Below are 102,890 nucleotides of genomic sequence, written 5' to 3' on the forward strand. Positions count from 1 at the left end.
GGTCCAGGCGCCGAGCGGCCCGGGCAGCGGCCGGATCCGGCCGCCGCGCGCCACGGCGCGGCGGCTCGCGGACGCGGCGCGCTGCGCGAGCCCGAGCCGGGTGGGGGAGCGCAGCGTCCACCCGGCCGCGGCCATCGCCACCCGCTCCAGCGGATGCCGGGGCCCCTTCTCGACGGCGCGGGCCCGCAGGTGCACCAGCACCTCCGGGATGTCGATGGCGACCGGGCACGCCTCGAAGCAGGCCCCGCACAGCGTCGACGCGTACGGCAGCGACGCGTCCACCTCCGACCCGATGCCCCTGATCTGCGGGGACAGGATCGCGCCGATCGGGCCGGGGTAGGGCGAGCCGTAGGCGTGGCCGCCCGCGCGCTGGTAGACCGGGCACACGTTCAGGCACGCCGAGCAGCGGATGCAGCGCAGCGCCTGCCGGCCCACCTCGTCGGCCAGGGTGGCGGTGCGGCCGTTGTCCAGCAGGACGAGGTGGAAGTCGCGCGGGCCGTCGCCGGGGGACACGCCCGTCCAGGTCGAGGTGTAGGGGTTCATCCGCTCGGCGGTGGACGAGCGGGGCAGCAGCTGGAGGAATACCTCCAGGTCCCGCCAGCTCGGCACGATCTTCTCCACGCCCATCACCGAGATGAGCGTCTCGGGGAGCGTCAGGCACATCCGGCCGTTGCCCTCCGACTCCAGCACGACGAGCGTGCCGGTGTCGGCGACGGCGAAGTTCACGCCCGACACCCCGACCTTCGCCGACAGGAACTTGGCGCGCAGGTGCCGGCGGGCCGCCTCGGCCAGCTCGGCGGGCGCGTCGGTCAGGTCCTCCGGAGCGTCCTCCATCGCGCGCAGGAAGATGTCGCGGATGTCGGAGCGGTTGCGGTGGATCGCCGGGACGAGGATGTGCGAAGGCCGGTCGTCGCCGAGCTGGACGATCAGCTCCGCCAGGTCGGTCTCGTAGGCGGTGATCCCCTCCTCGGCGAGGAACTCGTTGAGGCCGATCTCCTGCGTCGCCATCGACTTGACCTTGACGACCTCGGTCTCGCCGGTGGCCTTCACCAGGTCCGCGACGATCCGGTTGGCCTCGGCCGCGTCGCGGGCCCAGTGCACCGTCCCGCCGGCCTCGGTGACCTTCTCCTCCAGCAGCCGCAGGTAGTGCCCGAGGTCCGCCAGGACGTGGTCCTTGATCTGCTTGCCCGCCTCGCGGAGCGCGGCCCAGTCGTCCAGTTCGGCCACCGCGGCGGCGCGGCGCCCGCGGATCGTGGTGGTGGCGTGCGCGAGGTTCGCGCGCAGCCGCGGATCCGCCACCGCGCGGCGGGCCGCGTCCGGGAACGACGGCATTCCGAGGTAGGTCGGCATCGCCTGAGCGGAGCCGACCGGGGGGTGTGGGGCGTCGTCCCCCCACGGTGTACGCGCGGGCGAGGTCATGCGGGCTCCTCCCGCGTCGAGGCGAGGATCTCGGCCAGGTGGACGGTCCGCACCCCGGCGCGGGTGCGGGTGAGGGCGCCGCCGATGTGCATCAGGCAGGAGTTGTCCGCCGCGCACAGCGTCTCGGCGCCGGTCTCCCGGACGGCGGTGACCTTGTCGGCGCACATCGCGGCCGACACCTCGGCGTTCTTCAGCGCGAACGTCCCGCCGAACCCGCAGCACTCGGCCGCGTCCGGGAGCTCGACCAGGTCGATGCCGCCGACCTCGCGCAGCAGCCGCAGCGGGCGGTCGCCGACGTGCAGCATCCGCAGCGAGTGGCACGTGGGGTGGTAGGTGACGCGGTGCGGGTAGTACGCGCCGACGTCGGTGACGCCGAGGACGTCCACCAGGAACTCCGTCAGCTCGTACACGCGGGAGGCGACCCCGGCGGCGCGCGGCGCGAGCCGCGGGTGCCAGTCGCGGATCATCGCCCCGCAGGACGCGGACGGCGTCACGATCGCGTCGTAGGGCTCGAACGTCTCCGCGAACCCCTTCACCAGGGGCAGCGCCTGCTTCCGGTAGCCGGTGTTGAGGTGCATCTGCCCGCAGCAGGTCTGCGCCTCGGGGAACTCGACGTCGTGGCCGAGGCGCCGCAGCAGCCGCACCACGGCCCGGCCCGTCCCCGGGTACATCGTGTCGTTGACGCAGGTGAGGAACAGCGCGACCTTCACAGTGCCTGCCTCCCGAGGGCGGGGCCGCCCAGGGCGGAGCGGCTGGACTCGCGGACGACCAGCTCGGGCTGGAACATCACCTGCTGGTGGGCGTGCCCGCCCGAGTCGTCGCACTCCTCCAGCAGCAGCTCGGTCGCGATCCGGCCGAGCTGGTAGGTGGGCTGCCGCACCGAGCTGAGCGGGACGGCGGCGGCGGCCGAGAACTCGATGTCGTCGTACCCGATCAGCGCGACGTCATCCGGCACCTTGATCCCGGCCTGCAGCAGGACGCGCAGCACGCCGAGCGCGAGCAGGTCGTTCGCGCAGAAGATCGCCTCGGGCAGCGGCGGGCCGGCCTCCAGCAGCCGCCGGGCCGCCTCCTGCCCGGACCGGGCGTTCATCGCCCCCACCGCGACCTCGCGCATCGCCTTCCCGGGGAGCCCGGCGGCGCGCAGCGCCCGCAGCGCGCCCCTGCGCCGGTCGACGCACTGGCGCAGCACGGCCGGCCCGGTCACCAGCGCCAGCGTCCGGGCCCCCGCGTCCAGCAGTTCGCGGACCGCGAGCTCGCCGCCGGCGACGTCGTCCACGGCGACCGAGCACTGGTTGGCGCGCGGCGTCGGGTGGTCGAGCAGCACCACCGGGACGCCCCGCTCGCTCAGCCGGTCGGCGGCCTCGCCGTCGTCGCCGACCGGGGTCAGCAGGACGCCGCGGACGCGCTGCTCGGCGAACACCCGCAGGTTGCGCAGCTCCCGCTCGTCGGACTCGCCCGAGGAGGACAGGATCACCGCGTAGCCGCGCTCGCTGGCGGTGTCCTCCACGCCGCGCGCCACGTCGGTGAAGAACGGGTTGGCCAGGTCGAGGACCATCAGCCCGATCGTGCTGCTGTGCCCGGCGCGCAGGGTGGACGCCGAGCCGTTGCGGACGAAGCCGAGATCGCGGATCGCCTGCTCGACGCGGACGCGGGTGGTCTCGGCGACGCGCTCGGGCCGGTTGAGCACGTTGGACACGGTGCCGGGCGAGACGCCGGCGTGCGCCGCGACCTGCTTGATGCCGACCGTCCTGCCCGGCGGCGCGGAGCGGCCGGTCTCGTCTGCGCCCAATCTGTGTGCCCCCGAGTCGTCCGCTGCTGTGTCGCCGCTCACTTTGGTCATTCGATTAAAACGTGTCAACCCGTGGTGGGGGTCCACGGGCTCCGAAACCTCGGCGGCCGGTCCTGGCCGTGTACGACTTCTGAACCTCGCGGGCCCTTGCGAGCACGGGCTTCTCGCAGCGTCGGGCGGGGTTGGCGGCAAGGTTCCCTCTTGACGGGTGCTCCGGGTCACATCTAGCGTCCTCCGCAACATCCCGTTAAAACGTTTTTCATCTGTACGTCACAGACGACCCCCGCGAGGAGGGCCGCGATGAGTGCACCGGGCCGCTCGGCGCCGCCGACATTGGCACTGGTCAACGTGAGTAAGTCGTTCGGCGCGGTCCGCGCGCTGCAGGGGGTCACCCTGGAGCTCCACGCGGGCGAGGTGCACGCCCTTGCGGGGGAGAACGGCGCCGGCAAGTCCACCGTCGTAAAAACGTTCGCAGGGGTCCACCGCCCCGACGCGGGCGAGGTGCGGGTGGACGGCGAGCCGGTGGCCTTCAACAGCCCCGCCGACGCGCAGGCCGCCGGTGTCGCGGTCATCTACCAGGAGCCCACGCTGTTCCCCGACCTGTCGGTCGCGGAGAACATCTTCATGGGCCGCCAGCCGCGCGGCGCGCTCGGCCGCATCGACCGCCGCGCCATGCACGCCGAGACGGCGCGGCTGTTCGAGCGGCTCGGCGTCGCGCTGGACCCGCAGCAGCCCGCCCGCGGCCTGTCGATCGCCGACCAGCAGGTCGTCGAGATCGCCAAGGCCATCTCCCGGGACGCGCGGGTGCTCATCATGGACGAGCCGACCGCGGCGCTCACCGGCCAGGAGGTCGCCCGCCTGTTCGCGGTCACCCGCAGCCTGCAGGAGAGCGGCTGCGCGGTGCTGTTCATCTCGCACCGGCTGGAGGAGATCTTCGAGATCTGCCGCCGGGTCACGACGCTGCGCGACGGCACCTACGTCGGCACCGACATGGTCGCCGACATCACCCCCGACGACCTCGTCCGCCGGATGGTCGGCCGCGACCTCGACGCGCTCTACCCCAAGCAGGACGTCACGCCCGGCGAGGTCGCGCTGAAGGTGAGCCGGCTGACCCGCGAGGGCGCCTTCACCGACGTCTCCTTCGAGGTCCGCCGCGGCGAGATCGTCGCGCTGGCCGGGCTCGTCGGCGCCGGCCGCAGCGAGGTCGCCCGCGCCGTCTTCGGCGTGGACCGCTGGGACGCCGGGACCGTCGAGGTCGGCGGGCGCCCGCTCCCCGCGGGCAGCCCCACGGCCGCGATGTCGGCCGGGCTGGCGCTCGTCCCCGAGGACCGCCGCCAGCAGGGCCTCGTCATGGACATGTCGATCGAGCGGAACATGGGCCTGACCCAGCTGAAGACGCTGCGCCGCGAGACCGGGCGCGGGGGCCTGATCTCCCGGAAGGTGGAGCGGGACCGCGCCGCCGACTGGGGCCTGCGCCTCCAGCTGAAGTACTCCCGGCTCAGCGACGCCGTCGGCGTCCTGTCGGGCGGCAACCAGCAGAAGGTCGTGCTCGCCAAGTGGCTGGCCACCGAGCCGGCCGTGCTGATCGTGGACGAGCCGACCCGCGGCATCGACGTCGGCACCAAGGCCGAGGTGCACCGGCTGCTGTCGGAGCTGGCCGCGCAGGACCTGGCGGTGCTGATGATCTCCTCCGACCTGCCGGAGGTGCTCGGCATGGCCGACCGGATCCTCGTCATGCACGAGGGGCGGCTGACCGCGCAGATCGCCCGCGCGGACGCGACCGAGGAGAGCGTGATGGCCGCGGCGACCGGCCGCCCCGGCACCGGAAAGGCGGCCTGAGCCGATGACCGTCCTCACCCAGTCCCCGGCCAGGCCGGAGTCGGGCGGCCCGCCGGGCGGCGGGCGCCGCCTGGTCGAGATGGTGCTGCGCGCCCGCGAGCTGAGCATCCTCGGCGCGCTGGTCCTGCTCGTGCTCGGCACGACGATCGCGAACCCGCGGTTCCTGTCCGGCCAGGGCCTCAAGGACATCTTCCTCAACGCCTCGATCCTGGTGCTGCTCGCCGTCGGGCAGAGCATGGTCGTCGTCACCCGCAACATCGACCTGTCGGTCGGGTCCGTCGTCGGGCTCGTCGCGTTCAGCGCCGGCAAGTACGCCTCCGGCGGGGACCGCAACGTCGTGATGGTCGTGCTGGTGGGCGTCGGGATCGGCCTGGTCTGCGGGCTCGTGAACGGGCTGCTGGTCAGCTTCTGCCGCGTCCCCGCCCTCGTCGTGACCCTCGGCACCCTGTACGTCATCCAGGGGCTGGACTACCGCATCGCGCACGGCGACCAGATCGGCGCCGCGGACCTTCCGGCGTCGCTGCTGAGCCTCGGCAACGACGGGATCCTCGGCATCCCCTACCTTCCGATCATCACCGTGGTCGTGATGGCGGCGGTCGGCTACTACCTGCGCTCCTACTCCTCCGGGCGCGAGTACTACGCGATCGGCTCCAGCCCGGAGGCCGCGATGCTCGCCGGCGTGCCGATCCGCCGCCGCGTCCTCACCGCCTACCTGGTCAGCGGCGCCCTCGCCGGCCTCGCCGGGGTGCTGTGGCTCGCCCGGTTCGGCACCGTCGTCGCCGACGCCGCCAACGGCTGGGAGCTGAAGGTCGTCAGCGCGGTCGTCGTCGGCGGCGTCGCCATCACCGGCGGCGTCGGCACCGTGTACGGGGCGGCGCTCGGCGCGCTGCTGCTCACCACCATCGGCAGCGTGCTGGTGGTGCTCAAGGTCAACTCGTTCTGGCAGGACGCGATCACCGGCGTCCTGCTGCTGCTGGCCATCAGCGTCGACCGGCTGCTGGCGCTGCGCGTCACCCGGGCGCTGAAACAGCGGTCCCTGGCCTCGGCCGCGCACCGCGCCGCCGCCCCGGAGAGCAAGGAGGGACGGTCATGAGCCGCCTGATGCGGTGGGAGACCGCCGTCACCGCCCTGCTGGTGGTGGTGTTCGCGAGCGGCGCCGGGTTCTCCCCGGACTTCGCGAACAACGACAACCTGTCGTTCGCGCTGGACGACCTCAGCGAGATCGCGCTGATCGCGCTGCCGATGACGCTGCTGGTCGTGTGCGGGCAGGTGGACCTGTCGGTCGCCTCCATCCTCGGGCTGTGCAGCGCGCTCACCGGCAAGCTGTGGGACGGCGGCATGTCCATCGAGGCGATCATCCCGCTGGTGCTGGTCGTCGGCGTGGTCTGCGGGCTGGTGAACGGCCTGCTGGTGACCCGGCTCGGGCTGCCGTCCCTCGCCGTGACGATCGGCACGCTGACCCTCTACCGGGGTCTGGCGTACGTGACGCTCGGCACCGGGGCGATCTCGGAGTTCCCCGCCGCCTACACCGATCTCGCGACGTCCTCCATCCCGGGCACGCCGATCCCGTACCCGGTCGCGCTGTTCGCCGTGCTAGCCGCCGCCACCGGCGTCGTCCTGCACGCCACCGGCGTCGGGCGGTCGCTGTTCGCGATCGGCGCGCAGGAGGACGCCGCCTACTTCGCCGGCATCCGGGTCAAGCGCATCAAGCTGATCCTGTTCGCGGTGTCCGGCCTCGTCGCCGGGTTCGCCGGCGTCGTCTACACGCTCCGCTACGGCAGCGCCCGCGCCGACAACGGCATCGGCCTGGAGCTCGCCGTCATCGCGGCGGTGCTGCTCGGCGGCGTCGACTTCGACGGCGGCAAGGGCACCCTCGGCGGCGTCATCGCGGCCGTGCTGCTCATCGGCCTGCTTCGCAACCTGCTGATGCTCAACGACGTCTCCACCGAGGTCCAGTCGATCGTCACGGGCCTGCTGCTCATCATCAGCGTCCTCACGCCGCGGCTGATCGCCGTGGCGCGCGAGGCCCGAGGCCGGCGGCGGGGCGCGAGACCCGCGGTCCCCGCCGCCGCACCGTGATCCCACCGCATCTCGAACCCGACCGCACGACCCCCGCCCCCCGCCGCATGTCCACCCACCCCGTAGCACGACCCGGAACTGTGAAAGGCACCCTGATGAGCATTCGTATGCGCGCCCCGCGCCGGCTGGCGGCCGCCGCCACGGCGGGCGCTCTGGCCCTCAGCCTGGCCGCCTGCGGCGGGACCACCAAGGACTCCGCGTCCGGCTCGGGGGACGCCAAGGCCGGGGGCAAGGCCTCCGCGAACCCGAACGCGCCGCTGAAGAAGGGCCTGAAGCTGGCCTTCCTGCCCAAGCAGGTCAACAACCCCTACGAGACGATCGTCGACAACGCCGGCATCGCGGCGGCCAAGGAGTTCGGCGGTGAGGCCAAGGAGGTCGGCCCCTCCGACGCCTCGGCGTCCTCGCAGGTCTCCTACATCAACACGCTGATCCAGCAGCGGCACGACGCGATCCTCATCGCCGCCAACGACGAGAACGCGGTGTGCGGTCCGCTCAAGCAGGCGATGTCCAAGAACATCAAGATCGTCGCCTACGACTCCGACACCAATCCCGAATGCCGGGACGTGTTCATCAACCAGGCCAGCTCCGAGGAGATCGGCCGCAGCGAGGTCAAGCTGCTGTCCGAGCAGATCGGCGGCGAGGGCGAGATCGCGATCCTGTCGGCGACCGCGAACGCCACGAACCAGAACACCTGGATCAAGTTCATGCAGGACGAGCTGAAGAAGCCCGAGTACTCCAAGATGAAGCTCGTCAAGGTGGCCTACGGCGACGACGACGACCAGAAGTCGTTCCAGCAGACCCAGGGCCTGCTGCAGGCGTACCCGAACCTGAAGGGCATCATCTCGCCGACCACGGTCGGCATCGCCGCCGCCGCCCGCTACATCTCCGGCTCCAAGTACAAGGGCAAGGTCGCGCTGACCGGCCTCGGCACCCCCGACCAGATGCGCAAGTTCGTCAAGGACGGCACGGTCAAGGGCTTCGAGCTCTGGGACCCGAAGAACCTCGGCTACCTCGCCGCGTTCGCGGCGGCGGCGCTGTCGTCCGGCCAGATCACCGGCGCGGAGGGCGAGAAGTTCACGGCGGGCAAGCTCGGCGAGCGCACGATCGGCGCCAACGGCGAGGTGATCCTCGGCCCGCCGACCGTGTTCGACGCCAAGAACATCGACCAGTACCACTTCTGAGCCTGAGCGAAGCGAACCGCTAGGCGTGGGGGCCGCCCCCCACGAGGAGACGAACAGATGTCCGGAAGCACGAAGCGCGTCTGCTTCCTGCTGAAGGTCAGGCAGGACCGCCTGGAGGAGTACAAGCTGCGCCACCAGGCGGTCTGGCCCGACATGCTCAGCGCTCTGCGCGACACCGGCTGGCACAACTACTCGCTGTTCCTGCGCGAGGACGGCCTTCTCGTCGGCTACCTGGAGACCGACGACTTCGAGGCCGCCCAGGAGGCGATGGCCCGCACCGAGGTGAACGCGCGGTGGCAGGCGGAGATGGCGCCGTTTTTCGAGGACCTCGACGGCCGCCCCGACGAGGGGATGCGAACGCTCCCCGAGGTCTTCCACCTCGACTGACGAGGACCGGAGAGAAGAGAGAGGCAAGCGTGAACGACACCAGCGCGGTGAAGGACGCCCTGCGCCGCCAGCAGATCGAGACCCCCTCGTGGGCGTACGGGAACTCGGGGACCCGGTTCAAGGTCTTCGCCCAGCCGGGCGTGCCGCGCACCCCGCAGGAGAAGATCGACGATGCCGCGCAGGTGCACCGGTTCACCGGCGTCGCCCCCAGCGTGGCGGTCCACATCCCCTGGGACCGGGTGGACGACTACGCCGCGCTGGCCGCCCACGCCAAGGAGCGGGGCGTGCGGATCGGGGCGGTGAACACCAACGTCTTCCAGGATGACGACTACATGCTCGGCAGCGTCACCAACCCCGACCCCGCCGTCCGCCGCAAGGCCCTCGACCAGCTGCTCGAAGCGGTCGACATCATGGACGCGACCGGGTCCCGCGACCTGAAGCTGTGGTTCTCCGACGGGACGAACTACCCGGGGCAGGACGACATCCGCGACCGGCAGGACCGGATGGCCGAGGCCCTCGCCGCCGTGTACGAGCGGCTCGGCGACAACCAGCGGTTCCTGCTGGAGTACAAGCTGTTCGAGCCGGCGTTCTACGCGACCGACCTGCCGGACTGGGGCACCTCCTACGCGCACTGCCTGAAGCTCGGCCCGAAGGCGCAGGTCGTGGTCGACACCGGCCACCACGCGCCCGGCACCAACATCGAGTTCATCGTGGCGTTCCTGCTGCGCGAGGGGAAGCTCGGCGGGTTCGACTTCAACTCCCGCTTCTACGCCGACGACGACCTGATGGTGGGCGCCGCCGACCCGTTCCAGCTGTTCCGGATCATGTACGAGGTGGTGCGCGGCGGCGGCTACGACGTCGAGACGGGCGTGGCGTTCATGCTCGACCAGTGCCACAACATCGAGCCGAAGATCCAGGGCCAGATCCGCTCGGTGATGAACGTCCAGGAGGCCACGGCGAAGGCGCTGCTGGTGGACGTCGACGCCCTGCGGTCGGCGCAGCGGTCCGGTGACGTCCTGGAGGCGAACGCCGTGTTCATGGACGCCTACAACACCGACGTCCGGCCGCTGCTCGCCGAGCTGCGCGAGGAGATGGGCCTGCACCCGGACCCGGTCGCCGCCTACAAGGCGTCCGGCTACCACCAGCGGATCGTCGAGGAGCGCAAGGACGGCCAGGCGGCCGGCTGGGGCGCCTGAGCGTCCTTCCACGCTCGCACACGAGGCCACGCACGCACATGAGGAGATATCCGATGACCGCCACTCCACCCGAGGTGGAGCATCTGCTGGAACGCGCCAACACCCTCGGCTCGGACCCGCGCAACACCAACTACGCGGGCGGCAACGCGTCCGCGAAGGGCGCCGTCACCGACCCGGTGACGGCCCGCGACATCGAGCTGATGTGGGTGAAGGGCTCGGGCGGCGACCTCGGCACCCTCACCGAGAAGGGCCTCGCCGTCCTGCGGCTGGACCGGATGCGCGCCCTCGTGGACGTCTACCCGGGCGTCGAGCGCGAGGACGAGATGGTCGCGGCGTTCGACTACTGCCTGCACGGCAAGGGAGGCGCCGCCCCGTCGATCGACACCGCGATGCACGGCCTCGTGGAGGCCGCGCACGTCGACCACCTGCACCCCGACTCCGGCATCGCGATCGCGACGGCCGCCGACGGCGAGGAGCTGACGCGCCGGATCTTCGGCGACCGGGTGGCGTGGGTGCCGTGGCGGCGCCCCGGCTTCCAGCTCGGCCTGGACATCGCCGAGATCAAGCGCGCCAACCCCGGCGCCATCGGGGTGATCCTCGGCGGGCACGGCATCACCGCCTGGGGCGAGACGAGCGAGGAGTGCAAGGCCAACTCGCTCGACATCATCCGCACCGCCGAGGCCTACATCGCCGAGCACGGCAAGGCGGACCCGTTCGGCGAGGTCGTCCACCCGGTGCTGCCCGAGGAAGAGCGGCACGCGCGCGCCGCCGCGCTGTTCCCGCTCGTCCGGGGCCTGGCGTCCACGGACCGCCCGCAGGTCGGGCACTACACCGACAGTGAGGCCGTCCTGGACTTCGTGTCGCGCGCCGAGCACCCCCGGCTCGCCGCGCTCGGCACGTCGTGCCCGGACCACTTCCTGCGCACCAAGGTCGCGCCGATGGTGCTGGACCTGCCGCCGGACGCGCCGCTCGACGAGGCCAAGGCGCGGCTGAGGGAACTGCACGCCGCCTACCGCGAGGAGTACGCCGCCTACTACGACCGGCACGCCGGCCCGGACTCGCCGCCGATGCGCGGCGCGGACCCGGCGATCGTGCTGGTGCCGGGCGTCGGGATGTTCTCCTTCGGGGCGAACAAGCAGACCGCGCGGGTCGCCGGCGAGTTCTACGTCAACGCGATCAACGTGATGCGCGGCGCGGAGGCGCTGTCGTCGTACGCGCCCATCGACGAGGCGGAGAAGTTCCGCATCGAGTACTGGGAGCTGGAGGAGGCCAAGCTGCGCCGGATGCCGGCGCCGAAGCCCCTCGCGTCCCGCGTCGCCCTCGTCACCGGCGGCGGCTCGGGGATCGGCGCGGCCACCGCCCGCCGCCTCGCCGACGAGGGCGCCTGCGTCGTCGTCGCCGACCGCGACCTCGCGGCCGCCGAGAAGGTCGCCGCCGGGATCGGCGCCGGCGCGCTGCGCGCCTCCGACGTCGCCGTCGCCGCCGGCGCGGACGTGACCTCGGAGGACGAGATCGCCGCGGCCGTCCGGGAGGCGGTCCTGGCCTTCGGCGGCGTGGACCTCGTCGTCAACAACGCCGGGCTCTCCATCTCCAAGCCGCTGCTGGAGACGACCGTCGCCGACTGGGACCTCCAGCACGACGTCATGGCGCGCGGCTCGTTCCTGGTGTCCCGCGAGACCGCCCGCGTCATGGTCGAGCAGGGGATGGGCGGCGACATCGTCTACATCTCGTCCAAGAACGGGGTGTTCGCCGGGCCGAACAACATCGCCTACGGCGCGACCAAGGCCGACCAGGCGCACCAGGTGCGGCTGCTGGCCGCCGAGCTCGGCGAGCACGGCATCCGCGTCAACGGGGTCAACCCGGACGGGGTCGTGCGCGGTTCGGGGATCTTCGCCGGCGGGTGGGGCGCCAAGCGCGCCGCCGTGTACGGCGTCGAGGAGGAGAGGCTCGGCGAGTTCTACGCCCAGCGGACGCTGCTCAAGCGCGAGGTGCTGCCCGAGCACGTCGCCGCCGCCGTCTTCGCCCTCACCGGCGGGGACCTGACCCACACCACCGGACTGCACGTCCCCGTGGACGCCGGCGTCGCCGCCGCGTTCCTGCGCTGAGGAGGATCCCAGACGGAACGAGGCCGGCCGGCGGCCCGGACCGCGCGGCCGCGGCGCTCACCCCGCCGCGGCCGCGCCGTCCCCACCCGGGCCGCCGGCCGTGCCTGCTGGGCCCGCTCGACCAAGTGAACCCGAAGGGACAACGATGCCGCCGGCCGGGAAGTTCGCACCCTCCTCTGTGTCCGTCGTCACCTCCCGGACCCGGGGGGCCGCGTCCGGTGGGCATGTCCCCATGAAGAGGGCGTCCGCCGGGCGCCGCACCCTCACGGCCCGTTAGGAGAGGACAAGCAATGGCAGACACCACAGCGCCGCCGCCGGTCAAGGTCGGCCTCGTCGCCGGCGGGCTCGGCGCCTACTGGCCGCAGTTCCCCGACCTGCTGCCGCAGCTCAAGCGGTCCGCCGAGCGCGTCTCGGAGCGGATGCGCGGGCTCGGCGCCGAGGTCGTCGACGTGGGGTTCATCTCCGACGCGCAGGAGGGCGCGGCCGCGGCCGAGCGGCTGCGCGCCGCGGGCTGCGACATCATCGTCGGCTTCCTCACCACCTACATGACCGCGACGATGCTGGTCCCGGTGGCGCAGCGGGCGGACGCGCCCGTCCTGCTGATCAACCTGCAGCCGACCGAGTCGATGGACCACGCGACCTTCGACACCGGGCAGTGGCTCGCCTACTGCGGCGCCTGCCCGCTGCCGGAGATGGCGAACGCGTTCGCGCGCTGCGGCGTCCCGTTCCGCTCGGTGTCGGGCTACCTGGAGGACGAGCGCGCCTGGGCGAAGATCGGCCGCTGGGTGCGCGCCGCCGGGGTCCGCGCGGCGCTGCGGCGGGGCCGGCACGGGCTGATGGGCCACCTGTACCCGGGCATGCTCGACGTCTCCACCGACCTCACGCTCGTCAGCGCCAACTTCGGCGGGCACGTCGAGGTGCTGGAGTTCGACGACCTGCGCGTCCGGGTGGAGAAGGTCACCGACGCCGAGACGGCCGCCAAGAAGGCCGAGGCGGAGAAGATCTTCGAGCTGGACGCGTCCGTCAACGACGACGACCTGACCTGGGCGGCCCGCGTCTCGGTCGGCCTCGACCGCCTCGTCGAGGACTTCGAACTCGACAGCCTGGCCTACTACCACCGCGGCCTGGACGGCGAGATCCACGAGCGGCTCGGCGCCGGGATGATCCTCGGCGCGTCGCTGCTCACCGCGCGCGGGATCCCGGCCGCCGGGGAGTACGAGCTGCGCACCTCCCTGGCGATGCTGGTCGCCGACCGGCTCGGCGCGGGCGGCTCCTTCACCGAGCTGCAGGCGCTCGACTTCCACCGCGGCCACGTCGAGATGGGCCACGACGGGCCCGCGCACCTGGCGATCAGCGCCCGCCGCCCGCTGCTGCGCGGCCTCGGCGTCTACCACGGCAAGCGCGGCTACGGCGTGTCCGTCGAGTTCGACGTCAAGCACGGCCCGGTCACCGCGTTCGGGATCATCCAGCGCCGCGACGGCAGGTTCGCGTTCGTCGCGTCCGAGGGCGAGACCGTGGACGGGCCGCTGCTGCAGATCGGCAACACCACCTCCCGCGTCGACTTCGGCTGCGACCCCGGCGAGTGGACCGACGCGTGGTCGGCCACCGGCATCTCCCACCACTGGGCCCTCGGGACGGGCCACCGCGTCGCCGACCTGAAGGCCCTCGCCGACCTCCTGGAGATCGAACTGGTCCATGTGAACCCCTGACGACACCCTTACGGCGCGACGCCGTCACCCCCCACCCCCGCGCAGGTCCGAAGGATGTTCCGTCATGCCCAAAATCCCCCCACCACGCGGTGCCGTATGCGGTGTCGCCCTATGCCTCGCGCTCACCGCCGTCACCGCCCTGCCCGCCCGCGCTGACGCCTCGGGGCTGCACGCCACCGGGCTGCGGACCGACGCGCTCGACGACCCCATCGGCATCGACGACACGACGCCCGCCCTGAGCTGGCACTTGGCGGCCCCGGGCCGCGGTTCGGCCCAGACCGCCTACCAGGTGGTCGCGGCGACGTCCCGGGACCGGCTCGGCCGCGCCGACCTGTGGGACTCCGGCAGGGTTTCCTCCTCCGCCGCCGGCGCCGTCTACCGGGGCACGGCGCTCACCTCCCGCCGCCAGGTGTGGTGGCGGGTCCGGGTCTGGGACGGCTCCGGGCGCGTGTCGGGCTGGAGCGGCCCCGCCCGGTTCGAGACGGGCCTCCTCGCCAAGAACGACTGGTCCGGCAAGTGGATCGGCGACGAGCGCTGGCTGAACCGGGCGCCGACTCCCGCCACCGTCGCGCTGCCCGCCGGAACCAGGGCCCGCCACCTGCGGCTGGACGTGACGAAGCTCGGCCTCCCCGTCAAGGAGGGCAGCTCGCTGCTGTCGCGGCTCCAGCTCGCCGAGATCGAGGCGCTCGACCCGTCCGGGACGAACGTGGCGAAGGGCGCCAAGGTCACCGCGTCCGAGGTCCGCGAGTACCCCGGCAAGTGGATGCCGGAGTTCGTCACCGACGGGTCCCTCACCACGCAGACGGCGCCGTTCGGTTACACCAGCCCCGCCTACGGCTCGCAGGACCCCGGCCACCACATCTGGCTTCAGCTCGACCTCGGCTCCGTCAAGGACCTCGCCTCGGTCAAGCTCTACCCGCGCACCGACCTGATGACGAGCGACGGCAGGACACCGAACTTCCCCGTCGACTACACGCTGCAGACCTCCGACTCGGCGGACGGCCCGTTCGCCACGGCCAAGAGCGTCACCGGGCAGGAGCCGCCGCCCGCGTACCAGACCGACCTTCCCCGCCTGCCCCTGCTCGCCCGGCAGTTCTCCCTGAAGGACGAGGTGCGGTCGGCGCGGCTCTACATCACCGCGCTCGGCATCTACGACGCCACCGTCAACGGCCGCCCGGTGAGCGACGCCGTCCTGGAACCGCCGAACACCGACTACCGCAAGCGGGCCGAGTACGCGGCCTACGACGTCACGAAGCTGCTGCGGCGCGGCGGCAACGCGATCGGCGTCCGGCTCGGCAACGGCACCTACAACGTCACCTCCACCAGCGACCGGTACACCAAGTACGTCGGGGCGCAGGGCGCGCCGAAGCTGCTCGCCCAGCTGGAGGTCACGCTCGCGGACGGGACGACCGCGCGGGTCGCGACCGACTCGTCCTGGCGCACCGACCTCGGCCCGACCACCTTCACCCACTGGTACGGCGGTGAGGACGAGGACGCCCGCCTCGCCCGCGCGGGCTGGGACGAGCCGTCGGCGGACCTGGCGGCCTGGCGCCCGGCCGCCGAGGCGCCCGACCCCGGCATCGCGCTCACCGCGCGCATGTCGCCGGCGATCGTGCCCGTCGGGCGCCGCCGGACCGTGAAGGTCACGCAGCCGGAGAAGGGCACCTACGTCTTCGACCTGGGTGAGAACGTCGCGGGCTGGCCGGAGATCCGGGTCGGCGGCCCGCGCGGGACGGAGCTGGCGCTCACGCCGGGGGAGCGGCTCGGCGCGGACGGCCTCGTCGAGCAGGGCACGATGATCGCCGGCGGGGCGCGGCGCCCCCCGATCGAGGACCACTACACCCTCGCCGGGGAGGGCACCGAGACCTGGCACCCCCGCTTCGTCTACCACGGCTTCCGCTACCTCCAGGTGACGGGCCTGCCGTCCGCCCCGGACGCGGACGCCGTGTCGGCGGTCGTGCTGCGCGCGGGCAACGCCTCCGCCGGCTCGTTCGAGAGCTCCGACCTGCTGCTGAACGGCATCCACAAGATCATCGACCGGTCGATCCAGGGCAACATGTTCAGCATCCTCACCGACTGCCCCGACCGGGAGAAGCTCGGCTGGCTGGAGGAGACCCAGCTCGTCCAGGGGTCGGTCACCCGCAACTACGACGTCGCGGCCTACTACCCGGCGCTGCTGCGCAACATGGCCGAGGCGCAGACGTCCGACGGGCTCGTCCCCGACATCGCGCCCGAGTACGTCCAGTTCTCCGGCGGCGTCCGCGACGACCCCAACTGGGGCAGCGCCATCATCCTGGCCGCCTGGCAGCACTACCGCACCTACGGCGACGCCCGCCCGCTGCGCGACTTCTACCCGAACATGCAGCGCTACCTGGACTACCTGACCTCCAAGGCGAAGGGGAACCTGCTCGACTACGGCCTCGGCGACTGGGCCGCCGTCGACAAGACCACGCCGCGCGGGATCGCCGCCACCTACGGCTACCAGCGCAGCGCCGCCGCACTCGCCTCCGTCGCGGGCCTGCTCGGCAAGGACGACGACGCCGCCCGCTACCGCAGGCTCGCGGGCGACATCGCCGCCGCCTTCAACGCCAAGTACCTGGACGAGGCCGGGCACACCTACGGCTCGGGCAGCCAGGCCGGGGACGCGTTCGCGCTCGACCTCGGCATCGTCCCCGAGGCGCAGCGCCAGGCCGTCCTCGACCACCTCGTCGCCTCGGTCAAGGGCAAGGGCCACCACCTCACCGTCGGCGAGATCGCCTTGCCGGCCCTGTTCCGGGTGCTGTCGGCGGCCGGACGCGACGACGTCATCCTGGCCGTCGCCCAGCAGGTCACCGACCCCAGCTACGGCTACCAGGTCGTGCACGGCGCGACCGCGCTCACCGAGTACTGGGACGGCCCGACCGGCTACGGCTCCCAGAACCACTTCATGCTCGGCGCGATCGACGAGTGGTTCGGCGCCGGGCTCGCCGGGATCGGCCAGGCGGGCGACTCGGTCGCCTTCGGCAAGCTCGTGGTCCGGCCCGCCGTCGTCGGTGACCTGACCCGCGCCGCCTCCACCTACCGCACACCCCGCGGCGCGGTCTCCAGCGCGTGGCGCCGCTCCGGGCACGACCTGCGGCTCGACGTGACCGTCCCGCCGGGCGCCCCCGCCCGCGTGGAGGTGCCGCTGCTCGGCGCGTCCGGCGCCACCGCCCCGGCGGGAGCCCGGTCCCTGGGCGTCCAGGACGGGCGGGCCGTGTACGAGGTCGGATCCGGGTCCTGGACGTTCAACGTCCGCACGCCCGAGGCCGTGCACCAGGACCGCACCCAGCTCGCCGTCGAACCCCCGTTCGGCGCCGACGTCCCCGTCATCGACGGAGAGTCCTCGACGGCCCGGTTCCGCGTCACCAACCTCGAGCGGCACGCCGTCACCGTCCCGGTGAAGGCCGCCGCGACGGACGGCTTCACCGCCGGGGCCGCGGGACGGGTCACGATCCCGGCCAGCGGCTCCACGGAGGTCCCGGTCACGATCAGGCGCACCGGCGAGGCGACCGAGGGAACGGTCACCGTCACCGTCGACGACGAGAGCGTGCGGGCCCCGGTGCGCGTCACCGGCAACCTCGTGCGCGTCGCCGAGATGTCGGCGTCCAGCACCCACAGCGGCTCGTCGCCCGCCTGGACCAACGACGGCGGCACCGACTCCGGCGTGTGGCTGAACGGCGTCGGCGGCTGGAACGACGACACCGCCGGAGACTTCCCCGACACCCTGACCGCCTCCTGGGACGAGCCGCGCCGCGTCGGCCGCGTGAAGGTCTTCACGCTCGACGACCCGGCGCACCCGGCCGCCAAGACCGGAATCCGCGACTTCGACGTCCAGGCCCGCGTGGACGGGACGTGGACGACGGTCGCGACGGTCGCCGGCAGCACCACCGGCACGGTCGAGAGGACCTTCGCGCCCGTCCGGGCGTCGGCGCTCCGGCTCCTCGTCCGCGACTCCAACGACCACAACTACAGCCGCGTCATCGAGCTGGAGGGCTACTCCTCGTGACTCATTCCAAAGCTCGCCTCCTGGCGGTGCCGGCGGCCGCGCTCCTGGCCGTGTCCGGGCTCGCCGCCGCCGGGGCGGCCGAGACCGCGCCGCCGTTCGGGCCGGACGTCCCGGCCCTGACCCGCGGAACCTTCGCCGACCCCCCGGCGTCCGTGCGGCCCAAGTACCGCTGGTGGCAGCCGCTGGCCCACACCGACGACAAGGAACTGGCCGCGGAGCTCGAACAGATCAGGAAGGCGGGCGGCGGCGGAGCCGAGGTCGCGCCGTTCAGCGTGGAGGGCGCCGGCAACAACTCCCCGGAGTTCCTGAAGACCTACGGCTGGGGCACCCCGCTCTGGGCGCAGAAGACCCGGACGATGCTGGCCGCGGCCAAGGCCAACGGGCTCGGCCTCGACTTCACCATCGGCCCGCGCTGGCCCGCGACCGTCCCCACCGTCGACGACGTCAACGACCCGAGCGCGCAGCAGCAGATCGTCTTCTCCCACGAGTTCCACAAGGGCGGGACCGGCAGGTCGGGGGCGCTGCCCACCAACTTCAACGTCGCGCCGCCCGCCGGGGCGAAGAGGACGCTCGTCGCCGCGCTCGTCGCCAAGTGCTCCGACGCGGGATGCGCCACGTCGAGCGGCCCGCGGATGCTGGAACGCGAGGGCGTCACCGACGTCACCTCGAAGGTGGACGCGCAGGGCGGCCTCGCGGTCGACTTCCCCGGTGACGGCGAGAGCACCTACGCGCTGATCGCCTTCTACCAGACGCCCAGCGGGCAGTCCCTGTCCGGCTACACCGCGACCGGCACCAACTACGCCCTCGACCCGTTCGGCGAGGCCGGGGCCAAGGCGACCACGGACTTCTACGACGAGCACATCCTCACCCCCGACGTGCGGAAGCTGCTCGCCCAGATGGGCGAGAGCGACCTGTTCGAGGACTCGCTCGAACTGGGCACCACCCAGAAGTGGACGTCCGAGCTGGTCGACCAGTGGACGAAGCGGCGCGGCTACTCCCCGGTCGAGGTGCTCCCCGCCCTCGCCGGCGCCGGCGACCAGGGCATCACCGACCGGCCGTTCTTCGACTTCGGCGGCGGCGTCGGCGCCCGGGTCCGCACCGACTACCGGCAGACCCTCAGCGACCTCTACATCAGCAACCGGCTCGACGTGCTGCGCGAGTGGGCCCACAAGCACCACATCAGCACCCGCATCCAGCCCTACGGCATCCCGGTGGACGTCGCGGAGGCCGCCTCGCACGTCGACGTCCCCGAGGGAGAGTCCCTGGCGTTCGGGCAGTCGGTCGGGGCCTACAGCAACGTCCAGGACTACCGGGTCGTCGCGACGGGCGCGCACGTGTCCGGGCGGCCGGTGGTGTCCGACGAGTGCTGCGCCTTCTCCTCCTCGGTGTGGGGCTCGACGGCCGGCGCCGGATCGGACGCCTCCAACCTCCAGGCCGTCTACCGGGGCCTCGCGGGCGGCGTGAACCAGGTCGTCTGGCACGGCTTCCCGTACCTGAGCAGGGGCCCCGCGGGCGCCGGGCCGCAGTCGGCCTGGCCCGGCATGACCTACGGCGGCAACGCCTCCTACTCGGAGGCGTTCGGCGACAAGGGCGGCCCGAACTGGGCCGACTACCGCGCGGTCAACGACAACCTGGCCCGGATGCAGCTGGTTCTGCGGCAGGGCAAGCCCCGCTTCGACCTGGCCGTGTACTGGCAGGACTTCGGCATGAACGGCACCGGCACCACCGGCAGCGGGTCGAACAAGCTGATCCAGAGCTCCTCGGCGCTGGCGTCGGCCGGGTACACCTACGAGTACCTCAGCCCGGCGCTGCTGCGCCGCAAGGACGCCTCCTTCTCCCGCGGCGCCCTGTTCGGCGACCGCTCCGCCTACCACGCGGTGCTGCTGAACGACCAGAAGACGATGCCGGTGGACGCCGCTGAGAAGCTGCTGCGGCTGGCGCGGCAGGGGCTTCCCGTCGTCATCGTCGGGGACGTGCCGAGCGCGGTGCCCGGCAACGGCGACGCGGCGCGGCAGGACGCGCGGCTGCGGTCGGTGGTCTCCGAACTCCTCCGGCAGCGCGGCGTGGTGCGGGTGGCGAGCGAGGCGGACGCGCCGGACGCGCTGCGGCGCCTGCGCGTCACGCCGGCCGCCGCGCCGCACGACGGCTCGGGCGCCATCCTCGACGTGCGCCGCCAGGCGGGCTCCACCGACTACTACTACCTGTACAACCAGACGAACACCGCGACCGCGCAGAAGATCACCCTGACCGGCGAGGGCGTGCCCTACCGGCTGGACACCTGGACCGGCAAGATCACCCCGATCGCCGACTACACGTCCGGCCACGGCACCGTCACCGTCCCGGTCCGGCTGGCCGGGAACGACGCCGCGGTCATCGCGGTCACGCCGCGGCGCGACGCCGCCTTCACCGGGCCCGCGGGCGGCTCACGCCCGCCGGGAGCGCAGGGCGCGGCGGCCGTCCCCCAGCCGGTGAAGCTGGACGAGTGGTCGCTGTCGGTCGACTCCTGGGGCCCCGGCCCGTCCGGCAGGCCCGGCGACACCGCGCACAAGACGCTCGGCCCGGTCGCGGTGAAGGCCGGGGAGGGCGGCGCGCTGCCCGCCTGGTCGGCGATCACCAAGGCCAACGGCCATCCCGTCGACCTCGCGGACGTCTCGGGCGTGGGCACCTACACCGCGAACGTCACCCTGGACGACGGCTGGAAGGGCATCGACCGCGTCGCGCTCGACCTCGGGACGCCGGTGGACACCGTCCGCGTGAACGTCAACGGGCACGACCTGCCACCGCTGAACCAGGCGGACCTGCGGCACGTCGAGGTCGGGCGGTACCTGCGGCCCGGGGCCAACACGATCACCGTGCGGGTCGCCTCCACGCTGCTCAACGCGGTCCGCGCCGCGCCCGGCACCGGGGCCTCGTCGCGGGCGCCGATGGACTACGGGCTGTTCGGCCCCGTCGCCCTCACCCCGTCCGGCGGCGACCGCCCGGTGCTGGCCGTCGAGGCCCTCGAACCGGAGCTGCCGCTGGCGGACGGCGGCTACAACCGCGCGACCGTGCTGGTCACCAACGCCTCCGGGCGCGCGGCGAACGTGACGGTCTCCGCGTCCGCCGCCGAGGGGATCGGCGCCGAGCCGGAGCGGGGCCGCGTCACGGTTCCGGCGGGCGGCTCGGTGACGGTGCCCGTCGCGCTGCGGGACAAGGGCGTCGCGTCCGGCACGAGCACCCTGAAGGTGACCGCGCGCAGCGACGCCGGGCCGTCCGCCGCCGCGGCGGTGACCCTGCGGCACTCCGGCGACCTGGCCCTCAACCCGGGCGGCACGCCGTTCCCGCGGGTGGTCGCCGACGCCGGCCAGGACCGGTACCCGGCCAAGCTCGCCGTGGACGGCTCGCCCAGCACGTTCTGGGTGTCGTGGGGACGCGCCGCCGGCCAGGGACCGACCCCCGCCGACCCGGTGCGCTACGGCGTCGACTTCGGCGCGCCGGTCGAGTTCGGCTCGGTCGTCGTGGGAGGGCGCTCCAACTACGGGCCGCGCGACTACGGCGTCCAGGTCTCCTCGGACGGCCGGAACTGGCGCACCGTGGCGACCGCGACGGACACGCCGAAGGAGGGCGGGACGACGGCCTTCGCCAAGGTCAGCGCCCGCTACGTGCGCCTGGACATCACCAGGAGCTGGGACGGCGTCGGCGCGAACGTGCAGATGAGCGGGTTCTCCGTACGGCCGTAGCCGGAGAGGGGCCGGGGCGGGACGACCCCCCGCGGGCGCGGTCCGCCCCGGCTCCTTCCGGCAGATCACCGCAAGCCGCAGCAACGACGTGGAGGTTGCTTCAGATGATTCGCCGTGACAAGACCCGCCATGCCGAACGCCGTGCCGTCGCCCTCGCCGTCGCCACCGTGGCGGCGACCCTCGCCGCCGGTCTCCCGGGGACCGCGCAGGCCGCGCTGAGAGCAGGGCACGCGCCGCAGTCCCCCGTGGCGCTGACCGTGGGTGACCAGGCGCGCCCGCTGAGCGTGGAGGGGGCGCCGCTGTTCGGGTGGACGCCCCGCGACCGCGACCCCGGGGAGGTGCAGAGCGCCTACGAGATCATCGTGCGGGGGCCGTCCGGCACGGCGGTCTGGGACAGCGGCCGCGTCCGGTCGGGGAGCCAGGAGTACGTGAGGTACGCCGGCCCGTCCCTCGCGCCGGAGACGTCGTACACGTGGACCGTCCGGACCTGGGACGGCTCCGGAAAGCGCTCTCCGTGGGCGCGGCCCGCCGCGTTCGACACCGGGCTCGCCGACCGGGACTGGCAGGCCACCTGGATCCGGCGCACCACCGCGGAGGCCGACGACTACACCCTCGCCCGCAAGGACTTCACGGTCGGCGAGTCGAAGGTCGTGCGCGCTCGCGTGCACATCGCGGCCGGTCAGCAGTACGCGCTGCACCTGAACGGCGAGACCGTCGACCGCGGCCCCGCCTTCGAGTACGCCGACGACGGCTTCTACAAGACCGTCGACGTCACCTCGAAGGTGAAGGCCGGGCGGCCCGCCACGATCGGCGCGCTCTACCACTGGTACGGGTCGGGGCAGGGGCGGCCGAAGGGCGAGCCCGGCCTGCTCGTCCGGCTGGTCATCGACCACGCCGACGGGACGCGGCAGGTCGTCGTCACCGACGGGACGTGGAAGGTGACGCGCGCCCCCTGGAAGACGGCGCCGAAGCGCAACGGGGACGGCGGCGACTACGTCGAGGACATCGACGGTACCGCCGTGCAGGCCGGCTGGGACCAGCCCGGCTTCGACGCGTCCTCGTGGCAGGACCCGGTGGTCGTCGGCGCCCACCCCGCGTCGGGGTTCAAGCACCTGCACGGCCAGGAGACCGCGCTCGCGTACCGGACCGTCCGGCCGGTGAAGGTCACGCGGCTGGACTCGGGCGCGCTGGTCGCCGACTTCGGGAAGGTGATCCCGGCCGTGCCGGTGGTGCGGTTCCGGGAGGGCGTCGCCGGCCGGCACGTCGACATGTACGCCTCCTACGTCCTCAAGGACGACGGGACGGTCTCCCGCTCCAAGAGCGACAACCAGGACACCAACCTCGGCTACGGCTACACCCAGCGCGACGGCGACCAGACCTTCCGGCCGCTCACCTACGTCGGCTTCCGCTACCTGGAGATCGCGCCGGGCTCCGGGGCCGAGGCGGACGACGTCTCCGCCGTCGTCCAGCACAACGAGGTGACCCGCGAGGGCGGCCTCCGCACGTCGGACGCGGGAGTGAACGCGGCGTACGACCTGATGGCGCGGTCGGCGCTGTACGGATCGCAGTCCCAGTTCCTCGACACGCCGACCCGGGAGAAGGGGCAGTTCCTCGGCGACTCGGTCGACACCTCGATCGCCATGATGGGCGCCTACGGGGAGCGGCGCCTCACCCGGCAGGCGATCCGCGAGTTCATGGCGTCGCAGGCGCGGTACTGGCCGGACGGGCGCCTCAACGCCGTCTACCCGAACGGCGACGGCAAGCGCGACATCCCCGACTACACCGAGATGTTCCCCGGCTGGGTCTGGGACTACTACCAGCAGTCCGGCGACGCGTCCACGCTCGCGGACGCGTACCCCGTGATGAGCGCGGTCGCCGGCTACGTCCGCCGCTACGTCGCGGAGGGGACGGGCCTGGTCACCAACCTGGAGGGCGGCTCCGGGGCCTACAAGTACGGCATCATCGACTGGCCGGCGACCATGCGGTACGGCCACGACATGGACACCGCCGCGCGCACGGTCATCAACGTGCTCGGCGTGGACGTCCTGAACGCCACCGCCCGCGCCGCCGCCGCGCTCGGCAGGACCGGCGACGCGGAGGCGCTGCGCAAGGACGCCGCCGCGCTCACCGGCAACATCAACGCCAGGCTCCGCCGCCCGGACGGCGTCTACATCGACGGACTGAGGAGCGACGGCTCCCAGAGCGCGCACGCCTCGCAGATCGCCAACGCCTACGCGCTCGCCTACGGCGTCGCCCCCGCCGACGGCCGGGACGAGGTCGAGTCGTACATCGCCGGGCTCGGCATGCAGATGGGGCCGATGACCGCGCACCGGCTGCTGGAGGCGCTCGGCGGCCGTCCCGCGGACGTCGTCACCCGCCTCACCGACCCGCGGGGACCGGGCTGGGGCAACATCCTCGCGCGCGGCGGCACCTTCACGTGGGAGTCGTGGGACGCCCCGGAGACCGGGCAGAGCCACTCCCACCCGTGGGGCGCGACGTCGCTGGTCGAGGTGCAGCGGACCCTCCTCGGCGTCGCCGTGACCGCCCCGGCCTCGGCCGCCGTGCGGATCAGGCCGCCGCTGACCGGGCTGGACCGCGCGTCCGGGACCGTCCCGCTGCAGCGCGGAGACGTCGGCGTCACGTGGAAGCGGGCCGGCGGCGGCTTCTCGCTCGACGCGGACATCCCCGTCAACGTCCGCGCCGAGATCCACGTCCCGGCCCGCGCCGCGGGCGACGTGCACGTCTCCGGGCCGGGCGGCGCCCGCTTCACCGGAATGAAGGACGGCTACGCCGTCTTCGAAGCCGGCTCCGGGCACCTCACCTTCCGTTCCGACCACCTCTGAGGAGCCCGGCGATGACCGAACGACCAAGGATCGGGATGAGCCGCCGGGACTTCCTCGGCGCGTCGGCGGCCGGGGTGGCGGGCGCGGTCGTGCTCGGCTCCGCCGGGGGCGCCGCGTCGGCGTCCCCGGCCGCCCCAGCGGCCCGGACACCGTCCGGGCTGCTGACCTCCCTGCTGCCGGACGGGCTCGGCGTCACGGCCGCCCGGCCGAGGCTGAGCTGGCAGGTCGCCGACCTCGGCCCGGGGACGAAGCAGACGCACTACCAGGTGCAGTTCGCCACCACGCCGGCCCGCCTGGAGCGCGGCCCGCACGTGTGGGACAGCGGGAAGGCCGCGTCGGCGGCGTCCGTCGCCGTGCCGTACGGCGGTCCGGCGCTGGCGCCGCGCACGCCGTACTGGTGGCGGGTCCGGACGTTCGACGGGCCCAGGGCGTCCCGCTGGTCCGAGCCCGCCCTGCTGGCCACGGGCGTCGGCGAGTGGTCCGCCGAGCCAATCTGGACGGCGGCCGCGCGGGCGCCCGGCGACGGCGTCCTCAAGGCCCGGCTGCAGATCACCTCGGTCGCGGCGAGCATCTGGTTCCGGGCGTCCGGGACGAGCGCCAACTACCTGTGGCAGCTGCGCGCCGGCTCTCCCGGCGTCCTGAAGAAGCACGTCTGCGTGAACGGCGCCTACCAGGTGCTGGAGGAGAAGCGCCTGCCGTTCCCCGTCGAGACGGGCCGCTGGTACGACGTGGCGGTCGAGATGGAGGGCTCCACCTTCCGGACGTCCGTCGACGGCGCCGAGGTCGACACCACGACCGACGCCACGTACCGGACGGGCACGGTCGGGATGCGCAACGGCTCCACCGAGGCCAACGTGTGGGACCGCGTCACCTTCACCGCCCCGGACGGTGAAGCGATCATCGACGAGGACTTCTCCGACGGCCGCGGCACCTTCGGCGCCGGCACGGTCGCCGGCGGCGCCCTGACCCTGGCCAAGGGGCAGTCGACGCTGTCCTCGGCCGGGTCGCCCGACGACTCCTGGGCGCTGCTGCGTACCGAGTTCGTCCCGGAGGGCAAGCCGATCGCGGCCGCCGTGCTCCACGTCGCCGCCCAGTCTCCGGCGTCGATCCGCCAGTACCCGGCGAAGATCTGGGTGAACGGCGAGGTGGCCGGGTTCGCCTCCATGAGGGGCGGGGCCGGAGCGCCGAAGTACCACTCCTTCGACGTGACCGAGGCGCTGGAGCCGGGCCGGCGCAACGCGCTCGCCGCCCTGGCGTTCACCCCGGAGGACAAGCGCTTCCTCGCCGAGCTCGTCGTCACCTACGCCGACGGGACGTCCACCACCGTCAGGAGCGGCCCGGCGTGGAAGGCGCGCCGCCAGGCGGGGCTGCTGCGCGACGCCGGGACGATCGGCTCCGGCTTCTACACCGGTCCCCAGGAGTACTGGGACATGCGGCAGGAGCCGGCCGGATGGACGAGCCCCGGCTTCGACGACTCCGGCTGGGAGCCGGCGGTGGCGAAGGCGGCCATCGGCGGGCTGGAGCCCGCGCTCGTCGAACCGGTCGGGCTGTACGACGCCGGGCCCGCGTCCGTGCGGAAGGTCTCGTCCGGCACCTGGCTCGTGGACCTCGGACGGGAGATCGCGGGCGGTCTGCGTCTGTCCGTGCGCGGCAAGGCCGGGCAGACCGTCGAGGTCCGGCTCGGCGAGGAGCTGAACGCCGACGGGACGGTCAGGCACGCGCTGCGCGCCGGCGTCACCTACCGGGAGGTGTGGACGCTCCGCGACGGCGAGCAGACCATCGAGCACTGGGGCTACCGAGGGTTCCGCTACGCGCAGCTCGTCTGCGATGACGACCTCGACCTGTCGCAGGCCGTCACCGGACGCGCCTGGCGGGCCGCCTGGCGCGACTCCGACGCGTCGTTCTCCAGCTCCAGCCCCGACCTCGACCGCGTGTACGAACTGTGCCGCTACTCGATCGAGGCGACCCGCGGCGACCTCTACACCGACACGCCGACGCGCGAACGCGGCCCCTACGAGGGCGACGCGCTCATCAACCAGGCGTCCGAGTACGCGGTGCAGCGCTCGTTCGCGCTGGCCCGCGCCTCCGACGCCTACCTGGCCCGCAACCCCACCTGGCCGACCGAGTACCGGCTGATGAGCGTCATGTCGGCCTGGCAGGACTACCTGCACACCGGTGACCCGGAGCAGCTCGCCGCGGACTACGACATCCTCGCGTCCAAGCATCTGACGCCCCACCTCGGCGAGGACGGGCTCGTCCACAAGAAGCCCGCCTCGCCCACCCAGGACCTGGTCGACTGGCCCGCGTCCAATCGGGACGGCTACGTGTTCACCGACGTCAACACCGTCGTGAACGCCTGCCAGTACGCCGCGTTCACCGCCATGGCCGACATCGCGGACGCCCTGGGCAGGACCGCCGACGCGAAGAGCTGGCGGGAGCGCGCCGACACGCTGGCCAAGGCGATGCGGGAGAAGCTGCTCGACGCGTCCAACGGACGGTTCGTCGATGGAGCTGGCACCACCCACAGCGCGCAGCACGCCACCGTGTTCCCGGTCGCGCTCGGCGTGGCCGGGCCCGGAACGGTTCCCGACTCCGTCGTCCGCGCCTTGGGGCAGACCCTCGCGGACGGCGGCATGAAGGTCAGCGTCTACGGCGCGCAGTTCCTGCTGGACGCCCTGTTCGCCACCGGCCAGGCCAAGGCCGCGATCGGCCTGATGACGGCCGGCGGCATGAGCTCCTGGCTGCACATGCTGGACGACCTCGGCGCGACGATCGTGGCCGAGGCGTGGGACCCGTCCCTCAAGCCCAACATGACGTTCTCGCACGCCTGGGGTTCGGCGCCCGCGAACGTCATCCCGCGCCATGTCCTCGGCGTGCGGATCACCGCGCCGGGAGCCGCCGAGATCGAGGTCCGGCCGCGCCCCGGCGACCTGACCCGGATCTCCGGGCGGGTCCCGACGATCCGCGGCCCCGTCTCCGTCGCGCTCGACCGCGCCGAGCGGTACCGCCTGGACGTGGACGTGCCGCCCGGCGCGTCCGCCCGCGTCGTCGTCGAGACCGGCGACGACGACCCGCGCGCGTACGGCGTCGCCGGCCCCCATGCCCGCGCCCCCCGCGCCACGAGCCGGGACGCCACCGGCCGGCTCCTCACCATCGGCCCGGTCGGCTCCGGCCGCATCACAGTGATCAGGAGAAGACAGTGAACGACGAACGCACGGGGCAGGGGTTCACCCGCAGGCGCGCCCTCCAGATCGGCGCCGCGGCCGCCGTCGTGGCGGGCGCGGGCCCGGTCCTCGGGGGCGAGGCCGCCGCCCAGGCCGCGCCCGCTCTCCCCGCGGGGCCGGCGGCGGGCGGGTTCGCCCGCCCCGGCGCGGCGGTGCGGCCCCGGTTCCGCTGGTGGTGGCCGGACGGCCTGGTCGACCCGGCGGAGATCCGGCGCGAGATCGACCAGATCGCGGACGCCGGGTTCGGCGGCGCGGAGATCGTCGCGGTGCACCACAGCATCCGCGACAAGTCCGTCCTGGACCCGGCGGGCCACGGCTGGGGCACCCCGGCCTGGAACGCCGGCGTGGAGGCAGCGCTCGACCAGGCGGAACGGCGCGGCGTGACCGTCGACCTGACGATCGGCCCGGCCTGGCCCGCCGCCGTCCCGACGATCACGCCGGACGACGAGGCCGCCGTCCAGGAACTCGCGTACGGGACGGTGCCCGTCGCGGGCGGCGCCACCCATGACGGCCCGGTCCCCGAGCCGGTCACCGCGCCCGAGGACGGCGTGACGAGGCGGCACCTCGTCGCCGTGCACGCCGTGCGGACCGCCGCCGCGAACACCACCCGCAAGGAGACCGGCCTCGACCCCGCGTCGTTCACCGACCTGACCTCGAAGGTCGCGGGGGAGCGGATCACCTGGACGGCCCCGGAGGGCGGCGACTGGCTGCTGTTCTCCTACTGGCGGCGCGGCAGCGGGCAGCGGCCGGAGTCCGGCCCGCACTCGTCCCCGGACAGCTGCGTCGTCGACCACTTCAGCCGCGCCGGGACCCGCGCCGTCACCGCGTTCTGGGAGGCGCGCCTGCTCACCCGCGACATCCGCAAGCTGATCAAGCGGGCGGGCGGGACGCTGTTCGAGGACTCGATCGAGCTGGAGACGGCGGCGCTGAACTGGACGCCCGACCTGCCCGCCGAGTTCCGGCGCCGCCGCGGCTACGACCTCATGCCGTACCTGCCGGTGATCGTCCGCCTCAAGGAGAACACCAAGTTCGCCTACGACGCGGCGACCACCGCCCACGTCCGCCACGACTTCTGGCAGACGGTCTCCGACCTGTTCAACGAGTTCCACTTCGCGGCGCTCGCGAAGTGGGCGCACTCGATCGGGCTGGAGTACCGCGCGCAGCCGTACGGGCTGGAGACCGACGCCATCCACACCGCCGCGATCCTGGACGTCCCGGAGGGCGAGTCGCTCGGGTTCAAGAACCTGGACGACTACCGCGCCCTCGCCGGCGGCCGCGACATGGGGGGACGGAAGGTCCTCTCCTGCGAGGCGGGGGCCTACCAGGGCGGCGCCTACAACACCACCTGGGGCAAGTTCCTCCGCACGATGGGCGGCGCCTACGCGGCCGGGCTCAACCAGACCGTCCTGCACGGCTTCTCCTACGCCGCCGCGCCGGGGGCGGCGTGGCCGGGCTTCGCGGCCTTCACCCCCTACAACGGCGGCATCGGGTTCTCCGAGTCGTGGGGACCGCGCCAGCCGACCTGGCGGCACGTCCCCGACGTGGCCGGCTACCTGGCGCGCGTCCACCTGGCCATGCAGGCCGGCAAGAGCCGCATCGACGTGGCCGTGTTCCGCCAGAAGGGCTACACCAAGACCGGCATCGGCGCCGGGTGGTTCACCAAGAGCGGCGTTCCGCTGGGCTGGACGCACCAGCTCATCAGCGCGCCGCTGCTCGACCTGCCGTCCGCGACCGTGTCCGGCGGGCGGCTCGCCCCCGACGGCCCCGCCTACAAGGTCGTGTTCGTCGAGGGCGACCGCTTCGGCGGCAACGAGTGCACGCTGCCGCTCGGCACCGCCCGCACCATGCTCAGGCTGACGAAGGCGGGCCTGCCGCTGGTGTTCCTCGGCGACTGGTCGGCCGCGACCGTCCCCGGCCTGGCGCGCGACGGCGAGAACGAGCAGCTGCGCGCCGTCCTCACGCAGGTGTTCGCGCAGCCGCGCGTCCGCGTCGTCGCCGCCGAGGCCGACGTGCCCGGGGCGCTGGCCGACCTCGGCCTGCGCCCGGCGGTCGCCTACGCGGAGGCGTCCACGCTCCTCACCGCCCACCGGCGGGACGGCCGCGCCGACTACTTCTACCTCTGCAACGGCAAGCACGCCGAGACCGTCAAGCCGCCGGTCGCGGCGATCGACCACGAGGTCACCTTCACCCGGTCCGACCGCGAGGCCGTCCCGTACCGGCTGGACCTGTGGACGGGCGAGACCGAGCGGGTCGCCGTCTACCGCGAGGAGGGCGACACGATCACGCTGCGGGTGGCGCTGCAGCCGTCCGAGGCCACCGTGATCATTCTGGCGCGCGGCGGTGAGGCCCCGTCCGCCACCGCCTCGCAGGCCGAGCTCCGCGTCGACCGGCAGCGCCTGGTCGCCCGCGCGAGGGCCGCGGGCACCTACTCCACCACGCTGCGCGGCGGCCGCACCGTGCAGACCGTGATCGGCGCCGTGCCCGAGGCGCGGACCCTCACCGCCTGGCGGCTCCAGGTGGAGGACATGACGCCGGACGGAGTGAAGCGGCACGACCTGGAGCTCGACGGGCTCAAGGCGTGGCCGGACATCCCCGAACTCGCGGACGTCTCCGGCATCGGCACCTACAGCACCACCGTGGACTGGACGGGCGGCGGCGCGGTGCTGGAGCTCGGCGAGGTCTTCGACACCTGCCGCGTGACCGTCAACGGCCACCGGCTCCCGGTCAGCGTGATCGTCCCGGTCGTGGACATCGGCCCCTGGCTGCGCCGGGGCGCCAACACGATCGAGGTCGAGGTCGCCACGACGCTGAACAACCGGCTCCGCGTCTCCGACCCCGGCGTGTACGGCGGCGCGTCCCGCCAGAGGTACGGGCTGGTCGGACCGGTCAGGCTCGTTCCCTACGGCGAGGCGGTGGTCCCCGCCCGCTGAGCCGCCGAACGTGCGGGAGGGCGTTGGCCCGCCCTCCCGCACGGTGGACCCCTCATCCCATGTCCCGCTAAGAACACATTCGCGAGGAACCCATGCACACCAGCGTATCCAGGCGCCGTCGCGGCGTAGCCGCCGTCGCTCTCGGACTGTCCGCCCTCACCGCCGCCCAGGCGGCCCCGCTCGGCACCGCCTACGCCGAGCCGGGCCGCGACGCGGCCCCATGGCAGCGCTACAACCTGTCTCCTTCGTCGCGGACGCTCCACCCGGTGTCGGTCTTCAGGACCAGCGGCACCGTGGCGGACCCGGCCGCCGTCCTGAAGGGCGGCACGACCAGCCTGACCGGGGCCGGATCGTCCGTCACGCTCGACTTCGGCAAGGAGGTCAGCGGACTCACCACGCTGCGCTTCGCCGGGTCGGACGGCCCGCAGAAGGTCGGCGTCGCGTTCTCCGAGTCGTCCACCTACGTGGACACGACGAGCGACGCGTCGACCGGAGGCCCCCGCAGCCGCGACGGCGCCCTCTCCGTTGACGTCGACGGCGCCACGTCCTACACCACGCCCCCCGAACTGCTCCGGGGCGGCTTCCGCTACCTGACGATCTTCCTGTCCTCCGGCGGCCGGGTCGACCTGGACAAGGTGTCGCTGTCCTTCACCCCCGCGCCGGCGATGAAGGACCCGTCGAAGTACGCGAACTACTTCTATTCGAGCGACGACCTGCTCAACCGCATCTGGTACGCGGGCGCCTACACCGTCCAGCTCAACACGATCTCCCCGAAGACGGGCCGGGTCTGGGAGCCCCCGGCGGCGCTGTGGAACAGCACCGGCGACATCGGCGTCGGCGACACGATCCTCGTGGACGGCGCCAAGCGCGACCGGACGGTCTGGCCCGGCGACCTCGGCATCGAGATCCCGAGCGCCTACGCGGCGTTCAACGACACCGAGTCCGCCCGCAACGCGCTCACCACCGTGTACCAGCACCAGCGCGACACCGGCGAGCTCCCCTACGCCGGGCCCGAGCTGAACAAGTACGGCTCGGACACCTACCACCTGTGGACGCTCGCCGCGAGCTGGGACTACTACCGCTACACCGGTGACACGGGCTGGGTGTCCGGCGTGTGGGACCGGTACCGGAAGGGCGTCGACTTCATCACCCGGAAGATGGACGACAAGGGCCTGGTGTCCATCACCGGGACGTCCGACTCCGTCCGGATCCTGGCCAAGGGCGAGAACCTCATCGCGAACGTGCTGATGTGGCGCGTCCTCGACACCGGCTCGCAGCTCGCCAAGGCGCAGGGCGACGACTCCCTGGCCGCGTCCTACGCCGAGCGGGCCGCCGCGCTCCGGACCGCCATCAACGCGAACTTCTGGGACGAGGCCGCCGGCGCGTACAAGTTCTATCCGAATTCGACGATCCACCCGCAGGCGGACAACTCCCTCGCCGTCTGGTACGGCCTCGCGGACCGGCGGCAGGCGCGCCGCATCAGCGAGTCCCTCAAGGGCAACTGGAACGAGATCACCTCGACCGCCCCGGAGAACAAGGGCAACCCCGGCGTCTTCTCCGGCTCCATGGAGGTGAACGCCCACTTCGCCGCCGGCGGCCAGGCCGCCGACCAGGCCGGCGTGGACATCATCCGGCGCCAGTGGGGCTACATGCTCAACCACCCGGAGGGGACCGGCAGCACCTTCTGGGAGTCGTTCCGCAACCCGGGGGACGGGTGCGTCTTCTGCAGCTCCTACGTCAGCCTCGCGCACGCCTGGGCGACGGGCCCGACCCCGGCCCTCACGTTCTCCGTCCTCGGCCTGAACCCCACCGGCACGGGCGGGCGGTCGTTCGACTTCGTCCCGCACCCGGCCGACCTCACGTTCGCGCAAGGCCGGATCACCACGCCGGTCGGCGCGGTCGACGCCTCCTGGAAGGTCTCCGGCGGGACCTACTCCGCGCACCTGAAGGCTCCGGGCACCACCGTCGGCCGCGCCGGCGTGCCGACGTTCGGCGCCCGGGTCGAGGTCCGCGTCGACGGACGCCTCGTCTGGGACGGCGCCCGCGCACGAGCCAAGGGCGTCCACAGCGACGGCGAGTACGTCTACATCGAGGGGCTGCGCGGGTCCCACCGGCTCCAGAGCGACCGCGCATGACCACCGCCTCGCGCAGGCCACTGCGCGGCCTGGCGGCCGCGGCGGTCACCGTCGCCCTCCCGGTGACCTTCCTGGCCGCCCCGGTTCACGCGGACGCGGAGGCCCACGTCACCCGCTTGAAGGCCGCCGACCTCGGCCAGGCCCTTGGCATCGACGACACGACGCCGCCGCTGACCTGGCAGCTCCAGGGCGGGCGGAACGTCACCCAGACCGCGTACCGGATCCAGGCCGCCACGAGCGAGAAGGCCCTGCGGGAGGGAAGCCCCGACCTCTGGGACTCCGGCCGGGTGGCGTCCGCCGGCCAGCGCGCCGACTACGCGGGCAAGCCGATCGGCAGCCGGACCCGGGTGTACTGGCGCGTCCGCGTCTGGACGGGGCCGCGGCCCTCCGGCTGGTCGTCGCCGTCCTGGTTCGAGACGGGCCTGACGTCCCAGAGCGACTGGCGGGGCGGCTGGATCGGCCAGAAGGACTGGCAGGTCACCGGCAAGAAGCCCGCCCCCATCGTGGTGAAGCTGCCGAAGACCACCGCGCGCTACGTCCGGCTGGACGTGACGAGGCTCGGCCTGCCCAAGGTCGAGCAGCTGCCGGACCGGACCTGGCGGCTCCAGCTCGCCGAACTGGAGGTGCGCAGTTCCGGCGACCCGGACACCAACCTCGCCAAGGGCAGGACCGTCACCGCGTCCGACAACGGCGGCAACGTCAACCGCAAGTGGGGGACCCGCTACCTCACCGACGGCACGCAGACCACGAACCAGGAGTTCGCCGGCTGGTCCAGCTCCGCCTACGGCAAGGCGGACGTCTCCGACAAGCCGCTCACCCTCACCGTGGACCTCCAGGCGGCCAAGGACTTCGACGAAGTCCTCCTGTACCCGCGCACGGACCAGGGCGTCGAGGGCGGCAAGGTCCCGTACGCCCCCGTCGACTTCTCGGTCGCCGCCTCCGACTCGGCCGAGGGGCCCTTCGCGGCGAAGGCGGCGGTCACCGGCCAGGAGCCGCCCGAGTCGCCCGTCCCCGAGGCGCTGCCGATCTTCGCGAAGGACTTCGGGCTGCCCGGCGGCGTCCGCCGGGCCCGCCTCTACGTGGCCGGCCTCGGCGTCTACGAGGCCCGGCTGAACGGGCACCGCGTCGGCGACGCCGAACTGGAGCCGGCCAACACCGCGTACGCCGAGCGCGTCCAGTACGCGACGTACGACGTCACGAGGATGCTGCGCTCCGGCGGCAACACGCTCGGCGTCGAGCTGGGCAACGGCATCGCCAACGTGATCTCCACGCCCGACCGCTACCGCAAGTTCAGCGGGACGATCAGCGACCCCAAGCTGATGGCCCAGCTGGAGGTCACCCTCGCCGACGGCCGCGTCGTGCGGGTGGCCAGCGACGGCACGTGGAAGACCGTCCTCGGACCCGTCACGTTCTCCAACTGGTACGGAGGCGAGGACCACGACGCCCGCCGCGAGCGGCCCGGCTGGGACAGGCCGGGCGCGTCCCGCTCCGGCTGGGAGGCGGCCGTGCCCGTCACGGCGCCCGGCGCGCTGAGCGGGCGGGTCGCCGAACCCGTCCGTGTCGCCGAGACGCTGGAGGGACGGCAGATCGGGGCGGGCGACGGCTACCGGGTGTTCGACGTCGGCCGCAACATCGCGGGCCGTCCGGAGATCACCGTCCAGGCCCCGGCCGGGACGTCCGTGCGGATCCTGCCGTCCGAGAGCCTCAAGGACGGCCGCGCGTTCCAGTCGGCCAGCAACGTCGGGGCGCCGCTGTGGGACGAGTACACGACGCGCACCGCGGATTCCGAGACGTGGCATCCGCGGTTCTCCTACCACGGCTTCCGCTACCTGGAGGTGCGCGGCCTGCCGGAAGGCGCGACGATCTCCGTCCGGGGCCAGGTGCTGCGCGCCGACAACGACTCCGCGGGCTCGTTCAGCTCGTCCAACGACCTCCTCAACGGCATCCACGGGCTGATCCGCCGGGCCATCGAGGGGAACATGATGAGCGTCCTCACCGACTGCCCGAGCCGGGAGAAGCTCGGCTGGCTGGAGCAGGACCACCTCGTCGGCGACGCGCTCGCCGCCAACTACGACGTGCACGCCCAGCTCCGCAAGATCGTCCAGGACATGGCGGACGCGCAGACCGAGGCCGGGCTCGTCCCGTCCACGGTCCCGGACTACACGGTCCTGCCGGGCACCTACAGGGACGACTCCAACTGGGGCGGCGCGTTCGTCGCCGTCCCCTGGCAGCTCTACCTGAACTACGGCGACACCGAGACCATGCGGACGTACTACGGCGCGATGAAGCGGTACGCCGCGTACATCGAGGGCCGCGTCTCCGACGGGCTGACCGACTACACCCTGGGCGACTGGTTCACCCCCGACCGCACGTTCCCGAAGGTCGTCTCGGGGACGTACGGGTGGTGGCGGATCGCCGACACCATGTCCCGGATCGCCGGCGCGCTCGGCGACGAGGCCGGCGCCGCCGCCTACCGGGCCAAGGCCGACAGGAGCGCCAAGGCCCTGTCGGACAAGCTCTACGACCCCGCGACCGGCACCTTCGGGGGCGGCGGCCAGGGCGCCGAGGCCATCGCGCTGGACATGGGCGCCGTGCCCGCCGACCAGCGCCGGCGGCTGCTGGACCACCTGGTGGCCAGTGTCCGGAACGCCGGGTACCACCTGCTGCTCGGCGAGATCTCGCTGCCCTCGGCGTTCCGCGTCCTGCCCGACGACGTCATCTACAAGGTCGCGACGCAGACGGACAGCCCGAGCTACGGGTACCAGGTCGTCCACGGCAACACCGCCCTGGGCGAGTCGTGGGACGGCGGCGCCGGCCAGTCGCAGAACCACTTCATGCTCGGCGCGATCGACTCCTGGTTCTCCGGCCGGCTCGCCGGCATCGGGCAGGCGCCCGGCTCCGCCGGGTACCGCGACCTGGTCATCGCCCCGGCCGTGGTGGGCGACCTCACCAGCGCCTCCGCCACCCGGCGGACGCCGTTCGGCGAGGTCCGCTCCTCCTGGACGCTGGAGGACGGCAAGGTCACTTTCCAGGTCACGGTCCCGGCGGGCACGACCGCGCGGGTGCACGTCCCCGGTACCGCCCAGCCCGCCGTGGTCGGCTCCGGCACCCACACCTTCCACGGCACCGCCCCCTGACGCACCGTCCGGTGGGCGCGGACCGGCGCCCACCGGACCGGCGCCCCGCCTTTCCCCCTACCGCTCCACCCACCCCCCCGAGGAGCCCAGCATGAACGAGTTGTCGCGGAGAAGGTTCGTCCAGGCAGGCGGGGTCGCCGCCGCCGCGGTCACGGCGAGCGGCGCGGTAGCGGCGCCCGCCCTGGCGGCGCCGGCGGCCGCCCCCCACCGGACGCTGCACCCCACCGGCCTGAGGGTCGACCACCTGCCGGCCCCGCTCGGCATCGACGACACGGCGCCGACGCTCGGCTGGCGGTTCGCCGCCGGGCCGCGCGACGCCGTGCAGAGCGCCTACCAGGTGCGCGTGGCGACCACGGACGCCCGCCTCGCCCGCCCCGACCTGTGGGACTCCGGCAAGGTCGCCGGGAGCGCCGTCTCGGCCGTGTACGCGGGACGTGCGCTGAAGTCCCGGCAGCGCGCGTCGTGGCAGGTCCGCGTGTGGGACGGGCAGGGCCGCGCGTCCGCGTGGAGCGAGCCCTCCCACTTCGAGATGGGCCTGCTCGCCCCCGCCGACTGGACGGCCGCGTGGATCGGGAACCCGGTGTGGTCGGCCGACCCGGCGCCCGCGCCCGCGACGGTCGCGTTCGCCGCCCGCACCGCCCGGTACGTCCGGCTGAACGTGACCCGGCTCGGTCTGCCGATCAAGGAGGGCTGGCCCTACAAGGTGTCGCGGCTCCAGCTCGCCGAGGTCCAGGTGCAGGACGGGGCGTCGGGCCCGAACCTCGCGGCGAGGGCGCCGGTCACCGCGTCGGAGAGCTACACCGTCGGGGGCCAGTGGGAGCCGAAGGCCGTCACGGACGGCAACCTCACCAGCGACGCCGCGCCCTTCGGCTACACGAGCCTGGAGCGCAAGGACCAGGACCTCGCCGCGCCCATCTGGGTGCAGATCGACCTCGGCAGGGAGCAGCGGTTCGACCGGATCCTGCTCTACCCGCGCACGGACGAGACGACCGACGACGGCAGGACCCCCAACTTCCCGGAGGACTTCACCGTCCAGACCTCCGGCGACGGCACGGCGTTCGACACGGCCGCCACGGTCGAGGGCCAGGAGGCGCCGCCGCCGCTGCGCCGCCAGCCCGAGGCCCTGCCCGTCTTCAGGCGCGAGTTCACGATCGGCAGGCGCGTCCGCACGGCCCGCCTGTACGCCACCGCCCTCGGCGTCCTGGACGTCACCGTGAACGGCCGTCCCGTCAGCGACGCCGTCCTCGAACCGCCCTACAGCAAGTACAAGGAGCGGATCGTCTACTCCACCTACGACGTGACCAGGCTGCTCCACCGCGGCGGCAACACCGTCGAGGTGGAGCTGGGCACCGGCATGGCTCACGTGCCTCCGACGCCCGGCCGCTACGAGAAGCTCACCCGCTCGGACGGCAAGCCCGCGTTCATCGGCCAGCTGGAGATCACCTACACCGACGGGTCGCGCGAGGTCGTGGCGTCCGACGCGTCCTGGCGCACGGCGCTCGGCGCGACCACGTTCACCAACTGGTACGGCGGCGAGGACCACGACGCGCGCCGCACCCGGCGGGACTGGACGGCCGCGGTGCGCGTCGCCGCGCCCACCGCCCGGCTCGCGGCCCGCATGGCGCCGCCGGTCGTCCCCGTCGAGACCCTCCGCGCCAAGAAGATCACCAGCCCGAAGGCCGGCGTCCACGTCGTCGACCTCGGCGTCAACTTCGCGGGCTGGCCGCTGCTGAGCGTCAGCGGCCCGGCCGGGACGAAGGTGACGATGCGCCCCGGCGAGCTGCTCAACGCCGACGGGACCGTCAGCCAGCACACCACCGGCTCGCCCATCTGGGACACCTACACCCTCTCCGGCGACGGCACCGAGACGTGGCATCCCCGGTTCTGCTACCACGGCTTCCGCTACCTCCAGCTCGAAGGGCTGCCGGGGGAGCCGGACGACGGCACCGTCACCGGGATCGTCCTGCGCGCGGGCAACGCCGGGGCGGGCTCGTTCACCAGCTCGCACGGCCTCCTCAACGACATCCACAAGATCATCGACCGGGCCGTGCAGAGCAACATGTACTCCGTCCTCACCGACTGCCCGCACCGCGAGAAGCTCGGCTGGCTGGAACAGGCCAACCTCGTGTTCCCCGCCGTCGCCCGCAACTACGACGTCACGGCCTACTACGGCGAGCTCGTCCGCGACATCGCCGAGGCCCAGACCGAGGACGGCCTCGTCCCGGACATCGCGCCCGAGTTCACGGTGTTCTCCGGCGGGTTCAGGGACGACCCCAACTGGGGCAACGTCATCGTGTTCGCGCCCTGGCAGATGTACCGCGCGTACGGCGACGAGGCGACGCTGCGGGCCTACTACCCGAACATGGTCCGCTACGTGGACTACCTGTCCGCGAAGGCGAAGGGGCATCTGCTCGACTACGGCCTCGGCGACTGGATCACCTTCGACGACAGCACCCCGAAGGGGGTGACCGCGACCTTCGGCTACCACCGGGCCGTCACCGCCCTCGCGCGGATCGCCGAGGTCGTCGGGAAGGACGCCGACGCCGCGCGGTACGGGGCGCTCGCGGGCGAGATCGGCTCGGCGTTCAACGCGAAGTACGCCACCGGTGACACCTACGGGTCCGGGAGCCAGGCGTGCGACGCCCTCGCTCTCGACATGGGGGTCGTGCCGGCGGACAGGAGAGAAGCCGTCCTGGCCCACCTGGTGAAGAGCATCGAGGCCAAGGGCTACCACCTGACGGTCGGCGAGATCGCGCTGCCGTCGGTGTTCCACGTGCTGTCCGCCGCCGGGCGCGACGACGTCATCCACGCCGTCGCCACGCAGACCGGCAACCCCAGCTACGGCTACCAGGTCGTGCACGGCGCGACCTCGCTGACCGAGAACTGGGACGGGCCCACGTCGGGGAACTCGCAGAACCACTTCATGCTCGGCGCGATCGACGAGTGGTTCCACGCCGGCCTCGCGGGCCTCGGCCAGGCCGACGACTCGATCGGGTACGCGACCCTCCTCGTCCGGCCGGCGGTCGTCGGGGACGTCACCTACGCGGCCGCGACCTACGAGACGCCGCGCGGGCGCGCCGCGTCCTCGTGGCGCCGCGCCGGGAAGAGGCTCCGGCTGGACGTCACCGTCCCGCCGGGCACGCGGGCCCGCGTGGAGTACCCGCTCCTCGGCGGGTCCGCGCGGCCGAAGGCGCCGGAGGGGGCCGGGTGGATCGGCGTCCAGAACGGCCGCGCCGTCTTCGAGGTCGGCTCCGGCGACTGGACCTTCCAGGGGGTGGCGTGACGGCCGGATGAGCGGTCGGGTCCGCGCCCTCCGGTGCGCTAAAGTCACGGTTGTTGACAGTCAGGATCCGTGACGGCAGGGCGCCGGAGGGCGGGGATCGCGTGGACGCGGAACGAGGGGGGCCCGACCTGGGCGTGCTGGCGGGCCGGTTGGCGCGGGCGCTCCAGGAGGAGCTGTTCCGCCGGCTCGCCGAGCAGGGGCACCCCGACGTCCGGCCGCGGCACGGCACCGTCCTGGCCTTCCTCGAACCGGAGGGCGTGCGCGCGACCGAGCTGTCGGCCCGGTCCGGGCAGCACAAGCAGATCGTCGGCACGATCGTGGACGAGCTGGTGGAGCTCGGGTACGTCCGCCGCGAACCCGACCCGGGCGACCGCCGCGCCAAGCGCGTCGTGCCCACCGGGCGCGGCCTCGACGAGATCGCCAAGGCCCGCGCGATCCTCGCCTCCATCGAGGACCGCCACCGGCGGGCCCTCGGCGACGAGCGCTTCACCGTCTTCAGGGACGCGCTCGCCGAGATCGCCCGCTCCCAGCGCGACCGGGACCGGGGCGCCTAGACCGCCCGCGGGCCGATGGCGGGCCCGCCATGTTTGACGGCACGTCTCAGGGCAGGAGAGCGCAGGGTACACAGTCGAGGGAGGAGGGACACCGTGACCGTACCGAACGTGGACCTCATCGACGGGACCGCGATGCCGCAGCTCGGCTTCGGGGTCTTCCAGGTGGGGAACGACGAGGCCGAGAGCGCCGTGACGATCGCCCTGCGGAACGGCTACCGCAGCATCGACACCGCCAGCGCCTACGGCAACGAGGAAGGCGTGGGACGCGCCCTGCGCGCGTCGGAGCTGCCGCGCGACGAGCTGTTCGTCACCAGCAAGGTGTGGAACAGCGACCAGGGCTACGACGCCACGATGCGCGCCTACGAGGCGAGCCTGCGCCGCCTCGGCCTGGAATACCTGGACCTCTACCTGATCCACTGGCCGATGCCGGGCCGCGGCCTGTACCTGGAGACCTGGCGGGCGCTGGAACGGCTGAAGCACGACGGGCGGGTCCGCTCGATCGGCGTCTCCAACTTCACCGTGGAGACGCTGCGGCGCGTCATCGACGAGGCCGACGTGGTCCCCGCCGTCAACCAGATCGAGCTGCACCCCTACTTCCAGCAGGACGGGATGCGCGCCTTCCACCGCGACCACGGCATCCGCACCGAGGCGTGGGCGCCGCTCGGCCAGGGGCACGGGCTCCTGGACGACCCCGCGCTCGACCGCATCGCCCGGGCCCACGGCCGCACCCCCGCCCAGGTCGCGCTGCGCTGGCACCTGCAGATCGGGAACGTGGTCATCCCGAAGTCGGCGACGCCGTCCCGGATCGCGGAGAACATCGACGTGTTCGGCTTCGAGCTGACGCCGGACGACATGAAGACGCTCGGCGAGATGGACAAGGGCCTGCGCTTCGGGCCCGACCCGGCGACGTTCGAGACGGACTAGCCCCCCGCACGACGCGCCCCTCGGAGACCGTCACCACGCGCTCGGTCGCCGCCGGGAGACCCCAAGATCGTGACCGTGGGTGGCCGAGCGTAACGTTCCGTGCATGGGGGAGGAGCGGGGGAGCTGGACGGGGCCCGGCGGGTTACGGGTGACGGCGGTGCGGCTGACCGGCGCGCACGGGGTGTGGGCGGACTTCGCCGGGGTGCGGGGGGCCACGGCGCTGCTGGTGACGAGGGACGGGGTGCCCGTCGGCCGCGGCTACTACCCGACGGTCGATGATCTCGCCGAGATCGTCGACCTGGCGGAGCTGCGCTCGGGATAGCGGTTGCGCGGACGCCCCCCGCGCGTGTAGTCGGTTACTGGTGGGACAGCGCAGGTGTGACGTCGCCGTGGTCGGATCGCTCAACGCCGACCTGGTGGTGGGGGTGGAGCGGCGGCCCGCGCCGGGGGAGACCGTGCTCGGGTCCGACCTGGCCACGCATCCGGGCGGCAAGGGGGCCAACCAGGCGGTCGCGGCGGCGCGGCTCGGCGGCCGGGCCGCGATCGTCGGCCGGGTCGGCGACGACGGGCACGGCGCCCTGCTGCGCGACGCCCTGGCCGCGGCCGGCGTGGACCTCGCGCACCTGGCGGCCACGCCGGGCGTCCCGACGGGCGTCGCGCTGATCACGGTCGGGCCGGACGGCGACAACAGCATCATCGTCTCGCCCGGCGCCAACGCCAGGCTCGGCCCCGCCGACGTCGAGGCGGCCCGCGCGCTGATCGAGAGCGCCCCGGTCGTGTCGCTGCAGATGGAGGTGCCGCTGCCCGCGGTGGAGGCCGCCGCCGGGCTCGCCGCCCGCGCGGGCCGCCGGGTCGTGCTGAACCTCTCGCCGTCCGCGCCCGTCCCGGACGGGCTGCTCGCCCTCTGCGACCCCCTCGTCGTCAACGAGCACGAGGCCGCCTTCCTGCTCGGCGGGGCCGGCGACCCCGGCCGGATGGCGGCGGCGCTCGCCGGGTCCGGACCCCGCTCGGTCGCGGTCACGGTCGGCGCCGACGGCGTTGTCGTCGCCGACGGCCAGGGTACCTCCGCCGTCCCGTCCCCGCGGTCGGAGGCCGTCGACACCACGGGCGCCGGGGACGCCTTCACCGCCGCGCTGTGCCTGCGGCTCGCGCGCGGCGACTCCCTGCGGGACGCGGCCCGCTACGCCGCCCGGGTCGGCGCCGCGGCCGTCCGCCGCCCCGGCGCGCAGAGCTCGTTCCCCACGCCGGACGAGGTGCCCGCCCTCTAGTTCACGGGCCGGTGCGGGCGCAGCCGGTACAGCTCGTCGGCGGCGTCGTGGACGTCCGAGCCCAGGTCGAACGCACTGAGCAGGTACAGGTCGTCGGCGGTCTCGATCTCCAGGATCCGCGTGTGCAGCAGCAGCCGGCGCCGCTCGTCCACCCGGATGGAGACCACCTCGTCCCAGCGCAGCCGGCGGCGCCGGGCGTAGCCGGTCACGACGGTGAGGCCCTCGCGGTCTGCGGCGAGCCGGACCGGGGCGATCAGGTCGCGCAGCGCGAGCACGTTCAGGCCGATCGCCGCCGCGCCCGCCAGGAACCGGAACTGGGGGTCGTGGGAGTACAGCACGAGCAGCGCCGTGACGGCCGCCGCCGCCGCGCACTTGACCACCACATGACCTGGCGGTACGCGCCACCGCCGCTCGTGAGCCGCCTCCATGCCGCCGACCATAGCCCCCGCCGGGCCCTGCCCGCGCCATGGATCGGTCCGATAGCGTCGGGGCCATGCGACTCGGTGTGCTGGACGTGGGCTCGAACACGGTGCATCTCCTGGTGGTGGACGCCCACCAGGGCGCGCGGCCCCTCCCCGCGTACTCCCACAAGGCGGACCTGAGACTCGCCGACCATCTGGAGGACGGCGAGCGGCTCTCCGAAGAGGGCGAGACGCTGCTGCGCGACTTCGTCGACGAGGCGCTCCAGGTCGCCGAGGACAAGGGCGTGGAGGACCTGGTCGCGTTCGCCACCTCCGCCGTCCGCGACGCCTCCAACGGCGACGACGTCCTGGCGCGCATCCGCGCGGACAAGCGGATCGACATCCGGGCGCTGTCCGGCGAGGAGGAGGCGCGGCTGACCTTCCTCGCCGTCCGGCGCTGGTTCGGCTGGTCCTCGGGGCGGCTGCTCGTGGTGGACATCGGCGGCGGCTCGCTGGAGGTCGCCTCCGGCATCGACGAGGAGCCGGACGCGGCGTTCTCCCTGCCGCTCGGCGCCGGGCGCCTCACCCGCGACTGGTTCACCGCCGACCCGCCGCCCGCCGAGGAGGTCCGCAAACTGCGCCGGCACGTCCGCGCGGAGATCGCGCGGCGGGTCGGGGACGTCGCCCGGTACGGGGCGGCCGACCACGCGGTCGCCACGTCCAAGACGTTCAAGCAGCTCGCCCGGATCGGCGGCGCCGCCCCGACGGCCGACGGCCCCTACCAGCGGCGCGTCCTGGCGGGCGAGGCCCTCACCGAGTGGACCGACAAGCTCGCCGCGATGCCCTCCGCCGAGCGCGCCGAGCTGCCCGGGGTGTCCGAGCGGCGCGCCCCGCAGCTGCTCGCGGGCGCGATCGTCGCCGACGCGGCGATGGACCTGTTCGAGCTGCCGGAGCTGGAGGTCTGCCCGTGGGCGTTGCGCGAGGGCGTCATCCTACGCCGCCTCGACATGATCACCGGCTGAGCGCGGGGAGCCGGTCCGGCCCTCATGACCAGTTGGGGTGGCCGAACACCCTGCCGGCGGGCGTGACGAGGCGGTCGCCGGTGCCGGTCGCGCGGACGGCATGGATGACCGGGTCGGTGACCGCGCCGCGCACGTAGAGGAGCCAGCGGCCGTCGGGCGACCAGGCCGGGTCCATGTCCCGCGCGGCACCGGACGTCACCGCGTACGCGCCGGAGCCGTCGGATCTCATGACCCAGATGTCGCTCCGGTCGGCCGGGCCCCGCACGAAGGCGATCTTGGAGCCGTCGGGGGACCACTCCGGGTCGACCGCGCGCCCGTCGCCTCCGGTCAGCCGCGTGTAGGGGCCGCCCGGCCGGTTCGGGTCCATGGTGTAGATCTGCTCGTCGCGGGTCTCGGCCTTGCTCCAGAACACGAGCTTGCCCGTGGACGACCACATCGGGTCGTCCTTGAGCGAGTCGTCGGTGGTCAGCTGGGTGGCGGGGCCGCCGTCCACGGCGACGGCGAAGATCTGCCGGACCCCGTCCTTCTCGCCCACGTAGGCCAGGCGGGAGCCGTCGGGCGACCACGTCACGCGGGTGCCGCGCACGATGCCCGTCACCTTCCGGGCGCCGGACCCGTCGGCGTTCACCACCCAGGCCTCGCCGCTCCTCCGGTCGATCCTGGTGAACGCGACGCGCCTGCCGTCGGGGGAACGCTCGGGAAGGATGTCGCAGGTCGGCCCGCTCACCAGCGTCCTGGCGGACGCGTCGCCGGGCCTGTAGACGCCGATGTCGGCGTTGCACGTCGTCGGCCACCCGGGCGCGGTGTCGACCCGGACGAACATCGGCGCGGTCGGGAACGCCGCCGCACCCGCCGCGGCGTTCCGCGCGCCGTGGGAATCGCGGCCGTTGAGGTAGACGGCGCCCGCCACGACCCCCGCGACCAGCAGCACCGCCGCGCCCGACGCGGCGAATACGCCGCGCCGCGACCGCCCCCGGACGGCGGGCGCCGGGAACTCCCGCGCGGTGGGCGGGTCGGTGCGGCGCTCGTAGGCGGGTTCGGTCCGCGGTTCCGGCTGGGGCTGCGGCTGCTGGGGCTGCGGCTGTGGCCGCGGGGCCGGGACCGGGGCCGGGACGTCCTGGGAGGTGGCCGACGGGTCGGCGGCGCGCGTCGCTTCCGGGGCCGCCGCGGGGGCCCCGGGCGGGGCCGTCCACATCTCGCCCAGCTCGGTCGTCACGGCGGCCTCGCCGGATCCGCCGACCAGCGCCAGGAGCAGCTCCCGGGCGCTCGGCCGCTGCGCGGGGTCCTTGCGCAGCGACGCCTGGACGAGCCCGGTCAGCGACGGCGGCAGGTCGCCGATCTCGGGATCGGCGTGCACGGCGCGGGCCGCCATGATCTGGAACGAGCCCTGCCCGAACGGGTTGCGCCCGCTGGCGGCGAACGCCACCAGGCAGCCCCAGGCGAACACGTCCACGGCCGGGGTGACCTGCTGCGTGGTGATCTGCTCGGGCGCGATCCAGCCGGGCGTGCCGACGACCTGCCCGGTCCGGGTGTGGGAGGAGGCCATGTCCAGCGCCCGGGCGATCCCGAAGTCGATCACGCGCGGCCCGGAGATGGACAGCAGCACGTTGCTCGGCTTCAGGTCGCGGTGCACCAGGCCCGCGCTGTGGATGGCGACGAGCGCGGCGGCCACGCCGACCGCGACGCCGTGCAGCATCCCCGGCGACAGGGCCCCGTTCGCGCTGACGTGCTGGAGCAGCGACGGCCCGTCGATGTACTCGGTCACCATGTAGGCCAGGCCGAGGTCCTCGCCGTGCTCCAGGACCTGCGCCGTGCAGAACGACGCCACGCGCTGGGCGTTGGCGGCCTCGTCGTGGAACCGCGCGAGGAACGTCCTGTCGCCCGCCAGCTCCGCCCGGACCACCTTCACGGCCACGGCCCGCCCGTCGGTGTCGCGGCCGAGGTAGACGGCGCCCATCCCGCCCTCACCGATCTTGGCCTCGATGCGGTACCGGCCGATTCGGGAGGGATCGTCCGGGCGCAGCTCACCCAGGGAGGTCGCGTCCATGGAGTCTCACCTTCCGCCCCACGGAGCCACGTCTTGGCGACCGCCTCCACGGCGGCACGCGGCCCCAACGCCTCCATACGATGACAGAGGAGGCGGTGAGGTTCTAGCGCGGGCCGCCCGATCTCGTCTCAGTGGAAGTTCCGGGCCCGGACGCGGCCGGGGACCGGCAGGCGGCGCAGCCGGGTGGCCCGGACGTTGGTGACCCCGTCCACGCGTTCCAGACGGCCGCCGACCAGCAGCGCCTGGGAGTCGACGGCCAGGCCGCGGAACCGCTGGAACACCTGCGGCGGGCACACCACGTTGATGATGCCGGTCTCGTCCTCCAGGGTCATGAACACGATGCCGCCGGCCGTCGGCGGGCGCTGCCGGTGGGTGACGAGCCCGGCGACGACGACGTTGGTCTCGCCCGGCGTCTCCGCGAGCCGCGCGGACGGCAGCGCGCCCAGCTCGTCCAGCGCCTCCCGGACGTGCGCGACGGGATGGGTGTGGGAGACGCCGGTGGCCCACAGGTCGGCGAGGGTCTCCTCGATCGGCGTCATGGCCGGCAGGGCGGGCGCGGACGCGCCCGGCGTGACGCCCTCGATCCGCCCCGGGCCGGAGCCCGCCAGCGCGCCCGCCGCCCAGAGGGCCTCGCGCCGCGACAGGCCGAACCGGTCGAACGCGCCCGCGGTGGCGAGCGCCTCCAGGGCGCCGGCCGACAGCGGCACGCGGCGGGCGAGGTCCTCCATGCTCGTGTAGGGGCGTCCCGCCGCGACGGCCTCGGCGGTGTCGTCCCCCAGGTTGCGGACGCCCGACAACCCCAGCCGGATCGCGGGCTGCGGCGTCGCGGGCGCGTGGGGATGGCCGGAGTCGGCCTCGACGGGCTCCTCCAGCGTGGGGTGGACGTCGCTGGCGTTGATGTCCACGCCCCGGACCACGACACCGTGCCGCCGGGCGTCGGCGAGAAGGCTCTGCGGGCTGTAGAACCCCATCGGCTGGTTGCGCACCAGAGCCGCGGTGAACGCGGCGGGGTGGTGGCGCTTCAGCCAGGCGCTCGCGTACACCAGATGCGCGAAGCTCTGCGCGTGCGACTCGGGGAACCCGAACCCGGTGAAGCCGAGGATCTTCTCGTACACGCTCTCCGCGACGGGGGCCGGGATGCCGCGCTCGGCCATCCCGTCGAGCAGCCGCCGCCTCAGCCGCTCGACGCGCTCGGGGGCGCGCTTGGCGCCCATCGCCTGCCGGAGCTGGTCGGCCTCGGCGGGGGTGAATCCCGCGCAGTCGACGGCGAGCTGCATCATCTGCTCCTGGAACAGCGGGACGCCGAGCGTGCGGGACAGGGCCGGCTCCATCAGCGGGTGCGGGCAGTCGGCGGGCTCCAGGCCCTTGCGCCGCCGCAGGTAGGGGTGCACGGATCCGCCCTGGATCGGCCCCGGCCTGATCAGCGCCACCTCCACCACCAGGTCGTAGAACTCGCGGGGCCTCAGCCGGGGCAGCGTCGCCATCTGCGCCCGCGACTCGACCTGGAACACCCCGACCGTGTCGGCATCGCACAGCATGTCGTAGACCTCCGGGTCGTCCGGCGGGATCGACTGGAGGTCGTGCCGGACCCCGTGGTGCTCGGCCACCAGGTCGAAGCAGTCGTGCAGCGCCGCGAGCATCCCGAGCCCGAGCAGGTCGAACTTGACGAGCCCGGCCGCCGCGCAGTCGTCCTTGTCCCACTGCAGAACGGTGCGGCCCGGCATCGTCGCCCACTCGATCGGGCAGATCTCCCCGACGGGCCGGTCCGCGATCACCATGCCGCCGGAGTGGATGCCGAGGTGGCGGGGGAGCGCCAGCATCCGGTCCGCCAGCTCCTTCACCGGCGCCGGGATGCCGGCCTCCGTCCCGACGGGGTCGCGCGGGTCGATGCTCTTCGACCACGCGTCCTGCTGGCCGGGGGAGAAGCCGAGGGCGCGCGCCGCGTCCCGGACGGCCATGCGCGGGCGGTAGCTGATGACGTTCGCGACCTGCGCCGTGCGCTCCCGCCCGTACTTCCCGTAGACGTACTGGATGGCCTCCTCCCGGCGCCGGTGCTCGATGTCCAGGTCGATGTCGGGCGGGCCGTCCCGCCCCGGCGACAGGAAGCGCTCGAACAGCAGGCCGTGGCGGACGGCGTCGACCCCGGTGATGCCGAGCGCGTAGCAGACCGCCGAGTTGGCCGCCGATCCCCGGCCCTGGCACAGGATCCCCCTGCTCCGGCAGAACTCCACGATGTCGTGCACGATCAGGAAGTAGCCGGGGAAGCGGAGCTGCTCGATGACGTCCAGCTCCCGGGCGATCTGCTCGTAGGCGCCGGAGACCCGCTCCCTCTCGGGCGGCCCGTACCGCCGGAGCGCGCCCTCCTTCACCAGGCGCCGCAGCCAGCTCGCCTCGTCGTGCCCGTCCGGGACGGGCCAGTCGGGCAGCCGGGGCGCGACCACGTCGAAGTCGAACCGGCACTCCTCCGCCAGCGCGACCGTCCGCTCGCGGACGCCGGGGAACCGCGCGAGCCGCCCCGCCATCTCCGCGCCGCTGCGGATGTGGGCGGTGCCGCCCGCCGGAAGCCAGCCGGCCATGTCGTCCAGGCCGCGCCGTGCCCGGACGGCGGCCATGGCCTGCGCGAGCCGCGCGTCGGCGCCGGGCGCGGCGAAGTGCACGTTGTTGGACGCCACCACGTCCACCCCGACCCGGCGCGCCAGCGCGAACAGGGCGTCGTTGCGCAGGTCGTCGTCGGGCTGGTCGTGGTCGACCAGCTCGACGAACACGTTGTCGCGGCCGTAGGCGCCGACCAGCTCGCGCAGCTCCCGCTCCGCCGCGTCCGGGCCGCCCGCCTCCAGCGCCGCCGGGACCGGGCCCTTCCGGCAGCCGGTGAGGACGGCCCAGTGGCCGCCGTGCGCCTCGGCCAGCGCGCCCGCGTCGTAGACGGGCCTGCCCTTCCGTCCTCCCGCGAGCTGCGCGGACGTGATCGCCGAGCAGAGCCGCGCGTACCCGGGGGCGCCCCGGGCGAGGACCAGCAGGTGCCGGCCGGCCGGGTCGGGCTCGCCGGTCCGCGGCCCGGGCATGCCGAGGCCCAGCTCCGCGCCGAAGACCGTGCCGATCCCGGCCTCGCCCGCGGCCTGCGCGAACTGCACCGCCCCGTACATGCCGTCGTGGTCGGTGACGGCCATCGCCTGCACGCCGAGCCGCGCCGCCTCGGCGACCAGCGATGCGGGGTCGCTCGCCCCGTCCAGGAAGCTGAACGAGGAGTGGACGTGCAGCTCCGCCCACGGCACGCGGGCCTCGGCGCGGCGGGGGACGCCGGCCGGCTCCGGCGGCGGCTCGGGGGCCCGCCCGCCGGGCCGCCACGACAGCCGCTCCTCGAACTCCCGCCACGGGATCGGCGGATTGTGCCATCCCATCAGCCGGAGAGCCTCTCTGTCATGAATGGCGGCTCGGTCACGAACGGCGGCTCGGTCTTCAACGGCGGCTCAGTCATAAACGGCCTCGACATGCCAGCGCCCGCCCTCGACGGCGAGCAGGTAGGCGGCGCCGTCGTCGGTGGTGACCTGGAACCGGGCGCGGCGGCGGGCGGCGGCCGGGTCCCACCAGCGCTCGTCGGCGGGCCACGGGCCCGTCCAGCCGGTCACGGCGGCGGGGCGCCCGCGCACGCGGAGCGTCGCGGGCGGCGCGGGCACCTCGCAGCGCGCCGACACCACGACCGCCGCGCCGGACGCGCCGGCGGCCCCGGCGGGCACCGGCGCCGCCGGGACGACCGAGGGCGCGGGCCCGGGCACGCTCCCGGGCCACGGCCCCTCCCGCGGCTCGGCCGGGGCGAGGTCGCCGACCGGGACGCGGACGACCCGCTCGCCCGGCCCGCGCCCGCCCACCAGCACCGGCCGCGCGATCCCGCGGTGGCCGAGGAGCGCCTGGATCCGGTCGGCGGCCCGCGCGATGCGGTCGGTGACGGTGGTGCGCCCCCAGAGCCCCTCCTGCCGTCCGAGGTCGGGGACGAGCTGGTCGGGCGCCAGCTCCACCCACGTCACGCCGCCCCAGGCGTCGTCGCCCCCGTCCCGCCCGGCCGGCCGGTGGGCCGACAGCTGCCACCGCACCCGCTCGGCGACGGCCAGCGCCGACAGCCCGTCGTGCCGCCACAGCCGCCGCAGGACGTGCCCGTCGGCGAACCCGACCGCGATCTCCAGCCGCACGCACGCCAGCCCGCCCGCGGCGAGGCCCTCGTGCAGCTCGCCCGCCAGCCGCTTCGCCGCGAACACGACCCGTTCCGCCTGCTCGGCGGGCGGGTCGAAGCCGCCGCGCACCGACAGGTCGGCGGCGGCGCGGGCCGGCGCGAGCGGGCGCGGCTCCTCGCCCCGCGCCAGCCGGTGCGCGAGCGCCCCGTCGGTCCCGAAGCGGCCCGCGACGTGCCCGGACGGCAGCGCCGCGAAGTCGCCGAGGGTCGTGACGCCGAGCCGCCGGAGCAGGTCGGCCAGCTCCGGCCGGTCGAGCACCGACAGCGGGTACGGCGCGAGGAACGCCGCCGCGCCGCCCTCCGGCACCACGACGCCGCCCTGCCCGGCGCGCGCCGCGAGCTCGGCCGCGAACAGCCCGTCCGCGACCCCCGACCCGCAGTCGTGGCCGGCCTCGACGACCGTGTCCTGCACCAGGACGCGCAGCGCCTCCTCGCCCCCGTAGAACCGGGCCGGGCCGCGCGCCGGGATGGCGCACAGGCCCGGCCGCACCACCTCCACGCGCGGCGTCAGCTCCGCGACCGCCTGCGCCACCGCCTCGAAGCGGCGTCCCTCCGCGTCGGTGTCGCGCTCGCGCACCACCAGTTCCGGGCACCGCCGCTGGGCATCGCGGATCCGCTGCCCGCGCCGCACACCCTCGGCCCGGGCCGCCGCCGAGCAGGCCGCCACCTGTCCCCGCACGACCACGGCGCCCGGGGCCGCCGCGTCGATGCCGACCGCGGTGACCGGCCAGTCGGGGCACCACGCCGCCAGGACCCTGGTCACGCGATCCCCTCCTCGGCCGGCACCCGCACGAGCGGCGGCGGGCCGGACGGCCGCGGATGGACGGGCGCGCCCGCCGCCACGGCGCCGGGCACGAGCTCCAGCGGCGGCCGCGCGGTCTCCACCGGCCGGACGGTGCCGTCGGGCGCGGGGAGCCACAGGCTCGCGCGGCGGCCGGCGCCGGGGGCGTCGCGCCCCTCGGCGACGACCTGGACGCGGCGGCCGGTGAGCCTGCCGTGCCCGCCGGCGAGCCCCTCCCAGACCGGGTCCTCCACGCGGAGGCGGAGCCGGGCGCCGGGCCAGTCGCGGGCGAAAGCGCCGGTCAGCGTGAGGACGCAGCCGTGCTTGCGGGCCAGCGCCGACAGCCGGCGGACCGCGGCGGCGCCGGGACGCTCCGGCGGGCACAGCAGGACCAGCTCGACGGCCTCGGCCAGGGCGGCGACCACGTCCGGCCAGCGGTCGCCGGGCTCGTCGACGAGCAGCAGCCGCTCGGGCGCGGCGCCCATGCCCGCCGCGGCGGCCACGCCGAACCCCGGCAGGCCGACGACCGCGCACCAGCCGCCGGCGCCGTCCTCGCCGCCGTGCCGGGACACGCCCGCGGCGAGGGCGAGGCCGAGGGAGGCGGCGCCGGGGCCGTCCAGGCCGACGACCGAGCCGGGGCGCAGCCCGCCGCCGGGGACCACGGTCCGCAGGGCGGGCAGCACCGGCACGGTCCCCGGTCCGGCGCCCGTGAGCGCCGCCGGGCCGGTGGCCTCCAGCGCCGCCGCAAGATCCCGCAGGGCCGCCTCCGGCACGCTCGCCCTCCTCTCGCATCCTCCCACACAAATCTCGAACATGAGTTCGACCTGTGTCAAGTTGTCGCAGGTCACGCCGGGGGGCCGGGCACGTCCGAAAGCCCGATAGGGCCGGGCTTCACGGCATTTTTGGGCATGATGGAGATATGACGACCGATGTGCCGACCATCGAATGGACGGGCGACGCCCTGCGCCTGCTGGACCAGACCGTCCTGCCCCACCGGGTGGAGTTCCTCGCGGTCCGCGACGTCGACGCGCTCGTCGACGCGATCCGGCGGCTGGTGGTGCGGGGCGCCCCCGCGCTGGGCGTGGCGGGCGCGTTCGGCGTCGCCGTCGCGGTGCGCCAGGCCGAGCGCGAGGGCTGGGACGCCGCCGGGCGCGACGCCGCGATCGCCCGGGTCCGGGAGGCCCGCCCCACGGCGGTGAACCTGGCCGCCGGGGTGGACCGGGTCCTGCCGTTCGTCGCGCGGGGCGCCGACGCGGTGGCGGCCGAGGCCCAGGCCCTGCTCGACGAGGACGTGCGCGGCAACCGGGCCATCGGGGCCTTCGGCGCCGACTGGATCCTCGCCCGGGCGGGAGACCGGCCCCTGCGCGTGCTGACGCACTGCAACGCCGGCTCGCTCGCCACCGCCGGCTGGGGGACGGCCCTCGGCGTCGTCAGGGAACTGCACGGCCGGGGACGCGTCGAGATCGTCTACGCGGACGAGACCCGCCCCCTGCTGCAGGGCGCGCGGCTCACCGCGTGGGAGCTCGACCAGGCCGGGATCCCCTGCGTGGTGCAGGCGGACGGGGCCGCGCCGAGCACCGTCCTGCGCGGGCTGGTGGACGTCGCGGTCATCGGCGCCGACCGGATCGCCGCCAACGGCGACACCGCCAACAAGATCGGCTCGGTCGGCGTGGCGCTGGCCTGCCGGGAGGCCGGGATCCCGCTGGTGGTCGCCGCGCCGTGGAGCACGGTCGACCTCGCGCTCCCCGACGGCGCGGGCGTGCCGATCGAGGAGCGCGACGCCGGGGAGGTCCTGGCCTGGGGCGGCGCGCGGACCGCCCCGGAGGGGGTCGGCGCGTACAACCCCGCGTTCGACGTGACGCCCGCCCGCCTCGTGACCGCGCTGGTCACCGAGACGGGCGTGCTGGAGGTCTCGGCGGGCGCCACGCCCGCGGCCGCCGCCGCGTCCCGGGTCTAGCTCCGGGGACGGGTCAGAAGTACGTGCCGAACAGGTCCGTGGACGGCCAGGTCGTCACCGCGTTCGCGACCTTGTGCAGCGGGGCGCTGAAGTCGTCGTACTCGTAGGTGAGCCCGGAGGGGTCGTCGCGCTGGTCGAACAGCAGCGCCCAGGTCACGCCGTCGTAGCGGCGCGTCACGATCGTGCTGGTTCCGTCGAGCGCGCCGGAGTGCCAGGTGTTCCGGCCGCCCGTCACGTCGCGCACGTACCAGCCGAAGCCGTAGTAGGACCCGCCCGAGTTCAGGCCCGTCTCCGGCTTGGCGAAGATCGAGGCGATCGAGGAGGAGTTCAGCACGCTCGTCCCGCCGTCGTGGATCCGGGTGAAGCGCACGTAGTCGACGGCGGACGCGAGCCAGCCGCCCATCGCGGTGCGGTTCTCCACGTTGAACGTGCCGTAGGGGGCCGGGAGGGTCGTCCCGGCCGCGTCGAACACCGACGGGCCGGTCCGCTGCGAGAAGTAGGGCACCTCCCCGGGCGCGCGGTCGGCCTTCAGCGACCGGCCGGGCCGCATCCGGGTGATCCCCATGGGGCCCAGCACGCTCTGCTGGACGTACTGCTCGTAGCCCATGCCCGCGGCCTTGGCGATGATCTGGCCGAGGAGCAGGTAGCCGTAGTTGCTGTAGGCGAACGTGGTGCCGGGGTCGTGGTCGAGCTTCAGGCCCGTCCCGTACTGGACCATGTGCTCCCGGGTGATCGGCAGCGGAACGCCCAGCAGCTGCGCCGTGGCGCGGTCGCGGTAGGTCGGGTCGCCGGAGACGTCGCGGTCCCAGCCGCCGAGGTGCTGCAGCAGCCGCCGCACCGTCACCTGCGCGAGGCGCGGGTCGGCGGACTGGCCGGGCGGCGGCGTCAGCGTCAGCAGGTCGGTCACGGGCGCCGACAGGCTGAGCCTGCCGTCCTGGACGAGCCGGGCGACCGCCGTCGCCGTGACGGCCTTGCTGAGGCTGGCGAGCCGGAACAGCGACGTCGGCTGGACGCTCAGCGCCGCGTCGTCGCTCCAGGTGTAGCCGCGCGCGAGCACGAGCTTGCCCTTGCGCATGACGGCGAGCGACCCGCACGGGATGTTCCGGGCCTGCATCAGCGACTTGACGGCGCTGTCGAAGCCGCCGAGCCCGGCGCCCGCCGTCCCGGAGACCCGCCACGTCCGCGTGCCCGCCCGCGTCGCCGCCCGCTGGGTCGCCGTGCCGCATCCGCCGGCGAGCGCGGGCGCCGCGAGGCCGAGCCCTGCGGATCCCACGAGCCTGCCGAAGTCACGCCGACTGAGCCCCTGCGCCATCGCGTCCCCTCCAGATCACCTGCCCCCACAAGATCCAAATGGGGTGCGCGGGGAAACTAACATGATCTTGAGGCGAGGTGGCCGGTTTCCGGCGGGAACGCCTTCCGGGTCACTCCTCCGGGGTGAGGGTGCGGGTGGCGGCGCGCAGTCCCTCGAACAGGCGGGCCTCCTGCTCCCTGGCGGCGCGGACGTCGCGGTCCGTGAACAGCGCGTCGTTCAGCCCGGGCAGCCGCTGCGTGGCGTAGCCGGTGTCGATCCCGGGCGCGTAGATCTGGTGCCGGTACCAGGGGCGGCCCGGCAGCCCGGCCCGCGCCAGCAGGTCCCGCTCCGTCTGCATGATCTTGTCGTTGAGGCGGCGGAACGCGGCCGTGTCGCCCTCGCGCAGTGCCTTCCCCGCGCGCGCCTGGAGCGCCTCCGCCGCCCGCTGCCACGCCCCGGCCTGCGCGATGTCGCGCGAGACGTCCACGACCACGGACCCGAGCCGCCTGCGCTGCTCGGCGGTGAAGTCGGCGAGGTACTGGGCCGTCTCCTGCGCGTACGGGCGGTAGCCCATCGCGATCACGTCGGCGTTGGCGAGCCGCAGCGTCGCGATGCCGGCCAGCCGCGCCATCGCCGCGTGGTACTCCCAGGACGGGTCGCCGAAGTGCTCCATCCAGTAGAAGTCGTCGCAGGAGCAGTGGTAGTTCCCAGACGATCCCGGCGACGCGGCGCCGACGTCCATGGCGGGCACCCCGTACCGCTGGAAGAACGCCTGGAAGTCCGAGCCGCCGCCGATGCGGTCGATCGGGGTCTCGCCGGCGTTCTGCGCCTTCCACGCCTCGTACAGCGTCCCGTCCGTACCGGGCCAGAGAACCTCCTTGGAGGCGTCGATGACCGACCGGTCCAGCGCGGGCGTCGCCGACGCGCCGAAATGCGACCCTCCGGCGCCGTCCATGTTCACGTAGGCGACGGTGTTGCGGAGCAGGTCCGCGCGCTGCTCGGCGTACTCGGTGGAGCCGAACAGCCCGTACTCCTCGCCGTCCCACGTGGCCAGGACGACCGTGCGCTTAGGACGCCACCCCTTCTTGAGCAGCGTCCCCAGGGCGCGCCCCACCTGGAGAACGTTCTCGGTGCCCGACAGGTTGTCGCTGCTGCCGTACACCCAGGAGTCGTGGTGCGCGCCGAGCATGACCTCCTGCTCGGGGTGCTCGCTGCCGGGGATCCGCACGATGACGTCCCACAGCGGGCGCACCTGGAAGGTGTTCTTCACATCCAGGTGCGCCTGCGTCCCGCCCGGCCCGAAGCGGTACGTGAACGGAAGGCCGCCCTGCCATTCCTTCGGCACCTCCTTGCCCTTCAACGCGCGCAGCAGCGGTTCGGCCGCGCCGTAGGAGATGGGCGTGGTCGGGACCAGCCCCTTCAGCATCGGCGCCTCCGACGGCGGGACGCGCCGCGCGCCCTTCACCGACGGCCAGCCGGGCGTCTGGGGGTCCCCGGCCGCGAGCTGGATCTGCGCGATGCTGCCGCGCTGGATGCCGTCGGAGGCGCGCCACGGCCCGGCCGGGTACACCGGGCCGCGCGCGGACCCGTCGTCGGCCGGGTCGGAGTAGATGAGCACCGCCTTGGCGCCGCGCCGGGCCGCCTCGCGCGGTTTGATGCCGCGGAACACCGCCCCGTACCGGACGAGGACGATCTTGCCCTTGACCGAGACGCCGTTCCTCGCGAGCAGCGAGAAGTCCTCGGGGCGGCCGTAGTTGGCGTAGACGACCTCGCCCCGCACGTTCCCGGACGGCGACATGCCGTTGTGGGAGGGGACGACCTGGTCGTAGAACCGCTGCCAGGGCCGCGGCCTCTCCTTGACCGGCAGGGTCCGGTGCCGCGGCGCCGTCATCTCGACCCGCACCCGCTCCGGCATGGACAGGTAGGCGTAGTACGTCCTGACCTCGGGCTTCAGGCCGTAGGACCGGAGGCGGGCGACGATCCGCCCGACGCGGTGCCGGTCACCGGTCGTGGTGGCCAGCGCGGGCTCGCGCGCCAGCTCGGCGTCCAGGTCGCGGGCCGTCCGCGCGGACGGGACGGCCGACAGCAGCCGCTCGTACCGGCGCTGCCACTGCGCGCTCTTCGCGGTGAAGCCCGCGATCGGACCGTCCTTCGCCGGGGCGGGGGGCGAGGCCGCGGCCGGAGCGGCCGCGAGCGCGAGGACGACGGACAGGGCGGGGCCGCCGGCCGCGGCCAGTGCCCGGGTTCGGGAGCGGAACACCGGTGATACCTCCCAGTACGCGTTGTATGGGTGCTGGTGTACGGGTGCGCCCGGAACGTATGTCGTGATCACGGGAAGATCCAGAACGTCTGCCGGATCCGGCCATCCCACCGGGCCGATCGGGCACCATGGTGGGCGTGCCGGCCTCCCCGAACCCACCCGCCACGCCGCGTCCGGCGGAGCTGGAGGCGGTGCTGGAACGGATCACCTACGCCAACGAGGACACCGGCTACACCGTCGCGCGCGTCGCGACCGCCAAGAGCGGGCCCGACCTGCTCACCGTCGTCGGCGCGCTGCTCGGCGCGCAGGTGGGGGAGAGCCTGCGCCTGGTGGGGCGGTGGCGCTCGCATCCGAAGTACGGCAAGCAGTTCGAGGTCGACTCCTACACGACCGTCCTGCCGGCGACGATCCAGGGCATCCGCCGCTACCTCGGCTCCGGCATGATCAAGGGCATCGGCCCCGTGATGGCCGACCGGATGGTCGGGCACTTCGGCACCGACATCCTGCGCGTCATCGAGGAGGAGCCGGAGCGGCTCGTCGAGGTCCAGGGCCTCGGCCCCAAGCGCACCAAGCGCATCGGGGACGCCTGGCAGGAGCAGAAGGCCATCAAGGAGGTCATGGTCTTCCTGCAGGGCGTCGGCGTCTCCACGTCCCTGGCCGTCCGCGTCTACAAGCAGTACGGGGACGCCTCGATCGACACCGTCCGCAAGCGGCCCTACCAGCTCGCCTCGGACGTGTGGGGCATCGGGTTCAAGACCGCCGACACCATCGCGCAGGCCGTCGGCATCCCGCACGACAGCCCCGAGCGCATCAAGGCGGGCCTGCAGTACACGCTGTCGGAGGCCGCCGACGACGGGCACTGCTTCCTGCCCGAGCCCAACCTCGTCACCGCGGCGGAGAAGATCCTCGGCGTCGGGCGGGAGCTGATCGTCCCGGCGCTCGACGAGCTGGCGGGCGAGGAGGGCGTCGTCCGGGAGCCGATCCCGGGGGACGGCGACGACGCCGCGACGATCCCCGCCGTGTACCTCGTCCCGTTCCACCGGGCCGAACGCTCCCTGGCCCGCGGGCTGCTGGAGCTGCTCGACGCGCCCGCCGACCGGCTCAAGGCGTTCGCCGACGTCGACTGGGGCAAGGCGCTGCCGTGGCTGAAGCGGCGCACCGGCCAGGCCCTCGCCCCCGAGCAGGAGGACGCGGTCAAGCTCGCGCTGACGTCCAAGGTGGCCGTGCTGACCGGCGGCCCCGGCTGCGGCAAGAGCTTCACCGTCCGCTCGGTGGTGGAGCTGGCCGCCGCCAAGAACGCCAAGATCGTGCTGGTGGCGCCGACCGGCCGGGCGGCCAAGCGCCTCGCCGAGCTGACCGGCCACGAGGCCGCGACCGTGCACCGCCTGCTCCAGCTCCAGCCGGGCGGCGACCCCAGGTTCGACCAGGACAACCCCCTGGACGCCGACCTGGTCGTCGTCGACGAGTGCTCCATGGTCGACCTCATCCTGGCCAACAAGCTGGTGAAGGCGATCCCGCGCGGCGCGCACCTGCTGCTCGTCGGGGACGTCGACCAGCTCCCCTCCGTCGGCGCGGGCGAGGTGCTGGCCGACCTGCTCGGCGCCGAGGCCGTCCCGCGCGTCCGGCTGACGAAGATCTTCCGGCAGGCCCAGCAGTCGGGCATCGTCGTCAACGCGCACCGCGTCAACTCCGGCGAGCACCCCCACACCCGCGGCTACCCCGACTTCTTCCTGTTCCCCTGCGACGAGCAGGACGAGGCCGCCGAGCTGACGGTCGACGTGGTCGCCCACCGCATCCCGCGCAGGTTCGGCCTCGACCCGCGCCGCGACGTCCAGGTCCTCGCCCCCATGCACCGGGGCGCCGCCGGGGCGGGCACGCTGAACTCGCTGCTGCAGGAGGCGCTGACCCCGCACGACGACGCCCGTCCCGAGCGCCGCTACGGCGGCCGCGTGTTCCGCGTCGGCGACAAGGTCACCCAGCTCCGCAACAACTACGACAAGGGCGAGGCCGGCGTCTTCAACGGCACCGTCGGCGTCGTCACGTCCGTGTCCCAGGAAGAGCAGTCACTGACCGTCGTGACCGACGAGGACGAGAGCGTCGACTACGCCTTCGACGAGCTGGACGAGCTCGCCCACGCGTACGCGATCACGATCCACCGCTCGCAGGGCAGCGAGTACCCGGCCGTCGTCATCCCGCTCACCACCGGCGCGTGGATGATGCTGCGCCGCAACCTGCTCTACACCGGCATCACCCGGGCCAAGAAGCTGGTGGTCCTCGTCGGGTCGCGCCGGGCCCTGGCCGCCGCCGTCCGCACCGCCGGCGCCGGCCGCCGCCACACCGCCCTCACCCACCGCCTGTCTCAGAGGTAACGGGCCAGTTCCCAGGGGTCGTGGGCGCAGAAGATCTCGATGTCGCCACCGCGCGCCAGGTCCCGCAGCCGGGCCACGTTCGCGAGGCGCAGCTCCCGGTCGACCTCGCCGCCCGCCTGGACGAGCTCCATCAGCGGGTGCACGACCGGGTCGGGGCGGTCGACCTCCCCGTGGTACATGTACGCGTCGCCCGCGTGCAGCAGCCAGCGGTCGCCGTCGCGGACCGCCACGCCCGCGTGGCCCGGCGTGTGGCCGCCGAGGGGGACCAGCAGGACGTCCTCGGGCACGCCCTCCAGCGACCGGACGCCCTCGAAGCCGTGCCAGGTCTCGCCTTCGGCGCCCGCGTAGGCGACCCACTCCGGGCCGTGGGCGAGCTGGGCCGGGGTCTTGCCTCCGTCGGCGAGCTCCGCCTCGAACAGGTGGACCGCCGCGTCCGGGAAGTCGCTCAGCCCGCCCGCGTGGTCGCGGTGCAGGTGCGTGGGAACGACGTGCCGGACGTCGGCCGCCGCGTACCCGAGCGCCTCGATCTGCCGGACGGCCGTCGCGGACGGGTCGAGGGTCGGCCCCGCCATCTCCACCCAGTCGTCCAGCAGCCGCTCGGACGGGCGCTCGATGTCGCCGAGCCCGATGCCGGCGTCCACGAGCACGAGGCCGGCCGAGTCGGTCTCCACCAGCAGCACGTGGCCCACGGCCCGCGCGGGCCGCAGCGGGCTCTCCGGCCCGTCGGCCGGTTCGATCTCCCGCATGGGAGCGCAGTCGAGATGGCGGACGCGCATGGGGTTCTCCTTCAGAGCAGGTCGCCGAGCTGGCGGGTGACCTCGTGGATGACGGACACGTCGCGCCGGACGCGGGCCAGCATGACCGCGCCCTGGACCGACGACAGGACGAGCGCGGCCAGCGGATCGGCGCGCTCGTCCGGCACGCCCCAGCCGCGCAGGGCGGCCGCGATGCCGCCCTGCCACTCGGTGTAGGTGTCGTCGCAGGCGGCGCGGATGGTCTCGCTCTCGGCGGCCGTCTCCAGCGCCACCGTCGCGACCGGGCACCCCTTGCCGAAGCCGGACTCCAGCAGCGCGTTCGCGAAGTGGTCGCCGAGGGCCGCGAGGCCGGCCCTGCCGTCCGGCGCGGCGATCAGGGCGCCCGCGAGCGCCTCGCCCACCGCGCGGCCGGAGAGCGCGACCGACTCCGACGCGAGCTGCTCCTTGCCGTCCGGGAAGTGGAAGTACAGCGAGCCCTTCGGCGCCCCGCTCTCCGCGAGGACCTGGTTGAGCCCGGTGCCGTGGTAGCCCTGCCGCTGGAACAGCTCCGCCGCCGTCCGCAGCACGCGCTCGCGCGTCTCGCCCCGAGGTGTCATGGGGCGATACTAGGTAGACTGGTCTAGTACGTCAACGCCGGAGCGCGGCGTGCAGCGCCTCCATCGCCCCGGCGATCCGCGCGCGCGGCTCCGCGGTGCGGACCAGGCCGTCCTCGCCCACGTCCGGCCGGGTCACCGGGATGCGCGCGCACGCGGCCTCGACGATCTCGGTGCCCGCGTAGCCGAGCACCTTGCGCAGCGAGGCGTGCGCGTCGCCGCCGCCCGTGGGCGCCGAGGGGGAGGCCACGTTCAGCCAGGCGACGGGCTTCTCGTAGATCTCGCCGCCGCCGATCGTCCAGTCGAGCAGGTTCTTGAACGAGCCGGGCAGCGCGCCCGCGTACTCCGGGGTGCAGATCAGCAGGGCGTCCGCGGCGCCGATCGCCGCGCGCAGCCCCGCGACGGCCGGGTGCGGCGGCTCGCGGTCGTCGTCGGGGTTGAAGTGCGGCAGGTCGCCCATGCCGGCGTAGAGCGTCGTGTCGAGCCCGTCCGGCGCCACCGCCCGCGCGGTGCGCAGCGCCGCCTCGTTCGTGGACCCCTTGCGCAGGCTCCCGCAGAGCATCAGCACGTTCGTCATGATCGTCAGGCTACGCGTCAGTCTCCGACGGTCAGCCGGTCGAGGCGCAGGCCCGTGAAGGCGTCGGCGGTGACGCCCCGGGCGCGCTCGGACCAGACCAGGTGGTCGTGGCGGGACCACAGCGGCATCGCGGGCATGTCGCGCAGCAGGGCGCTCTCGGCGAGGCGCGCGGGGACCACGCCCTCCTCCGGGGTGGCCGCGCGCTCGGCCTCGGTGAGGAGGCCGGTCGCGTACTCGTCGTCGAGACCGGTTCCGGCGTCCAGCAGCGGCGCCAGCGCCGCGACGGGCGCGGGGTAGGCGGCGGTGGTGTGGACGACGAAGGGGCCGTCCACCTCGCGGGACTCCACGGCCTCGCGCAGGTCGGCGACGGGACGGGGGCGGGCGTCGAGCTTCAGTTCCCTGCCGAGCTGGCCGGCGACGGCCTTCACCCACGCGTCGTCGCCCCGGCCCGCCTCGTACCAGAGGTTCAGCGGGCCCTTCAGCCCGCCCGCGTCGGCGAGCGCGGCGGCCGCCGCCTTGGAGTCGTGGACGCACAACCGGCACTGCCCCTCGCGGTGGCCGGGGCGGATGCCCGGCGCGACGAGCGAGTCGGCGGGGGAGTACTGGTGGCCGAGGGGCCCCTCGGTGACGGCGGACCGGTCGATCGCCATCGACAGCGCCGTCCGGACGGTCGGGGACGACAGCCGCTCCAGCCGGGCCGGGAACGCCAGGAAGGTGACGTCGCGGCCGGGGACCGCGAGGTGCCGGTCGCCGAAGTCGGCCTCCATCGACTCGTGCCGGTCCGGCGGCACGAGCGTGGCGACGTCGAGGTCGCCGGCGCCGGCGGCGGTGTACTGGCGCTTCGCGTCCGGCATCGCCCTGACGACCACGGACCGGCCCTCGCCCGACCGGCGGCGCAGGACGATCTCCCGCGCGCTCCGGGACGTCACCCGGAAGGGCCCGTTGCCGACCGGGGCGCGGCCGTAGGTCGCCCAGTCGCGCGACGCCAGGACGCTCTCGGGCATCGGGAAGAACGCCGGGTCGCCGAGGAGGGCGGGGAAGCCGCTGAGCGGGCGGTCCAGCGTCACCTCGAAGGTCCGGTCGTCCTTCACCTTCAGGCCCGGGACTTCGTCCTCGCCCGCGCGGGCGCCCTCGACCCGGGCGACGTCGGTGAACAGGCGCGACCCGGCCCAGCGCTCGCGCAGCACGGCCGTCCAGGCGCCGGTGAACGAGCGGGACGTGACGGGCGAGCCGTCCTGGAAGGTCGCGCCGGGGCGGAGCCGGACGGTCCAGACGCGCCGGTCCGGGCTGGTGACCGACTCGGCGGCGGCGTTCGCGGGCGCGCCGGTCTCCGCGTCGTAGGAGACCAGGCCCGTCCACACCGCGTTGGCGATCATCCGGCCGGAGGCGTCGCGGACGTCGCCGGGCAGCAGCGTCGCGGGGGCCGGGGCGCCGACCGAGATCCGCGGGTCGGCGGGCTCGCTCCACGCCTTCAGGGCCGCGACCGGCGCCACCAGCACCGCCACGGCGCCGGCGACGAGGGCGGCGGTGCGGGCTGAGCTCTTCACTGGCCTCTCCCGGGAGCTGGGCGGTCCCAGGGGAGGGTAGACCACGGTGTCAGGTCCCACCAGTCCTCACGGTGCTGAGGCCATTTCGTGACCCGCCGACCTGTTGATCAAGAGCGCGGCGGCGGTCACACTGGCGCTTGCGAAGATCCATTCCGTGGAGGCGCGATGCTCCCCCGCACATCCTTTCCCTCCGGACGCCTGCTGCAGGGCGGCGTCGCGGTCGCGGCGTCCGTTGCGCTGATGGCCGGCAGCGCCTGGGCGTGCCCGCCCGAGCCGGAGAACACCAAGACGCAGACCGGGCAGGCCGCCGCCACCGCCGGCGAGGGCGCCGGCGGCCACGCCGGGCACTACCGCCGGGCCGCGCCCGCGAGCACGAAGTCCGAGGCGGTCAAGGGGGTGCGGCGCGTCGGCGGGGTCTCGGACGCCAAGGGCGCCATCTCCCTGATGTTCATGGACTACGGCCGGGGTCCGCACAAGCGGACGATCATGTACGCGACCGGCCAGTTCGGGCTGAAGGCCTACGACATCAGCGCCGACCCCCGCGTCCCCAAGCTGGTCGGGCAGCTGAACATGCCGGGCATGTGGGAGACCGAGGACACCGACTTCGACCCCAAGCGCAAGATCATCTACCTGTCCCGCGACCCGCGCGCGTTCGGCGGCACCACCGCCACCGGCGAGTCGGGCATCTACGTCGTGGACGCCTCCAAGCCGGAGAGCCTGCGCCAGATCACCTACGTGACGGTGCCCGCGGGGCACACGACGACCTGCGTGGACGACTGCAAGTACCTGTGGACGGGCGGCCCCGCCAAGGCCAGCTGGATGCCCGCGGACTGGGGCGGGCGCCCCGTCTGGGTCACCGACGTCCGCGATCCCGCCAAGCCGAAGGTCCACAAGGACCCGATCGACACGGGCCGCAACGACGGCAAGACCGACTACACCCACGACATCCAGGTCGACTCCGAAGGGGTCGCCTGGGCCTCGGGGCGCGGCGGCGTGCGCGGCTACTACACCACCGGCCGCCACTACGACCCGGTGAAGAGGAAGTGGCGCAAGGCCACCGCGGTCGACCCCGTCCCCTACGCGGGCGGCGGGCTGGACGAGGCCACCACCAACTCCACCTTCATGCACAACAGCTACCGGGCCGTGGGGCGGACCCGGGACCAGGCCGCCGACCCGCGCCGGTGGGGCGACGGAAAGCTGCTGTACGTCACCGAGGAGACGTTCAACGACGGCTGCGCCAACGACGGCCTGCTCGTGATCGCGTCGCTGAAGGGCTCCTACGGCGGTGAGGGCTGGCGGTCCACGCCGGAGCACAAGTTCCGCCTGAACACCGTCGCGACGTGGGGCGTGGCCGGCAAGGAGGGCAGCGACCCCGAGAGCACGGACTGCTCGGCGCACTACTTCGACGTGCGCGACGGCGTGATCGCCCAGTCGTTCTACTCGCAGGGCACCCGGTTCCTGGACGTCACGGACCCGACGAACCCGCGCCAGGTCGCCTACTACCGCCCGGCGGACGCCGCTTCCTGGCAGCCGTACTGGCACGGCAAGTACGTCTACGTCGCCGACAACACCCGCGGCGTCGACGTCCTGGAGCCCACCTTCCGCTGACCGTCCCACCGGGGCCCCACGCCCCGCGCGAAGACCCGTCCCTATCCCCCCGGGGGCGGGTCTTCGTCCTGCTCGGGCCGGGTGTGGCGCGTCTCGATCTCGCCGGCGCCGCGCTCGGCGGCCGCGACCGCGGACCCGGCCGCCCGGCGCAGCTGCTGCCCGGCCTGCTGGACGACCTGGACGGGCCGCGCGGGCAGGTGCCGGGAGGCGCCCCGGTGCCGCCGCCAGTGCTCGCGGGCGCGGGCCCGGTGCTCGACGCGCAGGTTCTCGATGAGCCGGTCGATGTCCATGGACACCTCCCCGTACAGCGGCCACAGGTCCCCGGCCGCGGCCCGCTCGTGCAGCCGCCGGGTGAGCCGGGCGCGGCGCTCGCGGGCCACGTCCACCCGGACCTCCAGCTCGTGCTCGGCGAGGAACGGCCGGGCGTCGCGGGTCAGGTCGGAGCGGGCCAGCCGGCCGTAGGAGGCGACGCTGGCCGCGATCCCGGCCAGCGCGTCGCCGAGCTCGCGGCGCAGCTCGGGGTCGGTCAGCAGCCGGCCCCGGTCGCCGAGCCGCTCGTCGTCGGCCAGGGACCGGGTGAGCCCCCGCAGCGACAGCGTGAAGTGCTCCAGCGTCTCCATGGCGTTGCGCAGGGCGACGCCGGCGTCGATGAGCCGCCGCGCCCGCGTCCGCGGGTTGAGCCGGACGCTCTCCTCGGCGGCGCCGAGCTCCCGGTCGGTGCGGCCGAGCTCGCGGGCGAGCCGCTCGGCCTCCGCCTGCCAGCGGGCGGCCTCACCCTGGGTGCGCTCGCCGCGCAGCCCGTCGGCGATGTCGGAGATCAGCTCCCGCAGCTTCTCGGTGACGTCCTGGACGGCCTCCTCGGCGGGCCGCACCCGCACCGTCGGCACCAGCAGCGTCGCCGCCAGCCCGGTGGCGGCGCCGATCAGCGTCTCCAGGACGCGGTCGGCGGCGCCCGCCTCGCTGGCCGACCCCAGCGCGAAGATCAGCATCGCGGAGATCGGCGCCTCCAGCACGTGCTCGCCGAGGCGCAGCGCGTGCCCGATGACCAGGGCGGCGAGGATCGTCAGGCCGAGCGTCCACCAGGAGAACCCGATGGTGCTCGCGGCCAGCACCGCGATCAGCACCCCCGAGGTGACGGCGGCGACCCGCAGGACGCTCGCCTTGATCGTCTGGTAGACGGAGAACTGCACGACGAGCAGCGCGGTCAGCGGCGCCAGCAGCGGCTGCGGCCCGCCGACCGGCAGCACCGCGAGGGCCAGCACGAACGCCAGCGTGGCGGTGATCGTCAGGCGGGCGATGCGGTACGCGGTGGACCGCACCTCCGTGGCCACCCGCAGCGGCGAGCGGCCGCCGCGATCACCTTCGCCGGAGCGGCGGCGGAAGAACACGAGCGACATGCGCTCTGTCATTCCCGCAGGCGGGTAAAGGTCACAGGGATGGACAAAGATCACAAAACGGCTGGGTTCGGGAGCGGAGGGCGCGGGTCACTCCCGCCGGCGGGCGCGGAACGCGGCGACGTTCGTCCGGTTCGCGCAGGACTCCGAGCAGAACCGGCGCCGGCCCGCCCGCGAGGTGTCGGCGTACACGCGGTCGCAGCCGTCGGCGGCGCAGACGCCCGTCCTGCCGAGCCCGTGCTCGACGATCAGTTCGGCGAGGTTCATCAGCGTGGTCGCCCGGAACCGCTCCACCAGGCGGGACGACGGCGGCGCGTAGTGCATGTGCAGGCCGTGCGGCTCGTGGTCGGCCAGGTGCGGGTGCATCGGCATCTCCAGCATCAGCCGGTTCAGCATCGCCGTCGCCTCCTCCAGCCGGGCCGCCTCGAAGAAGGGGCGCAGGACCCGCCCCCAGCGCCGGAAGTCGGCGGCGTCGGCGTCCTCGAACTCCTGCCAGAAGAACTGGTTGTCCCGCAGGAGGCGGCGCAGCGCGTCGGGGGAGTCGTCCCCGTCGGCCGCCGTCGCGGCGTTGACCAGCGCGGCGGCGGCCGCCACCCCATGGCTCTTGTATCCGGTGATGCGCATTGCCCGAGCCTCCGGTCCCGCGGTCGATCAGTAAATGGTAGGTCGCGGCGGGCGGGTGCGGCGGAGGACCGGAGCGCCCGCTAGTGCCGCCAGCGGGTGGCGGCGGCCACCTGCTGCGGCGTCGCCCCGTCCAGCAGCGCGATCTCCCCGCGCCGCACCGCCGCCACCGTGTCGGTGACGGCCTCGCCGAGCGCCTCGCGCAGGACGGTGTCGGCCTCGAACGCCGAGACCGACTCGGCCAGCGACGCCGGCAGCGGGGCGATGCCCCGCGCGGCGCGCTCCTCCTCCGCCAGGCCCGCCGGGTCCACGTCGACCGGCTCCGGCAGCCTCAGGCCGGCGCCGAGGCCGTCCCGCCCCGCCGCGAGCAGCGCCGCCAGCAGCAGGTACGGGTTGGCGGCGGCGTCCAGGCACTTGACCTCCAGGTTCGCGGCGGTGGCCCGCTCGCCCTCGGCCCCCGTCACGAACCGCAGCGCGGCCTCCCGGTTCTCCAGCCCCCAGCACGCGTACGCGCCCGACCAGTGCGACGGGACCAGCCGCAGGTAGCTCGCCACCGACGGCGCGCCGACCGCCAGCAGCGCGGGCAGCCGGCGCAGGATGCCCGCGGCGAACGCCTCCCCGGCCGCCGTCATCCCGTACGGTCCGGGGCCGCCCGCCATCGCGTTCACCGCGCCGCCCGCCGTGCCGTCCGCCGTGCCGTCCCGCCACAGGCTGAGGTGGGCGTGCGCGCCGTTGCCGACCGAGTCGGCCTCCACCTTGGGGGAGAACGAGGCGGCCATCCCGTGCCGGATCGTCACCGCCCGGATCGTCTCCCGGACCAGCACGGCGGTGTCGGCCGCGCCGACCGGGTCCTCGGCGGCCACCGAGACCTCGTACTGCCCCGGCGCGTACTCCGGGTGCAGCTGGACGACCCTCACGCCCGTCGCCTTGAGGGCCTTCAGAAGGTCACGCAGGTAGTCGGCCAGCTCGGTGACCCGCGTCATCCCGTACGCGGGGCCCTTGCAGGCCGGGGAGAAGTCCTCGCCGTCGCCGTCCGACACCGCCCACTCGATCTCGAACGCGGCCTTCACCGCGTAGCCGAGCCCGGCGAGCCGGTCGGCCTCGCGGCGCAGCAGGGCCCGCGCGTCCAGCGGGTGGACGGATCCGTCCTGGGCGTAGCGGTCCGCGGGCGCGTGCGCCCAGCCCGGCAGCGCGGCCAGCGGGACGAGCCGGTCCAGGTCGGGGTGCAGCCGCAGGTCGCCGGTCGGGCCGCCGATGTGGCGCCCGGACACGATCGAGTCGTCCAGCAGGAACACGTCGAATATCGGGGACATCCCGACGCCCCACGCCGCGGCGTGCTCCAGCCGCTCCACCGGGACGGTCTTGGTGCGGGTGATCCCGCTGACGTCCACCCACGTCAGCGCGACGGCGACGATGCCCTCGCCGGCCATCCTGCGCGCCGCCTCGGCCGCGCGGGCGCCCATCCGGGCCCGGTCGTGCCCGTCGAGGGCCTGCTCTCCGGCGTCGCCGCCTTGCAGGGAGGTGTGCGAGGTGGGTTCCACGGCTGCTGGCTCCTGGTCGGGTGGCGGCGGAGGTGAACACGCTCCGTAAGGGCATCGTAGGGAGAACGCAGTCGCGTTTCAGGGAGGATGCGGGAGCCGTGCTGGAGTATCTGGAGTCGCTGCGGCTGGTCGACCACCACTGCCACGGTGTCCTCGGCGAGGACCTCGGCAGGACGGCGTTCGAGGAGGCGCTCACCGAGGCGGAGACCGCGGGACCGCCCGGCGTGAGCATGTTCGACACCCAGGTCGGGTTCGCGCTGCGGCGCTGGTGCCCGCCCGTCCTCGGGCTGGGCGCCCACGCCGAGCCCGAGGAGTACCTGGCGCGCCGGGCCGAGCTGGGCGCCGCCGAGGTGAACCGGCGGTTCCTGGCGGCCGCCGGGCTGGACGTGCTCTGCGTGGACACCGGCTACACGCCGGAGGCGATCCTCGACCCGCCCGCCCTCGGCCGGCTGGCCGGGGCGAGGGCGCACGAGATCGTGCGGCTGGAGACCGTCGCGGAGCGGGTGGCGGCGGACGGCGTCGGGGCGGGCCGGTTCGCCGGGGAGGTGCGCTCCCGGCTCCACGCCGCGTTCGCCGCGGGCGCCGTGGGGGCCAAGTCGATCGCCGCGTACCGGGCCGGGCTGGAGCTGTCGGGGATGCGGCCGCCGGAGGCGGAGGTCGCCGGCGCGGCCGGGCGGCTGATGCGCGCGGCGGAGAGCGTCGGCGCCCCGCCGCGCGTGTGCGACGAGACCCTGCACCGGTTCCTCGTCTGGTGCGCGGTGGACGCCGGGGTGCCCGTCCAGTTCCACGTCGGCTACGGGGACGTGGACGCCGACCTGCGCCGCGGCGACCCGCTGCTGCTCATCGAGCTGCTGCGCGCCATGGCCCCCGTCCCCGCGATGCTGCTGCACAACTACCCGTTCCACCGGCACGCCGGGTACCTGGCGCAGGTGCTGCCGAACGTGCACGTCGACGCGGGCCTGGCGACCCACAACCTCGGGCACCGCTCGCCCGCGTTCATCGCCGAGCTGCTGGAGCTGGCGCCGTTCGGGAAGGTGCTGTACTCCTCGGACGCGTTCGGGCTGGCCGAGCTCTACCACCTCGGGGCGCTGCTGTTCCGGCGCGGGCTCGCCGGGTTCCTGGCCGGGGGAGTGGAGGACGGAGCCTGGACGGCCCGCGACGCCGAGCGGGTCGCGGGGCTGGTGGCCTCCGGCAACGCCCGCCGGGTCTACGGTCTGGAGTGAGCCGATCTTTCGGGCAGCACCGGCAATCGGGAGGAACCGGCATGGCCGCACGTGAACGCCTGCTCGTCATCGGGGGCGACGCCGCGGGGATGAGCGCCGCGTCCCAGGCCCGCAGGCTGCGCGGCCCCGAGGACCTGGAGATCGTCGCCGTGGAGCGCGGGCGCCACGCGTCCTACTCGGCGTGCGGCATCCCGTACTTCGTCGGCGGCGTGGTGGACGGGCTGGACGCGCTCGTCGCCCGCACGCCCGCCGAGTTCCGCGAGCGCGGCATCGACCTGCGGCTGCGCACCGAGGCCGTGGAGATCGACACGGGCGGCGGCCGGGTGCGGATCCGCTCCCTCGACGGCGGCGGCGAGCGCTGGGAGCCCTACGACCGGCTCGTGGTCGCGACCGGCGCCGTCCCCACCCGCCCGGACCTGCCCGGCGTGGACGCCGAGGGCGTCCACGGCGTCCAGATCCTCGACGACGGCGTGGCGATCCGCCGCGCCGTCGAGGAGCGGGACCCGCGCCGCGCCGTCGTGGTGGGCGGCGGCTACATCGGCCTGGAGATGGCCGAGGCGATGGTGATGCGCGGCCTGGAGGTCTCGCTCGTGGACTTCGCCGACCAGCCGATGCGCACCCTCGACCCGGACATGGGCGCGATCGTCGCGGACGCGATGCGCGGCATCGGCGTGCGGCTGTACCTGGGGGAGCCGGTCGAGGGCTTCGACACCTCCCCGGAGGGGCGCGTCACCGCGGTCCGCACGCGGGACCGCACGCTGCCCGCGGACCTGGTCGTCCTCGGGCTCGGCGTGCGGCCGGCCTCCGGACTGGCCGAGCGGGCCGGGATCGAGACCGGCCCGACCGGCGGGATCGTCACCGACCGGCGGATGCGCACCCGCACCGAAGGGGTGTGGGCGGCGGGCGACTGCGTCGAGACCCGCCACCTGGTCTCGGGCGCGCCGGTCGCGATCGCGCTCGGCACGCACGCCAACAAGCAGGGCCGCGTCGCCGGCATCAACATCGGCGGCGGCTACGCCACCTTCCCCGGCGTGGTCGGCACGGCCGTCTCCAAGATCTGCCGGGTGGAGGTCGCGCGGACCGGGCTGAACGAGGCCGAGGCGGCCGCGGCCGGGTTCGAGACGCTGAGCGTCGCCGTCGAGTCCACCACCCGGGCCGGCTACATCCCGGGCGCCGCCGCGATGACGACCAAGCTGATCGCCGAGCGCCGCTCGGGCCGGCTGCTCGGCGCGCAGATCGTCGGCGAGGAGAACGCCGCCAAGCGCGTCGACGGCCTGGCGATCGCGCTGTGGAACGGGATGACGGTCGAGGAGATGACGGGCCTCGACCTCGGCTACGCGCCGCCGTTCGCGCCCGTCTGGGACCCCGTCCTGGTCGCCGCCCGCAAGGCCGCCGACGCCGTCGAGCGGGACATGCGCTCCGGCTCTTGATCCCCTTTGTCGGTGATCTCCCCTACGGTGTGGCCTCATGGCGACTGCGGGGCCGGGGGCGGCCGACGAGAACACCTGGGAGATGCCGGACGCGTGGCGGCGGGTCGCCCATCCCCGCCGGGACCGGCCGGGGCCGTGGCCGCGGGCGCGGATCGACGCCGCGGCGGTGGAGAAGGCGCGGGCCCTGGTGGAGGCCGCCAGAGCCGGCGTCGAGGACGTCCTCGCGCTGCCCGGCACGCCGCCCGAGCTGGCCGAGCACGGCCGCGCCTACCTGAAGGGCGAGGCCGACGCGCTGGGCGCGGCGGTGGTCGCGACCGTCGCGGTGTCCAAGCGCGGCCTGCTCGAACTCGGCGGGAAGGACCCGTTCCGGGACGCCTGGGCCGCCGAGCACGGCCTGCCGTTCGCGGCGGCCGCCTACGCCGAGCTGCCCGAGGTCACGAGCGACTACCGGCAGGCGGGGAGCCAGGCGACCTGGACCGGTGTGCGCTGGACCGGGACGCCCGGCAACTACCGCGAGTGGTGGTCCGAGGAGAGCGCCGCACGGCACCTGCGCGCCCTGCTGGCCGCCGCCGACGACGACGTGTACGCCGCGTCCGTCGAGGCGCTGGCGACCCGGCGCCGGACGCCGATGCAGCGGATGGTCGTGTCCTACCTGGTGCCGACCAGGGGAGATTGGGTGGACGAGGTCCGCGCCGACCCGGCGATCGTCGGCCTGCCGCCCTTCTCGGTGCACCGGTGGATGCTGTTCTGCTCGCTCGGCGAGCAGGAGCAGGCCGACCCGGCCGTCCTGCCGCTCGGCTACTACGACCGGGGGACGAGCGTCGTCGCGACCCTCGTGGACGGCGTCGACCCGTCCGGTGCGGTGCCGCTGGTGGCCGGAGCCCTGGAAGGCCAGTACACCGACACCGACGCCTACCGGAGCCTGCTGGACGTGCTCGCCCGGCTCCCCGTGGACGAGGCCTTCCAGGCCCTCGTGGACCGCATCAGCCACAGGTACGTCCAGCCCGCGCTGATCGCCGCCGCGCGGGCGTATCCGCGGCGGGCGCTGCGCCTGCTCGCCCCGGCCGCGCGGACGCCGGAGGCGGAGGACCTGCTGCGGGCCCACCTGCTCACCCATCCCGAGCTGGTGGAGGAGACGCTGCCGGAGCTTCCGGAGGAGTCGCGCGCGGTGATCGGCGCGCTCCGCGAGACCACCGTCCGGGTCCCGGAGGCGTCCGGCGACGCCCTGCCGCCGCTGCTCGCGGACCCGCCGTGGACCCGGCCCCGGACGAAGGCCGAACCCGTCGTCGTCAAGGACCTGGCCTCGCCCGGCACGCGCCTCATCGCCTGGGAGCCCGGCGAGCGGGACGCCTGGACGGTGGACCTCCACCACATGTGGCGATGGGTGGAGCGCCTGGAATGGCCCGCCCAGGTGGAGAAGTTCAGGAACGGCGCGCTGCCCTCCCACCAGCAGCCCGTGCTCTTCGTCGAGGCGCCCGAGGACCTCGTCCGCCCGCTCCTGGCGGGCTGGGAGCCGCCCGACCCCTGGTACGTGGGCGAATGGATGCGGGTCGTCGTCGCCCGGTTCGAGCTCGACGCGCTGGACCCGGCCGTCTTCGCGGCGCGGCGCGACCCCGCGGGCGTGGGCGCCGTCCTCCTGCCGTTCCTGAGCGACGAGGTCGCGCGGCTCATGGCCGACTGGCTCGTGCGGCTCAAGCAGGCGGGCAGGACCGCGCAGACCTGGTTCCGGCGGCACGGCCCGGCCGCCGTCCCGGCCCTGGTGCCGCCCGCCCTCGGCAAGGCGGGCGCCCAGCGCCGCGCCGCCGAGGCCGCCCTGCGGTTCGTCGCGGACCGGCACGGCGCCGAGGCGGTCGTCGCGGCGGCCCGCGTCCAGGTGGACCGTGCGGCGGACGCGGTCGAGGCGCTGGTCACGGCCGACCCGCTGGACGTCCTCCCCGCGAAGATCCCGCAGGTCGGCGACTGGGCCGACGTGCGGCTGCTCCCGCAGATCCTGCTGCGCGACCGCGAGCGGGCGCTGCCGGACGCCGCCGCGCGGCACGTCCTGACGATGCTCGCGATGTCGCGGCCCGCCGAGGTCTACCCGGGGGTGCGGGCGGTCCGCGACGCGTGCGACCGGGAGTCCCTCGCCGAGTTCGGCTGGCGGCTGTTCCGGCAGTGGGAGGCGCACGGCGCGCCGTCCAAGGAAGGCTGGGCCCTGGCGCAGCTCGGCCTCACCGGCGACGACGAGACCGTCCGCCGCCTGACCCCGGTGATCCGGGCGTGGCCCGGCGACGGCGGGCACGCCAAGGCGGTCACCGGCCTGGACGTCCTCGCCGCCATCGGCACCGACGTGGCGCTCACGCACCTGCACGGCATCGCGCAGCGGGTGAAGTTCAAGGCGCTCAGGGCCCGGGCGCAGGAGAAGATCGAGGAGGTCGCCGCCGGGCTGGAGCTGACCGCGGAGCAGCTCGCCGACCGGCTCGTCCCCGACTTCGGGCTGGACGCCGACGGCACCCTCACGCTCGACTACGGCCCCCGCCGCTTCGTCGTCGGCTTCGACGAGCAGCTCAAGCCCTTCGTGGCGGACGAGGACGGCGCCCGCCGCAAGGCGCTGCCCAAACCCGGGGCCAAGGACGACCCCGAGCTCGCCCCGGCCGCCGCCAAGGCGTTCTCGGCGCTGAAGAAGGACGTGCGGACCGTCGCCGCCGACCAGCTCCGCCGCCTGGAGGCGGCCATGGTCGCGCGGCGCCGCTGGCCCGCGCGGGAGTTCCGGGAGCTGCTGGCCGGGCACCCGCTCGTCCGGCACCTCGTCCGGCGCCTGGTGTGGCTCGCGTCCGAGGGCGAGGAGGGGGACGCGAGAACGACCGCGTTCCGCGTCGCCGAGGACGGCACGTACGCCGACGTCGACGACGAGACCGTCGAGATCGCCGGCACGGCGCGGGTCCGGGTCGCGCATCCCGTCGACCTCGGCGGCTCGCTCGCCGCCTGGTCGGAGGTGTTCGCCGACTACGAGATCCTGCAGCCGTTCCCGCAGCTCGGACGTCCCGTCCACGTCCTCGCCGACGGCGAGGGGAGCGACGGCAGGCTCGAACGGTTCGAGGGCCTGACCGTCCCGGTCGGCAAGGTGCTCGGCCTGACCTCGCGCGGCTGGGACCGCGGCGCGCCTCAGGACGCGGGCATCGAACCCTGGATCTCCCGGCGGCTGCCCGGCGGCCGCCACATCGTCATCGACCTCGATCCCGGCATCGCCGTCGGCGCCGTGGACGCCCTGCCCGACCAGAGACTCGACGCGGTCGGCCTGGCGGACCGCCCCGAGCAGAGGTGGCTCGGCGGCGGCACCACGGGCTCCTTCGCCGACCTCGACCCGGTCACCGTGTCCGAGATCCTCGCCGACCTGGCGACGCTCACCTGAGAAAGAGAACTTCCATGGAACTGCCGAAGGCGCTGCTGGACCCGCCGTGGGCGCGCAGGCCGGCCCCCCTGCCCACCGGTGACGAGCCGATCATCGTCCCCGGCCTGGCGGCGCCGGACGGCCGCGCGATCGTCTGGGAACCCGGCGAGCGCGAGGGCTGGGCCGCGGTCCGCCCGTTCGGGTCCTGGCAGCACGGCGAGTGGGAGGAGGCCGCCGAGGAGTTCCGCGACGGGCGGATGGGCTACGAGCCCACGCGGGCGGGCTTCCTCGCGCAGGCGCCCGAGCATCTCGCGCGGCCGCTGCTGGCCGGGTGGGATCCGCACGTGACCTGGGACTTCCACCATTCCCTCCAGCCGATCGTGGCGCGCTTCGAGACCGCCGCCTGGGACGTGGCGGTCCGGCTCGCCAAGCAGAACCCGTACGGGACGGGCCCGGTCGTGCTGCCGTTCCTGTCCGCCGACGTGGCCCGGATGGTCGCCGACTGGCTCTACCGGCTCACGTCGGCGCAGGAGCTCGCGCACGCGTGGTTCGCGCGGCACGGCCTGGCCGCCGTCCCGTACCTGGTGCCGGACGCGCTGGGCAAGCGCGTCGGCCCGCGCCGGGGCGCGGTCAAGGCACTGAGGCTGATCGAGGGCGACGTCGTGGAGGCGGCCCGCGTCCACGGGGACGAGGCGGCCGAGGCGGTCGCGCGGCTCCTCGCCGCCGCGCCTCCCGAGACCGCGCCCGTCGAGCCGCCGGTCCGGGCGCCGTCCCTGCCGAAGTGGCTCGACGCCGGCGCCCTTCCCCGCCCGGTCCTGCGGGACGGCGGCGAACTGCCGGGCGACGCGGCGCGCAACCTGCTGCTCGCCCTGACGGTGAGCCCGGGCGCCCGGCTCGACGCGACCGGCGTCGTGGACGGCGCCGCCCAGGTCTGCGAACCGGAGTCGCTGACCGCGCTCGTCTGGGCGCAGTTCGAGGCGTGGCAGGCGGCGGGCATGCCCAAGGGCAGCGGCTTCGTGCTGTCGGCCCTCGGACGCTTCGGCGACGACGTGGTCGTCCGCAGGCTCGTCCCGCTGGTCAAGGAGTGGCCGGGACGAAGCGGCGGGTACAGCAGCGCCGTCCAGGGCCTCGAAGCGCTGGTCGGGATCGGCACCGACCTCGCCCTGACGCAGCTCAACGGCATCGCGCGGAAGTCCCGGTACAAGGGCCTGCGGGGCGAGGCGCAGCGCAAGCTGGCGCAGATCGCGGAGCGGCGCGGCCTGACGGCCGCGCAGCTCGCCGACCGGCTCGTCCCCGACTTCGGGCTGGACGCCGACGGGACCCTCACGCTCGACTACGGCCCCCGCCGCTTCGTCGTCGGCTTCGACGAGCAGCTCAGACCGCAGGTGGCGGAAGAGGGCGGGGCCCGCCGCAAGGCGCTGCCCAAGCCCGGGGCCAAGGACGACCCCGAGCTGGCCCCGGCCGCCTACCGGCGGTTCGCGGAGCTGAGGAAGGACGTCCGCGCGGTCGCCTCCGCGGAGGTGGCCCGTCTGGAGTCGGACATGGTCACGGGCCGCGCGTGGACGCGCGCCGAGTTCGGCGCGTTCCTCGTCGAGCACCCGCTGATGGGGCACCTCGCCCGCCGGCTGGTCTGGCTGGGCGGCGACCGGGCGTTCCGGATCGCCGAGGACCGGACGTTCGCCGACCTCCACGACGAGACCGTCGACCCCGCCGAGTGGGCGGACGTCCGGATCGCCCATCCGGTGCTGCTGGGCGACTCCCTGGCCGCCTGGTCGCAGGTGTTCGCCGACTACGAGATCCTGCAGCCGTTCCCGCAGCTCGGACGTCCCGTCCACGCCCTCGCCGACGGCGAGGGGAAGAGCGGCAGGCTCGAACGCTTCGAGGGGCCGACCGTCCCCACCGGCCGGATCCTCGGCCTCACCCGCACGGCGTGGAGCCGCGGCGCCCCGCAGGACAACGGCATCGAGCACTGGGTCTCCCGCACGCTGGCGCCAGGGGTCACCGTCGTGGTCGAACTGAGCCCCGGCATCGCGGTGGGCTACGTCGACCTGAACCCCGCCCAGACGATCGAGCGGGTCTGGATCGGCGCGGCGCCCGGCGACCCGTCCCGCGCGATCGCGGACGGTCTCGCCGGCGTCGACCCGGTCCTCGTCTCGGAGGTGCTGGCCGACCTGACCGGCCTGACCGCCTCCTAGGCGAAACGGCTGCTCGGCACGGGGCCGGGGGAGCGCACCATGTCCCTCGGCCCGGTGAGCCAGTGGCCGGCGACCGCGCGGACGAAGCCCGCCAGGCGCTCGTCGGGGTCCGGCGGCGCCCCGTCGCCGCCCTCGTCGTCGTCGGCCCGAGGGTCGGCGGCGACGATCTCGGCGGCCAGCACCTCCTCGGGCCGCTCGTCGGGCGGCATGGTCTCCGGCTCGCCGCCGGCCCCGACCCGCAGCCGCTCGCCCCACGGAGACACCGCCACCTGGTGCAGGAACCCGGTGACGTCGGCGCTCACCACCGGCGGGTCGGTCCAGCACGACGCGTGCTCGAACAGCACCTGCCCCTCGGCCCGCTCCCGCAGTCCGCCGGCGTCCGTCTCGTTCAGGTCGTAGGCGACCACGAGCGCGCCGGGGCGCCCGGGCGCGAACGGCTCGGCGGGCAGCCCGAGCAGGCGTGCCGCGGCCAGGCCCAGGATCCGGCTCGACCGGTCGGGCAGCAGGCCGACCGACGCGGGACGCCGCCCCGCCGCGTCCAGGACCAGCCGCAGCCGGTCGAGGGTCCGCCTGCACAGGGCGAAGCTGTCGGACGTGTAGGCGTAGCGCCCCGTCATGCCGTCCGCGAACCCGTACGGCGAGATCGTGGCGAGGACGCCGCCGCCCAGCGTGAAGTGCCAGCCCCGAAGGTCCCGGGAGTCGAGCGGTCCGGCGGCCTCCGCCCGGGCGAGCATCCGCGCGAGCCTGTCGCGAGCCGGGACCCAGTCCTCACCCGGCGCGGGCAGCCGCGCCGCCTCGCGGGCGGCCCGGCCGGGGTCCCCGGAGAACAGCGCGTTGTAGGCCAGCAGGTACCGGGCGGGCCACGGGTCCAGCGCGTCCACCCGCGGCTCCAGGGCCGCGACGGCCTCGGCGTGCCGGTTCTCGCGTTCCAGCGCCGACACCAGCTCCATGAGCAGGACGGGCTCGTCGGGCAGCATCTCCAGCGCGCGCCTCAGCGCCGGGACCGCGAGGAAGGCGACGCCGCGCTCGACGCAGGCGAAGCCGAAGTCGTAGAGCTGCTGCGGCTCCTGCCGGACGGCCATCGCCGCGGCCGCCTCGCGCATGTCGTCGAAGCCCGACAGCGCCGCCGCGCCCTCCATGAGCCGCGCGACCTCGCCCAGCTCCATCGTCTCGGCGTTGAACCGCAGATGCCGGATCAGTCCGGCGATGTCGCCGCTTTCCAGAAGTGCCCGCGCGTCGCTCATGGGCGGCCACGCTAGCCCCGGCGGGCCGCGTGGATCATCCGTTTTTCGCGCTACCCGGCCGACGCCAGCGCCCGCAGGACGTCCGCGACGAGGTCGGCGGTGTCCTCGACGCCGGCCGAGAAGCGCACGAAGCCGGGCGTCACGGCGTCGCCGCCCCAGCGGGCGCGCCGCTCGGCGGAGCTGTGCACGCTGCCGAAACTGGTGGCCTGCATGACGAGCCGCAGCGAGCCGAGGAACCTCTCGGCGGCCGCCTCGTCGTGCAGGGCGAACGACACGACGCAGCCGAACCGGCGCATCTGCCGGGCCGCGACCTCGTGGGACGGGTCGTCCGGCAGCCCCGGATACCTGAGCCCGGACACCTCCGGACGTCCCCGCAGCGCCTCGGCCACCGCCAGCGCGTTGGCCGCCTGCCGGTCCAGCCTCAGCTGGAGCGTGGCGAGCGACCGGTGCGCCAGCCACGCCTCCATCGGCCCGGGGATCGCGCCGACGGTCCTGCGCCAGACCCGGACCGCCTCCGCCAGGGCCGGGTCGCGGGTCGCGACGTGCCCGAGCAGCAGGTCGCCGTGCCCGGTCAGCGCCTTGGTGTCGCTGGCGACGGAGAAGTCGGCCCCGAGGTCGAGCGGCCGCTGCCCGAGCGGGGTCGCGAGGGTGTTGTCCACCGCCACGAGGGCGCCGGCCCGGTGCGCCGCCTCGGAGACCCGCCGGATGTCGCACACGTCCAGGTTCGGGTTGGACGGGGTTTCGAGCCAGACCAGCCGCGCGCCCTCCAGCAGCCCGATCTGGGCGTCGCCCGCGGTCGGCCCCATGCGGACGACCGCGCCGTAGGACTCCAGGCGCTCCTTCAGCGCCCGGGTCGTGTGGTAGCAGTCGTCGGGAAGGACCACGACGTCGCCGGACCGGACCTGCGCCAGAAGCACGCCGGCCACCGCCGCCATCCCCGAGGAGAACGACACGGCCTCCGCGCCGCCCTCCAGCTCGCCGACGGCCCGCTCCAGCAGCGTCCACGTCGGGTTCGACTCGCGCCCGTAGGTGTAGGGCCCGCTCGCCTCCCCGGCCAGGTGGTAGTGCGCCGCGAACACGGGCCCGGGCAGGCCCGGCGCGAAGTTCTCCGCCTCCGGCCGCCCGGCGCCCACGGCCAGCGTCCCGTCCCCGATCTCCATGCGCGCCCCTTCCCGTGGTCCGGCCACCCATCGTCCCACCTGCGGAATCCGGGCGGCCGAACGGCTCAGGGCCCGCGGAGGGAGCCGGCCATGGCGCGGACCGTCTCCGACCCGGCGACGCGGCCGGGCGTTCCAGGGGTCGGTCATTCACCGGATCCCCGGGATTTGTCGGCATGCTCCTCTACGGTGGGGCGGCATGGAAGATCAGCTCCCCGGCGAGAACGACCTGGTGATCCCGGACGCCTGGCGGCGTTCGCTGCACGCGCGGCGCGGCGGCGCCCCCGGTTCCAAGATCAAAGTGCCCGGTCCTGCGGCGGCGGCGCGCGCCGTCCAGGGCTTCGTGGAGCAGGGCCGCGGGGTGGTCGAGGCGCTGCTGAAGGGCGGCGCCGGCGAACCCGAGCTGGCCGAGGCGGCGCGGCGGCACCTGGACGGGCGGCCCGATCCGGCCGGGGCCGCGGTGGTCGCGGCCGTCACCTCGATGGGCGTGGGCGGCCACCAGGGGGACAAGGTGTGCCGGGCCTACGTCGACGCGTGGGTCGGCGAGCACGGGCTCGGGTTCGCGGCGTGCGCGCTGGTCGAGCTGAGCCGGACGAAGGCCGTCCGCAAGGGCGGCGGCACCTGGCTCGGCACCTCCGTCGGCGCGCAGCGCGTCACGGACGAGTACGCGCTCCAGATCCCGGAGCAGGAGGCGAAGCGCGTCCGCGGGCTGCTGGCCATCGCGTCCGACGCCGACTACGCCGACGCGGTCGAGCGGCTCGCGGCGCACAGGTCCGGCTGGTGCGCGAGCTGGCTGGTGTCGTACCTCGTCCCGACGCGGGAGGACTGGGTCGACGAGTGCTGCGCGGCCCCGCCCCCGCAGACGCGCCGCCACGACCTGCTGGGGATGGTGATGCCGGCGCTGGGCAAGCCGGAGCAGCTCGCGGCGGCGTTCCCGGCGCGCGGCCTGTACTGGGGCCAGGCGAGCCGCGCCCTGCTGGCCAGCATGGCCGACGGCATCGGGCCGGGCGTCCTGCCCTTCCTCCTCACCGAGGTGGACGGCCTCTCCCTGGAGTCCGAGGACCGCAAGCGCATCTTCGAGACGATCGCGATCCTGCCGACGGACGAGGCGTTCCAGGCGCTGCTCGACCGGCTCGACCGCAAGCACGTCCGGGCCGCCGTCGGGGAGGCCGCCCGCAGGTTCCCGGTGCGGGCGCTGCGGCTGCTGGCCCGCGCGGGCGCCGACGACCTGCTCGCCTCCCACGTCGAGGCCCACCCCGACCTGGCCGGCGCGGAGCTGCCCGGCCTGCCGGAGGACGTCGCCGCCGCCGTCCGGCGCGTCGCCGCCGCGTCCGCCCGCGTTCCGGAGGCGGCGCCCGGCGAGCTGCCCGCCGTGCTCGCCGACCCGCCGTGGCTGAACCCGCGGCGCCCCGTCCTCAAGGGCCTCACCGTCCCGGAGGCGCGGCTCGTGTGGCGGGAGGGCGAGCGGGAGGAGTGGCTCCAGTGGGACCCGAAGACCGAGAAGCCCGACGCCCCCGACTGGGAGGCGCTGGTCGGGGCCTACACGTCCGCCGGCCACGACTCGGGCAACGTGCAGCTGATGGTGTACGGGCCGGAGGAGCTGATCCGTCCCCTCATGCCCCGATGGAAGGGCTACGGCGTCCGGTGGGCTCACGTGTGGATGCGGCCTCTCGCGGCCCGCTACGAACTCGACGCCCTGCCCCCGGCCGTCCGGACGGCCAAGGCGTTCCCCGACACCTGCTGCGAGCCGCTGATGCCGTACCTGGACGGCGGCGTGGCGAGGTTCATGGCGGAGGGGCTCGTCAAGCGCGGGGCGCTCCTCGGCCCGGCCCGCCGGTGGTTCGGCCGCCACGGGGTCGACGCGGTGCCCCTGCTCGTCCCGGCGGCGCTCGGCGACAAGGCCAAGGAGCGGCGGCCCGCTGAGACCGCCCTGCGGTACGTGCGGGACCTGCGCGGCCTCGACGGCGTGGTCGCGGCGGCCCGCGACGCGCACGGCGACGAGGCCGCCGAGGCGGTCCGGACGCTGCTGTCCACTCCGCCGGTGGAGACGGGCCTCGACAGGCCCCCCGCCGTCGGCGCATGGCTGGATCCGACCCCGCTCCCGCAGGTGCTGCTGCGGGGCGGCGAACGCGCCCTTCCCCGGGAGGCGGTCGGCCGTCTGGTCGAGGTGCTCGCGCTCCCGACCCCGTACGCGATGGACGAGCTGGCGGAGGCGTGCGCACCCGGCACGCTGTCCGAATTCGGGTGGGCGCTCTTCCAGCAGTGGCTCGACGCCGGCAAGCCGTCCAAGGACGCCTGGGCCCTGCGGCAGCTCGGCCGCACCGGCGACGACGACACCGTCCGGCGCCTCACGCCGGTCATCCGGGCGTGGCCGGGGGAGGGCGGGCACAAGAACGCCGTCCACGGCCTGGACGTGCTCGCCGAGATCGGCACCGACGTGGCGCTGATGCACCTGCACGGCATCGCCCAGAAGGTGAAGTTCAAGGGGCTCCAGGCGGAGGCGCAGGAGCGGATCCGGCAGGTCGCGAAGCGGCTCGACCTGAGCACCGACCAGCTCGCGGACCGGCTCGTCCCGGACTTCGGCCTCGACGCCGAAGGGGGCATGACCCTCGACTACGGCACGCGCCGCTTCCTCGTCCGGTTCGACGAGCAGCTCAAGCCGTTCGTCGCCGACGAGGACGGCAAGCGGCGCAAGACGCTCCCCAAGCCCGCCGCCAAGGACGACCCCGAACTCGCGCCCGCCGCCTACCAGGCGTTCGCCGCGCTCAAGAAGGACGTCCGCACCGTCGCCGCCGACCAGCTCCGCAGGCTGGAGCAGGCGATGGTGACGCGGCGCCGCTGGACGCCCGCCGAGTTCGGCGAGTACATCGTCCGGCACCCGCTCGTCTGGCACATCGCCCGCCGCCTGGTCTGGCTGGCGGAGGACGGCGGCACGACCGCCGCGTTCCGCATCGCCGAGGACCGGACCTTCGCCGACGCCGGCGACGAGGCGTTCGCCCTCCCCGCGTCGGCCCGCGTCGGCGTCGCGCACCCGCTGGACCTCGGCGACACGGTGAAGGCGTGGTCGGAGGTCTTCGCCGACTACGAGATATCGCAGCCGTTCCCGCAGCTCACCCGCCCCGTCCACACGCTGACCGAGCAGGAGCGCGGCAGCGGGCGGCTGGAGCGGTTCGAGGGCCTCAAACTGCCCTTCGGCGACGTCCTCGGCCTGGTGAAGCTGGGCTGGGAGCGCGGCGCGCCGCTGGACGCCGGGGTCGAGCGGTGGATATCCCGGCGCGTCGCCGACCGGCGGTACGTCGTCATCGACCTCGATCCCGGCTTCGCGGTCGGCGCGCTTGACGCCACCGGCGACCACCAGGTCCTCGAGTACGTGTGGCTCGCCGCGGAACCCGCCGACTTCTGGCCCAGCAAGGGGACGCCGCTGACGTTCGGCGAGCTGCACCCCGTCATGGCGTCCGAGATCCTGTCCGACCTGACCGCCCTCGCCGACAGGGCCGAGAAGTGAGCGGCGCGACCGCCTGGGCGACGGCTCACCGGCCGGGGCGCGTCCCCCGGCGGCCCGGGCTCGGGAACCGCGGGCCTCGGCCGCCGCACGCGCCGTCCAGGACGGCGGCGACGCGGTCCAGCGTGGTGATCGGCGAGGTGTAGGGGAGGCGCAGATGGTGGGAGCAGGTCGCGTCGGCCGCGAAGGACGGCCCGGGTGAGAGTTCGAGCCCGTGCGCGCGGGCCCGGGCCGTCACGAGGTCGGATCGCACGGCGGTCAGGCGCAACCAGAGCGCGAGCCCTCCCGGCGGGACGGTGAACCGCCAGCGGTCGTCTCCGGCCAGCAGCCCGCTCAGGTGGTCGCGCTGCCGCCGCAGGGCCGTCCGCCGGTGGTCCAGGACCGGCGCCGGGTCGCGGAGGAGCTCGGCGGCGACCATCTGCTGCGTCGGCGCCGCGGACAGCGGCTCGCACAGCGGATGGCGGGCCAGTTCGCCGACCAGCGCGGCCGTCCCGCGGATCCAGCCGACCCGCAGGCCGGCCCAGACCGTCTTGGCCGCGGAGCCGACGAGGACGGCGCGGGGTATCCGGGCAAGCGGCGCCGGCGCCGCCCGCAGATCGAGGTCGCGCATGGTCTCGTCCGCCACCACGGTCACCCGGTGCCGTTCGGCGAGCCGGGCCACGGTCCGCCGGGCGGCGCCCGGCATGAGCGCGCCGGTCGGGTTCTGGAAGTCGGGGACCAGGTAGGCCAGCCCGCCCGCCGCGGCCCGGAACGCGTCGTCGAGCTGGTCCAGGTCCCAGCCGTCCGTGGCGACCCGGCAGCCGGCCAGGCGGGTTCCGGCCGCACGGAAGCCGGCCAGCACGGCGGGATAGGTGGGGATCTCCACGGCCGCGGCCCGGGGGCGCAGGTGCGCCGTCAGCAGCGCGAGGGCCGCGCGCGCCCCCGAGGTGATCAGTATCTGCTCGGGCCGCGTGAGGAGTCCTTCGCCTGTGTAGCGGTCCGCGATCAGTGAGCGCAGCTCCGGCAGCCCCGCGCCGGTCTCCCCGCTTTCGGCCAGGACCGGGCCGGAACGCTCGGCCGCTCTCAGCAGTGCCCGCTGATACGCCGTGTGGGGCGCGGCCGGAACCGCCCTTCGCAGGTCGATGGCACCGTCCTCGCCGACGGCCGAGACCGGGGCGACGCGCATCGCCGCCTCCGGCGGAAGCCGCAGGGTGCTCGCGCTGCCGCGGCGCGTGTCGACCCATCCCTCGTCGCGGAGGATGTCCAGCGCCGCGGCCACCGTCCCCCGGCTCACGCCGAGCGCGGCGGCGGCACGGCGTTCGGCGGGAAGCGGGGAACCGACCCGCAACCGGCCGTCCAGGGCGGCGTCGCCGACCGCGTCGGCCAGCGCCCGTGCCAGGGCGACGCCCGGCCTTCGCCACACGCCCAGCGCTGCGGCCAACTGGAGGTCGGTGGTACGCATTGGTCCAGTTTGCCAAGATTGGCCCAGGATCTGTGACGCCGCCCTGGATACCGTCGCGCTCATGCATCCACGCCTCGCCGCAGATCTCGCCCGGCTTCCGGATCTCCTGCGGACGGTCGGCCTGAGCGCGAACGACATCCTCGGTCGCCTGGACGAGCAGCCGGTCATCCCGCCCTTGCGCCTGCCCGACCCGGTGCCGCTCCCCGAGGAGGGGGCCGGGCTGGCGGCGGCGCTCACGGAGTTCACCCGCGAGTGGGCTCCGCTGCTGTCCGCCAGCGCCGGGCCCCGCTACCTCGGCTTCGTCACGGGCGGCGCCACGCCGGCCGCGCTGGCGGGCGACTGGCTGACCGCGGCCGCCGACCAGAACCCCACGTCGGCGCTCGACGGCGCGGGCCCGGAGCTCGAACGCCGGACGGTCGGCTGGCTGCGCGAGCTGTTCGGTCTCGGCGCCGCGCACCAGGGGGCGTTCGTCAGCGGTGCGACCATGTCCAACACGGTGGGCCTGGCGGTCGCCCGCGAATGGCTCGGCGAGCGCATGGGCGTCACCGTGGCGGAGGAGGGCACGGCGGCACTGGGACGGGTGCGCGTCCTGTCCGGAAGTCCGCATTCGAGCATCGGGAAGGGCCTGTCCATCCTCGGTCTCGGCCGTGCCTCGCTGGTTCAGGTGCCGGTTCTGCACGGCCGGGAGGCGGTCGACCCCGAGGCGCTGGAGCGGGCGTTGGCCCAGGCCGGCGGCCCGGCGATCGTGGTCGCCAACGCCGGCACGGTCAACACCGTCGACTTCGACGACCTCCGCGCCATCGCCGCGCTGCGGGAACGCCACGAGTTCTGGCTCCACGTCGACGCCGCCTTCGGCGCCTTCGCGGCGCTGTCGCCGGACCACGCGGACCTGGTCGCCGGACTCGACGCCGCCGACTCCATCTGCGTCGACCTGCACAAATGGCTGAACGTCCCCTACGACAGCGCCGTGCAGTTCACCCGCCACCGGCGCCTCCAGACCCGGGTGTTCCAGAACGCCGCCGCCTACCTCGGTCCGCTCGGCGAGACGCCCGACCCCGTCCACCTCACCCCGGAGAACTCCCGCCGCCTGCGCGCCCTCGCCGCCTGGTTCACGCTGCGGGCCTACGGGCGGGACGGGCACCGCGAGATCGTCCAGCGGAACATCGCCTGCGCCCGCGCCCTCGGGCGGGCCGTCGAGACGATCCCCGGCCTGCGCCTGCTCGCACCGGTCCGCCTGAACGTCGTGTGCTTCACGCTGGCCGGGGACCCCACCGCCGAGCGGCTCGCCGACCTCGCCGCCGACCTGAAGGACGAGGCGTTCCTCACCCCGACCGCCTATGCCGGGGTGCCCGCGCTCCGCGCCGCCTTCAGCAACTGGCGCACCACCGAGGCCGACGTCCACCGCCTCACCGAGGCCCTGAGGAACACGCCCCCAGGGGCGGCCCGGAGCTCTGTCAGGCGGTCTTGAGGGTGCCGCCGTCGATGACGTGGTCGGCGCCGTGGATGTTGGCGGCACGGTCGGACAGCAGGAAGGCGACCAGGTCCGCCACCTCCTCGGGTTCGGTGATGCGCCCGGAGGCGATGCCGGCCTGTCCGGGCAGGCCCGCGAGCAGGTCGTCGTGGCCGATCCCGAACGCGGCCGCCACCTTGCCGCCGAAACCGTCCGGGTCGGTCCACAGCGGGCTGGCGACGACGCCGGGGGAGACGGTGTTCACGCGGACGCCGCGCGGCGCCAGTTCCTCGCTGAGCCGCTTTCCGAACAGGGTCAGCGCCGCCTTCGCCTCCGCGTAGCCGACCGGCGAGCCGGTGGGCGTCCGGGCGTTGATCGAGGAGATGTTCACGATCGCGCCCTTGCGCTCCAGGATGCTCGGCAGCGCCGCCTTGGTGGTCCACACCGCGCTGAACAGGTTGAGATCGAACATCCTCTGCCACTGCTCGTCGCCGACGTCGAGGAACCCGCCGACGGTCAGCCCGTCCGGGTCGCCCGCGCCGACGTTGTTGACGAGGAAGTCGATCCCGCCGACCGCGGCGAGCGCCTCGTCGACGACCGCCGTCGCCCCGTCGCGGGTGCTCAGGTCGACGGGCACGGCCGCGGCGGCGACCTTCTCCAGGTCGGGGGTGACGGTCCGGGCGGCGCCCACCACCCGGACGCCCTCCGCGGCCAGGGCCTGTGCGATCGCGAGGCCGATGCCGCGACTCGCGCCGGTGACCAGAGCGGTCCTTCCGCTGATGCCGAGATCCATGATCTTCCTTTCTGAATGGGCGAATTCTTGAACTAGAGGTCAAAAATGAGGGCGTAAAAAGGGCGTTCGTCCGAAGTGTCGCGCCTCAGAGGCCGGCCAGGGCGGTGTCGATGATCCGGTACAGCTCCGGTCGGCCGAACGTCTTGGCCATGACCCGCAGCCCGGCGAGGGTGGTCTGGAAGAGCAGCGCCTGCGCCTTGGCGTCGACGCCCCGGTCGACGTCGCCGTCCCGCTGCCCTTGCTCGATGCGGGCGGCGAACAGCCCGATCATGCGCTCCTCCATCCGGTGCACCGCGCGGGTGGCCTCCTCGTCGCGCCCGCCGAGCTCGCCGACCGTGTTCTGGGCCAGGCAGCCGCGGCGCACCGGCCCGTCCAGGTCCATGTCCACGAGCATCGCGAAGTACGCGCGGAAGCGCTCCCTGGTGGTGCCCGGCCGCCAGAGGAACTCCTCGGTCAGCTCCACGCCGCTCCGGCTGTAGAGGTCCAACGCCTTGGCGAACAGCTCGCGCTTGGAGCCGAAGGAGTGGTACAGGCTGCCCTTGGCCACTCCGGTCGCCTCGGCCAGGTCGGCGGGGGACGTGTCGGCGTAGCCCTTGGTCCAGAACGTCTCCATCGCCCGCGCGACGACCACGTCCGGTTCGAAGCCCTTCGGTCTCCCCATGCCGCGACCGTAGCGAGTATTTGACCTAGAGGTCAAATACTCGTGCGGCGCGAGCCGGGCGCCACTCAGGCCCGCCGCTTGCCGCGGCCGCTCAGACGAAGGCGGAGCGGTGGTCGCGGACGAACTGCTCGAAGGTCGTCGGCTCGCGGCCGGTGAGGTCGCGGACCGTCGTGGTGACGGTCTCCGCGCCGCCGTCCCGGTACGCGCGGCTCACCTCGATCAGGGCGTCGGCGTGGAACGCGGGCAGGCCGCGTTCCAGCATGGCGGCTCGGGCGTCGGCGTCCGAGAGCCCGACGAAGCGGACCGGCGTGTCCAGGACCTGGGAGAGCACCCCGGCGGCGTCGTCGTAGGTCAGCGCCTCGGGGCCCGTGATGGCGTGGACGCGGCCGTCATGACCGTCGGTGGTGAGCACGTGGGCGGCGACCCGGGCGATGTCGCGGACGTCGACGAAGCTGATGGGGGCGTCGGCGCGGGGCTGGGCGAACCGGCCGGCCGACCTGATCGACGCGGCGAACTGGCGGGAGAAGTTCTGCATGTAGAAGTTCGGCCGCAGGAACGTCCACCGCAGGCCGGACTCCTGGAGCGCCGCCTCCGCGGGCCGGTGGAGGCGGGCGATGGGCGTCAGCTCCTCGTCGGCCCGCCAGACCGACAGCTTGACGACCCGGGAAACGCCCGCCGCGGTCGCCGCCTCGACGAGGTTGAGCTCGTGGCGGGTCTGGTCGGGCCCCATCGCGCCGACCAGGAACACCGCGTCGGCGTCGCGCAGCGCCGGCGGAAGCGTCGCGGGCCGGCCGAGGTCGATCCGGACGGCGTCCAGGCCGGCGGCGGCCGCCTGATCGACGTCGCGCTGCGCGTGGTACGCGGCGCGGACCGGCTGCCCGGCGGTGCGCAGTATCTCGAGGAGCGCCGAACCCACGGCCCCGCCCGCTCCCGTCACCAAGATCATGCCGCGCATGCTATCCGCCGTGCCGGCGGGGAAGATCTGGATCTTCGGGCGGAGTGTCCGAGGGGTCCCCTAGCGTTGGGGCATGGAAGATCACCCCTCGGAGGGGCCGGAGGACGTGGACACGGGGTACCAGCGGCCGCCGGCGGAGGTGCGGTTCGCCGGCGAGCTGGAGAGGCTCCGCGAGAGCGACACCGGGCCGAGGCCGCCCGGCTGGGCGCTCGGCCTGACGGCCGCGCGGCGGTTCATCGTCGGGGACGAGGCGCTCGGCGTCCGCCGCAAGTTCGTCGGCGACACCGCCCTCATCGACCGGGCCCTGGTCACCCTCGCCACCAGCCGGGGGCTGATGCTCGTCGGCGAGCCCGGGACGGCGAAGTCGCTGCTGTCGGAGCTGATCGCGGCGGCGGTCAGCGGCACCTCCACGCTGACCATCCAGGGCGGCGCGGCCACCACCGAGGACCAGATCAAGTACTCGTGGAACTACGCGCTGCTGGTCTCGGAGGGGCCCTCCACGCGCTCCCTCGTCCCGGCGCCGCTGCTCACCGGGATGGCCGAGGGCAAGGTCGTCCGGTTCGAGGAGATCACCCGCTGCCCGCTGGAGGTGCAGGACTCGCTGCTGTCGCCGCTGTCCGACCGCGTCCTGGCGATCCCGGAGCTGTCCCGCGCGGCCTCCGGCGGGAGCGGGGCGCCCTCGTCCCACGGGGGGCAGAGCGCGGACGCGATGGTGTTCGCCCGCGACGGCTTCAACATCATCGCGACCGCCAACACCCGCGACCGCGGCGTGAACGAGATGAGCGCCGCGCTCAAGCGGCGGTTCAACTTCGAGACCGTGTTCCCGATCGCCGACTTCGCGACCGAACTGGAGCTGGTCGAGCAGGAGGCGGGGCGGCTGCTGGAGCACAGCGGGGTGGAGGTCGCGCCGCGCCGGGACGTCCTCGAAGTGCTCGTCACCGTGTTCCGGGAACTGCGCGACGCCACCACCGAGGAGGGCCGGTCGATGGACCGGCTGTCGGCGGTGATGAGCACCGCCGAGGCGGTCTCGGTCGCCCACCAGGTCGGGGTGCGCGGCTGGTTCCTGCGCGGCGAGGAGGGCGGGGCCGCCGACATCGTCGAGTGCCTCGCCGGCACCGCCGCCAAGGACAACCCCGAGGACCTGGCCCGGCTGCGCCGCTACCTGGAGCAGCAGGCTCCCCGCCGCGACGGGGAGCAGTGGAAGGCGCTGCACGCCGCCCGGCACCTGCTGCCCGGCTGATGGTCGCCACGTTCGTCGGCGTCCGGCACCACAGCCCCGCCTGCGCCCGCCTCGTCCGGGAGACGATCCGGCGGCTGCGGCCCGCGTACGTGCTGGTGGAGGGGCCCGCCGACTTCGGCGACCGGATCGGCGAGCTGCTCCTCGGCCACGAGCCGCCCGTCGCGGTCTTCAGCTACTACCGCGACGACGAGCGCGTGCACGCGTCCTGGTCGCCGTTCTGCGCCTACTCCCCGGAGTGGGTCGCGCTGAACGAGGGCCGGGCCGCCGGCGCGGAGCTGCGGTTCATCGACCTGCCCGCCTGGCACCCGGCGTTCGCCGGGCGGAGCAACCGCTACGCCGACGCCGAGCGCCGCTACGCCGAGGCGACCGGGCGGCTGTGCCGGGAGTTCGCCGTCGACAACACCGACATCCTCTGGGACCACCTGTTCGAGATCGACGCGGAGAACACGGCGGAGCGGCTCGACGCGTACTTCGGGCTCGTGCGGGGCGAGGCGGAGGCCGGGGAGGACGACGCCGCCCGCGAGTCCTACATGGCGGAGTGGGTGCGGGCCGCCGAGGCCGACGCCGGAGACCGCCCCGTCGTCGTGGTGACCGGCGGATTCCACAAGCCGGCCCTCGAAGCGCTCGCCGCGTCCGGCGGCACGGCGTGGCCCCGCGTGCCCGAGCCGCCCGGCGACTCCACCGGCGGCAGCTTCCTCGTCCCGTACTCGTTCCGGCGCCTCGACGCGTTCACCGGCTACCAGTCGGGCATGCCGTCGCCCGAGTACTACCAGCGGCTCTGGGAGGACGGCCCCGACGCGGCGGCCGGGGCGCTGGTGGAGACGGTCGTGGCCCGGCTGCGCCGGCGGGGGCAGGTCGTGTCGACCTCCGACCTGATCGCCGCGCGGACCCTCACCGCCGGCCTCACCCGCCTGCGCGGCCACCCCGCGCCGGCCCGCACCGACCTGCTCGACGGCCTGGTGTCCGCGCTGGTCAACGACGACCTCGACCAGCGGCTCCCGTGGACCTCCCGCGGCGCGCTCGCGCCGGGGGCGCACCCGGCCGTCGCCGAGATGGTGGACGCGCTGAGCGGCGACCGGACCGGGCGCCTGCACGCCGACACGCCCGCCCCGCCGCTCGTGGGGAACGCGACGGCCGAGCTGGCGCGCCTCGGGCTCGACCGCGGCGGCCCGGTCGTGCTGAAGCTGACGACCCCGCGCGGGCTGGAGCGGAGCCGGGCGCTGCACCGCCTGCGCGTCCTGCGGATCCCCTTCGCCGAGCGCGAGTCCGGCCCCGCCACGGGCGCCGACCCGGAGCTGGAGGAGCGCTGGACCCTGGACGCCGCCGACCGCGACGGGCGCCGCCACGCCGCGCTCATCGAGGCGGGCGCCTACGGGCCCACGCTGGCCGACGCCGCGGCGGCCGCCCTGGACGAGCGGATGGACGCCGCGGGCGCCGACATGGAGGGCCTCGCCGCCGTGCTGTTCGACGCGGCGCTGTGCGGCTGCGCCGACCAGTCCGGCCGGATCGCCGAGTCGATCTCCGCCGGGATCGCGGGCGCCTCCGACATCGCCGCGCTCGGGGCCGCGCTCGAATCCGTCCTCGGGCTGTGGCGGCACGACCGCGTCCTCGGCACGGCCGGCAGCCCGCTGTTCGGCACGGTCGTCGAGGAGTGCGCCGACCGGATCCTGTGGCTGGCCGAGGGCGTGCGCGGCGGTCCCGCGCCCGCCGACCTGCGCCGGCTGCGCGCCCTCGCCGCCGTCCGCGACGCGCTCCTGCACGCCTCCGGCACGCTGCGCCTCGACCGGGCCGCGGCGCTCGGCGTCGCGCGCCGCGTCGCCGCCGGATCCGGCGCCCCGCCCGACCGGCGCGGCGCCGCGTTCGGGCTCGCCTGCGTCCTCGGCGACGGCTCCGACCCGGCCCGGGCGATGCGCGGAGCGGCGGTCCCGGCGACGTTCGGCGACTGGCTCGCCGGGCTGTTCGCGCTGGCCAGGCAGGAGGTGCTCGACCCGGGCGCCGCCCTTCTCGGCGTCCTGGACGAGCTGGTCGGCGGCCTGAGCGAGGAGGACTTCCTCATCGCGCTGCCCGCGCTGCGGCAGGCGTTCGAGTTCTTCCCGCCCCGCGAGCGCGCCGCCATCGCCCAGGGGCTGCTGGACCGGCGCGGCCTTCGCGGCTCCGCCCGCGCGCTGCTGCGCGCGCCGGAAGCGCCGCTGCTCACCGCCGAGGCCCTCGCGCTGGACGCCCGCGTGGACAAGGCCCTCGCGGCGGCGGGCCTCGCGGCGGACGCGGGAAGCCGGCCTTCGACCGAGAGCGGGGAGGGGACATCGTGATCCCGCCTGACCTGGAACGCTGGCGGCTCGTCCTCGGCGCGCCCGCCGAGCCGTGCACGGGCGCGCTGGAGGGCGGGGCCGCCGAACGGGACGCGGCGCTCGGCTGGCTGTACGGGCGCGACCCCGAGCTCGCCAGGCGCGGCGTGCGGCGCGGCTCCGGCGGGGACGGCGACGCCGCGGCCGGCCGGTCCGACGACCGCACCGGCGGGACCGGGCCGTCCCAGCTCACCACCGTCGACTGGCTCGACGCCGTGCACCGGCTGTTCCCCAAGGAGACGATCGAGCGGCTCGAACGCGACGCCGTCGAGCGGTACGAGATCCACGAGATCGTCACCGACCCGGCCGTCCTGGAGCGCATCGAGCCGGACGAGGCGCTGCTGCGCGCCGTCCTGCGGACCAAGCACCTGATGAACCCCGAGGTCCTCGCGCTGGCCCGCCGGATCGTGGAGGCCGTCGTCCGGCAGCTGATGGAGCGGCTGGCCACCGAGGTCCGGCAGGCGTTCCACGGCACCCGCTCGCGGCGGCCCAGCCGCGTGAAGAACTCCCGCAACTTCGACTTCCACGGCACCGTCCGAGCCAACCTCGCCCACTACCGCCCGGACGAGCGCCGCCTCTACATCGAGAACCCGAGGTTCGTGTCCCGGACCAGGCGGCACGTCGAGCAGTGGCAGATGATCCTGCTCGTCGACCAGTCGGGGTCCATGGTCGGGTCCGTGGTGCACGCCGCCGTCACCGCCGCGTGCCTGTGGGGGCTGCCCGGCCTCAAGACGCACCTCGTCGCGTTCGACACCTCCGTCGTCGACCTCAGCTCCGACGTGACGGACCCGGCCGAGCTGCTGATGAAGGTGCAGCTGGGCGGCGGGACCGACATCGGCCGGGCCGTGGCCTACGGGGCCGGCCTGGTGGAGAACCCCCGCCGCGCGATCGTCGCGGTCATCACCGACTTCTACGAGGGCGGGAGCGAGCACCGGCTCGTCGAGGAGGTGCGGCGGCTCGTCCAGCAGGGCACGCACGTGCTCGGGCTGGCGGCGCTCGACGAGGCGGCCAACCCCTCCTACGACCGGAGGACGGCGCAGCGCCTCGCCGACGAGGGCGCCCACGTCGGCGCGATGACGCCGGGGCAGCTCGCCGAGTTCGTCGCGGAACGGATCGGCCGGTGACCCGCGCCGACCTGCTCGCGCTGACCCCGGACGCGCTCGCCGCCCTCGCCAACCGCGGCCTGGTCAAGCGCGCCGCCAAGGATCTGGACGCCGGCGCCGGCCCCGAGATCACCGTCTCCCCGGACGGCGGGGTCGACGGCGCCTTCCCCGACGGCACCACGGCGTCCCTGCCCGCCGGGGCGGGGCTGGAGGCCGCGCGGTGCTCCTGCGCGGCGACCGGCACGTGCCGCCACCGGATCTGCCTCGTCCTGGCCTACCAGCGGACCGCCGCCGCACCGGAGGCGCCCGAGGCGCCCGAGGCTCAGGAGCCGGGGCCCGGCTGGTCGCCGGGGGCCTTCGACGACGACGCGCTCGCCCGCGTCCTCGGGCGGCGCGCCCTCACCGCCGCGCGCCGCGCCCTCCGCACCGGGTACTCGGCGAAGATCCGCCGCCCCACCGCGCGGGAGCCGGTGGCGCAGGTGGAGCTGCAGACCTGCACGGTCCGGTTCCTGGTGCCGGGGGAGCTCGGCTACGTCCACACCGACGCGGTGGCGGCGGTGCGCGGCGAGGTCACGGTGCTGGCCGTCTGGGCGTTCCGCGCCGCCGACGAGCGCGGCCTGAAGGGTGAGGAGATCCGGCTGGAGGTCGGCGGCTCGGCCGGGGCCGGCGGCGACGGCCTCGACGCCGCGCTCGACCTCGCCGACCAGGTCCTGCTGGAGGGCGCGGCGCACACCGGGCCCGTTCTCGCGACCGCGCTGGAACGCACCGCCGCCGACCTGGCGGCGTCCGGCCTGCACTGGCCCGCCGCCGCGCTCGGCGACCTGGCCGGGCAGCTCGCCGCCCACCACGACCGCCGCGCCGACCACGACCCGGCGCGCGTCGCGGAGCTCCTCGCCGAGGTCCACGCCCGGTACCGCGCGGCGCGCGGCGGCGCCGCCCGCTCCCAGGTGCTCGGCACGCAGGAGGCGGCGGACACGCCGCTGCGCCGCGTCCGACTCGCCGCCCTCGGCTGCCGCGTCGGCGGCACGCCCGCGGCCCGCACCGCCGACGTCTACCTCGCGCACACCGCCACCGGCGTCGTCCTGGTGCTGAAGCGGCGCTGGGACGTCCCGGACGGCGACAGGCTCACCGGCGCCGACCTGGCGGGGCGCCGCGTCCTCGGGGCGCCGCTGCGGTCCCTCGCCGCCGCGAACGTCGTGTCCGAGAGCGCCTCGCGCAGCGCGGGGCGGGTCGTCCGGGTCACCTCCGGGCGGATCGCGAAGACGACGGTCACCCCGCTCGGCGACGCCTGGGAGGGCCTGCCCGCCGGGCTGCTGGTGCGCGACCTGGCCGCCGAGGGGCGGGCCCTGGACGCGCTCCCGCCCCGGCTCGTGCGGCCCCGCGTGGAGGCGGAGCTCGTCCGCGTCGTCGAGATCGCCGAGGTCCGCCACATCGGCTACCGCCCCGGGGCGCAGCGGCTGGAGGCCGTGGTCGCCGACGCGGCGGGCGTCCCGGCCGTCGTCTCCGCCGACTACAGCCCCCACCGGCCCGCCGCCCTGGACGCCCTGGCCGACGCGCTCGCGACCGAGCCCCGGTTCGTGTCGGGCGCCGTCCGCAGGGACCGCGGGGGCCTCGTCATCGACCCGTTGGCCGTGCTGACCGCCGGCGGTCCCGTCGTCCCCGACCTGGCTCCCGGCGACGGCACCGCCGCCCTCGGGTCCCCGCCCCAGGCCGTGCCGGACCCGCTCGGCGACGCCCTGGAGGAGGCGCTCGCCGCCTGCGCGCAGGCGGCCCACCGCGGCCTCCTGCGCCTGCCGTCCGGCGTGCGGGAGCGCCTCGTCCGCGCGGGCGCGACGCTGGAGCGCGTCGGCCTGCGCACCTGCGCCGGGACGCTCGCCGCCCTCACCGCGGCGCTCGCGGCCGACGACCCGGAGGGCATGACCCGCGCCTGGGCCACCGCCCACATCCGCCTGGTCACCGCGGCCGAGCTGCGCTGACGCGCCGCTACGCGCGGCAGGTGAGCGGGCGGCCCCCGTTGAGGGCGACCATGTCGCCGAGGGCGGCGACCAGGTCGATCGGCGCCCCGGGCGGCTGCCCGTCCAGTTCGGCGTAGGCGCGGTGCAGGTTGCCCACGAGGCGCTCGGGGTCGGTCAGCTCCGCGTACGGGCCGAGGTCGGTCTCGCGGGCGGCCTCCAGCGGCGCCAGCCCGGCCTGCCGGGCCTCGGCGGCGGTCGCCTGGACGAACCGCGCGTAGCCGAGCACCCGGTCGATGAGCTCGGGACCGGCGACGGGCCCGTGCCCGGGGACGATCGTCTCCGCGCCCAGCGGCGCGACGACCTCCTCCAGGACCTTGACCGCGCCCGCGACCGAGCCCTGCATCAGGAACGGGGTGCCGCCGTTGAACAGCAGGTCGCCGCAGAACAGCACCCGCCGCTCGGGGATCCAGACGATGGAGTCGTTGGTGGTGTGCGCGGGCGTCCCGACGTGCCGGACCTCGCAGCGCAGGTCGTCCACCCACAGGGTCAGGCCGTCGGTGTAGGTGAGGAACGGCGGCTCGATCTCGACGGCGCCCCAGTCGACCTTCGTCCAGAACGGCTCGTCGAACGGCGGGCCCCAGCTGAGCGCGCCCTCCCGCGTGCCCTCGTGGCCGACGACGGTCGCCCCGGAGAACAGGTAGTTGCCGAAGGTGTGGTCGCCGTGGTGGTGGGTGTTGACCAGCGTCCGGACGGGACGGTCCGTGACCGACCGGATCGACTCCAGGTAGGCGCGGGTGCGGCGCTCGGTCGAGCAGGAGTCGACGCTCGTCACCCCCCGCGCGCCCGCGAGGAAGCCGGCGTTGTTGATCCACCAGGTGCCGTCGGGCTGGAGGTAGGCGAAGATCCCGTCGGAGACCTCCTGCAGCCGCGGGCTCCCCGGTCCCTCGCGGTCGGGTGCGTCGCTCATGGGGAAGTGTAACCGGCGCCGGGCGCGGCCGCCGGCCGCGGCGGGACGCGGTCAGTACTCCGCCAGGGTCGTCAGCAGGTGCGGGCGCGGTGAGGACTCGCGGGCCGACGGCTCCCGCGACCCGGCGGACCGCAGCACCTCCCCGGCGCCGAGCACGGCCGCGTCGCCGGTGTCGTCCCCGACCCGCGCGCCGAGCCCCGTCCGGTCCCGGATCAGCCGCTCCAGGCCGGGCAGCCGGGCGCTGCCGCCGGTGAGCGTGATGCCGACGCCGAGCAGGTCGCCGGAGATCTCGGGCGAGCAGCCGGCGAGCCCGGCGCCGATCGCGTCCACGATCCGCGCCACCGGGCCGGTGATCGCGCGGGCGACGTCCGCGGTGGTGAGGACGACGCCGCGCGGCATGCCCGTCGCGATGTCGCGCCCGTGCACGACGGTCTGCCGCACCGGGCGGCGGCCGAGCGGCGGCACCGCGCCGACCTCCAGCTTGGCCGCCTCCGCCGCCGCCTGCGACAGCGCGATGCCGTGCTCCTGACGGACGAGCGCGGCGATGGCGCGGTCCAGCGTCGACCCGCCGATGTGCGCGGTGTGCGAGGTGACCAGGCCGCCGAACGCGATGACGCCCACGTCGGTGACCTCCGCGCCGATGTCGGCGATCACCGTGATGTCGGGCCGCCCGCAGGAGGTCATGCCCATGCCGATGGCGGCGGCGATGGGCGTCGGCACGAGCGTGAGCCGGCGCGCGCCCGCCTGGTAGGCGGAGAACTGCAGCGCCCGGTAGTGGACGGAGGTCAGCCCGCTCGGGACCGTGACGACCAGGCGCGGTCGCGCGGTGTAGTGCCGCCGGTGGTGGCGGCGCACCAGGTGCCGCATGAGGTACTCGGCCTCGTCGGTCTCGGTCGGCGCGCCTTCGCGGATGGGCCGCACGAGCGTGACGTCGGGGTTGCGCCCGGCCATCTCCCGTGCCGGGACGCCGAGGGCGAGGATGCGCCCGGTGTCGCGGGAGCGTGCGAGCAGCGACGGTTCGCGGCAGACGACGCCGCGGCCCTTCACATGCATCCGCACGGTCGCGCTGCCCAGGTCGATAGCGGTGTCCCGGCCCGCGAAATCCCACATCGCGTCCCTCCCAATCGCCCTGTTCGCCGCAAGAGTCCAGATGATTCGATTCCCGTGCGGCCTGCGGCGATGCCCACGCCCGGGTAAGCGAATCGCAACGACCTGGTGATCTGGGATCCGACATGTCCGGAACGCGATGCGCGGTGCGGCGCCCGCCCGGGACGCAATCCCGGGCGGGCGCCAAAAGATCATGTAGGGACGGTGCCGGGGCGCGCGCCCCGCGCCCCCCACCCGCGCCGGGCCCGGACGGCGCCCGCCGCCCGGCACGCCCCGTACAGCAGGAACGAGATCGTGGTGACGTACGGGCTGATCGGAATGCTGGACCCGATCGACAGCAGGATGCCGCCCAGCACCGACACCGTCGCCAGCGCCGCGCTCAGCAGCGGCGCCAGCACCGGCGACGCGGTGACCCGCACCGCCGCCGCGGCCGGAGTGCAGAGCAGCGCGAGCACCAGCAGCGCGCCCACGACCTGCACGGACACGGCCACCGCCAGGCCGAGCACCAGCAGGAAGGCCGGCGACAGCGCCCGCACCGGCACGCCCCGCGCCGCCGCCACGTCCGGGTCCAGGCTCGCGAAGGCCAGCGGGCGCCACATGACCGCGAGGCACGCCAGCACCACCGCCGACGTCGCGAGCAGCCACGACAGCCGCGGCGTGTCGATCGCGACGATCTGCCCGGTGAGAAGCCCGAACTTGTTGGCCGACCGGCCCTGGTAGAGCGACAGGAACAGCACGCCGAGCCCCAGCCCGAACGGCATCAGCACGCCGATGGCCGAGCCGCGGTCGCGCGCCTTCGCGCCGAGCACCCCGATCAGGCCGGCGGCCACCAGGGCCCCCGCGATCGAACCGCCCGCCACGCTCGCCCCGGCCAGCAGGGCGGCGGCCGCGCCGGCGAACGACAGCTCGCTGATGCCGTGCACGGCGAACGCCAGGTCGCGCATCACGACGAACGTCCCGGCGAGCCCGCCGACCAGTCCGAGCACGGCCCCCGCGACGAGCGAGTTGCGCACGAGCCCGAGCAGCGCCCCGTAGTCCCGGAAGTTGAAGATCTCGTGCCAGGCCTCTTGCCAGCTCATGCCGTCTCCTGGCGGGAACTTCGGGCTTCGCGGGCGGCGCCCAGGTCGAGGTACCGGTCGGCGAAGGGGAGGATCGGGTCGATCTCGTGCGTGACGAACACGACGGCGGTGCCGTGGTCGCGGCGGAGCCGGTCCACGAGTCCGGCGACGACGCGCTGGTGCTCGGCGTCCAGCGAGGCCAGCGGCTCGTCGCACAGCAGGACGCGCGGACCGGTGGCCAGGGCCTGCGCGATGCGCACGCGCTGCAGCTCCCCGCCCGACAGGAGTTCGACCGGGACGTCGGCGAACGCGGCGGCGCCCACGTCGGCGAGGACGGCCTCGACCCGGCGGCGCGCGTCCCGGCGCGGTCGCCAGGGCCCCCAGCGGTGGCCGTCGACGCCGAGCCGCACGAGGTCGCGGGCGCGCAGCGGGGTGTGCGGCGGGACGGCCCGGTGCTGCGGGACGTAGCCGACGGCGTCGCTGCCCCGCCGGGGGCGGCGCCCGTCCACCGCGACCGTTCCGGACGACAGCCGCTGGAGGCCGAGCAGCACCCTGAGCAGGCTGGTCTTCCCCGACCCGTTGGAGCCGACGACGGCGAGGAACTCGCCGGGCCGCACGTCGAGGTCCAGCCCGCGCCACAGGGTCCGCTCGCCGTAGGCCAGGGTCGCGCCGCGCAGGGCGATCACGAGAGCGCCTTCGCGAGCGCGGCGATGGTGCCGTCCATCCAGGCGACGTAGTCCCGGCCGGCCGGCAGGGTCTCGGTGACCGGCACCACCGGCACGCCCGCCTCGCGGGCCGCCTCGCGGACCTTGGCGGTCTCCGGGCCGCTCGTCTGCACGTTCACGACGAGCGCCCGCACCTTCCGGCCGGTGAGCAGCGCCAGCGTGTCGCGCAGCGCCCGCGGCGGGACGTCGTCCCCCTCCTCGACCGCCTCGGCGAACTCCTCCGGCGTCCGGTCGACCAGCCCGGCCGCGTCCAGCAGGTGGCCCGGGACGGGCTCGGTGACCGCCACGCCGTCGCCGGAATGCGCGGCCCTGACCGCCGCCGCCTTCCCCTCCAGCGTCTTCAGCCTCGCCTTGAAGGCGGCGGCGTTCGCCGCGAACGTCCGCGCGTCCTCGGGGTCGGCCTCGGCGAGCGCGGCGGAGATCCGGTCGGCCAGCAGCGCGACGGAGGGAAGGTCGTACCAGACGTGCTCATTCAGCTCCTCGCCGGCCGGAGCGGTCTTCCCGGAGATCTGGACGGCGTTGAGCACCCGGGCCTTGGAACCCGACCCCTTCAGCAGCGTCTCCATGAAGTCGTCGTAGCCGCCGCCGTTCTCGATGACCACACCGGCCCTGGACAGCGCGAGCCTGGTGCGCGTCCCCGCCTCGAAGGAGTGCGGGTCCTGCGCGGGGTCGCTGATGAACGAGGTCACCTTCACCCGGTCCCCGCCGATCTGGCGGGCGATGTCCCCGTACACGTTGGTCGAGGCCACGACCGAGACCGCCTCCGCGGCCCCGGCGCCGGAGGACGACCCGCAGGCGGCGGCCCCGAGCGACGCGAGGGTGAGGGCGGCGCCGGCCCCGAGGACGCGGGCGCGCTGAGCAGACATCATGGAAGCTCCTGAAAATGAAAACGATTTTCAGTGGCAACTTAACATGACTCGCCCCTTTGGTCCCGTTTCCTTGCCGCCTCGGCAACGCCCCCGCACGCAGAAGGCCGCCGTCCCGGTTCCGGGACGGCGGCCTTCGAGGCGGTCGTTCTAGCGCTTGCGCAGCACCCCGCCGTACTCGTAGATGCCGCGGTCCAGCTTGGAGGCGCCCTCGTACCGCTCCAGCTCGGGCGGCACGGGGGCGAGCGGCGGCTGCACGTCCAGCGGGCGCCAGTCGACCAGGTTGCACAGGCCCGGCTCGACGGGGTCGAAGTCCGACAGCAGCGCGTCGATCTCGGCGGGCGTCCGCGTCTGCCACGGGATGCCCGCCCCGGTGACCTGCGCGGTCATCTCGGCGCTGCGCACCGGGTCGTCGCAGGCGACCTGGGAGAAGGTCAGGTGGCTGCCCGGCGCGGCCCGGTCCATGATCGTGCGCAGCACGCGGCGGGGGTCGTCGGCGTCGGGCAGGTGGTGGCCGACCGACAGGAACAGGGTCGCGACTGGCTCGTCGAAGTCGATCAGCCGCTTGACCTCGGGGTCCTCCAGGATGGTGTCCTGGTCGCGCATGTCGCCCTGGATGACCGTGGTCGAGGAGTCGCCGGCCAGCAGGGCCCTGCCGTGGGCGAGGACGATCGGGTCGATGTCCACGTAGACGACGCGCGCGTCCGGCGCGAAGTCGCGGGCGACCTGGTGCACGTTCGCGTCGGTCGGCAGGCCGCAGCCCATGTCGATGAACTGGCGGATCCCCGCCTCGGCGGCCAGGTACCGGACGGCGCGGTACAGGAACAGGCGGTTCTGCCGGGTGATGTCGAGCCCGGCGGGGTGGTGCTCCAGCTGCGCCCGGATGAACTGCCGGTCGACCTCGTAGTTGTCCTTGCCGCCGAGCAGCCAGCCGTAGGCGCGGGCGGACGTCGGGACGTCGTGGGGGATGTCCGCCAGGGACGGCCTGTCTTGATCGTTCACAGGGGGAACGCTACCCCGCCGCGGCCCGGGGCGGGGGTTCTCCGCGTTCCGGACCGCGGCCGCGGGTCACCAGGCGAACGCCTCCGGCACGGGGCCCGGGCCGGGGAAGATCTCGTCCAGGGCGGACAGGAACTCCTCCGGAAGCTCCAGCGCGGCGGCGCGGACGGCGGAGTCGAGCTGCTCGCGGACGCGCGGGCCGACGATCGGGCCCGTCACGCCGGGGCGGGTGAGGAGCCAGGCGAGGCCGACGTCGCCCGGCTCCAGACCGTGCTCGCCGCACAGGTCCTCGTAGGCCTGGACGCGCGCCCGTTCCGCCGGGTCGTTCAGCATCTCGGCGGCGCGGCCCGACCGGGACCGGGAGCCGTCCCCGTCGCGCTCCTTGCGCAGGACGCCGCCGAGCACCCCGCCGTGCAGCGGCGACCAGGGGATCACCCCGAGCCCGTAGGCCCGCGCCGCCGGGACGACCTCCATCTCGGCGCGCCGCTCGACGAGGTTGTACAGGCACTGCTCGCTGACCAGGCCGAGCGAGCCGCGGCGGGCGGCCGCCTCGTTGGCCTGCGCGATGCCCCAGCCGGGGAAGTTGGACGACCCGGCGTACAGCACCTTGCCCTGCTGGACGAGGACGTCGATCGCCTGCCAGATCTCCTCCCACGGCGTCGACCGGTCGATGTGGTGGAACTGGTACAGGTCGATGTGGTCGGTCCCGAGCCGCCTCAGGGACGCCTCGGCGGCCTGGCGGATGTGCAGCGCGGACAGCCCGCCCCGGTTCGGCCAGGGCTCGTCCGGCGCCGCCATGTCGGCGTAGACCTTCGTCGCGAGGACGGTCTTCTCGCGGCGCCCGCCGCCCCGGGCGAACCAGGAGCCGATGATCTCCTCGGTGCGGCCCTTGTTCGCGCCCCACCCGTAGGCGTTCGCGGTGTCGAAGAAGTTGATCCCCGCGTCCAGTGCCGCGTCCATGATCGCGTGGGCGTCGGGCTCCTCGGTGAACGGGCCGAAGTTCATCGTGCCGAGCACCACGCGGCTGACCTTGAGGCCGGTACGGCCGAGCTGGGTGTACTCCATGGGGATCCACCAAAGCACCTGGAGTCCCCTCCGGGTCAAGTGCGACGCGCCCCCCGGCGCCGCGCGCCGCGCGGGCGGCGCCGGGGCGGGCGGAAAGGGGCTAGGGAGTGGCGTACTCCGCCCACGGCTCGGTGCCGGGGCCGTTCCAGAACGATCTCGGATGCGCCACGGCTCTCGGCCGGGGCTCAGGCTTTGACTCGTTCGACGGTCTGTCGCTTCGCGGAGCCTGTGCCGCGGAATCGTCCGGCCTCGTGGAGTGGCCGCCGGGTGGCGCGGCCTTTTCCGCCGGGATGTGTCCGGGGGCGGTGATTGGGGGATTGTCGGATTTCTTGTTATTTGTATGGTGTGATGGCGGAATCTGGGGGGTCCGCTCGCTATCAGGGGGCTGGTCGGCGCGCTTCTCGGCGCTCATCCGGTCGATCTTCTCGACGAGCTCCCGCACGGACGGCGACCACTCCCGGTAGGCGGGCGCGCCGGGCCGTACCGCGCCCGCGAACTGTCGCTTGCGCGCCGCGCCGAACCTGTCGATGCGGACCCTGGCCCCCGAATTGGGCGCGTGCAGGAAACGGCCGTGCCCCACGTACATGCCGACGTGGCTGCGGCCGTGGAAGAAGATGAGGTCACCGGGCTTGAGGCTCCCGATCCCCACCTTCCGGTCCACCCTGCGGTACTGGGCGTAGGTGACACGGGGGATCTTGACGCCCGCCCGCCGCCACGCGGCCATCATCAGCCCGGAGCAGTCGTAGCCGCCCGCGCCCGTCCCGCCCCACCGGTAGGGCTTGCCGATCTGTTTGCGGGCGAACCGCAGCGCCTTCTTGGCGCGCTTGCGCTGGAGGGTCTCCCGCGTCCGGTACCTGTCGTACGCCTGGACCTTCTCCAGGGTGGCCGCGTCGAGGTGCAGGCTTCTCAGCACCGTCGGGTTGAGCGCGGCGAAGGCCGTGGAACCCAGCGGGACCGTCAGCGCGAGCCCGGTCACCGTGGCCGTGACGGCCGTGCGGAGCATGCCCCGTTTTCGGCCGGCCGCCCGGCCGCGGCCGGGATGGCCCGCGATCGCTGCGCTTGCGCTTCCGGGCTCCTGCGAGTGGCGTGGGGTGGACATTCCTCTGGTCTCCGTTTCCGTTCGGGTATCGGCAGGTGATCATCATCCCGCCGAGGGATCGGGTACCCGTTGATCGGCACGGAATTGTCGAGGACGGCCGATTTTACTTGATCATGGCGCGGAATTGGAGGCGGCCTTCAGTGTCTTTTGTCAGGCGGTCAGATGCGCCAGCGATTTCAGCGGAACGGGGAGCCAGGCCGGTCTGTTCTGCGCCTCGTAACGCACCTCGTAGACGGCCTTCTCGAATTCGAACGCGCGGATGAGGACCGAATGCGCGGCCGGATCCGGTCCGCCGGCCCCCGCGTAGCCGCGGCAGAACGCGGCGCGGTTGCGCGCCGCCCAGGCGTGCGCCCGGGTCTCCAGCCGCGGCCCCGACTCGCTCGGCACCGTGCCCGCCTTGGTGATGAGGAACCGCGCCGCGTACTCGAACGAGCGGAGCATCCCGGCGACGTCGCGCAGCGGGTGCGCGAGGGCCCGGCGCTCGCTCTGCGTCCGCGCCGGCTCGCCCTCGAAGTCCAGCACCGTCCACCCGGACTCGGTGCGCAGGACCTGGCCGAGGTGGTAGTCGCCGTGCACGCGCTGGACGGGCAGCGGCTCGGCCCGCGCGGCCAGGTCAAGGAACGCCTCGGTGAGCGCCTTGGCGTGCGGCGCGAGCGCGGGCACCGCGCGGCAGGTGCCGGTCAGCTCGGCGTTCATCCGCGCGGCCGTCGCGCGGACCTCCCCGGCCGGGACGACCGTGACGCCGAACGCGTCGGCGAGCGCCCGGTGCACCTCGGCGGTGGCCGCGCCGAGCCGTTCGGCCTCGGCGGCGAAGTCGCCGCCGGCGGCGCTCGCGTCGAGCTCCGCCCACTCGTCGCCGCCGGGCGGCGGCGTGTGCGCGAACCAGTCCCGGACGCTGGCGATCGCGAGGCTCCACCCGTCCACGCCGGTGTGCAGGTAGTCCGACAGGAGGGCGAGCGTCACCGGCTCCGCGCCCTCGCCCGCCCGCGCCCCGTGCCCCGGTTCCAGCTCGATCCAGCCGAGGACGGCCGGGACGTGCGCGCAGCCGCGGCGGCTCAGCGCGAGGTTGACCTCCAGGTCGAGGTTGACGCCGGGGGACAGGCGGCGGAACAGCTTGCAGATGTACTCGTCGCCGAACAGTAACGAGGTGTTGCTCTGCTCGGCGGTCATCGGCAGGCTCGCCAGGTCCGTCCGGATGCGGGCGCCGCCCGCGTGGTGGAACCGCAGCGGGCCCGCGGACGCCCCGCTCGCCATGGCCTCCAGCAGCACCCGGGTCAGGTCCGGGTCGTGCGCGGCGTCGTACAGCCGGGCCTTCGCGGACCGGTCGCCGCAGGGCCCGCCGATCTCGACGTGCCGGAGCCGGTCGGGAAGGTCGCGGCGGGCGCCGAGGAGGAGCTGGTAGTGATCGGTGGTGTCGTCCCGGCGGACGTGGAGGACGAGGTGGTGCAGGGAGGGGTCGCCGGATCGGAGTTCGGTGGCGGTGCCGATGGCGAGGTCGTGGATGGGGCCGTCCTTGCCGCCGAACCACCGCTGCCGCGGCAGCCACTCGGCGAGGTCCCGGACGAGGTCCCGCTCTGGAGGAAGCACGGTCAGACGGTCCTTCCCGCGCGGGTGCCCGGCCCCGCGTCCGCGCCCGCCACGGGATCGCCGTCCTCAGGAGGGACCAGCTGGAACCAGTAGAAGCCGTGCCCGGGCAGGGTGAGCAGGTACGGGAGTTCGCCGATGGCGGGGAACTGGACGCCGCCCATGCACTCGACGGGCGCGTAGCCCTCGAAGCGCCGCAGGTCCAGCTCGACCGGCTGGGGGAACCGGGACAGGTTGCTGACGCACAGGACGGTGTCCATCTCGCCCCAGGGGCTCTCGTCCTCGGTGATCTCGCGGGTGAAGGCCAGGACGGAGGGGTTGGAGGCGGACAGTTCGACGTAGGAGCCGACGCCGAAGACGGGGTGGCGCTGGCGGATCTCGATCATCTTGCGGGTCCAGTGGAGCAGGGAGCCGGGGTTGTTGGCCTGGGCTTCGACGTTGACGGCCTGGTAGCCGTAGATGGGGTCCATGATGACCGGGAGGTAGAGGCGTGCGGGGTCGCAGGCGGAGAAGCCGGCGTTGCGGTCGGGGGTCCATTGCATGGGGGTTCTGACGGCGTCGCGGTCGCCGAGCCAGATGTTGTCGCCCATGCCGATCTCGTCGCCGTAGTACAGGACGG

67 protein-coding genes are annotated in these 102,890 nt (G+C 74.4%); 34 read left to right on the forward strand and 33 right to left on the reverse strand.

From position 1 onward, the window contains the following. From ABD944_RS29630 to ABD944_RS29640, 3 genes are all read right to left on the reverse strand, one after another. A partial coding sequence (locus ABD944_RS29630) for a LutB/LldF family L-lactate oxidation iron-sulfur protein (RefSeq protein WP_345182546.1) occupies positions 1–1,332 on the reverse strand: 1,332 nt, incomplete at its 3' end. 83 nt (positions 1,333–1,415) lie between these two features. Continuing rightward, positions 1,416–2,129 carry a (Fe-S)-binding protein gene (locus ABD944_RS29635; RefSeq protein ID WP_345182410.1) on the reverse strand — a complete coding sequence of 238 codons (714 nt, stop codon included), beginning with the start codon at positions 2,127–2,129 and terminating at the stop codon, positions 1,416–1,418. After that, the gene (locus ABD944_RS29640; protein WP_345182412.1) at positions 2,126–3,208 is read right to left on the reverse strand and encodes a LacI family DNA-binding transcriptional regulator; all 1,083 of its coding nucleotides are present in this window, start codon (positions 3,206–3,208) and stop codon (positions 2,126–2,128) included. The genes ABD944_RS29635 and ABD944_RS29640 overlap by 4 nt, the downstream gene beginning before the upstream one ends. Positions 3,209–3,508: 300 nt before the next feature. Between ABD944_RS29640 and ABD944_RS29645 the strand changes: the two genes are divergently transcribed. From ABD944_RS29645 to ABD944_RS29740, 20 genes are all read left to right on the forward strand, one after another. After that, positions 3,509–5,047, forward strand: coding sequence for a sugar ABC transporter ATP-binding protein (locus ABD944_RS29645; protein WP_345182414.1), 1,539 nt, complete (start codon positions 3,509–3,511; stop codon positions 5,045–5,047). A gap of 4 nt (positions 5,048–5,051) precedes the next feature. Further along, positions 5,052–6,140, forward strand: coding sequence for an ABC transporter permease (locus ABD944_RS29650; RefSeq protein WP_345182416.1), 1,089 nt, complete (start codon positions 5,052–5,054; stop codon positions 6,138–6,140). After that, the gene (locus ABD944_RS29655) at positions 6,137–7,126 is read left to right on the forward strand and encodes an ABC transporter permease (RefSeq protein ID WP_345182418.1); all 990 of its coding nucleotides are present in this window, start codon (positions 6,137–6,139) and stop codon (positions 7,124–7,126) included. Before ABD944_RS29650 ends, ABD944_RS29655 begins: the two co-directional genes overlap by 4 nt. A gap of 95 nt (positions 7,127–7,221) precedes the next feature. Beyond that, the gene (gene rhaS / locus ABD944_RS29660) at positions 7,222–8,307 is read left to right on the forward strand and encodes a rhamnose ABC transporter substrate-binding protein (RefSeq protein WP_345182420.1); all 1,086 of its coding nucleotides are present in this window, start codon (positions 7,222–7,224) and stop codon (positions 8,305–8,307) included. 57 nt (positions 8,308–8,364) lie between these two features. Further along, entirely contained in the window at positions 8,365–8,694 is a 330-nt protein-coding gene (locus ABD944_RS29665; RefSeq protein WP_179847793.1) for an L-rhamnose mutarotase, read from the forward strand. Between the two features lie 29 nt (positions 8,695–8,723). Beyond that, positions 8,724–9,890: an L-rhamnose isomerase gene (gene rhaI, locus ABD944_RS29670; protein ID WP_345182423.1), complete on the forward strand. Its 1,167-nt coding sequence runs from the start codon at positions 8,724–8,726 to the stop codon at positions 9,888–9,890. Positions 9,891–9,943: 53 nt separating this feature from the next. Next, a complete protein-coding gene (locus ABD944_RS29675) occupies positions 9,944–11,995 on the forward strand; it encodes a bifunctional aldolase/short-chain dehydrogenase (protein WP_345182425.1) in 2,052 nt (683 codons plus the stop codon). A 290-nt stretch (positions 11,996–12,285) separates the two neighbouring features. After that, positions 12,286–13,704, forward strand: a complete 1,419-nt coding sequence (locus tag ABD944_RS29680; RefSeq protein WP_345182427.1) for an L-fucose/L-arabinose isomerase family protein — start codon at positions 12,286–12,288, stop codon at positions 13,702–13,704. A 64-nt stretch (positions 13,705–13,768) separates the two neighbouring features. Beyond that, positions 13,769–17,731 carry a family 78 glycoside hydrolase catalytic domain gene (locus ABD944_RS29685; protein ID WP_345182429.1) on the forward strand — a complete coding sequence of 1,321 codons (3,963 nt, stop codon included), beginning with the start codon at positions 13,769–13,771 and terminating at the stop codon, positions 17,729–17,731. After that, the gene (locus ABD944_RS29690) at positions 17,728–21,450 is read left to right on the forward strand and encodes a glycosyl hydrolase (RefSeq protein WP_345182431.1); all 3,723 of its coding nucleotides are present in this window, start codon (positions 17,728–17,730) and stop codon (positions 21,448–21,450) included. Before ABD944_RS29685 ends, ABD944_RS29690 begins: the two co-directional genes overlap by 4 nt. A gap of 104 nt (positions 21,451–21,554) precedes the next feature. Continuing rightward, positions 21,555–24,293: a family 78 glycoside hydrolase catalytic domain gene (locus tag ABD944_RS29695; protein ID WP_345182433.1), complete on the forward strand. Its 2,739-nt coding sequence runs from the start codon at positions 21,555–21,557 to the stop codon at positions 24,291–24,293. A gap of 11 nt (positions 24,294–24,304) precedes the next feature. Then, on the forward strand, positions 24,305–27,496 hold the full coding sequence (locus tag ABD944_RS29700; RefSeq protein ID WP_345182435.1) for a family 78 glycoside hydrolase catalytic domain: 3,192 nt from the start codon (positions 24,305–24,307) through the stop codon (positions 27,494–27,496). Continuing rightward, entirely contained in the window at positions 27,493–30,447 is a 2,955-nt protein-coding gene (locus ABD944_RS29705; RefSeq protein ID WP_345182437.1) for a glycosyl hydrolase, read from the forward strand. The genes ABD944_RS29700 and ABD944_RS29705 overlap by 4 nt, the downstream gene beginning before the upstream one ends. A 92-nt stretch (positions 30,448–30,539) precedes the next feature. Then, positions 30,540–32,582, forward strand: coding sequence for an alpha-L-rhamnosidase-related protein (locus tag ABD944_RS29710; protein WP_345182439.1), 2,043 nt, complete (start codon positions 30,540–30,542; stop codon positions 32,580–32,582). Further along, entirely contained in the window at positions 32,579–35,719 is a 3,141-nt protein-coding gene (locus tag ABD944_RS29715; RefSeq protein ID WP_345182441.1) for a family 78 glycoside hydrolase catalytic domain, read from the forward strand. The genes ABD944_RS29710 and ABD944_RS29715 overlap by 4 nt, the downstream gene beginning before the upstream one ends. Before the next feature lie 91 nt (positions 35,720–35,810). Then, positions 35,811–39,002, forward strand: a complete 3,192-nt coding sequence (locus tag ABD944_RS29720; protein WP_345182443.1) for a family 78 glycoside hydrolase catalytic domain — start codon at positions 35,811–35,813, stop codon at positions 39,000–39,002. A 101-nt stretch (positions 39,003–39,103) separates the two neighbouring features. Further along, positions 39,104–39,556, forward strand: coding sequence for a MarR family winged helix-turn-helix transcriptional regulator (locus ABD944_RS29725; protein ID WP_345182445.1), 453 nt, complete (start codon positions 39,104–39,106; stop codon positions 39,554–39,556). A 132-nt stretch (positions 39,557–39,688) separates the two neighbouring features. After that, complete coding sequence (locus tag ABD944_RS29730; protein ID WP_345182548.1) at positions 39,689–40,480, forward strand: aldo/keto reductase; 792 nt, start codon at positions 39,689–39,691, stop codon at positions 40,478–40,480. Positions 40,481–40,583: 103 nt separating this feature from the next. Next, on the forward strand, positions 40,584–40,802 hold the full coding sequence (locus ABD944_RS29735; protein WP_345182447.1) for a hypothetical protein: 219 nt from the start codon (positions 40,584–40,586) through the stop codon (positions 40,800–40,802). Between the two features lie 67 nt (positions 40,803–40,869). Beyond that, complete coding sequence (locus ABD944_RS29740; RefSeq protein ID WP_345182449.1) at positions 40,870–41,748, forward strand: ribokinase; 879 nt, start codon at positions 40,870–40,872, stop codon at positions 41,746–41,748. Here the strand turns inward: ABD944_RS29740 and ABD944_RS29745 are convergent. Beyond that, positions 41,745–42,176, reverse strand: coding sequence for a PH domain-containing protein (locus ABD944_RS29745; protein ID WP_345182452.1), 432 nt, complete (start codon positions 42,174–42,176; stop codon positions 41,745–41,747). The genes ABD944_RS29740 and ABD944_RS29745 overlap by 4 nt on opposite strands. A 65-nt stretch (positions 42,177–42,241) precedes the next feature. Between ABD944_RS29745 and ABD944_RS29750 the strand changes: the two genes are divergently transcribed. Beyond that, on the forward strand, positions 42,242–43,171 hold the full coding sequence (locus ABD944_RS29750; RefSeq protein WP_345182454.1) for a Ppx/GppA family phosphatase: 930 nt from the start codon (positions 42,242–42,244) through the stop codon (positions 43,169–43,171). Between the two features lie 22 nt (positions 43,172–43,193). On the opposite strand, the gene ABD944_RS29755 is transcribed toward ABD944_RS29750, so the two are convergent. The 4 genes from ABD944_RS29755 to ABD944_RS29770 all read right to left on the reverse strand — a co-directional run bounded on the left by ABD944_RS29755 (position 43,194) and on the right by ABD944_RS29770 (position 50,997). Next, positions 43,194–45,218, reverse strand: coding sequence for a protein kinase domain-containing protein (locus ABD944_RS29755; RefSeq protein WP_345182455.1), 2,025 nt, complete (start codon positions 45,216–45,218; stop codon positions 43,194–43,196). 128 nt (positions 45,219–45,346) lie between these two features. Continuing rightward, positions 45,347–48,616, reverse strand: a complete 3,270-nt coding sequence (locus tag ABD944_RS29760) for an error-prone DNA polymerase (protein ID WP_345182457.1) — start codon at positions 48,614–48,616, stop codon at positions 45,347–45,349. A 69-nt stretch (positions 48,617–48,685) separates the two neighbouring features. Further along, positions 48,686–50,206 carry a DNA polymerase Y family protein gene (locus ABD944_RS29765; protein WP_345182459.1) on the reverse strand — a complete coding sequence of 507 codons (1,521 nt, stop codon included), beginning with the start codon at positions 50,204–50,206 and terminating at the stop codon, positions 48,686–48,688. Continuing rightward, entirely contained in the window at positions 50,203–50,997 is a 795-nt protein-coding gene (locus ABD944_RS29770; RefSeq protein ID WP_345182461.1) for a hypothetical protein, read from the reverse strand. The genes ABD944_RS29765 and ABD944_RS29770 overlap by 4 nt, the downstream gene beginning before the upstream one ends. Positions 50,998–51,143: 146 nt before the next feature. On the opposite strand from ABD944_RS29770, the gene mtnA reads away from it, so the two are divergent. Then, complete coding sequence (gene mtnA / locus ABD944_RS29775; protein WP_345182463.1) at positions 51,144–52,181, forward strand: S-methyl-5-thioribose-1-phosphate isomerase; 1,038 nt, start codon at positions 51,144–51,146, stop codon at positions 52,179–52,181. A gap of 13 nt (positions 52,182–52,194) precedes the next feature. On the opposite strand, the gene ABD944_RS29780 is transcribed toward mtnA, so the two are convergent. Next, a complete protein-coding gene (locus ABD944_RS29780) occupies positions 52,195–53,493 on the reverse strand; it encodes a serine hydrolase domain-containing protein (RefSeq protein WP_345182466.1) in 1,299 nt (432 codons plus the stop codon). A gap of 109 nt (positions 53,494–53,602) precedes the next feature. Continuing rightward, complete coding sequence (locus tag ABD944_RS29785; RefSeq protein WP_345182468.1) at positions 53,603–55,732, reverse strand: M28 family peptidase; 2,130 nt, start codon at positions 55,730–55,732, stop codon at positions 53,603–53,605. 137 nt (positions 55,733–55,869) lie between these two features. Between ABD944_RS29785 and recD2 the strand changes: the two genes are divergently transcribed. Next, the gene (gene recD2, locus ABD944_RS29790) at positions 55,870–58,101 is read left to right on the forward strand and encodes an SF1B family DNA helicase RecD2 (protein WP_378188374.1); all 2,232 of its coding nucleotides are present in this window, start codon (positions 55,870–55,872) and stop codon (positions 58,099–58,101) included. Here recD2 and ABD944_RS29795 read toward each other — a convergent pair. Genes ABD944_RS29795 through ABD944_RS29810 form a run of 4 tightly spaced genes read right to left on the reverse strand, consistent with a single transcriptional unit; the run spans position 58,092 to position 61,573 of the window. Further along, a complete protein-coding gene (locus tag ABD944_RS29795; RefSeq protein ID WP_345182472.1) occupies positions 58,092–58,877 on the reverse strand; it encodes an MBL fold metallo-hydrolase in 786 nt (261 codons plus the stop codon). The two genes, recD2 and ABD944_RS29795, sit on opposite strands and share 10 nt — an antisense overlap. A gap of 11 nt (positions 58,878–58,888) precedes the next feature. Beyond that, the gene (locus ABD944_RS29800; protein WP_345182474.1) at positions 58,889–59,452 is read right to left on the reverse strand and encodes a TetR/AcrR family transcriptional regulator; all 564 of its coding nucleotides are present in this window, start codon (positions 59,450–59,452) and stop codon (positions 58,889–58,891) included. Positions 59,453–59,483: 31 nt separating this feature from the next. Continuing rightward, a complete protein-coding gene (locus tag ABD944_RS29805; protein ID WP_345182476.1) occupies positions 59,484–60,026 on the reverse strand; it encodes an NADPH-dependent FMN reductase in 543 nt (180 codons plus the stop codon). A 17-nt stretch (positions 60,027–60,043) separates the two neighbouring features. Further along, complete coding sequence (locus ABD944_RS29810) at positions 60,044–61,573, reverse strand: peptide ABC transporter substrate-binding protein (RefSeq protein ID WP_345182478.1); 1,530 nt, start codon at positions 61,571–61,573, stop codon at positions 60,044–60,046. Positions 61,574–61,738: 165 nt separating this feature from the next. Between ABD944_RS29810 and ABD944_RS29815 the strand changes: the two genes are divergently transcribed. Next, positions 61,739–63,181, forward strand: a complete 1,443-nt coding sequence (locus tag ABD944_RS29815) for an LVIVD repeat-containing protein (RefSeq protein ID WP_345182480.1) — start codon at positions 61,739–61,741, stop codon at positions 63,179–63,181. Between the two features lie 41 nt (positions 63,182–63,222). On the opposite strand, the gene ABD944_RS29820 is transcribed toward ABD944_RS29815, so the two are convergent. The 3 genes from ABD944_RS29820 to ABD944_RS29830 all read right to left on the reverse strand — a co-directional run bounded on the left by ABD944_RS29820 (position 63,223) and on the right by ABD944_RS29830 (position 66,737). Then, positions 63,223–64,590, reverse strand: coding sequence for an aromatic acid exporter family protein (locus ABD944_RS29820; protein WP_345182483.1), 1,368 nt, complete (start codon positions 64,588–64,590; stop codon positions 63,223–63,225). Between the two features lie 75 nt (positions 64,591–64,665). Beyond that, the gene (locus tag ABD944_RS29825; RefSeq protein WP_345182485.1) at positions 64,666–65,199 is read right to left on the reverse strand and encodes a CGNR zinc finger domain-containing protein; all 534 of its coding nucleotides are present in this window, start codon (positions 65,197–65,199) and stop codon (positions 64,666–64,668) included. An 80-nt stretch (positions 65,200–65,279) separates the two neighbouring features. Beyond that, positions 65,280–66,737 (reverse strand): type I glutamate--ammonia ligase, encoded by a 1,458-nt coding sequence (locus tag ABD944_RS29830; RefSeq protein ID WP_345182487.1) that lies wholly within the window; start codon positions 66,735–66,737, stop codon positions 65,280–65,282. A 98-nt stretch (positions 66,738–66,835) separates the two neighbouring features. Between ABD944_RS29830 and ABD944_RS29835 the strand changes: the two genes are divergently transcribed. The 4 genes from ABD944_RS29835 to ABD944_RS29850 are packed head-to-tail and all read left to right on the forward strand — an operon-like array spanning position 66,836 to position 74,955. Beyond that, positions 66,836–67,960: an amidohydrolase family protein gene (locus tag ABD944_RS29835; RefSeq protein ID WP_345182489.1), complete on the forward strand. Its 1,125-nt coding sequence runs from the start codon at positions 66,836–66,838 to the stop codon at positions 67,958–67,960. Positions 67,961–68,001: 41 nt separating this feature from the next. Further along, complete coding sequence (locus ABD944_RS29840; RefSeq protein WP_345182491.1) at positions 68,002–69,390, forward strand: FAD-dependent oxidoreductase; 1,389 nt, start codon at positions 68,002–68,004, stop codon at positions 69,388–69,390. A gap of 37 nt (positions 69,391–69,427) precedes the next feature. After that, positions 69,428–72,781, forward strand: coding sequence for a DUF4132 domain-containing protein (locus tag ABD944_RS29845; RefSeq protein WP_345182493.1), 3,354 nt, complete (start codon positions 69,428–69,430; stop codon positions 72,779–72,781). Positions 72,782–72,795: 14 nt separating this feature from the next. Further along, on the forward strand, positions 72,796–74,955 hold the full coding sequence (locus ABD944_RS29850; protein WP_345182495.1) for a DUF4132 domain-containing protein: 2,160 nt from the start codon (positions 72,796–72,798) through the stop codon (positions 74,953–74,955). Here ABD944_RS29850 and ABD944_RS29855 read toward each other — a convergent pair. Continuing rightward, positions 74,952–76,199, reverse strand: a complete 1,248-nt coding sequence (locus tag ABD944_RS29855; protein ID WP_345182498.1) for a hypothetical protein — start codon at positions 76,197–76,199, stop codon at positions 74,952–74,954. The two genes, ABD944_RS29850 and ABD944_RS29855, sit on opposite strands and share 4 nt — an antisense overlap. Before the next feature lie 50 nt (positions 76,200–76,249). Then, positions 76,250–77,359, reverse strand: a complete 1,110-nt coding sequence (locus ABD944_RS29860; protein WP_345182500.1) for a cystathionine gamma-lyase — start codon at positions 77,357–77,359, stop codon at positions 76,250–76,252. A 196-nt stretch (positions 77,360–77,555) separates the two neighbouring features. On the opposite strand from ABD944_RS29860, the gene ABD944_RS29865 reads away from it, so the two are divergent. After that, entirely contained in the window at positions 77,556–80,861 is a 3,306-nt protein-coding gene (locus ABD944_RS29865) for a DUF4132 domain-containing protein (RefSeq protein ID WP_345182502.1), read from the forward strand. A 25-nt stretch (positions 80,862–80,886) separates the two neighbouring features. Here the strand turns inward: ABD944_RS29865 and ABD944_RS29870 are convergent, their stop codons facing one another. Further along, positions 80,887–82,299, reverse strand: a complete 1,413-nt coding sequence (locus ABD944_RS29870; RefSeq protein WP_345182504.1) for an aminotransferase-like domain-containing protein — start codon at positions 82,297–82,299, stop codon at positions 80,887–80,889. 61 nt (positions 82,300–82,360) lie between these two features. On the opposite strand from ABD944_RS29870, the gene ABD944_RS29875 reads away from it, so the two are divergent. Then, complete coding sequence (locus ABD944_RS29875) at positions 82,361–83,767, forward strand: pyridoxal phosphate-dependent decarboxylase family protein (RefSeq protein ID WP_345182507.1); 1,407 nt, start codon at positions 82,361–82,363, stop codon at positions 83,765–83,767. On the opposite strand, the gene ABD944_RS29880 is transcribed toward ABD944_RS29875, so the two are convergent. From ABD944_RS29880 to ABD944_RS29890, 3 genes are all read right to left on the reverse strand, one after another. Next, on the reverse strand, positions 83,754–84,542 hold the full coding sequence (locus tag ABD944_RS29880; RefSeq protein WP_345182509.1) for an SDR family oxidoreductase: 789 nt from the start codon (positions 84,540–84,542) through the stop codon (positions 83,754–83,756). The genes ABD944_RS29875 and ABD944_RS29880 overlap by 14 nt on opposite strands. 85 nt (positions 84,543–84,627) lie before the next feature. After that, the gene (locus ABD944_RS29885) at positions 84,628–85,203 is read right to left on the reverse strand and encodes a TetR/AcrR family transcriptional regulator (protein WP_345182511.1); all 576 of its coding nucleotides are present in this window, start codon (positions 85,201–85,203) and stop codon (positions 84,628–84,630) included. A 91-nt stretch (positions 85,204–85,294) separates the two neighbouring features. Continuing rightward, positions 85,295–86,149, reverse strand: a complete 855-nt coding sequence (locus ABD944_RS29890; protein WP_345182513.1) for an SDR family oxidoreductase — start codon at positions 86,147–86,149, stop codon at positions 85,295–85,297. A gap of 82 nt (positions 86,150–86,231) precedes the next feature. Between ABD944_RS29890 and ABD944_RS29895 the strand changes: the two genes are divergently transcribed. Genes ABD944_RS29895 through ABD944_RS29910 form a run of 4 tightly spaced genes read left to right on the forward strand, consistent with a single transcriptional unit; the run spans position 86,232 to position 92,822 of the window. Further along, positions 86,232–87,398 (forward strand): ATP-binding protein, encoded by a 1,167-nt coding sequence (locus ABD944_RS29895; protein ID WP_345182515.1) that lies wholly within the window; start codon positions 86,232–86,234, stop codon positions 87,396–87,398. Further along, a complete protein-coding gene (locus ABD944_RS29900) occupies positions 87,356–89,707 on the forward strand; it encodes a DUF5682 family protein (protein WP_345182517.1) in 2,352 nt (783 codons plus the stop codon). Before ABD944_RS29895 ends, ABD944_RS29900 begins: the two co-directional genes overlap by 43 nt. Continuing rightward, the gene (locus ABD944_RS29905) at positions 89,704–90,867 is read left to right on the forward strand and encodes a VWA domain-containing protein (protein ID WP_345182519.1); all 1,164 of its coding nucleotides are present in this window, start codon (positions 89,704–89,706) and stop codon (positions 90,865–90,867) included. The genes ABD944_RS29900 and ABD944_RS29905 overlap by 4 nt, the downstream gene beginning before the upstream one ends. After that, positions 90,864–92,822, forward strand: coding sequence for a hypothetical protein (locus ABD944_RS29910; protein WP_345182521.1), 1,959 nt, complete (start codon positions 90,864–90,866; stop codon positions 92,820–92,822). Before ABD944_RS29905 ends, ABD944_RS29910 begins: the two co-directional genes overlap by 4 nt. A gap of 7 nt (positions 92,823–92,829) precedes the next feature. Here ABD944_RS29910 and ABD944_RS29915 read toward each other — a convergent pair whose 3' ends face one another. The 10 genes from ABD944_RS29915 to ABD944_RS29960 all read right to left on the reverse strand — a co-directional run. Next, positions 92,830–93,768, reverse strand: a complete 939-nt coding sequence (locus tag ABD944_RS29915; RefSeq protein ID WP_345182523.1) for an MBL fold metallo-hydrolase — start codon at positions 93,766–93,768, stop codon at positions 92,830–92,832. A 51-nt stretch (positions 93,769–93,819) separates the two neighbouring features. Continuing rightward, complete coding sequence (locus ABD944_RS29920; protein WP_345182525.1) at positions 93,820–94,878, reverse strand: rod shape-determining protein; 1,059 nt, start codon at positions 94,876–94,878, stop codon at positions 93,820–93,822. 188 nt (positions 94,879–95,066) lie between these two features. Continuing rightward, complete coding sequence (locus tag ABD944_RS29925; RefSeq protein WP_345182527.1) at positions 95,067–95,954, reverse strand: metal ABC transporter permease; 888 nt, start codon at positions 95,952–95,954, stop codon at positions 95,067–95,069. Further along, positions 95,951–96,619: a metal ABC transporter ATP-binding protein gene (locus tag ABD944_RS29930; RefSeq protein ID WP_345182530.1), complete on the reverse strand. Its 669-nt coding sequence runs from the start codon at positions 96,617–96,619 to the stop codon at positions 95,951–95,953. The genes ABD944_RS29925 and ABD944_RS29930 overlap by 4 nt, the downstream gene beginning before the upstream one ends. Continuing rightward, on the reverse strand, positions 96,616–97,527 hold the full coding sequence (locus tag ABD944_RS29935; RefSeq protein ID WP_345182532.1) for a metal ABC transporter solute-binding protein, Zn/Mn family: 912 nt from the start codon (positions 97,525–97,527) through the stop codon (positions 96,616–96,618). Before ABD944_RS29935 ends, ABD944_RS29930 begins: the two co-directional genes overlap by 4 nt. A gap of 147 nt (positions 97,528–97,674) precedes the next feature. Then, the gene (locus ABD944_RS29940; protein WP_345182534.1) at positions 97,675–98,526 is read right to left on the reverse strand and encodes an SAM-dependent methyltransferase; all 852 of its coding nucleotides are present in this window, start codon (positions 98,524–98,526) and stop codon (positions 97,675–97,677) included. A gap of 66 nt (positions 98,527–98,592) precedes the next feature. Next, the gene (locus ABD944_RS29945) at positions 98,593–99,588 is read right to left on the reverse strand and encodes an aldo/keto reductase (RefSeq protein ID WP_345182537.1); all 996 of its coding nucleotides are present in this window, start codon (positions 99,586–99,588) and stop codon (positions 98,593–98,595) included. A 100-nt stretch (positions 99,589–99,688) separates the two neighbouring features. Beyond that, a complete protein-coding gene (locus ABD944_RS29950; protein WP_345182539.1) occupies positions 99,689–100,591 on the reverse strand; it encodes a C40 family peptidase in 903 nt (300 codons plus the stop codon). Positions 100,592–100,837: 246 nt separating this feature from the next. Beyond that, positions 100,838–102,274, reverse strand: coding sequence for a maltokinase N-terminal cap-like domain-containing protein (locus tag ABD944_RS29955; RefSeq protein ID WP_345182541.1), 1,437 nt, complete (start codon positions 102,272–102,274; stop codon positions 100,838–100,840). 2 nt (positions 102,275–102,276) lie between these two features. Next, positions 102,277–102,890: alpha-glucosidase C-terminal domain-containing protein (locus ABD944_RS29960; protein ID WP_345182543.1), on the reverse strand; the 614-nt coding region annotated here is incomplete at its 5' end.

This window comes from Actinomadura verrucosospora, from assembly GCF_039540335.1.
Taxonomy (GTDB): Bacteria; Actinomycetota; Actinomycetes; order Streptosporangiales; family Streptosporangiaceae; genus Spirillospora; species Spirillospora verrucosospora.

Bases quoted from the DNA above. Each gene is read 5' to 3' on its own strand.
- ABD944_RS29715 (WP_345182441.1), top strand. From the start codon at position 32,579: ATGACCACCGCCTCGCGCAGGCCACTGCGCGGCCTGGCGGCCGCGGCG.
- ABD944_RS29695 (WP_345182433.1), top strand. From the start codon at position 21,555: ATGATTCGCCGTGACAAGACCCGCCATGCCGAACGCCGTGCCGTCGCC.
- ABD944_RS29870 (WP_345182504.1), bottom strand. From the start codon at position 82,299: ATGCGTACCACCGACCTCCAGTTGGCCGCAGCGCTGGGCGTGTGGCGA.
- ABD944_RS29720 (WP_345182443.1), top strand. From the start codon at position 35,811: ATGAACGAGTTGTCGCGGAGAAGGTTCGTCCAGGCAGGCGGGGTCGCC.
- ABD944_RS29875 (WP_345182507.1), top strand. From the start codon at position 82,361: ATGCATCCACGCCTCGCCGCAGATCTCGCCCGGCTTCCGGATCTCCTG.
- ABD944_RS29815 (WP_345182480.1), top strand. From the start codon at position 61,739: ATGCTCCCCCGCACATCCTTTCCCTCCGGACGCCTGCTGCAGGGCGGC.
- ABD944_RS29935 (WP_345182532.1), bottom strand. From the start codon at position 97,527: ATGATGTCTGCTCAGCGCGCCCGCGTCCTCGGGGCCGGCGCCGCCCTC.
- ABD944_RS29655 (WP_345182418.1), top strand. From the start codon at position 6,137: ATGAGCCGCCTGATGCGGTGGGAGACCGCCGTCACCGCCCTGCTGGTG.
- ABD944_RS29680 (WP_345182427.1), top strand. From the start codon at position 12,286: ATGGCAGACACCACAGCGCCGCCGCCGGTCAAGGTCGGCCTCGTCGCC.
- ABD944_RS29745 (WP_345182452.1), bottom strand. From the start codon at position 42,176: ATGGAGGCGGCTCACGAGCGGCGGTGGCGCGTACCGCCAGGTCATGTG.
- ABD944_RS29800 (WP_345182474.1), bottom strand. From the start codon at position 59,452: ATGACACCTCGGGGCGAGACGCGCGAGCGCGTGCTGCGGACGGCGGCG.
- ABD944_RS29840 (WP_345182491.1), top strand. From the start codon at position 68,002: ATGGCCGCACGTGAACGCCTGCTCGTCATCGGGGGCGACGCCGCGGGG.
- ABD944_RS29685 (WP_345182429.1), top strand. From the start codon at position 13,769: ATGCCCAAAATCCCCCCACCACGCGGTGCCGTATGCGGTGTCGCCCTA.
- ABD944_RS29735 (WP_345182447.1), top strand. From the start codon at position 40,584: ATGGGGGAGGAGCGGGGGAGCTGGACGGGGCCCGGCGGGTTACGGGTG.
- ABD944_RS29890 (WP_345182513.1), bottom strand. From the start codon at position 86,149: ATGATCTTGGTGACGGGAGCGGGCGGGGCCGTGGGTTCGGCGCTCCTC.
- ABD944_RS29895 (WP_345182515.1), top strand. From the start codon at position 86,232: ATGGAAGATCACCCCTCGGAGGGGCCGGAGGACGTGGACACGGGGTAC.
- rhaS (WP_345182420.1), top strand. From the start codon at position 7,222: ATGAGCATTCGTATGCGCGCCCCGCGCCGGCTGGCGGCCGCCGCCACG.
- ABD944_RS29880 (WP_345182509.1), bottom strand. From the start codon at position 84,542: ATGGATCTCGGCATCAGCGGAAGGACCGCTCTGGTCACCGGCGCGAGT.
- ABD944_RS29750 (WP_345182454.1), top strand. From the start codon at position 42,242: ATGCGACTCGGTGTGCTGGACGTGGGCTCGAACACGGTGCATCTCCTG.
- ABD944_RS29805 (WP_345182476.1), bottom strand. From the start codon at position 60,026: ATGACGAACGTGCTGATGCTCTGCGGGAGCCTGCGCAAGGGGTCCACG.
- ABD944_RS29885 (WP_345182511.1), bottom strand. From the start codon at position 85,203: ATGGGGAGACCGAAGGGCTTCGAACCGGACGTGGTCGTCGCGCGGGCG.
- ABD944_RS29710 (WP_345182439.1), top strand. From the start codon at position 30,540: ATGCACACCAGCGTATCCAGGCGCCGTCGCGGCGTAGCCGCCGTCGCT.
- ABD944_RS29950 (WP_345182539.1), bottom strand. From the start codon at position 100,591: ATGCTCCGCACGGCCGTCACGGCCACGGTGACCGGGCTCGCGCTGACG.
- ABD944_RS29645 (WP_345182414.1), top strand. From the start codon at position 3,509: ATGAGTGCACCGGGCCGCTCGGCGCCGCCGACATTGGCACTGGTCAAC.
- ABD944_RS29730 (WP_345182548.1), top strand. From the start codon at position 39,689: ATGCCGCAGCTCGGCTTCGGGGTCTTCCAGGTGGGGAACGACGAGGCC.
- ABD944_RS29820 (WP_345182483.1), bottom strand. From the start codon at position 64,590: ATGACAGAGCGCATGTCGCTCGTGTTCTTCCGCCGCCGCTCCGGCGAA.
- ABD944_RS29755 (WP_345182455.1), bottom strand. From the start codon at position 45,218: ATGGACGCGACCTCCCTGGGTGAGCTGCGCCCGGACGATCCCTCCCGA.
- ABD944_RS29915 (WP_345182523.1), bottom strand. From the start codon at position 93,768: ATGAGCGACGCACCCGACCGCGAGGGACCGGGGAGCCCGCGGCTGCAG.
- ABD944_RS29845 (WP_345182493.1), top strand. From the start codon at position 69,428: ATGGCGACTGCGGGGCCGGGGGCGGCCGACGAGAACACCTGGGAGATG.
- ABD944_RS29665 (WP_179847793.1), top strand. From the start codon at position 8,365: ATGTCCGGAAGCACGAAGCGCGTCTGCTTCCTGCTGAAGGTCAGGCAG.
- ABD944_RS29795 (WP_345182472.1), bottom strand. From the start codon at position 58,877: ATGCGCGTCCGCCATCTCGACTGCGCTCCCATGCGGGAGATCGAACCG.
- ABD944_RS29860 (WP_345182500.1), bottom strand. From the start codon at position 77,359: ATGGAGATCGGGGACGGGACGCTGGCCGTGGGCGCCGGGCGGCCGGAG.
- ABD944_RS29760 (WP_345182457.1), bottom strand. From the start codon at position 48,616: ATGGGATGGCACAATCCGCCGATCCCGTGGCGGGAGTTCGAGGAGCGG.
- ABD944_RS29780 (WP_345182466.1), bottom strand. From the start codon at position 53,493: ATGGCGCAGGGGCTCAGTCGGCGTGACTTCGGCAGGCTCGTGGGATCC.
- ABD944_RS29675 (WP_345182425.1), top strand. From the start codon at position 9,944: ATGACCGCCACTCCACCCGAGGTGGAGCATCTGCTGGAACGCGCCAAC.
- ABD944_RS29920 (WP_345182525.1), bottom strand. From the start codon at position 94,878: ATGTGGGATTTCGCGGGCCGGGACACCGCTATCGACCTGGGCAGCGCG.
- ABD944_RS29945 (WP_345182537.1), bottom strand. From the start codon at position 99,588: ATGGAGTACACCCAGCTCGGCCGTACCGGCCTCAAGGTCAGCCGCGTG.
- ABD944_RS29925 (WP_345182527.1), bottom strand. From the start codon at position 95,954: ATGAGCTGGCAAGAGGCCTGGCACGAGATCTTCAACTTCCGGGACTAC.
- ABD944_RS29825 (WP_345182485.1), bottom strand. From the start codon at position 65,199: ATGCGCATCACCGGATACAAGAGCCATGGGGTGGCGGCCGCCGCCGCG.
- ABD944_RS29700 (WP_345182435.1), top strand. From the start codon at position 24,305: ATGACCGAACGACCAAGGATCGGGATGAGCCGCCGGGACTTCCTCGGC.
- ABD944_RS29850 (WP_345182495.1), top strand. From the start codon at position 72,796: ATGGAACTGCCGAAGGCGCTGCTGGACCCGCCGTGGGCGCGCAGGCCG.
- ABD944_RS29855 (WP_345182498.1), bottom strand. From the start codon at position 76,199: ATGAGCGACGCGCGGGCACTTCTGGAAAGCGGCGACATCGCCGGACTG.
- ABD944_RS29865 (WP_345182502.1), top strand. From the start codon at position 77,556: ATGGAAGATCAGCTCCCCGGCGAGAACGACCTGGTGATCCCGGACGCC.
- mtnA (WP_345182463.1), top strand. From the start codon at position 51,144: ATGACGACCGATGTGCCGACCATCGAATGGACGGGCGACGCCCTGCGC.
- ABD944_RS29650 (WP_345182416.1), top strand. From the start codon at position 5,052: ATGACCGTCCTCACCCAGTCCCCGGCCAGGCCGGAGTCGGGCGGCCCG.